This window comes from Streptomyces sp. NPDC005898 (assembly GCF_040629635.1).
Lineage (GTDB): Bacteria > Actinomycetota > Actinomycetes > Streptomycetales > Streptomycetaceae > Streptomyces.
This window is the reverse complement of sequence record NZ_JBEXWC010000013.1, coordinates 1-115343: the sequence shown is the minus strand read 5'-3', so window position 1 is coordinate 115343 and position 115343 is coordinate 1. Positions and strand designations below refer to the sequence as shown.

At 71.0% G+C, this 115343-nt stretch carries 93 protein-coding genes, 3 pseudogenes and 1 riboswitch (1 of these 97 running past the window's edge); of the genes and pseudogenes, 60 read left to right on the top strand and 36 right to left on the bottom strand.

What is annotated here, in order from left to right:
* The 4 genes from ABZ385_RS19320 to ABZ385_RS19305 all read left to right on the top strand — a co-directional run.
* Positions 1-1051 carry the 3' portion of an ABC transporter ATP-binding protein gene (locus ABZ385_RS19320; RefSeq protein WP_358696483.1) on the top strand. The gene continues 929 nt to the left of window position 1, outside the view, so 1051 of the gene's 1980 nt are visible here — the last part of the coding sequence; its start codon lies beyond the left edge, outside the window; it ends in the stop codon at positions 1049-1051.
* Between the two features lie 162 nt (positions 1052-1213).
* The gene (locus ABZ385_RS19315) at positions 1214-2104 is read left to right on the top strand and encodes an FCD domain-containing protein (RefSeq protein ID WP_358696485.1); all 891 of its coding nucleotides are present in this window, start codon (positions 1214-1216) and stop codon (positions 2102-2104) included.
* A gap of 450 nt (positions 2105-2554) precedes the next feature.
* Entirely contained in the window at positions 2555-4102 is a 1548-nt protein-coding gene (locus tag ABZ385_RS19310; protein WP_358581525.1) for an RNA polymerase sigma factor, read from the top strand.
* Positions 4103-4264: 162 nt separating this feature from the next.
* Positions 4265-5098: a serine protease gene (locus tag ABZ385_RS19305; protein ID WP_358581523.1), complete on the top strand. Its 834-nt coding sequence runs from the start codon at positions 4265-4267 to the stop codon at positions 5096-5098.
* A 188-nt stretch (positions 5099-5286) separates the two neighbouring features.
* Here the strand turns inward: ABZ385_RS19305 and ABZ385_RS19300 are convergent, their stop codons facing one another.
* On the bottom strand, positions 5287-5517 hold the full coding sequence (locus ABZ385_RS19300; protein WP_358581520.1) for a hypothetical protein: 231 nt from the start codon (positions 5515-5517) through the stop codon (positions 5287-5289).
* Between the two features lie 438 nt (positions 5518-5955).
* Between ABZ385_RS19300 and ABZ385_RS19295 the strand changes: the two genes are divergently transcribed.
* The 5 genes from ABZ385_RS19295 to ABZ385_RS19275 all read left to right on the top strand — a co-directional run bounded on the left by ABZ385_RS19295 (position 5956) and on the right by ABZ385_RS19275 (position 12568).
* Positions 5956-8079: a DNA topoisomerase IV subunit B gene (locus ABZ385_RS19295; protein ID WP_358581518.1), complete on the top strand. Its 2124-nt coding sequence runs from the start codon at positions 5956-5958 to the stop codon at positions 8077-8079.
* Positions 8080-8414: 335 nt separating this feature from the next.
* Complete coding sequence (locus ABZ385_RS19290) at positions 8415-9560, top strand: histidine kinase (RefSeq protein WP_358581516.1); 1146 nt, start codon at positions 8415-8417, stop codon at positions 9558-9560.
* Positions 9557-10303, top strand: coding sequence for a response regulator transcription factor (locus tag ABZ385_RS19285; protein WP_358912355.1), 747 nt, complete (start codon positions 9557-9559; stop codon positions 10301-10303). The genes ABZ385_RS19290 and ABZ385_RS19285 overlap by 4 nt, the downstream gene beginning before the upstream one ends.
* Positions 10304-10418: 115 nt before the next feature.
* The gene (locus ABZ385_RS19280) at positions 10419-10979 is read left to right on the top strand and encodes a DUF485 domain-containing protein (protein ID WP_358581529.1); all 561 of its coding nucleotides are present in this window, start codon (positions 10419-10421) and stop codon (positions 10977-10979) included.
* Positions 10976-12568: a cation acetate symporter gene (locus tag ABZ385_RS19275; protein ID WP_358581512.1), complete on the top strand. Its 1593-nt coding sequence runs from the start codon at positions 10976-10978 to the stop codon at positions 12566-12568. The genes ABZ385_RS19280 and ABZ385_RS19275 overlap by 4 nt, the downstream gene beginning before the upstream one ends.
* Positions 12569-12599: 31 nt before the next feature.
* On the opposite strand, the gene ABZ385_RS19270 is transcribed toward ABZ385_RS19275, so the two are convergent.
* From ABZ385_RS19270 to ABZ385_RS19255, 4 genes are read right to left on the bottom strand one after another with little or no spacing between them, the layout of a single operon-like run.
* Positions 12600-13277, bottom strand: a complete 678-nt coding sequence (locus tag ABZ385_RS19270) for a response regulator (RefSeq protein WP_358581509.1) — start codon at positions 13275-13277, stop codon at positions 12600-12602.
* Positions 13274-14947, bottom strand: a complete 1674-nt coding sequence (locus tag ABZ385_RS19265) for a sensor histidine kinase (protein WP_358912353.1) — start codon at positions 14945-14947, stop codon at positions 13274-13276. The genes ABZ385_RS19270 and ABZ385_RS19265 overlap by 4 nt, the downstream gene beginning before the upstream one ends.
* Before the next feature lie 59 nt (positions 14948-15006).
* On the bottom strand, positions 15007-16017 hold the full coding sequence (locus tag ABZ385_RS19260; protein ID WP_358912351.1) for a sucrase ferredoxin: 1011 nt from the start codon (positions 16015-16017) through the stop codon (positions 15007-15009).
* Positions 16018-16054: 37 nt separating this feature from the next.
* Complete coding sequence (locus tag ABZ385_RS19255; RefSeq protein ID WP_358912350.1) at positions 16055-17335, bottom strand: citrate synthase family protein; 1281 nt, start codon at positions 17333-17335, stop codon at positions 16055-16057.
* 120 nt (positions 17336-17455) lie between these two features.
* Here ABZ385_RS19255 and ABZ385_RS19250 point away from each other — a divergent pair, with 120 nt between their 5' ends.
* Positions 17456-18631: a citrate synthase/methylcitrate synthase gene (locus tag ABZ385_RS19250; protein ID WP_358912348.1), complete on the top strand. Its 1176-nt coding sequence runs from the start codon at positions 17456-17458 to the stop codon at positions 18629-18631.
* A gap of 255 nt (positions 18632-18886) precedes the next feature.
* Positions 18887-20104, top strand: a complete 1218-nt coding sequence (locus tag ABZ385_RS19245) for a GTP-binding protein (protein ID WP_358912346.1) — start codon at positions 18887-18889, stop codon at positions 20102-20104.
* 8 nt (positions 20105-20112) lie between these two features.
* Here the strand turns inward: ABZ385_RS19245 and ABZ385_RS19240 are convergent, their stop codons facing one another.
* The gene (locus ABZ385_RS19240) at positions 20113-22566 is read right to left on the bottom strand and encodes a DNA topoisomerase IV subunit A (RefSeq protein WP_358581497.1); all 2454 of its coding nucleotides are present in this window, start codon (positions 22564-22566) and stop codon (positions 20113-20115) included.
* A gap of 225 nt (positions 22567-22791) precedes the next feature.
* Between ABZ385_RS19240 and ABZ385_RS19235 the strand changes: the two genes are divergently transcribed.
* The 4 genes from ABZ385_RS19235 (at position 22792) to ABZ385_RS19220 (ending at position 27678) form a co-directional block, all read left to right on the top strand.
* Positions 22792-24159, top strand: coding sequence for a pitrilysin family protein (locus ABZ385_RS19235; RefSeq protein ID WP_358912344.1), 1368 nt, complete (start codon positions 22792-22794; stop codon positions 24157-24159).
* Positions 24156-25541, top strand: a complete 1386-nt coding sequence (locus tag ABZ385_RS19230) for a pitrilysin family protein (protein WP_358581492.1) — start codon at positions 24156-24158, stop codon at positions 25539-25541. Before ABZ385_RS19235 ends, ABZ385_RS19230 begins: the two co-directional genes overlap by 4 nt.
* A gap of 283 nt (positions 25542-25824) precedes the next feature.
* Positions 25825-25986, top strand: a riboswitch (cyclic di-AMP (ydaO/yuaA leader).
* Positions 25987-25998: 12 nt separating this feature from the next.
* Positions 25999-26802, top strand: coding sequence for a M23 family metallopeptidase (locus ABZ385_RS19225; protein ID WP_358581490.1), 804 nt, complete (start codon positions 25999-26001; stop codon positions 26800-26802).
* Between the two features lie 189 nt (positions 26803-26991).
* Entirely contained in the window at positions 26992-27678 is a 687-nt protein-coding gene (locus ABZ385_RS19220; protein WP_358912342.1) for a GntR family transcriptional regulator, read from the top strand.
* 258 nt (positions 27679-27936) lie between these two features.
* On the opposite strand, the gene ABZ385_RS19215 is transcribed toward ABZ385_RS19220, so the two are convergent.
* A complete protein-coding gene (locus tag ABZ385_RS19215; RefSeq protein WP_358912341.1) occupies positions 27937-28686 on the bottom strand; it encodes an SDR family oxidoreductase in 750 nt (249 codons plus the stop codon).
* A gap of 124 nt (positions 28687-28810) precedes the next feature.
* Between ABZ385_RS19215 and ABZ385_RS19210 the strand changes: the two genes are divergently transcribed.
* On the top strand, positions 28811-29245 hold the full coding sequence (locus ABZ385_RS19210) for an Rrf2 family transcriptional regulator (protein ID WP_358581482.1): 435 nt from the start codon (positions 28811-28813) through the stop codon (positions 29243-29245).
* Between the two features lie 201 nt (positions 29246-29446).
* Here the strand turns inward: ABZ385_RS19210 and ABZ385_RS19205 are convergent, their stop codons facing one another.
* Positions 29447-29728, bottom strand: coding sequence for an HPr family phosphocarrier protein (locus ABZ385_RS19205; protein ID WP_358581480.1), 282 nt, complete (start codon positions 29726-29728; stop codon positions 29447-29449).
* Between the two features lie 136 nt (positions 29729-29864).
* On the opposite strand from ABZ385_RS19205, the gene ABZ385_RS19200 reads away from it, so the two are divergent.
* The 4 genes from ABZ385_RS19200 (at position 29865) to ABZ385_RS19185 (ending at position 35629) form a co-directional block, all read left to right on the top strand.
* On the top strand, positions 29865-33047 hold the full coding sequence (locus ABZ385_RS19200; protein ID WP_358912339.1) for a GNAT family N-acetyltransferase: 3183 nt from the start codon (positions 29865-29867) through the stop codon (positions 33045-33047).
* A 72-nt stretch (positions 33048-33119) separates the two neighbouring features.
* Positions 33120-33707 carry a DUF5998 family protein gene (locus ABZ385_RS19195; RefSeq protein ID WP_358581474.1) on the top strand — a complete coding sequence of 196 codons (588 nt, stop codon included), beginning with the start codon at positions 33120-33122 and terminating at the stop codon, positions 33705-33707.
* Entirely contained in the window at positions 33707-34897 is a 1191-nt protein-coding gene (locus ABZ385_RS19190) for a nucleotide pyrophosphatase/phosphodiesterase family protein (RefSeq protein ID WP_358581472.1), read from the top strand. Before ABZ385_RS19195 ends, ABZ385_RS19190 begins: the two co-directional genes overlap by 1 nt.
* 69 nt (positions 34898-34966) lie before the next feature.
* Complete coding sequence (locus tag ABZ385_RS19185) at positions 34967-35629, top strand: thymidine kinase (protein WP_358581470.1); 663 nt, start codon at positions 34967-34969, stop codon at positions 35627-35629.
* Positions 35630-35631: 2 nt separating this feature from the next.
* Here the strand turns inward: ABZ385_RS19185 and ABZ385_RS19180 are convergent, their stop codons facing one another.
* Entirely contained in the window at positions 35632-36444 is an 813-nt protein-coding gene (locus ABZ385_RS19180) for a VOC family protein (RefSeq protein WP_358581467.1), read from the bottom strand.
* A 317-nt stretch (positions 36445-36761) separates the two neighbouring features.
* Here ABZ385_RS19180 and ABZ385_RS19175 point away from each other — a divergent pair, with 317 nt between their 5' ends.
* Positions 36762-37589 (top strand): sulfurtransferase, encoded by an 828-nt coding sequence (locus tag ABZ385_RS19175; RefSeq protein ID WP_358912337.1) that lies wholly within the window; start codon positions 36762-36764, stop codon positions 37587-37589.
* A 78-nt stretch (positions 37590-37667) separates the two neighbouring features.
* Here the strand turns inward: ABZ385_RS19175 and sepH are convergent, their stop codons facing one another.
* On the bottom strand, positions 37668-38765 hold the full coding sequence (sepH, locus tag ABZ385_RS19170) for a septation protein SepH (protein ID WP_358912335.1): 1098 nt from the start codon (positions 38763-38765) through the stop codon (positions 37668-37670).
* Between the two features lie 470 nt (positions 38766-39235).
* Here sepH and ABZ385_RS19165 point away from each other — a divergent pair, with 470 nt between their 5' ends.
* A complete protein-coding gene (locus ABZ385_RS19165; protein ID WP_358912333.1) occupies positions 39236-40543 on the top strand; it encodes a hypothetical protein in 1308 nt (435 codons plus the stop codon).
* A 3-nt stretch (positions 40544-40546) separates the two neighbouring features.
* Here the strand turns inward: ABZ385_RS19165 and ABZ385_RS19160 are convergent, their stop codons facing one another.
* Entirely contained in the window at positions 40547-41878 is a 1332-nt protein-coding gene (locus tag ABZ385_RS19160; RefSeq protein ID WP_358581458.1) for a D-arabinono-1,4-lactone oxidase, read from the bottom strand.
* The gene (locus tag ABZ385_RS19155; RefSeq protein WP_358581456.1) at positions 41826-43076 is read right to left on the bottom strand and encodes an MFS transporter; all 1251 of its coding nucleotides are present in this window, start codon (positions 43074-43076) and stop codon (positions 41826-41828) included. The genes ABZ385_RS19160 and ABZ385_RS19155 overlap by 53 nt, the downstream gene beginning before the upstream one ends.
* Positions 43077-43271: 195 nt before the next feature.
* On the opposite strand from ABZ385_RS19155, the gene ABZ385_RS19150 reads away from it, so the two are divergent.
* Positions 43272-44399, top strand: coding sequence for a ferrochelatase (locus ABZ385_RS19150; protein ID WP_358912331.1), 1128 nt, complete (start codon positions 43272-43274; stop codon positions 44397-44399).
* 29 nt (positions 44400-44428) lie between these two features.
* On the top strand, positions 44429-45238 hold the full coding sequence (locus ABZ385_RS19145) for an inositol monophosphatase family protein (RefSeq protein WP_358912329.1): 810 nt from the start codon (positions 44429-44431) through the stop codon (positions 45236-45238).
* 166 nt (positions 45239-45404) lie between these two features.
* Here ABZ385_RS19145 and ABZ385_RS19140 read toward each other — a convergent pair whose 3' ends face one another.
* Entirely contained in the window at positions 45405-45578 is a 174-nt protein-coding gene (locus ABZ385_RS19140) for a hypothetical protein (protein WP_358581449.1), read from the bottom strand.
* Positions 45579-45879: 301 nt separating this feature from the next.
* Here ABZ385_RS19140 and ABZ385_RS19135 point away from each other — a divergent pair, with 301 nt between their 5' ends.
* The 4 genes from ABZ385_RS19135 (at position 45880) to ABZ385_RS19120 (ending at position 49418) form a co-directional block, all read left to right on the top strand.
* Positions 45880-46533, top strand: a complete 654-nt coding sequence (locus tag ABZ385_RS19135; RefSeq protein ID WP_030778701.1) for a response regulator transcription factor — start codon at positions 45880-45882, stop codon at positions 46531-46533.
* 5 nt (positions 46534-46538) lie between these two features.
* A complete protein-coding gene (locus ABZ385_RS19130; RefSeq protein ID WP_358912328.1) occupies positions 46539-47786 on the top strand; it encodes a HAMP domain-containing sensor histidine kinase in 1248 nt (415 codons plus the stop codon).
* A 392-nt stretch (positions 47787-48178) separates the two neighbouring features.
* Positions 48179-48475 carry a DUF4193 domain-containing protein gene (locus ABZ385_RS19125; protein ID WP_205035431.1) on the top strand — a complete coding sequence of 99 codons (297 nt, stop codon included), beginning with the start codon at positions 48179-48181 and terminating at the stop codon, positions 48473-48475.
* Between the two features lie 13 nt (positions 48476-48488).
* Complete coding sequence (locus ABZ385_RS19120) at positions 48489-49418, top strand: hypothetical protein (protein ID WP_358912326.1); 930 nt, start codon at positions 48489-48491, stop codon at positions 49416-49418.
* A gap of 21 nt (positions 49419-49439) precedes the next feature.
* Here the strand turns inward: ABZ385_RS19120 and ABZ385_RS19115 are convergent, their stop codons facing one another.
* Positions 49440-49892, bottom strand: a complete 453-nt coding sequence (locus ABZ385_RS19115; protein ID WP_358912324.1) for a DUF3093 domain-containing protein — start codon at positions 49890-49892, stop codon at positions 49440-49442.
* Positions 49893-49950: 58 nt separating this feature from the next.
* Between ABZ385_RS19115 and ABZ385_RS19110 the strand changes: the two genes are divergently transcribed.
* From ABZ385_RS19110 to ABZ385_RS19075, 8 genes are all read left to right on the top strand, one after another.
* The gene (locus ABZ385_RS19110; RefSeq protein WP_358581439.1) at positions 49951-50535 is read left to right on the top strand and encodes a PaaI family thioesterase; all 585 of its coding nucleotides are present in this window, start codon (positions 49951-49953) and stop codon (positions 50533-50535) included.
* Positions 50536-50558: 23 nt separating this feature from the next.
* Positions 50559-51101: a dUTP diphosphatase gene (gene dut / locus ABZ385_RS19105; RefSeq protein ID WP_358698835.1), complete on the top strand. Its 543-nt coding sequence runs from the start codon at positions 50559-50561 to the stop codon at positions 51099-51101.
* Between the two features lies 1 nt (position 51102).
* Complete coding sequence (locus ABZ385_RS19100; RefSeq protein WP_358581437.1) at positions 51103-51870, top strand: DUF3710 domain-containing protein; 768 nt, start codon at positions 51103-51105, stop codon at positions 51868-51870.
* Positions 51871-52144: 274 nt separating this feature from the next.
* Entirely contained in the window at positions 52145-53374 is a 1230-nt protein-coding gene (locus tag ABZ385_RS19095) for an alginate lyase family protein (RefSeq protein WP_358912322.1), read from the top strand.
* A gap of 140 nt (positions 53375-53514) precedes the next feature.
* Positions 53515-56070 carry a sensor histidine kinase KdpD gene (locus tag ABZ385_RS19090; protein ID WP_358912320.1) on the top strand — a complete coding sequence of 852 codons (2556 nt, stop codon included), beginning with the start codon at positions 53515-53517 and terminating at the stop codon, positions 56068-56070.
* Between the two features lie 32 nt (positions 56071-56102).
* Complete coding sequence (locus ABZ385_RS19085) at positions 56103-56786, top strand: response regulator (protein WP_358581429.1); 684 nt, start codon at positions 56103-56105, stop codon at positions 56784-56786.
* A gap of 104 nt (positions 56787-56890) precedes the next feature.
* Positions 56891-57289 carry an OB-fold nucleic acid binding domain-containing protein gene (locus ABZ385_RS19080; protein WP_358581427.1) on the top strand — a complete coding sequence of 133 codons (399 nt, stop codon included), beginning with the start codon at positions 56891-56893 and terminating at the stop codon, positions 57287-57289.
* Positions 57290-57292: 3 nt separating this feature from the next.
* Positions 57293-58021, top strand: a complete 729-nt coding sequence (locus tag ABZ385_RS19075; RefSeq protein WP_358581424.1) for a DUF3159 domain-containing protein — start codon at positions 57293-57295, stop codon at positions 58019-58021.
* Between the two features lie 109 nt (positions 58022-58130).
* Here the strand turns inward: ABZ385_RS19075 and ABZ385_RS19070 are convergent, their stop codons facing one another.
* The 4 genes from ABZ385_RS19070 to ABZ385_RS19055 all read right to left on the bottom strand — a co-directional run bounded on the left by ABZ385_RS19070 (position 58131) and on the right by ABZ385_RS19055 (position 60209).
* Positions 58131-58799 (bottom strand): TrkA family potassium uptake protein, encoded by a 669-nt coding sequence (locus ABZ385_RS19070; RefSeq protein ID WP_358583578.1) that lies wholly within the window; start codon positions 58797-58799, stop codon positions 58131-58133.
* On the bottom strand, positions 58799-59467 hold the full coding sequence (locus ABZ385_RS19065) for a TrkA family potassium uptake protein (RefSeq protein ID WP_358583576.1): 669 nt from the start codon (positions 59465-59467) through the stop codon (positions 58799-58801). Before ABZ385_RS19065 ends, ABZ385_RS19070 begins: the two co-directional genes overlap by 1 nt.
* A gap of 134 nt (positions 59468-59601) precedes the next feature.
* The gene (locus ABZ385_RS19060) at positions 59602-59841 is read right to left on the bottom strand and encodes a hypothetical protein (protein WP_358583574.1); all 240 of its coding nucleotides are present in this window, start codon (positions 59839-59841) and stop codon (positions 59602-59604) included.
* Entirely contained in the window at positions 59841-60209 is a 369-nt protein-coding gene (locus ABZ385_RS19055) for a winged helix-turn-helix domain-containing protein (protein WP_358583572.1), read from the bottom strand. Before ABZ385_RS19055 ends, ABZ385_RS19060 begins: the two co-directional genes overlap by 1 nt.
* Positions 60210-60391: 182 nt before the next feature.
* Here ABZ385_RS19055 and ABZ385_RS19050 point away from each other — a divergent pair, with 182 nt between their 5' ends.
* The 3 genes from ABZ385_RS19050 to ABZ385_RS19040 all read left to right on the top strand — a co-directional run bounded on the left by ABZ385_RS19050 (position 60392) and on the right by ABZ385_RS19040 (position 66487).
* A complete protein-coding gene (locus ABZ385_RS19050; RefSeq protein WP_358912318.1) occupies positions 60392-62710 on the top strand; it encodes an MMPL family transporter in 2319 nt (772 codons plus the stop codon).
* A gap of 60 nt (positions 62711-62770) precedes the next feature.
* Positions 62771-64885 carry an APC family permease gene (locus tag ABZ385_RS19045; protein ID WP_358912316.1) on the top strand — a complete coding sequence of 705 codons (2115 nt, stop codon included), beginning with the start codon at positions 62771-62773 and terminating at the stop codon, positions 64883-64885.
* Positions 64886-65113: 228 nt separating this feature from the next.
* Entirely contained in the window at positions 65114-66487 is a 1374-nt protein-coding gene (locus tag ABZ385_RS19040; RefSeq protein WP_358912315.1) for a class I SAM-dependent RNA methyltransferase, read from the top strand.
* 206 nt (positions 66488-66693) lie between these two features.
* Here the strand turns inward: ABZ385_RS19040 and ABZ385_RS19035 are convergent, their stop codons facing one another.
* The 4 genes from ABZ385_RS19035 to ABZ385_RS19020 form a co-directional block, all read right to left on the bottom strand.
* Positions 66694-67020 (bottom strand): hypothetical protein, encoded by a 327-nt coding sequence (locus ABZ385_RS19035; RefSeq protein WP_358912313.1) that lies wholly within the window; start codon positions 67018-67020, stop codon positions 66694-66696.
* Between the two features lie 673 nt (positions 67021-67693).
* Positions 67694-69004: an MFS transporter gene (locus tag ABZ385_RS19030; RefSeq protein ID WP_358912311.1), complete on the bottom strand. Its 1311-nt coding sequence runs from the start codon at positions 69002-69004 to the stop codon at positions 67694-67696.
* 125 nt (positions 69005-69129) lie between these two features.
* Positions 69130-70299 carry an acyl-CoA dehydrogenase family protein gene (locus ABZ385_RS19025; protein ID WP_358583560.1) on the bottom strand — a complete coding sequence of 390 codons (1170 nt, stop codon included), beginning with the start codon at positions 70297-70299 and terminating at the stop codon, positions 69130-69132.
* A gap of 13 nt (positions 70300-70312) precedes the next feature.
* The gene (locus ABZ385_RS19020) at positions 70313-71869 is read right to left on the bottom strand and encodes a long-chain fatty acid--CoA ligase (RefSeq protein WP_358912309.1); all 1557 of its coding nucleotides are present in this window, start codon (positions 71867-71869) and stop codon (positions 70313-70315) included.
* A gap of 107 nt (positions 71870-71976) precedes the next feature.
* On the opposite strand from ABZ385_RS19020, the gene ABZ385_RS19015 reads away from it, so the two are divergent.
* Positions 71977-72609 carry a TetR/AcrR family transcriptional regulator gene (locus ABZ385_RS19015; protein WP_358583556.1) on the top strand — a complete coding sequence of 211 codons (633 nt, stop codon included), beginning with the start codon at positions 71977-71979 and terminating at the stop codon, positions 72607-72609.
* Positions 72610-72920: 311 nt separating this feature from the next.
* Entirely contained in the window at positions 72921-73916 is a 996-nt protein-coding gene (locus ABZ385_RS19010) for a serine hydrolase (RefSeq protein WP_358912307.1), read from the top strand.
* 64 nt (positions 73917-73980) lie between these two features.
* Here the strand turns inward: ABZ385_RS19010 and ABZ385_RS19005 are convergent, their stop codons facing one another.
* From ABZ385_RS19005 to ABZ385_RS18980, 6 genes and pseudogenes are all read right to left on the bottom strand, one after another.
* Positions 73981-75465, bottom strand: a complete 1485-nt coding sequence (locus tag ABZ385_RS19005; RefSeq protein ID WP_358583553.1) for a HAMP domain-containing sensor histidine kinase — start codon at positions 75463-75465, stop codon at positions 73981-73983.
* A 65-nt stretch (positions 75466-75530) separates the two neighbouring features.
* The gene (locus ABZ385_RS19000; RefSeq protein WP_358912305.1) at positions 75531-76271 is read right to left on the bottom strand and encodes a response regulator transcription factor; all 741 of its coding nucleotides are present in this window, start codon (positions 76269-76271) and stop codon (positions 75531-75533) included.
* Positions 76272-76383: 112 nt separating this feature from the next.
* Positions 76384-77919, bottom strand: coding sequence for a streptophobe family protein (locus ABZ385_RS18995; protein ID WP_358912303.1), 1536 nt, complete (start codon positions 77917-77919; stop codon positions 76384-76386).
* On the bottom strand, positions 77916-80150 hold the full coding sequence (locus ABZ385_RS18990; RefSeq protein WP_358912301.1) for an MMPL family transporter: 2235 nt from the start codon (positions 80148-80150) through the stop codon (positions 77916-77918). Before ABZ385_RS18990 ends, ABZ385_RS18995 begins: the two co-directional genes overlap by 4 nt.
* A gap of 119 nt (positions 80151-80269) precedes the next feature.
* Positions 80270-80524: a hypothetical protein gene (locus ABZ385_RS18985; protein WP_358583546.1), complete on the bottom strand. Its 255-nt coding sequence runs from the start codon at positions 80522-80524 to the stop codon at positions 80270-80272.
* Positions 80525-80770: 246 nt separating this feature from the next.
* Positions 80771-80908 (bottom strand): annotated as a pseudogene (locus ABZ385_RS18980) (NADH:flavin oxidoreductase); the annotation flags it as partial.
* Between the two features lie 2 nt (positions 80909-80910).
* On the opposite strand from ABZ385_RS18980, the pseudogene ABZ385_RS18975 reads away from it, so the two are divergent.
* The 8 genes and pseudogenes from ABZ385_RS18975 to ABZ385_RS18940 form a co-directional block, all read left to right on the top strand.
* A pseudogene (locus ABZ385_RS18975) lies at positions 80911-81596 on the top strand (NADH:flavin oxidoreductase); the annotation flags it as partial.
* 1398 nt (positions 81597-82994) lie between these two features.
* On the top strand, positions 82995-83642 hold the full coding sequence (locus ABZ385_RS18970) for a hypothetical protein (RefSeq protein WP_358912299.1): 648 nt from the start codon (positions 82995-82997) through the stop codon (positions 83640-83642).
* Complete coding sequence (locus ABZ385_RS18965) at positions 83633-84673, top strand: hypothetical protein (RefSeq protein ID WP_358912297.1); 1041 nt, start codon at positions 83633-83635, stop codon at positions 84671-84673. The genes ABZ385_RS18970 and ABZ385_RS18965 overlap by 10 nt, the downstream gene beginning before the upstream one ends.
* 64 nt (positions 84674-84737) lie before the next feature.
* Positions 84738-85049: a hypothetical protein gene (locus ABZ385_RS18960; protein WP_358696646.1), complete on the top strand. Its 312-nt coding sequence runs from the start codon at positions 84738-84740 to the stop codon at positions 85047-85049.
* Positions 85050-85056: 7 nt separating this feature from the next.
* Positions 85057-89475 carry a DUF6531 domain-containing protein gene (locus ABZ385_RS18955; RefSeq protein ID WP_358912295.1) on the top strand — a complete coding sequence of 1473 codons (4419 nt, stop codon included), beginning with the start codon at positions 85057-85059 and terminating at the stop codon, positions 89473-89475.
* The gene (locus ABZ385_RS18950) at positions 89472-89786 is read left to right on the top strand and encodes a hypothetical protein (RefSeq protein WP_358912293.1); all 315 of its coding nucleotides are present in this window, start codon (positions 89472-89474) and stop codon (positions 89784-89786) included. Before ABZ385_RS18955 ends, ABZ385_RS18950 begins: the two co-directional genes overlap by 4 nt.
* A 181-nt stretch (positions 89787-89967) precedes the next feature.
* The gene (locus ABZ385_RS18945) at positions 89968-90186 is read left to right on the top strand and encodes a hypothetical protein (protein ID WP_358583538.1); all 219 of its coding nucleotides are present in this window, start codon (positions 89968-89970) and stop codon (positions 90184-90186) included.
* A 432-nt stretch (positions 90187-90618) separates the two neighbouring features.
* Positions 90619-91068 carry a caspase family protein gene (locus tag ABZ385_RS18940; RefSeq protein ID WP_358912291.1) on the top strand — a complete coding sequence of 150 codons (450 nt, stop codon included), beginning with the start codon at positions 90619-90621 and terminating at the stop codon, positions 91066-91068.
* Here ABZ385_RS18940 and ABZ385_RS18935 read toward each other — a convergent pair.
* The 3 genes from ABZ385_RS18935 to ABZ385_RS18925 form a co-directional block, all read right to left on the bottom strand.
* The gene (locus ABZ385_RS18935) at positions 91065-91976 is read right to left on the bottom strand and encodes a hypothetical protein (protein ID WP_358912289.1); all 912 of its coding nucleotides are present in this window, start codon (positions 91974-91976) and stop codon (positions 91065-91067) included. The genes ABZ385_RS18940 and ABZ385_RS18935 overlap by 4 nt on opposite strands.
* Positions 91977-92102: 126 nt before the next feature.
* Entirely contained in the window at positions 92103-92354 is a 252-nt protein-coding gene (locus tag ABZ385_RS18930; protein ID WP_358912409.1) for a winged helix-turn-helix domain-containing protein, read from the bottom strand.
* Between the two features lie 426 nt (positions 92355-92780).
* Positions 92781-94280 carry a helix-turn-helix domain-containing protein gene (locus ABZ385_RS18925; RefSeq protein WP_358912287.1) on the bottom strand — a complete coding sequence of 500 codons (1500 nt, stop codon included), beginning with the start codon at positions 94278-94280 and terminating at the stop codon, positions 92781-92783.
* 432 nt (positions 94281-94712) lie between these two features.
* Between ABZ385_RS18925 and ABZ385_RS18920 the strand changes: the two genes are divergently transcribed.
* The 6 genes and pseudogenes from ABZ385_RS18920 to ABZ385_RS18895 all read left to right on the top strand — a co-directional run bounded on the left by ABZ385_RS18920 (position 94713) and on the right by ABZ385_RS18895 (position 102874).
* A complete protein-coding gene (locus ABZ385_RS18920; protein WP_358912285.1) occupies positions 94713-96353 on the top strand; it encodes an MFS transporter in 1641 nt (546 codons plus the stop codon).
* Positions 96354-96442: 89 nt separating this feature from the next.
* Positions 96443-98095, top strand: coding sequence for an amidohydrolase (locus ABZ385_RS18915; protein ID WP_358912283.1), 1653 nt, complete (start codon positions 96443-96445; stop codon positions 98093-98095).
* Positions 98096-98456: 361 nt separating this feature from the next.
* A complete protein-coding gene (locus ABZ385_RS18910; RefSeq protein WP_358912281.1) occupies positions 98457-99680 on the top strand; it encodes a globin domain-containing protein in 1224 nt (407 codons plus the stop codon).
* A gap of 694 nt (positions 99681-100374) precedes the next feature.
* Positions 100375-101310, top strand: a pseudogene (locus ABZ385_RS18905) (SPFH domain-containing protein); the annotation flags it as partial.
* A gap of 58 nt (positions 101311-101368) precedes the next feature.
* Positions 101369-102307, top strand: a complete 939-nt coding sequence (locus ABZ385_RS18900) for a C40 family peptidase (protein ID WP_358588330.1) — start codon at positions 101369-101371, stop codon at positions 102305-102307.
* A 201-nt stretch (positions 102308-102508) separates the two neighbouring features.
* Positions 102509-102874, top strand: a complete 366-nt coding sequence (locus ABZ385_RS18895) for a hypothetical protein (protein WP_358912279.1) — start codon at positions 102509-102511, stop codon at positions 102872-102874.
* 29 nt (positions 102875-102903) lie between these two features.
* On the opposite strand, the gene ABZ385_RS18890 is transcribed toward ABZ385_RS18895, so the two are convergent.
* The 3 genes from ABZ385_RS18890 to ABZ385_RS18880 all read right to left on the bottom strand — a co-directional run bounded on the left by ABZ385_RS18890 (position 102904) and on the right by ABZ385_RS18880 (position 107251).
* Positions 102904-103638: a response regulator transcription factor gene (locus tag ABZ385_RS18890; RefSeq protein WP_358912277.1), complete on the bottom strand. Its 735-nt coding sequence runs from the start codon at positions 103636-103638 to the stop codon at positions 102904-102906.
* Positions 103625-106021, bottom strand: a complete 2397-nt coding sequence (locus ABZ385_RS18885; protein ID WP_358912275.1) for a hypothetical protein — start codon at positions 106019-106021, stop codon at positions 103625-103627. Before ABZ385_RS18885 ends, ABZ385_RS18890 begins: the two co-directional genes overlap by 14 nt.
* 348 nt (positions 106022-106369) lie before the next feature.
* A complete protein-coding gene (locus tag ABZ385_RS18880; RefSeq protein ID WP_358912273.1) occupies positions 106370-107251 on the bottom strand; it encodes a MurR/RpiR family transcriptional regulator in 882 nt (293 codons plus the stop codon).
* A 439-nt stretch (positions 107252-107690) separates the two neighbouring features.
* Here ABZ385_RS18880 and ABZ385_RS18875 point away from each other — a divergent pair, with 439 nt between their 5' ends.
* From ABZ385_RS18875 to ABZ385_RS18855, 5 genes are all read left to right on the top strand, one after another.
* Positions 107691-108341, top strand: coding sequence for a hypothetical protein (locus tag ABZ385_RS18875; protein ID WP_358912271.1), 651 nt, complete (start codon positions 107691-107693; stop codon positions 108339-108341).
* A gap of 125 nt (positions 108342-108466) precedes the next feature.
* Positions 108467-108979, top strand: coding sequence for a signal peptidase I (locus tag ABZ385_RS18870; RefSeq protein ID WP_358912270.1), 513 nt, complete (start codon positions 108467-108469; stop codon positions 108977-108979).
* 3 nt (positions 108980-108982) lie between these two features.
* A complete protein-coding gene (locus ABZ385_RS18865) occupies positions 108983-109783 on the top strand; it encodes a hypothetical protein (RefSeq protein ID WP_358912268.1) in 801 nt (266 codons plus the stop codon).
* 135 nt (positions 109784-109918) lie between these two features.
* Entirely contained in the window at positions 109919-111157 is a 1239-nt protein-coding gene (locus ABZ385_RS18860; RefSeq protein WP_358912266.1) for a peptidoglycan-binding protein, read from the top strand.
* 236 nt (positions 111158-111393) lie between these two features.
* Positions 111394-111843, top strand: a complete 450-nt coding sequence (locus tag ABZ385_RS18855; protein WP_358696562.1) for an ATP-binding protein — start codon at positions 111394-111396, stop codon at positions 111841-111843.
* A gap of 237 nt (positions 111844-112080) precedes the next feature.
* Here the strand turns inward: ABZ385_RS18855 and ABZ385_RS18850 are convergent, their stop codons facing one another.
* Positions 112081-113067 carry a Gfo/Idh/MocA family oxidoreductase gene (locus ABZ385_RS18850; protein ID WP_358912264.1) on the bottom strand — a complete coding sequence of 329 codons (987 nt, stop codon included), beginning with the start codon at positions 113065-113067 and terminating at the stop codon, positions 112081-112083.
* A 22-nt stretch (positions 113068-113089) separates the two neighbouring features.
* Entirely contained in the window at positions 113090-114478 is a 1389-nt protein-coding gene (locus ABZ385_RS18845) for an NDP-hexose 2,3-dehydratase family protein (RefSeq protein WP_358912262.1), read from the bottom strand.
* Positions 114479-115343: the final 865 nt, after the last annotated feature.

The window sequence follows — 115343 nt, the reverse complement described above, 5'->3', positions numbered from 1 at the left end:
CACCCGCCTCGAAGGCGAGGCCACCCTTGACGCGCCCCCTGAAGTCCGAGCAGAAGGGCACCACCCCCCGGCGCCGAGCCTGCCGGGGGCAGACGACACGGTCCTGCTCGCGAGTGACGAGGGAACGCGCGCCGACGCCACCTCACCTGCCCCTTGCCCGACCTCCGCCACTGCTGCCTCACCCGGCTTTCCTGCTTCCGCTGCTTCCGCTGCCGCCCCCGCCTCACTCGCCACCCAGGCCTCCGTCTCGTCCCTGCCGCCGCCCATCACCGTGCGCCCGGGCCGCAGCCCCCTCCGTCCGCTGCGGTACGAGCTGCGGCGCCTCACCGGCGTGGGGACCGGTTACCTCACGCTGGCCGCCGTCCTTGCCGCCTCCGCCCTGATCTGCGTCTTCCTTGCGCGGGCCGGACACACCCCCCAGCCCCGCCTGCTCGCCGCGTGGCCCGAGGATTTGCCGCTGCCCCCCGCGGCCCTGGGGGCCGGACTACTCGGCGCTCTGGCCTTCGGGGACGAGTTCCGGCACCCCGCCCTCGCCGCCGACCGCGGCACCGTCCCGCGCCGACTGGGGCTCCTCGTCGCCAAACTGGTCGTCGCCGCCGCCACCGCGCTGCTGCTGGGCGCACTCGCGGCCGGTACCGACGCCGCGCTGCTTCACCTCGTATACGGAGAGGAGCTCGCCGGAGTTCCCGCCGACTGGGTTCCCTCGGCGGCGAGTTGGGCGGCCCTGGTGACAGGGTGCGCCTGGGCGGGCGTGCTGGCCGCCGGCGTGTTCCGGTCCACGACGGCGGGGCTTGCCGCGGTGCTGGCGGTGCCGATCATCGTCGTACCTCTCGTACAAAAGGCCGTTGAGGGTCCTGCTGTGCGATCTGCGGCCGGGCTGTCGGGGCGGTTGAGGAACCTCGTGCTGATGCAGTGGCCGTTCGGGGGGGAGCGATATGTGGCGGGCGGGGTCCGCGTCATCGCACAACCTGTGGGTGGTGCGCTGACGTTGTCGCTGACCGCTCTGCTCTGCGCTTATGTGCTCACGGCGGTGCGCGGCAGGGTCCGCTGAGGGCGGTCCGGCGCCTTCCGTTTCGACGCTGTGCACAACTCCTCGGACGACGCTCATTTCTTTCCGATAAGGCGTCAATTGCGGCGGGGTAAGCGATCACCCTTTCGTGTGCTTTTCACCAAAGACCTCAAGGGAGTTGGAGGCCACGCCGACAACTGATCCGTGAGTACCCTTGCGCACACCATGATGACCACCGCCCGCTCCGCCGACGCCGGTCTCGCCGGCCCGGGCGACCTCGACCGCTACCCCTTCGCCGAGCCCTCCGGCGGCGGCGACCGCGTGGTCGCCCCCGCATGGGACGGCGCCGAGCACGACCTGGGGCGCGTGAGCCGGCGCGCGTCCGGAAGCCGGGGCCGCGGGCTCCATGGCCAACTCGTCCAACAGCTGGGCCAGATGATCGTCTCCGGCGACCTGGGCGCCGACCGCCCGCTCGTCCCCGAGGAGATCGGCCAGCGCTTCGAGGTCTCCCGCACCGTCGTGCGCGAGTCGCTCCGCGTCCTGGAGGCGAAAGGTCTCGTCAGCGCCCGGCCCAACGTCGGCACGCGCGTGCGTCCCGTCAGCGACTGGAACCTGCTCGATCCGGACATCATCGAGTGGCGGGCCTTCGGGCCGCAGCGGGACGATCAGCGGCGCGAGCTCGGCGAGCTGCGCTGGATGATCGAGCCGCTCGCCGCCCGCCTCGCCGCGGGGCACGGCCGCGAGGAGATGCAGCAGCGACTCGCCGACATGGTCGAGATCATGGGCCACGCGTTGACGCAGGGTGACTCGCTCACCTTCTCGCGCGCCGACGCGGAGTTCCACTCGCTGCTCATCCAGGTCGCCGGCAACCGCATGCTGGAGCACCTCTCCGGCATCGTCTCGGCCGCCCTCCAGGTTTCCGGTGGCCCGGTCACCGGCTGTGACCGCCCCACCGAGAGCTCCCTCGTGCACCACTCGCGCGTGGTCGACGCCCTCGCGGCGGGCGACGGCGCGGGAGCCGAGGCCGCCATGCGGCAGCTGCTCACCGTCCACCCGGAGGTGGAGCGCGTCGTGCCCGCTCCCCGCGAACACTGACCGCGCCCCCGCCGCCCGCGGTGCGCGTGCCTCGCGGCAGCCGTCCCGTCGCTCCCGCGCCCTCGACGGCGCCGCCGCCACACCGGACGTCGCCGGACCTCCACGGGCTCCCAGTGAGCCCGGCGGGGTCCGGCGACGCGATTGTGAGGGTTGCTTCAGGGGTCAACGGGGGAACATTCGTGCATGCGTGTAGGTCGCTTTTGGCCGTATCTGGATATTTTTGAGTACATATGGGGTGTGACTCGGGCCACGTAGATTGGGCGTAACGCTCGAAGGAACAGCGCGATGACCTAAGAGGTGATAGCCGAGGAGGGAATACAGCGGTCGTTCGCGACGCTGTGTGACTTTCCGGCCCCCGCCCGCGCCGTCGGCCCGAATCCCCAGCCGCCGGTCGTCGGCTCCGGTCCACAGTGGACGGGGCCGGAAGCCGTTTTCCAACGTTCCGAGAGGTTGTTCGTGTCGGCCAGCACATCCCGTACGCTCCCGCCGGAGATCGCCGAATCCGTCTCTGTCATGGCGCTCATCGAGCGGGGAAAGGCTGATGGGCAGATCGCCGGCGATGACGTGCGTCGTGCCTTCGAAGCTGACCAGATTCCGGCCACTCAGTGGAAGAACGTTCTGCGCAGCCTCAACCAGATCCTCGAGGAAGAGGGTGTGACGCTGATGGTCAGTGCCGCGGAGCCCAAGCGCCCCCGCAAGAGCGTCGCAGCGAAGAGCCCGGCCAAGCGCACCGCGACCAGGACGGTCGCGGCCAAGACCACCACGGTCAAGCCCACCGCGACCGCCGCCGCCACCGGCGCGCCGACCGCGGACGGCACCACCGAGGACGCGCCCGCGAAGAAGGTCGCCGCCAAGAAGACGACGGCCAAGAAGGCCGTCGCGAAGAAGACCGTCGCCAAGAAGGCGACGGCCAAGAAGGCCACCTCCAAGAAGGACGCCGACGAGCTCCTGGACGAAGAGGCCACTGACGAGGCACCCGCCGCCGGCAAGCCCGGCGAGGGCGAGCCGGCCGAGGAAGGCGCCCAGGGCTTCGTACTCTCCGACGAGGACGAGGACGACGCGCCGGCCCAGCAGGTCGCCGCGGCCGGCGCCACCGCCGACCCCGTCAAGGACTACCTGAAGCAGATCGGCAAGGTCCCCCTGCTCAACGCCGAGCAGGAGGTCGAGCTCGCCAAGCGCATCGAGGCCGGCCTGTTCGCCGAGGACAAGCTCGCCAACGCCGACAAGCTCGCGCCGAAGCTCAAGCGCGAGCTGGAGATCATCGCCGAGGACGGCCGCCGCGCCAAGAACCACCTCCTGGAGGCCAACCTCCGTCTGGTGGTCTCCCTGGCCAAGCGCTACACCGGCCGCGGCATGCTCTTCCTGGACCTCATCCAGGAGGGCAACCTCGGTCTGATCCGCGCGGTCGAGAAGTTCGACTACACCAAGGGCTACAAGTTCTCCACGTACGCCACCTGGTGGATCCGTCAGGCGATCACTCGCGCCATGGCCGACCAGGCCCGCACCATCCGTATCCCGGTGCACATGGTCGAGGTCATCAACAAGCTGGCCCGCGTCCAGCGCCAGATGCTCCAGGACCTGGGCCGCGAGCCCACCCCGGAGGAGCTGGCCAAGGAACTCGACATGACCCCGGAGAAGGTCATCGAGGTCCAGAAGTACGGCCGTGAGCCGATCTCCCTCCACACCCCTCTGGGTGAGGACGGCGACAGCGAGTTCGGTGACCTCATCGAGGACTCCGAAGCGGTCGTGCCGGCCGACGCGGTCAGCTTCACGCTCCTCCAGGAGCAGCTCCACTCGGTCCTGGACACGCTGTCCGAGCGTGAGGCGGGCGTGGTCTCCATGCGCTTCGGTCTCACCGACGGTCAGCCCAAGACCCTCGACGAGATCGGCAAGGTCTACGGCGTGACGCGTGAGCGCATCCGCCAGATCGAGTCGAAGACGATGTCGAAGCTGCGTCACCCGTCGCGCTCGCAGGTCCTGCGCGACTACCTCGACTAGGCCGCGACAGCCGTCAGAGCGTTACCGAAAGGCCCGAAGTCCTCAGCGCGAGGCTTCGGGCCTTTCGCGTCCATGAGCTGTGGACCGTTCGCGCGCGGGTGCGCCGCCTGCGCCGCTGGATGACGCTGGGTGGGCGTTCGCAGCCCAGAGTGAGGAGATCGCATGCGTCGTTCCTTCGCCCGATCGTGGAGAGGGCCGCTGGCTCTGGCGGCCGCTGCCGCCGCCCTGCCGCTGGCCGTCCCGCCCCCCGCGAGAGCCGACAGCGTCATCATCGGGGGCAGCCCGGTGCAGGTGTCCGAGAGCCCGTGGGTGGTGGCCCTCTCCAGCCGTGACCGGTTCGGGGGTACCCGCTCGGGCCAGTTCTGTGGCGCTGTGGTGACGGGTCCCTCGACGGTCCTGACGGCCGCCCACTGCATGAGCAAGGACGTACTCGGTACGCCGCTCCACGGCATCTCGGACCTGAAGGTCATCGCCGGCCGCTCGGACCTGCGGACGTCGGAGGGCACGGAGACCCCGGTCCGGGAGGTCCGCGTCAACCCGGAGTACGACGCCTACACCAACTCCGGTGACTTCGCGGTGCTGACCCTCTCCGCGCCGCTCCCGGAGAAGTACGTGATCCCCGTGGCGGGGCAGGGCGACCCCGCGTACGAGGCGGGGACGGAGGCGACCGTGTACGGCTGGGGGGACACCACGGGCGCGGGTCAGTACGCCTCCACGCTCCACGCGGCCGGGGTGCGGGTGCTGCCCGACACCGTGTGCAAAGAGGCGTACCCGGGCAGTGCCGACGGCAAGTACGAGGCCACCACCATGCTGTGCGCCGGGGAGCTGGACGGTCGGCGCGACGCCTGCCAGGGGGACAGCGGTGGGCCGCTGGTCGCCAAGGGGCGGCTCATCGGGCTGGTGTCGTGGGGGAGCGGCTGCGGGCGCGCCGGGAGCCCTGGTGTCTACACGCGGATCTCGAACGCGGTCAAAGTGATCGGGGCAGGCCGCACCTGAGGCGTGGAGCCCCTGGGAGCGGGCCGGCGGCGGTGGGCTGCCCACCGGCCGGTCCCGGGCCGAGGAGGGCCCTTGTAGCCCCGTATGGGGGCGCGGAGACGAGAGCGGGCGGCCACCCTGCTGGTTGACAGGGGTGGCCGCCCGTACGCCGGCCTGTTCGCCGGAGCTGCTCGTCGTGGTGCGAGGTGTCAGCGTTCCTCTTCGGGGTCGCTCTCCGGAGCGGCCGTCAGACGCTCCGTCTCGTCCTGTATCTCAGCGGCGATCTTCTTGAGTTCCGGCTCGAACTTGCGGCCATGGTGGGCGCAGAAGAGCAGTTCGCCGCCGCTCAGCAGGACGACGCGCAGGTAAGCCTGGGCGCCGCAGCGGTCGCAGCGATCAGCGGCCGTCAGGGGGCTCGCGGGGGTCAGAACAGTAGTCACGTCGCCTCTTCTCTAGCTCGACGAGCTGTCGTACCAGGGTCAACATCCAACCAGGCCGAAAACGTTCCCGCTCGCGGCTTTTCCTCGAAATTTATTTTGAGGAGGCTGTCCGTTGCCGGTTGGCGGCGAATGTGCCGTATTGCGTCTCTTACGTGTCTTACGGTTTCGCGCTGTCTGTCAGGTCGGTGTCCTCCGGCTGGCTTGCCGGTTGTTCATGAGGACGTGCCCGGAGCCTAAATGGTTCATGCCTCGAAGGGAACGTGACGTGCGCTTCACTCCATCGAGGGATCGAACACGCATACGAGCGTCAGTTAGTCTGCGTGGGGACGCGGGTGGCGTGACAACGGCTCTACCAGGCCTCGGTACCCTCTGACGGGCAACCGAAGCCGCGTCCTTACCCCAAAGGACCCCCTTGAAATTCAGCGAGGAGCGAACCGCGTGACCGCCGAGACGTCCGTGCCGTCCACAGCGTTGCTGACCGGAGCAGACCGGGACGGTTCCAACTACACCGCGCGGCACCTGCTCGTCCTGGAGGGGCTCGAGGCCGTCCGCAAGCGTCCTGGCATGTACATCGGGTCCACGGACAGCCGCGGCCTGATGCACTGCCTCTGGGAGATCATCGACAACTCCGTCGACGAGGCCCTGGGCGGCTACTGCGACCACATCGAGGTCATCCTCCACGACGACGCCTCCGTGGAGGTCCGGGACAACGGCCGCGGCATCCCGGTGGATGTCGAGCCCAAGACCGGTCTCTCCGGCATCGAGGTCGTCATGACCAAGCTGCACGCCGGCGGCAAGTTCGGCGGGGGCTCCTATGCCGCCTCCGGTGGCCTGCACGGCGTGGGCGCCTCCGTGGTCAACGCGCTCTCCGCCCGCCTCGACGTCGAGGTGGACCGCGCCGGGCACACGTACGCGCTCAGCTTCCGGCGCGGTGTCCCCGGCTCCTTCGCCAAATCCGGGCCCGAGGCGCCCTTCGAGCCGTCGTCGAAGCTCAAGAAGTCCAGGAAGACGCCCAAGGCGGGCACCGGCACGCGCGTGCGTTACTGGGCCGACCGGCAGATCTTCCTCAAGGACGCCAAGCTGTCGCTGGAGAACCTCCACCAGCGCGCCCGCCAGACGGCCTTCCTGGTTCCGGGCCTCACGATCGTCGTACGGGACGAGTTCGGCCTCGGCGAGGGCGGTTCGAAGGGCGAGGAGTCCTTCCGCTTCGACGGCGGCATCAGCGAGTTCTGTGAGTACCTCGCCCAGGACAAGGCGGTCTGCGACGTCCTGCGCTTCTCCGGACAGGGCACCTTCAAGGAGACCGTGCCGGTCCTGGACGACCACGGCCAGATGACCCCCACCGAGGTCACCCGCGAGCTCGCCGTGGACGTGGCCCTGCGCTGGGGCACCGGGTACGACACGACCGTCAGGTCCTTCGTCAACATCATCGCCACCCCCAAGGGCGGCACCCACGTGACCGGCTTCGAGCGCTCCCTCACCAAGACGATGAACGAGGCCATGCGCAGCCAGAAGGTGCTGCGGGTCGCCGAGGACGACATCGTCAAGGACGACGCCCTGGAGGGCCTCACGGCGGTGGTCACGGTCCGTCTGGCGGAGCCGCAGTTCGAAGGCCAGACGAAGGAGGTCCTCGGCACCTCCGCGGCCAACCGCATCGTCGCCAATGTCATCGCCAAGGAACTGAAGGCCTTCCTGACGTCCACCAAGCGGGACGCCAAGGCCCAGGCCCGTGCCGTGATGGAGAAGGCCGTCGCCGCGGCCCGCACCCGCATCGCGGCGCGCCAGCACAAGGACGCCCAGCGTCGGAAGACCGCCCTGGAGTCCTCGTCGCTGCCCGCGAAGCTCGCGGACTGCCGCAGTGACGACGTGGAGCGCAGCGAGCTCTTCATCGTGGAGGGCGACTCCGCGCTCGGCACCGCCAAGCTCGCCCGGAACTCCGAGTTCCAGGCGCTGCTGCCGATCCGCGGCAAGATTCTCAACGTTCAGAAGGCGTCCGTGACGGACATGCTGAAGAACGCCGAGTGCGGAGCGATCATCCAGGTCATAGGAGCCGGGTCCGGCCGGACCTTCGACATCGACGCGGCGCGCTACGGAAAGATCATCCTGCTCGTCGACGCCGATGTGGACGGCGCGCACATCCGGATCCTGCTGCTGACGCTGTTCCAGCGCTACATGCGGCCCATGGTCGAGGCGGGACGGGTCTTCGCCGCGGTGCCGCCCCTGCACCGCATCGAGCTCAGCCAGCCCAAGAAGGGCCAGGACAAGTACGTCTACACGTACTCGGACCGCGAGCTGCGGGAGACCCTGCTGGAGCTGCAGCGCAAGAACGTGCGCTACAAGGACTCGATCCAGCGGTACAAGGGTCTCGGCGAGATGGACGCCGACCAGCTGGCGGAGACGACGATGGACCCCCGGTACCGCACGCTGCGCCGGATCAACATCTCCGACCTCGAATCCTCCGAGCAGGTCTTCGATCTGCTGATGGGCAACGACGTCGCGCCGCGCAAGGAGTTCATCACCAGCTCCGCGGCGACGCTGGACCGGTCGCGTATCGACGCCTGACGGCCGCGCGCGGTGCGGCCCGCGGTGCGGGGCCGTGCCGGCTCGACCGGGTCGCGGCAGCTGTGTGCTCCGCCCATGCGCCACGGAGCCGGGTGCTCCACCCACGGGTGGAGCACCCGGCTCCACCCGTGATCCACCTCTGATCCACCCCTGCTCCGATCTCTCGGCCAGGCGCTTTCCGTAGCGTCGAAGGCATCGATCCCGCTCACGTCCCTCGGATCGGCCCTTCCTTCCCCTCGCACGGAGGCAGCCATGTCAGCTCTCACCGACGCAGCTCGGCGCCCGGCGTGCGGTATGGCGGACGCGGCGTACGAGCCGATGGGGAAGGACCCCGTGTGAGCTGGGGCCGGTGGACGAGATGGCCTTCCCGAGAGGCGTTGACCTGGGCGGGCATGAGCCTTGCCAGGCTGTGGTTCGCCCGGATCGTGCGCGTGGTGGTCCTCGGCATCCTGATGTGGGACGCCTTCCACGAGAACCGCGGCTGGCACCTGGCGGCCGGTCTGGCCGTGGTGGCGGCGGTCTCCTGCGCGGGGTGGGCGTTCTTCCGTGTCTCGTTCGACCACCGGGTGTGGCCTTCCCTGGGGCTGATGGCGCTGCTCATAGGCGCCGCGCTTGCCGCCGATCTTGGCGGCTGGCGCGTGCCGGCCCTGGTGCTGTGGTGCGGCACGGCCGTCTCCGCGATGGAGCGGCTGCCGCTCGTCGCGGGCGCACCGTGCGTCTTGGCGGCGATGACCGGGTACGCCGTGTACACCGACGACGGCTGGCTCGTCACGGGGCTCACCATCATCGGGCTCGTGCTCGCCGGGTACACCTTGCGGCTGGACGCCGAGGCACGGGGCAACAACCACCGGCTGCTCGTCCAGGAGCGGGCCGCGCGGGCCGCGGAGGCGGAGTCGGCCGCGCTCGCCGAACGGGGCCGCATCGCCCGCGAGATCCATGACGTGCTGGCCCACAGCCTCTCCGCGCAACTCGTGCACCTGGAGGCGGCCCGACTGCTGATCGAAGGCGATGCGACCAAGCAGCAGATCCTGGACCGGGTCGTGGCGGCGCGCTCCATGGCCAGGGAAGGACTCGCCGAGACCAGACAGGCGCTGTCCGCGCTGCGCGGGGAGATGACCCCGGTCGAGGACTTCCTGCGCGAACTGGTCACGGCCGACCACGCCTCGGTCGCTGTCACCGGGGAGCCGCGCCCCCTGCCCGCCGAGGCGTCGCAGGCGGTCCGCAGAGTGGCGCAGGAAGCCCTGACGAACGTCCGCAAGCATGCGCCAGGGGCGAAGATCCAGGTGCGCCTGGAGTACGGGAAGCGCGAAGTGCTGCTGGACGTGCGGGATTCGGGCGGGCGGTCGCCGGGGGAACTCGCCGCTTCCGGTGCCGGGTACGGTCTGCTCGGGATGCGTGAGCGGGCTGAGCTGCTGGGCGGGTCCTTGGAGGCTGGACCGGGCGAGGAGGGCTTCGTGGTGACGCTGAAGGTGCCGACATGACGTGGAACGAAGGCGCCGCAAGAACCGCCGACGAGCGGGGCGAAGGGCCGGAAGTGGCGCGAGCGGAGGAAGGCAGACCACCCGCGCGGGTGATCGTGGTCGACGATCAGACCGTCGTACGCGAGGGAATCGTGATGCTGCTCGGGCTGCTGCCCGGCATCGAGGTCATCGGCTCCGCCGGCGACGGCGAGGAAGCCGTACGCCTGGTCGGCGAACTCGCCCCGGACGTCGTGCTCATGGACCTGCGCATGCCTCGCTGCGACGGGGCGGAGGCCACCCGGCGTATCCGCGCCCGGTATCCGGGGACCCAAGTGGTCGTGCTCACCACCTACGCCGACGACGACTCGCTGTTCCCGGCGCTCAAGGCGGGTGCCCGCGGCTATCTCACCAAGGACGCCGGCGGGGAGGAGATCGTGCGGGCGGTCGAGAACGTCCTCTCGGGTGACGCCGGGCTCTCCCCACGGATCCAACGGCGGCTTCTGGAGCGGCTGTCGGAGCCGGAACCCGTGGGTGCCGGGGAGCCGCCCGACGGCCTGACCGCGCGGGAGACGGAGGTGCTCGTCCTGATCGCCGAGGGCATGTCGAACCACGAGATCGCCCGCGCGCTGCACGTCTCCACGGCGACGGTGAAGACACACATCAACAACCTCTTCGCGAAGGCCGGCCTCAAGGACCGTGCCCAGGCCGTCCGCTACGCCTATGACCACGGGCTCGTCACGCCACCGGGGCGTGCCCGTACCTGACGAAGCTTCACCTGATGGGGTGAAGAGCACCGGGAGATGTGTCTCGGAACCACACGATCTGCCCATCCTTGGGCACGCGGCCGAACAGCCTGCGGACAAGGAGAGTTCGGTGGAGATGCGCGACGGGCCCGATGTCGAGCAGGGCCGGATCGTCCCGGACCGGCGCAGGGCCGGTGATCCGAAAGAACCCTGGCACGACTCGCTCGCCTCCGGGTGGGGCGAGCCGGACGGTACGGGCGCGTCGGCAGCCGTGGTGGCGCCGAGGGGTGCCGCCGGGCAGCGGAGTGCGAGCGGGAGCGCTGGCGACATCTACCTGGAGGTCCAACGCAGCGACGCCTTCCAGGAGGTACGCAGCCGATATCGGAGGTTCGTCTTCCCGACGGTCGCCCTCTTCTTCACCTGGTACGTGGCGTACGTCGTGACCGCGACGGCGGCGCCCGGGCTGATGGCGCACCCCGTCGTGGGGGCGGTGAATGTGGGGCTGCTGGCCGGTCTCGGACAGTTCGGCACAACGTTCCTGCTGACCTGGGCGTACGCCCGGCACGCGCGATTGCGCAGGGACCGCGCGGCGCTCGATCTGCGGTGGTCCGTCTTCGAGCAGGAGCGGGAGCAGGGCCGCGAGGTGGAGCGACGGCGGGAGCGCGGCGTGGTGCCCGAGCAGGGAGGCGAGCGATGACCGGTGATCACCAGACACTCGCCCTGCTGCTGTTCGGTGCCTTCGTGGCCGTCACGCTGGCGATCACGACGTGGGCGAGCCGTGACCGGCACGGTACGGCCGAGGAGTTCTATGTCGGCGGGCGGCTCTTCTCCCCGATGGAGAACGGTTTCGCCATCGCCGGTGACTACATGTCGGCCGCCTCCTTCCTCGGTATCGCGGGGCTGATCGCGCTCTTCGGGTACGACGGGCTGCTCTACTCGGTCGGCTTCCTGGTCGCATGGCTCGTCGTGCTGTTCCTGGTGGCCGAACTGGTGCGCAACTGCGGCCGGTTCACGCTCGCGGACGTCGTCGCCTCGCGGATGAGGGAGCGGCCGGTGCGGATCGCGGCGGGAACTTCCTCGGTGACCGTCTCCGTTCTCTATCTGGTGGCGCAGATGGTGGGGGCGGGCTCGCTGGTCGCGCTCCTGCTCGGCGGGACGAGCGGCGCGGCGCAGACCTGGACGGTGGTCGGCGTCGGCGCGCTGATGGTGATCTACGTGTCGTTGGGAGGGATGCGGGCCACCACCTGGATCCAGATCGTGAAGGCGGTCCTGCTGATGGGCGGCACGGTCGCGCTGACCGTGCTCGTCCTGGCGCGCTTCCACGGCGACTTCGGCCAGCTCCTGAGCGCCGCAGCCGAGCGCAGCGGCCACGGAGAGCGGTTCCTGGCGCCAGGGCTGAAGTACGGCGGTGACTGGACCGCGCGGCTCGACTTCATCAGCCTCGGGCTCGCGCTCGTGCTCGGCACCGCGGGGCTGCCGCACATTCTGTCGCGTTTCTACACCGTGCCGACCGCACGGGCCGCGCGTCGGTCGGTCGTCTGGTCCATCGGCCTCATCGGCGGCTTCTACCTGATGACGATCGTGCTCGGCTTCGGGGCGGCCGCGCTCGTGGGCCCGGAGGCGGTGCGCGGTTCGAACGCCGCGGGGAACACGGCGGTTCCGCTGCTCGCGCTCGACCTGGGCGGCGGCGAGGGCTCCACGGGCGGCACGGTTCTGTTCGCGATCGTCGCCGCCGTCGCCTTCGCCACGATCCTGGCCGTGGTCGCCGGGGTCACCCTCGCGTCCTCCGCGTCGGTGGCACACGACCTGTACGCCTCCTTGCGGCGGCCCGGCGCCGAGCCGCGCAGTGAGGTGACCGTCGCGCGCGTCGCCGCGGCGGGAATCGGCGTGGTCGCGATCGGCCTCGGGTTGCTGGCCCGCGATCTCAACGTCGCGTTCCTGGTCGGCCTCGCCTTCGCGGTCGCCGCGTCCGCCAATCTGCCCGTGCTGCTCTACTCGCTGTTCTGGCGGAACTTCACCACGCGCGGGGCGGTGTGGTCGGTGTACGGGGGGCTGCTGCCCGCGCTGGCGCTGGTGGTGCTCTCGCCGGTGGTCTCCGGAGGGCCACATTCCCTCTTCCCCGGGGTGGACTTCCAGTACTTCCCGCTGGAGAACCCGGGGCTCGTCTCCATCCCGCTGGGCTTCCTCGCGGGCTGGTTCGGCACGGTGACCTCACGTGAGCCTGCGGACGAGGCCAAACACGCGGAGACGGAGGTGCGGTCGCTGACCGGCGCGGGAGCGGCGTGACGAGACCCTTCGGGGCGTCCCTCACGGCCTCCTAGGCGCCGGGGGACCACTCGTAACGGTGCTCCGGGCGGCCCGTGTCGCCGTACCTGAGGCTGAGCCTGACCCGGCCCGTGCGCTCCAGGAGTTTCAGATAGCGCTGCGCCGTTTGCCGGCTCAACCGGGTCCGGTCGGCCAACTCCTGCGCGGAGAGCGGGCCTTCCGCCGCCATCAGCGCCCGGCGCACCAGCTCCGCGGTGGTGGGGGAGTGGCCCTTGGGCAGTTCCGTCGCCGGGGTCGCGGAGAGCGCGCCGAAGATCCGGTCGACCTCGGCCTGCTCGGCCTCACCCCCGCCGTCCCAGGTGCGGCGCAGCGTCGCGTACGCGTCCAGCTTGGCGCGCAACCCCGCGTAGGAGAACGGCTTGACCAGGTACTGGAGTGCTCCGTGTCGCATCGCTGCCTGCACGGTGGCGACATCGCGGGCGGCGGTCACCATGATCACGTCGGTCTGGTGCCCGCGCTCACGCAACGTACGTACGACCGACAGACCCGTCCCGTCGGGCAGATAGTGGTCCAGCAGCATCAGATCGACGGGGACGACGTCGATGAGCCGCAGCGCCTCGGTGGCGCTGTGGGCCTTGGCCGCCACCCGGAAGCCGGGGATCTTCGCCACGTAAGCGGCGTTGACGTCCGCGACCCGGACATCGTCGTCCACGACGAGGACATCGATCACCGTGTCGTCTCCGTGCCCTCGATCAATGTTGACTCCTCCGTGGCGGCGAGCGCGGGTTCCGTGAGTGCTTCGGGCAGGACCACGGTGAACTCCGCGCCTCCATCGGGCGCTTCGTCGACCCGGGCGCTGCCGCCCTGCCGTTCGGCGAGCCTGCGCACCAGGGGGAGGCCGATTCCCCGCTTGCCGTGCGCCGGCGGCTCCTTGGTGGTCCAGCCCTCCGTGAAGATCGTCTCTCGCAGCTCGGCGGGCACTCCGGGGCCGGTGTCGCGCACCCGGAGGACAAGGGAGCGGCCTTCGGCGCGGGCGGCGACCTCCACGCGCGCGTGGGGGCTGCCCGCGCCCGCGGCGGCGTCGACCGCGTTGTCCACGAGGTTCCCGACGATCGTGACGAGCCCGCCCGGGTCGATGAGCCGGTCGGGCAGTGCCGTGTCCCGGGGCACGGAGAGCGCGACCCCTCGTTCGGCGGCCACGGTCGCCTTGCCGACCAGCAGGGCCGCGAGCAGCGGATCGCCGATCTTCTCCGTGATCTGCTCGGCGGTCACGCGGTGGGCGCCGGCCACCTCGCCGACGAACTCGGCGGCCTCCTCGTACATCTCCAGTTCGAGCAGGCCGAGGAGGGTGTGCATGCGGTTGGCGTGTTCGTGGTCCTGGGCGCGCAGGGCGTCGATGAGGCCGCGGGTGGAGTCGAGTTCGCGGCCGAGCTGCTCCAGTTCCGTGCGGTCCCGCAGGGTGGCGACGGCGCCGCCGTCGTCGGTGGGCATGCGGTTGGCGATCAGAACGCGCCGGCCGCGCACGGTCAGCAGGTCGGTGCCGGTGACCCGGCCGGCGAGTACGTCCGTCGTACGCCCTGGGCCGAGTGCGTCGTCGAGCGGCCGGCCGAGGGCGTCGGAGCCGAGGCCCAGGAGGCGTTCCGCTTCGTCGTTGAGCAGCCGGATCCTGCCGCTCCGGTCCAGGGCGACGACCCCTTCACGGATGCCGTGCAGCATCGCCTCGCGCTCCGCGAGCAGCGCGGAGATGTCGGAGAAGGCCAGGTCGCGGGTCTGACGCTGCACCCTGCGCGAGATCAGATACGCGGCGAGCGCGCCGACGGCGAGTGCCCCGCCCGCGTAGGCGAGGAGTCCGGGAATGGAGTGGATCAGGCGGGCCCGCACGCTGTCGTACGCGATGCCGACGGACACCGCGCCGACGATGACGCCCTCCGCGTCGCGCAGCGGCACCTTCCCGCGGGCCGAGCGGCCCAGGGTGCCGTTGTCGATCTCCATGACGTCGTGGCCGGCGAGGGCGTCGCTCGGGTCGGTGGAGACGACCTCGCCGATCTGGGTCCGGTCGGGGTGGGACCAGCGCACCCCGTCCTTGTTCATGATCACGACGTACTCCGCACCGCTGGCCCGGCGGATCCGGTCGGCCTCACGTTGGACGGGCCCCGCGCCCGTGGGCGGCGAGGATCTCAGCTCCTCGGCGAGCCGTGGATGGGCGGCCGTCGTCTGGGCGATGGCCAGAGCGCGACGCATCGCCTGGTCGTCCAGCTGATCGCCGAGAGGGGCGAGGAAGAGCCCGGTGGCCAGTACGGCGACCCCGGCGGCGATCGCCAGCTGCATCAGCAGGACCTGCGAGAACACGCGTCGCGGCAGACCGAGACGGAGGCGTCGCGCGGACGGGGCGGGGCTCATGTGTACGAACGGTACGGCCGGTGGCGGGCTATGCCGAAGCCACTGTGGCAGGGATCTCGTCAACCACCGTGGTCCGGATCCGGCCACTCTCGGAGCGGCGGATCTCCGCGAGGCGGATCCCGACGGCCGCCGCGCGGTGCGTCCCCCGAGTCACTCCGAGTGAGTCCCGTAAGGGGACATATCGCCACCACGTCCATCCGCGCCGGGGTCTTGAGAGCCGCGCCGCAGCTCTCCGGGCGGGGCGGCTGTGCGGGGCCCTGGGCCACGGTGACCTGCCACCGGCGTCCATCCCCGTGCGCCACGGTCACCTCCCAGCGCGGGGCGGCGCCGTCGGTCCCGGCGACGGTCAGGGCCCCTGCGGCGTCCTCGCCCGTCGAGGCGCGTACGGCCAGTTCGGCGGCTTGCCCGGGCCGCTCCCAGGCGGAATTGCCCCGGCAGCCCTCGGTGACCACACGCTGCGCGCGGACCGCTTCGAGGATCTCCTTGACGGCGGGTGCCCCGATCCGGCCGTACGCGTAGCCGTAGGGCAGCACCAGCAGCGTGGGGGAGAAGCGGTGGCCACCCAGATGAGTGATCTCCCACACCCCCTCTTCACCGGTGGCGGCCAGCTCGGCGGCGAGGGGCCGGCCGAGCAGGGCACAGCAGCGGTCGCGTTTGCCGTTGGTGCAGACGAGGGCCAGAGGGGCGCCCGTGTGCGGGGTGCCGAAGCCGCCGTGGTCCCCCGCGCCGAGAGCCGCGAAATCGAGGTCGAGCAGTTCCTTGGGGTCCTCCGTCACCCGGGAGCGCAGCCAGGTGCGGCCCGGGACGGTGTGCGCCACGTACACCTGCTGCCGCGTCGGCGTGTGGCAGTCCGCGTGGCGCCCGGGGCGGCGGATCAGGGCGATCCGCACGCCGGTGCCTTCGGCGGCCTTCTCCAGGGCGCGGCCGACCTCGGGGTCGAGACGGCTGGACGTCAGCGCCTTGGCGCCCCAGGGCCCCGGCTGTTCCACCAGGAGCCAGGTCCTGGCGGTGGCCGCGGTTCCCGCGAGGGGCTCGTCCAGGTCCCGCGAAGCGGTCGCGCACGTACTCACGCAGGCGAGCCTAACTTGCGTCCCCTGCCGCGGAGGATCAGGCCTCTTCGGAGAGGTCCGCCGACGAAGAAGATGGCATTGGCCGGGGCGGGCGCACGCCGACGTACTGGCCGCTGGGACGCATCCGTAGCGGCCGCTCGCCGTACTCCTCCAGGGCATGCGCGATCCAGCCCGCCGTGCGGGCCACCGCGAAGATCGTCTCGCCCGCCTCCGCCGGCATCCCGGACGAGGCGGTCAGGACGGCCAGGGCGAGGTCGACATTGGCCCGCAGGTCCGTGTGGCGGGCGGTGGTGGCCACCACGTCGCGGGCCGCGGCGAGGGCGGGGCCCGCCTTGGGCAGCATCTCCAGGAGGCCGAACAGCGCCTGCGCGCGCGGGTCCTCGCCGGGGTAGAGGCGGTGGCCGAGGCCGGGGACGCGGCGGCCCGCGCGCAGCTCGTCGGCCACCACGGGCGTCGCGCTGCCCCGGTCGAGCACGTCGAGGAGCATGCGGTGGGCGAGCCCGCTGGCCGCGCCGTGCAGCGGGCCCTCCAGGACGCCCAGCCCCGCCGACACCGCCGCGTAGGGGTGGGCCCGCGCCGAGGCGGCGACCCGCACGGCGAGCGTCGACGCGGCGAGGTCGTGGTCGACCAGCAGCGCGAGGGCGGTGTCCAGGGCGTGCAGGGCGGCCTCGTCGGGCCTGACGCCGCTCAGCCGGCCCCACAGCCGCCGGGCCAGCGGCCCTTCGTCCCGGTGGGTGGGCAGGATCGGCGGGAGCGCGGCGACGAGCGTGGGGATCAGCGTGCGCGCGGTACCGATGACCGCCTCTTCGGAGAGGTCGAAGCGGAGTGGGTCGGCGGCTCCGGCCGCGATGGCCGCCACGCGCAGCCGGTCCGCCGGTCCGCTGTGCTCGGGCAGCGCGCTCACCGCGCGACGGGCCGCCGAGACGGTGTCGGTGGGGGCGGTGAAGCGGACGCCGGGGCGCAGGACGCCGGTCCACAGCCACTCGGCGACTTCCTCGTAGGAGTGCGTGAGCGCGAGCTCGGTGGCGTCCACACCTCGGAAGTAGTAGCGATCGCTGTCGATGAGCGTGATGCGGGTGCGTACGGAGAGTTCGTCGCCCGTGGTCGCGGCGGCGGGGGCCCGTCGGTTTCTGCGGGCCAGCGCCTCGACCTCCCCGGCGTCGAACGTGCTGCCCCGTGAGCCCGGCCCGCGTCGGCTGCTGAGCTGGCCGCGACTCACGTACGCGTACACGGTCTCGGGCTTCACGCCGAGCAACTCGGCGGCTTCTCTGGTGCTCAGCCGCCGTCGGCCGTCCTGCGCGGTTCCGTGATCCGTCATGGGCGACACCGTATCCGTATCCCGACACCTGGATGTCTGTATTGATCCAATCAATATTGACAACGTCTCAGTCAAGCATGGACAGTCGAATCAAGTCCAGGGAGGAAGTCGAGGAACAACATGCCGATCAATGGCTCCGCCGCCACCCCCACCACACCGGTCGAGGTCCCACGAGGACTCGCGGGTGTCGTCGTCACCGAGACGGAACTCGGCGACGTGCGGGGATACGAAGGCTTCTACCACTACCGCCAGCACTCGGCCGTCGAGCTCGCGCAGAGCCGCAGCTTCGAGGACGTCTGGCACCTGATGTTCCACGGAGAGCTGCCGGACGCCGGACAGGCCGCCGCCTTCACCGCGCGGACCGCCTCACTGCGCCGTCTGCCCGAGGAGGTCCGCGAGGCGCTGCCCGCCATCGCCCGCGCCAGTGCGCTGTCGGGGCCCCTCTCCGGGCTGCGCACCGCCCTGTCGCTCTTCGGGGCGTCCAAGGGCTTCCGTCCGGTGTACGACATCGGCGAGGACCGTCGCCGCGCCGACGCCCTGGCCGCGTCCGCCGTCGTGCCGACGCTGCTCACCGCGTTGTACCGGCTCGGCCAGGGCCTCGAACCCGTGGAGCCGCGGGACGACCTGTCGTACGCCGCCAATTACCTCTACATGCTCACCGGTTCGGAACCGGACGCCGGCCGGGCGCGGGCCATCGAGCAGTACTTGATCTCAACCATTGACCATGGGTTCAACGCCTCGACGTTCACTGCCCGGGTCATCACGTCCACCGGCGCCGATGTGGCGGCCTGCCTGGTGGGCGCGGTCGGGGCGCTGTCGGGGCCGTTGCACGGAGGGGCGCCGAGCCGGGCCCTGGACACCCTCGACGCGATCGGGAGCCGTGACCGCATCGACGGATGGATCCGCGAGCGGGTCCTCGCCGGGGACCGCATCATGGGCTTCGGGCACCCCGTCTACCGCACCGAGGACCCCCGCTCACGCATGCTGCGGGACATCGCACGGCAATTCGGCGGCGACATGGTGGAGTTCGCGATCGAGGTCGAGCGGCACGTCGAGGCGATCCTGGCGGAGCTGAAGCCGGGGCGCGAGTTGCACACGAACGTGGAGTTCTACGCCGGGGTCGTCATGGAGCTGTGCGGGTTGCCGCGCGAGATGTTCACCCCGACGTTCGCCTCGGCGCGAGTGGTGGGCTGGAGCGCCAACATCCTGGAGCAGGCGCGGGATTCGAAGATCATTCGGCCCGCGGCCCGCTATGTGGGCCCGCCCGCGCCCCAGCCGGTGCCGACAGCCGGCTGACGATGCGCGAGCCGTAGAACTGCAAGCCCCGCGAGCCCCGCAAGCGCCACAAGGACCGGGGCGCCCTGTCCGACGCGTGTCCCCCGCGCGCCGCTGGCAGTCGTTCACTTCGCGGCATGTCCCGGCGGCCCTATCCTGGGGCGATCGTCACTTTCCACACGGGATCCGGCGAGGCCCGCATTCCGGCGGAGAGGACCGCCGAGGTCCGGTTTTCGCCCGGCGGGTCGCCCCGCCGCGATCCGTACGCACGCCGGTATGAGGGGCCCACGGTTGAACACGCAGCAGATCCCGGTCATCGTTCTCGCCGGATTCCTCGGTTCCGGCAAGACCACCCTGCTCAACCATCTCCTGCACCGCAGCGGTGGCAGCCGGATCGGGGCGATCGTCAATGACTTCGGTTCGATCGAGATCGACGCGATGTCGGTCGCGGGGCAGCTCGGCGACTCGACCGTCTCGCTCGGCAACGGCTGTCTGTGCTGTGCCGTGGACGCGAGCGAGCTGGACGAGTACCTGGAGCGGCTCGCCCGGCCCTCCGCCGGGATCGACGTCATCGTCATCGAGGCGAGCGGGCTCGCCGAGCCGCAGGAGCTGGTGAAGATGCTGCTCGCCAGCGAGAACCCCCGCATCGTGTACGGGGGGCTGGTCGAGGTCGTCGACGCCGCCGAGTTCGACGCCAACAGGCAGCGGCATCCCGAACTCGACCGGCATCTGGGCATCGCCGATCTCGTCGTGGTCAACAAGGCCGACCGGGTGCCCCCGGCGGAGCAGGAGCGCGTCCTCGGCGTCGTGCGCGGCCTCGCCGGGCGGGCGGCCGTCGTCGCCGCTTCCTTCGGGCGGGTGGACGTGGAGCTGTTCTTCGACCGGGCGCCCGTGGGGGAGCGGATCGGCCAACTCTCCTTCGACGATCTGCGGGACGATTCCGACGAGCTGCCGGACGACGCCGCCGACCCCGAAGGCCACGTGGACTCCGGGGACGCCTGCGGGCACCACGACCACCTGCACTCCGCCTACGAGAGCCTCGCCTTCAGCTCCGAGGCGCCCCTGGGGCCGCGCCCCTTGATGGCCCTGCTCGACAGCCGGCCCGAAGGGCTCTACCGCATCAAGGGGTACGTCGATTTCGGCGCCGCCGACCCGCGCAACCGGTACGAGGTGCACGCCGTCGGGCGGTTCCTGCGCTTCTATCCGCAGCCGTGGGCTCCGGGTGAGCCGCGTCTGACCCAGCTGGTGCTCATCGGGTCGGGCATCGACGTACCGGCCCTGGAGGAGGAGCTGGAGGCCTGTCGGGCGTACGCCCCGCAGGCCGACGAGCAGGCCATGTGGGGCGTACTGCGCTACGTACAGGAACCGGACGCCGACCACCCGCAGGCCGCGGACCCGGACACCGCGAGGCCCGAAACCGAAGACCCGTATGCCGCGGACCCGCATGCCGAAGACCCGGACGCCGAGGATCTCGGCGCCGGGCCCACGGCCTGAACCCGCGGCTACACCGGTCCCGCGACCGCCGCCACCGGCTTCGCGAGCGAGACGCCCGAGCCGTCGCGGCGCGGGTCCATCTCGGGCAGCTCGGCCGGCATGCCGTTGCGCTGGGCCGCGTGCGGTGGCGTCGGGCCCGCCCACGCGAAGCTCAGGCAGTCCTCGCCCTTCAGGAACCGCTGGACGCGCACGCCGCCCGTGGCGCGGCCCTTGCGCGGGTACTGGTCGAACGGCGTCAGCTTGGCCGTCGTCTGCACCGAGTCGTCGAGGGTGCCGCGCGAGCCCGCCACCGTGAAGACGACCGCTTCCGCCGCCGGGTCCACCGCGGTGAAGGAGATGACCTTCGCCCCCGCCGCGAGCTTGATGCCCGTCATGCCCCCGGCGGGACGGCCCTGCGGACGCACCTGGGAGGCCTGGTAGCGCAGCAGCTGGGCGTCGTCCGTGATGAAGACCAGGTCCTCCTCGCCGGTGCGCAGCTCGGCCGCGCCGACGATCCGGTCACCGTCCTTGAGGGTGATGACCTCCAGCTCCTCCTTGTTGGACGGATAGTCGGGCACCACCCGCTTGACCACGCCCTGCGCGGTGCCGAGCGCGAGTCCCGGCGACGACTCGTCGAGCGTCATCAAACAGATCAGCTTCTCGTCCCCGCTCAGGGGCAGCAGTTCCGAGACGGGCGCCCCACCGGAGAGATTGGGCGCGCCCATCGTCTCCGGCAGCTGCGGGAGGTCCACCACGGACAGGCGCAGCAGCCTTCCGTGGGACGTGACGGCGCCCACCTCGCCGCGCGCCGTGGCCGGCACCGCCGAGACGATCGCGTCGTGCTTGACGCGCTTGGTCTCGCCGTCCGAGAACGGCTCGCCGTTGGCCGTGCGGGCCAGCAGGCCCGTCGACGACAGGAGCACGCGGCACGGGTCGTCCGCCACCTGGAGCGAGACCGTCGCGGCCGGGGAGCCCGCCGACTCCAGGAGAACCGTCCGCCGGTCGGTGCCGAACTTCTTGGCGACGGCGGCCAGTTCCGAGGAGACCAGCTTGCGCAGCTCGGCGTCCGACTCCAGGATGCCGGTCAGCTCGTCGATCTCGCCGTTGAGCTTGTCGCGCTCGGACTCCAGCTCGATGCGGTCGAACTTGGTCAGCCGGCGCAGCGGCGTGTCCAGGATGTACTGCGTCTGGATGTCGCTCAGCGAGAAGTGCTCGATCAGCCGCTCCTTGGCCTGCGCGGAGTTGTCGCTGGAGCGGATGAGGCGGATGACCTCGTCGATGTCGAGGAGGGCCACCAACAGGCCCTCGACCAGGTGCAGGCGGTCGCGCTTCTTGCCGCGGCGGAACTCGCTGCGGCGGCGCACCACGTCGAACCGGTGGTCCAGATAGACCTCCAGGAGTTCCTTGAGGCCGAGGGTGAGCGGCTGGCCGTCCACCAGTGCGACGTTGTTGATGCCGAAGGACTCCTCCATCGGCGTCAGCTTGTACAGCTGCTCGAGGACGGCCTCCGGGACGAAGCCGTTCTTGATCTCGATGACCAGGCGGAGGCCGTGCGAGCGGTCGGTGAGGTCCTTGACGTCGGCGATGCCCTGGAGCTTCTTGGCGCCGACCAGGTCCTTGATCTTGGAGATGACCTTCTCGGGGCCCACGGAGAAGGGCAGTTCGGTGACGACGAGGCCCTTGCGGCGCGCCGTCACGTTCTCCACGGCGACCGTGGCGCGGATCTTGAAGGAGCCGCGGCCCGAGGCGTAGGCGTCCTTGATGCCCGTCAGGCCGACGATCTTGCCGCCCGTGGGCAGGTCGGGACCCGGCACGAACTTCATCAGCGTCTCGAGGTCGGCCCCCGGGTGCTTGATCAGGTGCCGGGCCGCGGCGATGACCTCGCCGAGGTTGTGCGGCGGCATGTTCGTCGCCATGCCGACCGCGATGCCCGAGGCGCCGTTGACCAGGAGGTTCGGGTAGGCCGCCGGGAGGGCGGTGGGCTCCATCTCCTGGCCGTCGTAGTTCGGCTCGAAGTCGACGGTGTTCTCGTCGATCGACTCCGTCATCAGGGAGGTGGCGTCGGCCATCTTGCACTCGGTGTACCGCATGGCGGCCGGCGGGTCGTCGTTGCCGAGCGAGCCGAAGTTGCCGTGGCCGTCCACGAGCGGGAGGCGCATGGAGAAGGGCTGGGCCATGCGCACCAGCGCGTCATAGATCGACGCGTCGCCGTGGGGGTGCAGCTTGCCCATGACCTCGCCGACCACGCGGGCGCACTTCACATAGCCGCGGTCGGGGCGCAGACCCATCTCGTTCATCTGATAGACGATCCTGCGGTGCACCGGCTTCATGCCGTCGCGGGCGTCCGGCAGGGCCCGGGAGTAGATGACCGAATACGCGTACTCGAGGAAGGAGCCCTGCATCTCGTCGACGACGTCGATGTCGAGGATCCTCTCCTCGAACGAGTCGTCGGGCGGCGGGGTCTTCGTGCTGCGGCGGGCCATCGCTGCTGCGGCTCCTTCACCAACAAGTGCGGGTTCTGACGCCGACCATTGTGGACCGTCCCACTGACAACGCCGACCACGACCCGTGCGGCGGCGACGTCACGGCCGGGACTACGCCCTGAGCGGACCGGGAACGTCGTCAGGTGTCAGCACGCTTGCATACAGTGGCAGGACTGGCAGCAACGGTTCTGATCCAGCGAAGATCCAGCGATCGAAGGGACGTACATGCCCATGGGTCACACGGCCACAGCCGAGGCCGGCTCCGGCGGCCTGACAGCGACCGAGCACCGGCTGGCCAACGGCCTGCGCGTGGTGCTCTCCGAGGACCACCTGACCCCGGTCGCCGCCGTCTGCCTCTGGTACGACGTCGGCTCCCGCCACGAGGTCAAGGGGCGTACCGGCCTGGCTCACCTCTTCGAGCACCTGATGTTCCAGGGCTCGCAGCAGGTGCCGGGGAACGGACACTTCGAGCTGGTCCAGGGAGCGGGCGGCTCGCTCAACGGCACGACGAGCTTCGAGCGCACCAACTACTTCGAGACGATGCCCGCCCACCAGCTGGAGCTGGCCCTGTGGCTCGAGGCCGACCGGATGGGCTCGCTGCTCTCCGCGCTCGACGAGGAGTCCATGGAGAACCAGCGCGACGTCGTCAAGAACGAGCGCCGGCAGCGCTACGACAACGTCCCGTACGGCACCGCCTTCGAGAAGCTGACCGCCCTCTCCTACCCGGAGGGCCACCCCTACCACCACACGCCGATCGGCTCCATGGCCGATCTGGACGCGGCCACGCTGGAGGACGCGCGCGCGTTCTTCCGTACGTACTACGCGCCCAACAACGCGGTCCTCTCGGTCGTCGGCGACATCGACCCCGAGCAGACGCTCGCCTGGATCGAGAAGTACTTCGGGTCGATCCCCTCGCACGACGGCAAGCAGCCGCCGCGCGACGGCTCCCTGCCCGAGCGCATCGGGCGGGAGCTGCGCGAGGTCGTCGAGGAGGACGTCCCGGCCCGCGCCCTGATGGCCGCCTACCGCCTGCCCGAGGACGGCACGCGCGCGTGCGACGCCGCCGACCTCGCGCTGACCGTCCTCGGCAGCGGCGAGTCCTCCCGGCTCTACAACCGGCTCGTGCGCCGTGACCGCACCGCCGTCGCGGCGGGCTTCGGGCTGCTGCGCCTGGCCGGTGCCCCCTCGCTCGGCTGGCTGGACGTGAAGACCTCCGGCGACGTCGAGGTCCCGGTCATCGAGGCCGCCGTCGACGAGGAGCTCGCCCGCTTCGCCGCGGAGGGCCCCACCCCGGAGGAGATGGAGCGCGCCCAGGCACAGCTGGAGCGCGAGTGGCTCGACCGGCTCGGCACGGTCGCCGGCCGCGCGGACGAACTGTGCCGGTACGCGGTCCTGTTCGGCGACCCGCAGCTCGCCCTCACCGCCGTCCAGCGCGTCCTCGACGTCACCGCCGAGGAGGTCCAGGAGGTCGCCAAGGCCCGCCTGCGCCCCGACAACCGCGCGGTGCTCGTCTATGAACCCGTGGCCACCGCGGACGGGCCGGCCGAGGACGCCATGGAAGAGGACGCCGAAGAAGAGGAGGCGGCGAAGTGAGCGAGGCCGCGACGATGCAGTTCCACCCGCAGCCCCAGGCCGGCACGGCCAAGCCGTGGGCCTTTCCCGCCCCCGAGCGAGGCGCCCTGCCCAACGGCCTCACGGTGCTGCGCTGCGACCGCCCCGGCCAGCAGGTCGTCGCCGTGGAGGTGCACCTGGAGGCGCCCCTGGACGCCGAGCCCGAGGGGCTCGACGGCGTCGCCACGATCATGGCGAGGGCCTTCAACGAAGGCACCGACAAGCACTCCGCCGAGGAGTTCGCCGCCGAGCTCGACCGCTGCGGTGCCACGATGGACGCGCACGCCGACCACCCCGGCGTCCGGGTCTCCCTCGAAGTCCCGGTCTCCCGCCTCCCGAAGGCGCTCGGCCTGCTCTCGGACGCCCTGCGCGCCCCCGCCTTCGCGGACAGCGAGATCGAGCGCCTCGTGCGCAACCGCCTGGACGAGATCCCGCACGAGGCCGCCAACCCGGCGCGCCGCGCCGCCAAGGAACTCTCCCGGCAGCTCTTCCCGGCCGGCACGCGCATGTCCCGGCCCCGCCAGGGCACCGAGGAGACGGTCAGCGCCATCGACTCGGCGGCCGTACGCGCCTTCTACGAGAAGCACGTCCGGCCCGCGACGGCCACCCTGGTGATCGTCGGCGACCTCACGGGCACCGATCTGGACGCCGTCCTCGCGGACACCGTCGGCACCTGGACGGGCGGCACGGCGGAGCCCCGCCCGAGCCTTCCGATCACCGCCGACGACACGGGCCGCGTCGTCATCGTGGACCGCCCCGGAGCCGTCCAGACGCAGCTCCTGATCGGCCGCATCGGCCCGGACCGGCACGACCGGGTCTGGCCGGCCCAGGTCCTCGGCACCTACTGCCTCGGCGGCACCCTCACCTCCCGGCTGGACCGCGTCCTGCGCGAGGAGAAGGGATACACCTACGGAGTGCGGGCGTTCAGCCAGGTCCTGCGGTCCGCTCCGGACGGCACGGGCGCCGCGATGCTCGCCATCAGCGGATCGGTCGACACCGCCTCCACGGGCCCCGCGCTCGACGACCTGTGGAAGGTCCTGCGCACGCTCGCCGCGGAGGGCCTGACGGACGCGGAGCGCGACGTGGCGGTGCAGAACCTCGTGGGTGTGGCCCCGCTCAAGTACGAGATGGCCGCCTCCGTCGCCGCGACACTCGCCGACCAGGTCGAGCAGAACCTGCCGGACGACTTCCAGGCACAGCTGTACCGGCGGTTGGCCGCCACCGGCACCGTGGAGGCCACCGCGGCCGTCGTGAGCGCCTTCCCGGAGGACCACCTGGTGACGATCCTCGTCGGCGACGCCGCGCAGATCGAGGAGCCCGTCAGGGCGCTCGGCATCGGCGAGGTGAGCGTGGTCAGCGGCTGAACGACAGGTCGCGGCTGAACGAGAGGGTGCGGCTGAACCAGAGGCTGTGGCTGACCAGAGGCCGTGGCCGAATGTGAGCCGCGGCTGAGCGGGAATCAGCGCGTTTCGAGGCCCCGGTGACCGGTTCGGTCGCCGGGGCCTCATATGTCCGCCTTTGTATGGCGGTTGCCCGTCTGCCGTGTGGCGTGCGCAACAAAAGTGTCGATCCGTTTGTCGATTGAAAGAGGGGGCGCTTAGCTTCGATCCGGCTGTCCGTCACACACCACGTCGCACCCGCGGCACCGGGCAGTCATCGCCGAGTCCCCGTACGGCGCGAGCCAGGGGAGCCGGGGACCCACAGTCCCTTGGGGTGAATCGGGCACCTTGCCGTCAGGTGAGGGACTCGTAGGAGACCTTCCTGCTCCGAACCCGTCAGCTAACCCGGTAGGCGAGAAGGAAGGAAAGGATCAGCCGCTTCATGGCGTTCACCCGTGCCACCGGGAAGCACCGTCGTCCCAGCCGCCTCACCCGCACGACCGCGAACGTCGCGGGCGTCGCCGCGCTGACCACCACCGGCGTCATCGGCGGCATGGCCGCTCCGGCGCTCGCCGCCGTCGACGAAGGGGCCGTGGAGCACACCGGCCTCACCCAGGCGATCTCCGTGGGCGGTTCGCTCGCCGAGACCATCGACGCCCAGGCCGCCGCGCAGCGCCAGGCGGCCGAGGACGCCGCCGCCGCCAAGCTGGCCGAAGCGGCCGCCAAGAAGAAGGCCGCCGAGGACAAGCGCAAGGCCGAGGCCGAGGCCAAGGTGAAGGCCAAGGAGGAGCGCGAGGCCAAGGAGCGCGCCGCCCGCGCGGCCGAGCGCAAGCGCCTGAACGCCTACGTCTCCCCGATCTCCGGCTCGTACGTCTCCACGGGCTACCAGACCGGCGGCGCCATGTGGTCCTCCGGCAGCCACACCGGCGTCGACTTCCACGCCGCTTCCGGCACCCCGGTCCACGCGGTCGGCGCGGGCACCGTCGTCGAGGCCGGCTGGGGCGGCGCGTACGGCAACAACGTCGTCATCAAGATGAACGACGGCACGTACACCCAGTACGGCCACATGTCCTCCCTCGGTGTCACCGTCGGTCAGACGGTCACCCCGGGCCAGCAGATAGGCCTCTCGGGTTCCACCGGCAACTCCAGTGGCCCGCACCTCCACTTCGAGGCCCGCACCGGCCCCGAGTACGGCTCGGACATCGACCCCGTGGCGTACCTGCGCTCGCACGGCGTCAACGTCTGACCTCCCGGCACACCGAAGGCCCCGGCTCCTGCGAGCCGGGGCCTTCGCGCTTTTCCGGCCCTTCCGCGCTTGGCCAAAAGATATCCATGGATTGCGGCCCGCCGTCGGTAATTCCGGCACTCTGCAATAGAGTTGCCGAACGAGCGTCGGTCGACCGCGTTTCGCGGGGATTAAGGCGGAGGTCCGGTCATGCGTATTCCCGCGCATTCGGTGTGCACGGCCATCCGGGACGACATTGTCTCCGGTGTCCACGAAAGGGGCGGACGGCTCACCGAGGAGCTTCTGGCCCGCCGCTACGGCGTCTCGCGCGTTCCGGTGCGCGAGGCCCTGCGCACCCTGGAGGCCGAGGGGTTCGTCGTCACGCGCCGACACGCCGGCGCCTGCGTCGCCGAGCCCACGGAGCAGGAGGCGGCCGACCTCCTGGAGCTGCGCATGCTGCTCGAACCGCTCGCGGCCGCCCGCGCGGCCCGGCGCCGCACCGAGGCGCACCTCAAGGTCCTGCGCGGCCTCGTCAGGCTCGGCCAGGAGCGCGCGCGGCGGGGGCAAGGGGAGGATCTGCGGTCGCTGGGCGGCTGGTTCCACGAGACGCTCGCCCAGGCCTCCGTCAGCCCCGGCCTCATCGCGCTGCTCGCCCAGCTGCGGCACAAGATCGCCTGGATGTACGTGGTGGAGCCGCCGGCGGCGCCGTTCGACGCGTGGGCGCAGCGCGCGGCGATCGTCGACGCGGTGGGCCGCGGGGACGGCGAGCGGGCCAGGGCGCTCACCTGCGACCACATGGAGCGGACCGCGGGCGCGCACCGATTGCGCCGTTCGACGAGCGCGGGCCGTGTGAGGGAGCCGCAACATCCCGTCAACACGGTGAGCCTTCGGAATTAACGCGCGTGCCGTATACAAGTCGTAGGGCGCCTTTACTCGGGGCGGCGCTATTCGGGGACATCAATTCTGCGTGAATTTCGGAACGCGGGGCACGCGCCGCACGCGCCGGGTCACACTGAATCGCGCCGGATTTCCTTTAAGAGCTCGTCACGCGATTACGAACCGGGCTTCTTGGGCGTGTCCACGCATACGCGGGTCGTTGGCGGTGCGCGCCCCGAAGGCGCGGTGTCCTTCGGGGCGCGGGGCAGGGGTTCTGGTTCAGGCGTTGTAGCCGCCGTGGGCGTCCAGCACTGCGCCCGTGACGTACGACGCGGCGGGGCTCGCCAGGAAGGCGATCGCCGCGGCGATTTCGTCGGGGTGCCCCATGCGTTGCAGGGACAGCGAGCTGACCAGGGCCTTGAGGGTCTCGGGGTCCGGCGGTTGCATGCCGCCCTCCATCAGTCCGGCCTCCACGACGTTGGCCGTGATGTTCCGGGGCCCGAGGTCGCGTGCGACGCCCATGGTGTACCTCTCGATCCCGGACTTGGTCGCCGCGTAGTCGGCAAGGCCGGGGGCGCCGACCCGGGAGCCCAGTCCGGAACTCACCGTGATGATGCGGCCGCCCGTACGCAGCACTCGGGAGGCGGCCCGGATGACGGCGATCACGCCGAGGTAGTTGGTGGCGTGCATCCGGTCCAGTGCGGCGGTGTCGGCATCGGGGTCGTCCACCGTGCCGGCCACGGAGATCGCCGCGTTGTTGACGAGGATGTCCAGGCCGCCGAAGTGCGCGACCACGTCGTCGATCAGCGCCGGCGCCCGGCTCGTGTCCGCCTGGTCGGACTGGAAGGCGACGGCCTTGGCTTCCTTGGCGTGCACCTCGTCGACGACGGCCTGCGCCCGTTTCTCGGAGCTGACGTAGGTGAAGGCGACGTCGGCGCCCTGCTCGGCCAGCAGTCGTACGGTCGCGGCTCCCAGTCCGCGCGACCCCCCGGTGACCAGGGCGACTTTGCCCGTGAGTGGTTTGCTCATGCTTCTCACCTCGTTGATTGACCCTTCCCGGCAGTCGCAACGTTAATTGTTACGACAGGCTGTTGCAACCTCCATTGTTACGACTGCGGGTAACATGGAGCGTCGCGACCGAGAGGAGGAGTCCATGAGCGCCAACAGCAGGCTGACCATCGCCGCCCACGCGCTGGTCTGGATCGGCCTCTACCAGCGCCAGGGCCATGAGGTCGCGACCTCCGAGCAGATCGCGACCAGCGCGAACACCAACCCGGTGGTGATCAGACGGCTGCTCGGCGAGCTGCGCAGGGCTGGGCTCGTGGAGTCCCGGCGGGGCGTGGGCGCGGGCTGGTCGCTGGCACGCGAGCTGGAGTCGATGACCCTGCTCGACGTGTACGAGGCAGTGGAACCCGGCCCGCTGTTCGCAATGCACCGCACCACCCCGGACCAGGGATGCGTGGTGGGCCACGGCATCCAGCCGGCGATGCGGAGCGTCTACGAGGGCATCGAGGAGACTCTGAGGCACGAGCTGGCCCGCGTCACGCTCGCGAACGTACTCCGGGACGTACTCGCGGCGCCTCGCTAGCCTCCCCGTTGCGCCCTGGCGTCACCAAGGCCCCCATCCATGCCCAGGCCGACGAACAGCCATCTGCTGGAGACGCCTCAAGAAGGCCCATCCGCGATCGCGTTACGAGCTCTGAGGGCCGCCCTGAACAAGGCGAAGGGCCCGCCCCGTGTTCCGGAGCGGACCCTTCAAAGTGCTGCGCGATCAAAGGCGCTGTGTGGCTCAGACCGTCTCCGGAAGCTCCTCGAGGCCCTCCGCGACCAGCTTCGCCAGACGGTCCAGGGCGGCGTCCGCACCCTCGGCGTCGGAGGCGAGGACGATCTCCTCGCCGCCCTGGGCGCCGAGGCCGAGCACCGCGAGCATCGAGCCGGCGTTGACCGGGTTGCCGTCGGCCTTGGCGATCGTCACGGGGACGCCGGCGGCCGTGGCCGCGCGGACGAAGATGGAGGCGGGTCGGGCGTGAAGGCCCTCGGCCCAGCCGACGTTGACGCGGCGCTCAGCCATGTGTTGCTGCCCTTCCAGGTGTCTCACACTTGTCTAGACCATTGTCGCATGCCGTCGCGGGTGCTCCGTCGGCCGGACGCCGGTCCTCCTCGACCGTACCCGGACCGGGCGCCCCCGCGACCCGTACGCTGGCCCCATGCAGACCCCGTCGGATCAGCAGGATCGGCATCGGCAGGACCGGTACGACTACCCGTCGCACTGGGAGGCCGACGTGGTGCTGCGCGACGGGGGCACCGCGCGGATCAGGCCCATCACGGTCGAGGACGCGGACCGTCTGGTCAGCTTCTACGAACAGGTGTCCGACGAGTCGAAGTACTACCGCTTCTTCGCGCCCTACCCCCGGCTGTCCGCCAAGGACGTGCGCCGCTTCACCCACCACGACCAGGTGGACCGGGTGGGACTCGCGGCCACGGTGGGCGGCGAATTCATCGCGACGGTGCGCTACGACCGCATCGACGAGCGCGGCATGGCCGCCAGCGCGCCGGCCGACGAGGCCGAGGTCGCCTTCCTCGTGCAGGACGCCCACCAGGGCCGTGGCGTGGCCTCCACACTCCTTGAACACATCGCGGCGGTCGCGCGGGAGCGGGGCATCCGCCGGTTCGCCGCCGAGGTGCTGCCCGCCAACACCAAGATGATCAAAGTCTTCACGGATGCGGGTTACCGGCAAAAGCGCAGCTTCGAGGACGGTGTCGTCCGCCTGGAGTTCGACCTGGAGCCGACCGACCGCTCCCTGGCCGTGCAGCGCGCCCGCGAACAGCGCGCCGAGGGGCGCTCGGTGCAGCGGCTGCTGACGCCGGGGTCGGTCGCGGTGATCGGCGTGGGGCGCACCCCGGGCGGCGTCGGCCGCAGCGTGCTGCGCAACCTCCGGGAGGGCGGATTCACCGGGCGCCTGTACGCGGTGAACAGCGCCTTCGACGAGGGCGCGGAGATCGACGGCGTCCCCGCGCACCGCTCCGTGACGGCCATCGAGGAGTCCGTGGACCTCGCGGTGATCGCCGTGCCCGCGGAGAAGGTGGCCCACGTCGTCGCCGACTGCGGCGAGCGCGGCGTGCGCGGCCTGGTGGTGCTCTCCGCCGGGTACGGCGAGAGCGGCCCCGAAGGGCGTGCGCGCCAGCGGGAACTGGTGCGCCAGGCGCGCTCGTACGGCATGCGCATCATCGGCCCCAACGCCTTCGGCGTGATCAACACCTCGCCCCGGACGCGGCTCAACGCCTCGCTCGCCCCGGAGCACCCCGCGCGCGGGCGCATCGGCCTGTTCACCCAGTCCGGCGCCATCGGCATCGCGCTGCTGTCCGGGCTGCACCGGCGGGGCGCGGGCCTGTCCACGTTCGTCGGCTCCGGCAACCGCGCCGACGTGTCCGGCAACGACCTCCTCCAGTACTGGTACGAGGACCCCGACACCGACGTCGCGCTGATGTACCTGGAGACCATCGGCAACCCGCGCAAGTTCACCCGCCTCGCGCGCCGGGCCGCGACCGCGAAGCCGCTCGTCGTGGTCCAGGGCGCCCGGCACAGCGGGATCGCGCCCACGGGGCACGCGGTACAGGCCACGCGCCTCCCGCACGCCACGGTGTCCGCCCTGCTGCGCCAGGCGGGGGTGATCCGTGTGGACACCGTCACCGAGATGGTCGACGCGGGACTGCTGCTCGCCGGGCAGCCGCTGCCGGCCGGGCCCCGGGTCGGCATCCTCGGCAACTCCGAGTCGCTGGGGCTCCTCACGTACGACGCGTGCGTCGCCGACGGGCTGCGGCCGCTGCCGCCGCGCGACCTCACGACCGGCGCCGCGCCGGCCGACTTCCGCGCCGCTCTGGCCGAGGCGCTGTCGGACGAGGGCTGCGACGCGGTCATCGTCAACGCGATCCCCTGGGTGCGCGAGGACGGGGTGGCCGCCGACCCGGAGACGCTGGCCACGGAACTGCGCGCGGCGGCCGCGGGGTGTCCCGCGAAGCCGGTCGCCGTCGTCCACGTGGAGCTGGGCGGCCTCGCCGAGGCGCTGTCCGCCGCCACCAGCACCGGGCCCGACGCCCCGCCGAAGCCGCCGACGGACGCCATGAACACCCCCCGCCGCCCGCCCACGGCGACAGCCGGACCGGAGGCCTCCGCAGCCACCGCCCCGACTCCCGCAGCCACCGCCCAGGTCGCAGGAGCCACCCCGCAGGCCGCTACGGCCACCACCCCGGCCCCCGCAGCCACGACGCAGGCCCCCACGGACACCCCGCAGGCCCCCGAAGCCACCGCGCAGGCCGGAGGAGCCACGCCGCAGGGCTCCACCGCCGCCCCGCAGGGCTCCACAGCCGCCCAGCAGGCAAGCACGGCCACCGCGCAGGCCGCAGGAGCCGGGACGCAGGCCCCCACAGCCACCCCGCAGGCCACCGCCGCCCCCACAGCCACCGCCCAGGCCACCGCCCCCGCCCCCGCCGCTGAGGCCCCCGCCCCCGCCCCCGACCAGTACCGCATCCCCGCCTACCCCGCCGCCGAGCGAGCCGTCCGGGCCCTCGCCGAAGCCGTCAAGTACGCGCAGTGGCGCCGCGAGGCCGCCGAGCCCGGCAAGGTGCACGAGTACGACGACATCGACGAGAGCGGCGCCGCCGACCGCATCGCGGCGCTGCTGGCCAAGGACGACGACCCGCGCGGCGCCACCCTCGCCCAGGCCGACGCCCACGAACTGCTCAGGCACTACGGCATCCGCGTACGCCGTGCGCTGCCCGCCCCCGACCCGGACGCGGCGGCGCACGCCGCGCGCACCCTCGGCTACCCCGTGGCCCTGAAGACCACGGCCCCGCACCTGCGCCACCGCGCCGACCTCGGCGGAGTGCGGCTCGACCTCGCCGACGAGGACCAATTGCGCCGCTCTTACCAGGAGTTGACCGACGCCTTCGGCAAGCCCGCCGAGCTGCGCCCCGTGGTCCAGGGGATGGCGCCGCGCGGAGTCGACACCGTCGTCCGCGCCGTCATCGACCCGGCGGCCGGGGCCGTGCTCTCCTTCGGGCTCGCGGGAGCCGCCTCCGAGCTGCTCGGCGACACCGCCCACCGCCTGATCCCGGTCATGGACCGGGAGGCGGCCTCCCTGGTCAGATCCATTCGGACCGCCCCCCTCCTCTTCGGCTGGCGCGGCTCGGCCCCGGTGGACACCCCGGCCCTCGAAGAGCTGCTCCAGCGGGTCTCCCGGCTCGTCGACGACCACCCCGAGGTGGTCGGCGTCACGCTGGAGCCCGTGGTCGTCGCCCAGCGCGGACTGTCCGTCCTCGGTGCCTCCGTCAGGCTCGCGCCGCCGCCCGCCCGCGACGATCTCGGCCCGCGTACGCTCCCCGGATACTGAAGGGCGTACGCCCCGGGCACGAGCGCGCCAGGGGGCACCGTGCGCCCCCCGCCGGGCCGTAGGATGGACGGCATGGCAAAGACCGGTACGACGACCCAGGGGCTGCGCGCGGCGATCGAGCGCAGCGGCTACTACCCGGCCCTCGTGGCCGAGGCGGTGGAGGCCGCGATCGGCGGCGAGGCCATCGGGTCGTACCTGGTCCACCAGGAGACGACCTTCGACGCCAACGAAGTGCGCCGGCACGTGACGGTCCTCGTCCTGACCGGGACGCGCTTCATCGTCAGCCACACCGACGAGCAGGCGGCGGACAGCACGTCCCCCGCGCCCTACGCGACGACCTCCACGGAGTCGGTCAAGATCGGCCGGATCTCCTCCGTCGTGCTCAGCCGCGTCGTCGCCAACCCGGAGAAGTACGTTCCGGGCACACCGCCCCGCGAGGTCGTCCTGACCATCGGCTGGGGCGCCGTCTCCCGCATCGACCTGGAGCCCGCGGCCTGCGGCGACCCCAACTGCGAGGCGGACCACGGCTACACGGGCAGCTCGACCGCCGACGACCTGAGCCTGCGCGTCAGCGAGGCCGGCGACGGCCCCGACGCCGTGCGCCAGACCCTCGCCTTCGCCCAGGCCCTGTCCGAGGCGACCGCGGACACCGCCCGCTGATGTCCCTGCCCGCCTGGGACGACGTGGAACCGATCGCCCTCGACACGGCCCCCGTGCCCGCCTACGGCTCGGGTTCGCTCGCCGACCTGCTGCCCACGCTCGTCGCCCACCAGGGCGTGCCCGGCTACGAGAACCCGGCCATCGCCGAACTCGCCCCCGCCGACCGCAACTGCGTCTTTCTGATCGACGGCCTCGGCTGGGAGCAGCTCAAGGCGCACCCGGACGAGGCGCCCTTCCTGCACTCGCTGCTCCCCAGCTCGCGCGGCGGCACCGGAGCGCCCATCACCGCGGGCTTCCCCGCCACCACCGCGACCTCGCTGGCCTCCGTCGGCACCGGCCTGCCGCCCGGCTCGCACGGCCTGCCCGGCTACACCGTGCGCAACCCCGCCACCGGCGAGCTGATGAACCAGCTCCGCTGGAACCCCTGGACCGATCCCCACGCGTGGCAGCCCTACCCGACGGTCTTCCAGCAGGCCCACGACGCGGGCGTGCACACCGCCCAGGTGTCGTCCCCGACCTTCGAGAACACCCCGCTCACCAAGATCGCCCTGAGCGGCGGCACCTTCCGGGGCAAACTCTCCGGAGAGGACCGCATGGACCTCGCCGCCCGGCAACTGGCCGCGGGGGACCGGTCCCTGGTCTACACGTACTACGCGGAAGTGGACGGCAAGGGCCACCGCTTCGGCGTCGACTCCGACGCCTGGCGCGGCCAGCTCATGTACGTCGACCGGCTCGCCGAGCGGCTCGCCGAACGGCTGCCGCCGCGCAGCGCCCTGTACGTCACCGCCGACCACGGCATGCTCGACATCCCCTTCGACGACGCCTCCCGCATCGACTTCGACGAGGACTGGGAGCTGCGCGCCGGCGTCGCCCACCTCGGCGGCGAGGGCCGCGCCCGCCACGTCTACGCGGTGCCGGGCGCCGTGAACGACGTCGTGACGGTCTGGCGCGAGGTGCTCGGCGAGCAGTTCTGGGTCGCCTCCCGCGACGAGGCGATCGCCGCCGGATGGTTCGGTCCACACATTGATCAACGTGTGTACGAGCGTCTCGGCGACGTCATCGCCGCCGCGCGGGACGACGTCGCGATCATCGCCTCGGAGCGCGAGCCCAAGGAGTCCGCGCTCGTCGGCATGCACGGCTCCATGACCCCCGTGGAGCAGCTCGTCCCCCTCCTCGAAGTACGCTCGTAGACATACGCCCTTGAGGCGCCCCCGCCGGCGCGCCGACTCCGCACGCCCCCGAAAGGTCCGCAACCCCCCATGCCCGAGCTGGTGTTCTTCTCCGGAACGATGGACTGCGGAAAGAGTACGCTGGCTCTGCAGATCGAGCACAACCGCTCGGCCCGCGGACTCCAGGGGATGATCTTCACGCGGGACGACCGCGCGGGCGCGGGAAAGCTCTCCTCACGCCTCGGCCTGGTCACCGACGCCATCGAGGCCGCGGACGACTTCGACTTCTACGCCCATCTCGTCGACCACCTCTCCCAGGGCGGCCGGGCCGACTACGTGATCGCGGACGAGGCGCAGTTCCTGGCCCCCGAGCAGATCGACCAGCTCGCGCGGGTCGTCGACGACCTCGGCCTGGACGTCTTCGCCTTCGGCATCACCACCGACTTCCGCTCCAAGCTCTTCCCCGGCTCCCAGCGCCTGGTCGAGCTCGCCGACCGCGTCGAGGTGCTCCAGGTGGAGGCCCTCTGCTGGTGCGGCGCCCGCGCCACCCACAACGCGCGCACCGTGGGCGGCGTAATGGTCGTCGAGGGCGCCCAGGTCGTCATCGGCGACGTCGACCAGTCGTCGGACGTGGGGTACGAGGTGCTGTGCCGCCGCCACCACCGGCGCCGCACGACGGCGGCCACCGCACGGGCGGGCGCCCTCTCCCCGGACGTCCTGCCGGTGGACACGGCGGCGACCGCCCGCGCCTGACCTCAGGCCCCGGCGCGTGAACGCACGACGGTGAAGACCGCGCCCTCCGGGTCGGCGACCGTCGCCACCCGGCCCCGGGAACTGTCACGGGGCGGTTCGACGGTCCGGCCGCCGAGTTCGGCCACCCGGGTCACCGCCTCCTCCACGTCGGCGACCTCGAAGTACGTCATCCAGTGCGGGCCCCGGTCGCGCGGCAGCGCGTCGCCCACGCCGCGCACGGACGCCACCGGACGGCCGCCGACATGCAGGGTCAGACAGTCCGAGTCGGCGGATCCGGCGGCCTCTTCGGTGAAGCCGAAGACGGCCCGGTAGAACGTCACGACGCTCGCGGTCTCCCGGGTCACCAGCTCGTTCCAGGCCGGCGCGCCCGGCTCCCCGACCACCGCGCTGCCCAGGTGCCGCGCCGCCTGCCAGAGCCCGAACACGGCGCCCGTGGGGTCCGAGGCGACGGCCATCCGGCCCGCCTGGCCCGCGGTGATCGGCCCTACGCCGACCGTGCCGCCGCAGTGCCGCACCGTCTCGGCCGTGGCGTCCGCGTCGTCCGTCGCCAGATAGGGCGTCCAGGCGATGGGCAGATGCCGGTCCGGCGGCAGCTGGCCGATGCCGGCGACCTCCCGGCCGTCCAGCAGCGCCCGCACATAGGGGCCGAGCTGCTGGGGGCCCGGCTTGAACTCCCAGCCGAAAAGCGCTCCGTAGAACTCCTGGGTCGCTGCCAGGCCATGCGCCATCAGGCTCACCCAGCAGGGTGTGCCGGGGGCGCTCCGACCGGCTCCCGCGCCGTCGCGCCGCCCTGCGGACGCCTGTGCCTCGGTCATCGTCACCCTCTCCTCGGCCCTCGTGGTGGCCGCTCTCTTCTGATTTCCCGAACGCGCGTACCTTCGCCGCGCGCCTGCGCGCCCCTGCAGATGCTCGCACCACCTGCCGCACCGCGCGCCCCGGCCGTGCCACCCGGCTTCTCGCGGAGGATGCCCGTTTTGCGGTGTCTCACCCCTTGTCGCGGGAGGGCCGTGCGGTGTCCGTCCATCGCACGAAGCGTGCGGGGTCCCATACACCCCGTGTTCGGGCGTCGTCCGGCGGAGCAGGGTAGCCGGACCCGGCCCGGACGGCCACCCCATGCGCGAGGATGGGCCCCATGAACGCCATCATCTCCGCATCCGAACTCGCGAGCGACCTGGCGGGCGAGAATCCGCCGGTCCTCCTCGACGTCCGCTGGCAGCACCAGGGCTCGCAGCCCGCCGCGTACGAGGAAGGGCACATCCCGTCCGCCGTCTTCGTCGATCTGGACGCCGACCTGGCAGGACCCGCGGGATCCGGTGGCCGCCACCCGCTCCCCGACCTGGACCACTTCGGGGCCGTGATGCGGGCGGCCGGGGTCTCCCCGGACCGGGACGTCGTGGTGTACGACGGTGGCCAGAACTGGGCGGCCGCACGCCTGTGGTGGATGCTGCGCTGGACGGGACACACCTCCGTCCGCGTCCTCGACGGCGGTCTGGCCCTGTGGACCGGCCCCCTGGAGCGCGGAGCCGGGCAGAGCCCGCGGCCCGGATCCTTCGAGCCGGCTCCGAACAGCACGGACTTCCTCTACGCCGACTCGGCCGCCGCCCTGGCCCGCTCGGGACTCCTCCTGGACGCCCGGGCGGCCGAGCGCTACCGCGGTGAGGTCGAACCGATCGACAAGGTGGCCGGGCACATCCCCGGCGCGGTGTCGGCGCCGACCACGGAGAACGTCGCCGCGGACGGCCGCTTCAAGCCCGCCGCCGAGCTGGCCGCCCGTTTCGAGGCGCTCGGCGTCTCGCGGGCCGGGGAGGTCGGCGTCTACTGCGGCTCGGGTGTCTCGGGCGCCCACGAGGTGCTGGCCCTGGCCGTGGCCGGAATTCCCGCCGCGCTGTACGTCGGCTCGTGGTCGCAGTGGTCGGCCGACGGCTCGCGCCCGGTCGCCACGGGCCCCGACCCGCAGTAGGGCGCGCGCATACGAGGGAGGGGCCCCGCATCCGACGGATGCGGGGCCCCTCCCTCGTACCCGGGCGTACCCGGGGTGCTACTCCTGCTTCTTGCGGCGCGTGCCGAAGACGATCTCGTCCCAGCTGGGCACCGCGGCGCGGCGCCCCGGGCGCACTCCGTCGGCCTCGGCCTGACGGTCCGTGGAGCCGACGAGGCGGTCGCGGTGGCTGGCCACCGAGCGCGGCATGAGCACGTCCGCGTACGCCGAACCGGCGCCGGCCGACGCCGCCGGGGCCTCCTCGGCGTCGGTCTCCTGCTCGCCCTCCTCCGCGGCGGGCGGCGCCAGTTCCGCGGTGACCGCGGGGCGCTCCGGGACGACCATGTCGCCGCGGAAGCTGGGCACGGCCTCCAGCAGGCTGGTCAGCGAATCGCGCTCCTGCTCGGCGGCGACCACGGTGCCCGTGTCCTCGCCATCCTCCGTGGCGTCGCCGGGAGCGGGCGGGATGCTCTGCCGTTCCAGCTGGCGGTCCAGGGCGCGGTCGAGCGGGCGCTCCGGCGGGCGGTCCCGGGGGAGCCGGGCGATGCGCGGCACGAACGGGAAGCTGGGCTCGGGCGCGGCGATGTCGTCGCTCTCGCCGATCAGCGAGCGCGCCTCGTCGTCCACGGCCTGGACCAGCCGCCGGGGCGGGTCGTACGTCCAGCTCGCGGAGTGCGGCTCGGTCGCCACGCGGTAGACGAGCAGGACCTCCCAGGTGCCGTCGTCGCGGCGCCAGGAGTCCCACTGGACGGAGTCCTTGTCGGCGCCGCGCAGCAACAGCCGTTCCTGGACGGCGTCGCCGAGCTGGGGGCCGGTGTTCTCGCCGGGGCGGCGGACAGGGGTCTTCCTGGCGCGCTCGGCCATGAAGGCGCGCTCGGCGAGCACGGGGCCTTCGAAGCGCCGCACGCGATCGACGGGGATGCCGGCGAACTGGGCCACTTCTTCCGCGGTCGCACCGGCACGTATCCGTGCCTGGATGTCGCGGGGGCGGAGGTGGCTCTCCACCTCGATCTCGATCTGGCCGAGTCGGGGCCGGTCGCCGCGGACGGCCGCACGCAGCCGTTCATCGATCGGAAGCGTGTACTCCGTGCTGTCCGCAGCTTTCAGCACCAGCCGTGTGCCGTCGTTGCTGACGGCCACGACACGCAGTTCGGGCATGGGGACCTCCCGGGTGGTGCCTGCCGACGTCACGTGCGTCGCTGCTTCCGCTAGTCGAGTGTGGCCTGCCCGGGTGCAGCCTGCCACAACCTTGCCGAGTTGCCCGGCGTGTCGGGCAGGGGCCCTGGATCGCCGTTATGACACGGTCACCTCTTCGCAACTCCAAGTGACGACGTTCGTCACCCTGTGCAGTGAGCCCCCCACCCGGCGGTCCTGGAAGGCCCCGGGCACCCTGGCGGGAGACCGGACCCAGGGCTCGCAACAGTACTCCATTCGGGCCACGCGGGTGGACCGCCGCGCCGCCGAACTTCTCCCCGAGGAAGGGAGTTGGTCGCCTTTTCCGGTCCGGTGACCGGCGCATGGGTGGCGCACTTCACGGAAACAGCGGAAACGGAACTAATCGTTTCGGCCATACGTCCCCCTCTCGTGTGGTGAGCCGAAAAGGTGAGAAAGGCAGGCAAGGGTCGAAGATGCGAGTAAAGCCGGATTCCGGCCAGGAGTCGAAGGACCAGGAGGAGCCACAGGAGAAGCGGCGCCTCGATCTCAGCGTGCCGCAGGTGGCGGGGAGCGCCATCGCCGCGGTCGTGGCGGCGAAGCTGGCTTCGAACCTCGGCGTCTACGGGACGATCCTCGGCGCCGGTGTCGTGAGCGGCATAGCGACCTGTGGCGGCACGATCTTCCAGCACTTCTTCAAGCGTACGGGTGAACAGATACGCGTGGTGGCGGTGCAGGCCAAGCCCAAGGCGCAGCAGGTGCCCGTCCCCAGGGGAGACCAGGCGCCCGTGACCGCATCACCGGCGGTGCCCGAGACGTTCAGAACCGCCTCCTACCCGGGAGCCGTGTCCGCCACCGGGCCCGTGACCACCACGTGGGGCAGGCCGCAGACCACCGTTGCCACCGCCCCCGGCGGTGAACCGGCCGCGACGACGGCGCTGCCCGGCGCGGCGGACGCCGATCCCACGACCGTCATGCCCCTCGCGGCGGACGCGGACCCCACCGCCCCGGTGTCCGGAGCCGCGGACGCGGACCCGACGACCGTCCTGCCGTCGGTGGCCTGCGACCTCGACGCCGACAGGACCCAACTGCTCGGCCCGGCCGACGCCACGCGGTTGCTGCCGGGCGACGACGCCACCCGGCTCGTCCCCCGCGAGGACGCCACGCGCGTGCTCCCCGTCGGCGCCCCGGCGTCGCCCCCGGGCGTGCCGATCGAACCGCCGCTCCCGTCGGACGAGTTCACCGAGGGCACCACGCACCGCGCGCGGATCCGCAGCTGGAAGCGGCCGTTGATCGCGGGTGCCGTCGTGTTCGGGGTCGCCATGGCGGGGATCACCACGTACGAGCTGGTCTCCGGCAAGGACTTCAGCGGCGGCAAGGGCACCACGATCAGCAACCTCACGGGGAACGACTCCTCCCGCAAGGAGCAGCCGTCCACGCCCCCCACCGGTCCGTCAGGTGTGCCCTCGGACAACGGCACTTCGGGGACGGGCGACCCCGATTCCCCCGAGGGCGACGGCGGCGCGACCCAGGATCCGGGCGGGGCCGGCGGCCGGACGCCCGGTCAGGGCGAGGGCACCGGCCCGGCGGCCGACCCCGACAAGAGCACCGGCACGGACACCGACAAGGACGACGGCACTGACTCCGGAGACGACGGTTCCAAGACGGGCCCGACGCCGACGCCGCCCCCGGCCCCCACGCCGTCGAGCGGCACCGGGACCGGCAGTGGCAGCGGCACGGGCGCCGGTGGCGACGCGCAGCAGGGCGAGACCACCAGCCCGTAGAGGTCAGTCGCCGAGAACCCGCCGCAGATAGGCGTTGCCGAACAGGCGGTCCGGGTCGAGGCGGTCGCGCAGGGCGGTGAACTCGCCGAAGCGGGGGTAGGCCTCGGCGAAGTACTCCGCGTCGCGGGTGTGCAGCTTGCCCCAGTGCGGCCGCCCCTCGTGCGCGGTGAAGATCCGCTCCGCCGCCGCGAAGTACGCCTGATAGGGCGTGCCCTTGTACATGTGGACGGCGATGTACGCGCTCTCCCGGCCCGAGGCCGTGGAGAGCGCGATGTCGTCCGCGGGCGCCGTGCGGACCTCCACGGGGAAGCTGATCCGCAGCCGCGAGCGGTCCACCATGGCCTTCAGCTCGCGCAGGGTCTCCACGAGGGCCTCGCGCGGAACGGCGTACTCCATCTCCATGAAGCGCACCCGGCGCGGGCTGGTGAAGACCTTGTAGGGAATGTCCGTGTACGTACGGGCGGACAGGGCCTTGCTGGAGACCTTGGCGATGCCGGGGATGGTCGCGGGGAAGGCCCGGCCGAGGGAGTTGACCACCTGGAAGAGGCCGTTGGAGAGCAACTCGTCCTCCACGAAGGCGCTGATACGGCCCGGCGGGGCCACGGGGCCCGGACTGCGGTTGTTCCGCTTGGTGTTGCAGTTGCCGGTGTGCGGGAACCAGTAGAACTCGAAGTGCTCGTTCTCCGTGACGAGCGCGTCGAAGTCGCTCGTGACCTCGTCGAAGGTCATCGGCTCCTCACGGGCCGTCAGGAAGAAGACCGGCTCGACGGCGAAGGTGATCGCGGTGATGACACCGAGCGCGCCCAGCCCGATACGGGCGGCGGCGAAGACCTCGGGGTTCTCCTCGGCGGAGCAGGTCAGCACCGTGCCGTCCGCGGTGACCAGTTCGAGCCCCTTGATCTGCGCGGCGATCGAGGCCGAGTCACGGCCCGTGCCGTGCGTGCCGGTGCTGACGGCTCCGGAGACGGTCTGCTCCATGATGTCGCCCATGTTGGTGAGCGACAGGCCCTCGCGGGCGAGCGCCGTGTTCAGGCGCTTCAGGGGGGTGCCGGCCTCCACGGTCACGGTGCCCGCCGCCCGGTCGACGGCGCGGATGCCGGTGAGGAGGCCGGGGCGTATGAGCAGGCCGTCGGTCGCGGCGGCCGCCGTGAAGGAGTGACCCGTGCCGACCGGCTTCGCCTTGAGGCCGTCGGCCTTCGCCGCGCGCAGGGCCTCGGCGAGTTCGTCCACCGTGGCGGGCGTGACCTCCCTGGCCGGCCGCGTGGTGACGTTGCCCGCCCAGTTACGCCACGTCGCTGTGCTCTTCCCGCTGCCCGTGCCCGTCGCCGTGCCCATGGGTCCCTCCCCGTCGCGGAACCGGCCGCTTCAGCCGGCGGTAGCCGAGGAACCCGACCACGACCGCGGCGGCTCCGGAGATCCCCGGAACCGCGTACCCGGCGTCCGGACCCGCGGCGTCGATCACCCAGCCGGCCGCGGAGGAGCCGAGCGCGACACCGACCGCGAGCCCGGTGCTCACCCAGGTCATGCCCTCGGTCAGTTTCGCGCGTGGTACGTGCTGCTCGACGAGGCCCATCGTCACGATCATCGTCGGCGCGATGGACAGGCCCGCGAGGAACAGCGCCACGGCCAGAAACAGCAGGTTCCCGACCAGTTGAAGCGGGATCATACTCACGGCCATCGCACAGACACCCAGCAGCCACCTGCGGGCCGGCGCCCCCTTGAAGTGCAGCAGCCCGAAGACCGCTCCGGCGAGGCAGGAGCCGAGCGCGTAGAGGGCGAGCACCAGGCTCGCCGCGGACTTGTGACCGTGGTCCTCGGCGTACGCCACGGTGACCACGTCGATCGACCCGAAGATCGCACCGGTCGCGACGAACGTCGCGACGAGGACCTGGAGCCCGACCGAGCGCAGCGCCGAGCCCTTGGTGTGGTGCTCGCGCGGATGCGGCACCGGCTCGGTGGCGTGCTGGGCCGTCAGCCAGAAGACGCCCACGGCGAGAAAGGCACCGGCGAGCAGCGGCCCCGCCTCGGGGAACCACACCGTGGAGAGGCCGATCGAGATGATCGGCCCGAAGATGAAGCACGCCTCGTCCACCACGGACTCGAAGGAGTACGCGGTGTGCAGCTGCGGGGTGTCGCGGTAGAGCACGGCCCAGCGGGCCCTGATCATCGAACCCACGCTGGGCACACAGCCCACCAGGGCGGCGAAGACGAACAGCGTCCAGTCGGGCGCCTCGAACTTGGCGCAGAGCAGCAGCCCCGTCACCGCGGCCAGCGAGACCAGGGTCGCCGGCCTGAGCACCCGGCGCTGGCCGTGCCGGTCCACGAGCCGCGAAATCTGCGGCCCGATCGCGGCCGCGGACAGCGCGACGGTCGCCGACAGCGCGCCCGCCAGGCCGTACCGCCCGGTCAGCTGGGACACCATCGTCACGATGCCGATGCCCATCATGGATATGGGCATGCGGCCGAGGAACCCGGCGGCGGAGAACGCCTTGGTGCCGGGGGCGGCGAAGATGGCGCGGTAGGGGCTGGGCACGTGGACTCCGCTGGGGCGCCGGCGCCGCGTGCCGGGAGGGACGCGGGCTCCGGTAAGGCGTAAAGATGGCTGATACAGCTTACGGCTCCCCGGGTGCCGGACGCACCGTGCTGAGCGTGTCGGACGCGGCGTGCGCTCCGTGCCGGACACACCGGGGTTTTCCGGCTGTCGGTGGCGGGTGGCAGGATCGGTCGCATGTCCGATGCGCGCGATCCCTCTCCCTACGACGCCCTGCTGCTGCTCTCGTTCGGCGGCCCCGAGGGCCCCGACGACGTCGTGCCGTTCCTGGAGAACGTGACACGGGGCCGCGGCATCCCCAAGGAGCGGCTCAAGGAGGTGGGGCAGCACTACTTCCTGTTCGGCGGGGTGAGCCCGATCAACGACCAGAACCGCGCCCTGCTGGACGCCCTGCGCAAGGACTTCGCGGAGCACGGCCTCGACCTGCCGGTTTACTGGGGCAACCGCAACTGGGCGCCCTACCTCACCGACACCCTGCGCGAGATGGCCACCGCCGGCCACCGCCGCGTCCTGACCCTCGCCACCAGCGCGTACGCCTCGTACTCGGGCTGCCGCCAGTACCGCGAGAACCTCGCGGAGGCCCTCGCCGCGCTGGAGGCCGAGGGACTGGAGCCGCCGAAGGTCGACAAGCTCCGGCACTACTTCAACCACCCGGGTTTCGTGCGCCCCATGATCGACGGCGTCCTGAAGTCCCTCGCCGAGCTGCCCGAGGAGGTCAGGGACGGCGCCCACCTGGCCTTCACCACGCACTCGATCCCGAACGCCGCGGCCGACACCTCCGGCCCGGTCGAGGCCCACGGCGACGGCGGCGCCTACGTCGCGCAGCACCTGGACGTCGCCCGGCTCATCGCCGCGGCGGTGCGCGAGGAGACCGGCGCCCCGCACCCCTGGCAGCTCGTCTACCAGTCGCGCAGCGGCGCCCCGCACATCCCCTGGCTGGAGCCCGACATCTGCGACCACCTGGAGGAACGGCACGCCGCCGGGGCCCCCGCGGTCGTCATGGTCCCGATCGGCTTCGTCTCCGACCACATGGAGGTCCTGTACGACCTCGACACCGAGGCGAAGGCCAAGGCCGCGGAGCTGGGGCTGCCGGTCCGCCGCTCGGCGACGGTCGGCGCGGACCCGCGGTTCGCCGCCGCGATCAGGGAGCTGGTCCTGGAGCGCGCGGCGCGCGAGAGCGGCGCGGCCGTCACGCCGTGCGCCCTGGGAGCGCTGGGCGCGAGCCATGACGTGTGCCCGGTCGGCTGCTGCCCCGCCCGCGCCCCGAAGCCCGCGGCCGCCGGCGCCGACAGCCCCTGCGCATGACCCCGAGATCGCGGAGCACAAGGAGCACCATGACGGACCCGCTGAAGGCGCTCAAGGCCGAACTCCTCGATGTCGCCCTGGAGGCCGCGCACCGAGCCGGGACCTTCCTGCGCGACGGCCGCCCGGACGACCTGGGCGTGGCGGCGACCAAGTCGAGCGCCGTGGACGTCGTCACCGAGATGGACATCGCCTCCGAGAAGCTCATCACCGAGTTCCTCGCCGAGCGCCGCCCGGCCGACGGCGTGCTGGGCGAGGAGGGCGCGAGCCTGGCGGGCACCAGCGGCGTGCAGTGGGTCGTCGACCCGATCGACGGCACCGTGAACTACCTGTACGGACGCCCCGACTGGTCCGTGTCCGTCGCCGCCCGCAAGGACGGCGAGACCCTCGTGGGGGTCGTGCACGCGCCGATGCGCGGGGAGACGTACCGCGCGGTCCTCGCTCAGGGCGCCTTCGTCGGCGACCGGCCCGCGCTCGTCCGCCCGGCGCCGCCGTTCGAGCAGGCCCTGGTGGGCACCGGCTTCGGATACCTCACCGAGCGCCGGGAGCGGCAGGCCGAGGTCGCCCACCGGCTCGTCCCGAAGGTGCGGGACATCCGGCGCGGCGGGTCGGCGGCGATCGACCTGTGCGACGTCGCGACGGGCAGGCTGGACGCGTACTACGAGCGCGGCCTGCACCCCTGGGACTTCGCGGCCGGTGACCTCATCGCCCGGGAGGCGGGCGCGCTGACCGGTGGCCGCCCCGGAGAGCCCCTCTCGGGCGAGCTGGCCATCGCGGCCCCACCCGGCCTCTTCGAGGCCCTCCAGGGCCTCCTGGAGGACCTCGGCGCCTGGCACGACTGACCGCACGCCACGACCGCCGGCCCGGGACCGCCCGTATGGGACCGCCGGTACGGGACGCGGGACGCCGGTACGGGACCGCCGGCGCGGGGCCGACCACAGCACAGGGCCCCGGCATCGCGTCCAGATGCCGGGGCCCTGTGCTCTGTGCTGAGCCGTGCGGGAGCGCTCAGGCGGGCACGGCGCCTACTTCGACTCCGTGCTCGGCCGCCAGACGGTGGAGGTCCTCGAGCTCCGCCTGCTCGACCTCGGCCAGGAAGTCGTCTCCCGTCTCACGGGCCATCGTGAGGTCGGACTCCGTGGCCTTTATGCGCTGCAGGAGACCTGCGGTGAATGCGTCCATGGTTGCGCCCCCTCGGCTGGGTCGTGGGTCGATGGCACGGGGGTGTGCCCTCAAGAAGGGGCGATCACGTCTCAAGCCGCCCTGGAGAAAGCGGGTTGGTGGTACGCCACATGCAAGCGTGATCGCGGGTGTAAAGCCGTCCTCCCCCCGCTCCCCTCCGCAGAAACCTCGGAGGGCGGAGAAAATCCCGCGTTCCCGGGGCCGACGACCGCCTTACAGCCGGTTTATGGCCGAAAGGGGCAGGATGGAGGCCTACCCCAAGACAGACCTGCCCGCAGGGGCACAGCGGAAGGACAGCGACGTGCGCGTACTCGTCGTCGAGGACGAGCAGCTGCTCGCCGATGCGGTGGCCACCGGACTGCGCCGGGAGGCCATGGCCGTCGACGTCGTGTACGACGGGGCGGCCGCCCTGGAGCGCATCGGCGTCAACGACTACGACGTGGTGGTGCTCGACCGGGACCTCCCGCTCGTGCACGGCGACGACGTCTGCCGCAAGATCGTCGAGCTCGGCATGCCGACCCGCGTCCTGATGCTCACCGCGTCGGGCGACGTCAGCGACCGCGTCGAAGGGCTGGAGATCGGCGCCGACGACTACCTCCCCAAGCCCTTCGCGTTCAGCGAGCTGACCGCACGCGTGCGTGCCCTCGGCCGGCGCACGAGTGTGCCCTTGCCGCCGGTCCTGGAGCGCGCGGGGATCAAGCTCGACCCCAACCGCCGCGAGGTCTTCCGGGACGGCAGGGAGATCCAGCTCGCCCCCAAGGAGTTCGCCGTCCTCGAAGTGCTGCTGCGCAGCGAGGGCGCGGTCGTCTCCGCGGAGCAGCTCCTGGAGAAGGCCTGGGACGAGAACACCGACCCGTTCACGAACGTGGTCCGGGTGACCGTCATGACGCTGCGCCGCAAGCTCGGTGAGCCGGCCGTCATCGTGACGGTGCCCGGCTCCGGCTACCGGATCTGACCCCGGTGGCCGCGACCCCGGCGCAACCAGCCGCGCCCCCCAAACCGACATGGGACCCGAGGAAGGTCGAAGCGCCCTTCCCCTGGCTGCGTCCCACCATCCGCATACGGCTGACGCTGCTGTACGGCGGCATGTTCCTGATCGCGGGCATCGTGCTGCTCTCGATCATCTATCTGCTCGCCGCCCAGGCGTTGAACGTGGGCAGCGACCTGCCGTTCCGGGTCACGGGCAGTTCCTCGGTGAGCAGCGAAAGCTGCGCGAACTTCCGGCTGCTGCCCGCGCACCCCACGGAGACCCAGCTCAACTCCGCGCTGAACGAATGCGTCAACCAGATGCGCCGGAACGCCCTGGACAATCTCCTCAGCCGATCACTTCTGGCCCTCCTCGGGCTCGCGGTGATCGCGTTCGCCTTCGGGTACGCGATGGCGGGCCGCGTCCTGTCGCCGCTCGGCCGCATCACCCGTACCGCCCGCAGGGTGGCCGGCACCGACCTGACCCGGCGCATCGAGCTGGACGGCCCGGACGACGAGCTGAAGGAGCTGTCCGACACCTTCGACGAGATGCTGGACCGCCTGGAGCGGGCCTTCACCGCCCAGCAGCGGTTCGTCGGCAACGCCTCGCACGAGCTGCGCACGCCGCTGGCGATCAACCGCACGCTCCTCGAGGTGCATCTCTCCGACCCCCAGGCGCCGCCCGAGCTCCACCAGCTCGGCAAGACGCTCCTGGCCACCAACGAGCGCAGCGAGCAGCTCGTGGAGGGCCTGCTGCTGCTCGCCCGCAGCGACAACCAGATCGTCGAGCGCAAGCCCGTCGACCTGGCCGAGGTCGCCGACCACGCCGTCGACCAGGTGCGCTCCGAGGCCGAGGCCAAGGGCGTGGAGATCCGCGGGCAGCGCTCCGAGGCCGTCGTGCAGGGCAACGGCGTGCTCCTGGAGCGCATCGCCCTGAACCTCGTCCAGAACGCCGTCCGGTACAACGTGGCGGACGAGGGCTGGGTCGAGGTCGTCACGGAGGCCCAGCACGGCCAGGCGGTCCTGGTGGTGTCCAACACGGGGCCGGTGGTCCCCGCGTACGAGATCGACAATCTCTTCGAGCCGTTCCGCAGGTTGCGGACCGAGCGGACGGGCAGTGACAAGGGCGTCGGGCTCGGCCTGTCGATCGCCCGGTCGGTGGCGCGGGCCCACGGGGGCCGTATCATCGCGGAGCCGCGTGAGGGGGGTGGACTCGTGATGCGTGTCACGCTCCCCATCTGAGACGCTGCCGTGAACGAGTAGGCGTGTTCGCTTTGCGCGGAATTCTCGGGGCTCGATCCCTTGGAGTTCGTGTGTGATCGATCACAAAGGCGATTTATCGGCTCTCTACTCTCCGTGATCGCGAAAGTCGTCGGAAAGCCGGGAAAATCCGGGTTTTCAGGGGTCTTGATCACGGGAAGTACACGGGGTGGCGCCCGTGAGTGCGACATTCGGACCGTGTACGGTCCCGATCGCCATCCAAGCCGGTCACCTCTTCAGGGGTGCGGTTGGGTGTCGATTGAGTAACAGACCTTGATGTGAGGCAAAATCTCCGCCTCGGGCCGGGCACAAGCCCGGCCTCTCACGCGTTACGTGCGCTGAGACACCGCAGACACCCAGAGGGGGAGAGCGACATGGCAACGGACTACGACACCCCACGCAAGACCGATGACGACCTCAACGAGGACAGCATCGAGGAACTGAAGGCCCGGAGGAACGACAAGTCGACTTCGACTGTCGACGTCGACGAGTTCGAGGCCGCCGAGGGCCTTGAGCTGCCCGGCGCGGACCTGTCCAACGAGGAGCTCGCCGTCCGGGTGCTCCCGAAGCAGCAGGACGAGTTCACCTGCATGAGCTGCTTCCTGGTGCACCACCGCAGCCAGCTGGCCAAGGAGAAGAACGGCCAGCCGATCTGCCGCGACTGCGACTGAGGCGGGGTCGGCCATGACTGGCTCGACCCCGTTCAGGAAGCGCCGTCTCCGCAACCGCGGAGCGGACGAAGCCGGCGCCCTCGGCGACGGCGTGCGTGACGACGAGCGGGGCTCTTCCGCCAGCGGATCAGCCTCGCTCGAACCGGCGAACGCCCTCGAGGTCGCGTCGGACGAGACGGCGGCCGGCAAGGCCTCCGGGACCACTCGGACACCCGGGTCCCGGAGCCGCGTTGCCGCCGTCACGGACGGAATGAAAGAAGGCGTGCGCAAGGGCGGGCGCGCCGGCCGGGCCGGCATCGGCTATCTCGCCGACCGGCTCATCGAGAACGCCCCGCGGATCCCGGTCCGCGATCTGGCGACCCTCCGCAAGCAGTTCCCGGGCCTTGGCCCCGAGCAGCTCGCGGACAAGCTCGTCTCCGGCGCCGCCAACGCCTCGTCCACGGTGGGCGCGGGAGTGGGCGCGGCGGCGATGATGCCCGTGCCGCCCGCGATGCCGGCGGAACTGGCGGCGGAGATCACCGGCGTCGCCGCGGTCGAACTGAAGATGATCGCCGAACTGCACGAGGTCTACGGCCGACGGCCCGAAGGCAGCCTCAAGCAGCGCAGCACGGCCTATCTGACCTCCTGGACGCAGGAGCGCGGCGTGGACGTGGGCAAGCCCTCGACCCTGAACGCGGCGCTGGGCGGCCAGGTCAAGCGGGAACTGCGCCAGCAGATCATGAAGCGCATGGTCCGCAACCTCCCGAACCTCATGCCCTTCATGGTGGGCGCGGCGGTCGGGGCGGTGATGAACCGCCGGGACACCAAGAAGCTCGCCGAGAAGATCCGGGCCGACCTGCGCAAGCGGCAGGTTTCGTGGGACGCGCTGCCGGAGCTGGCGCCCCTGGAGACGCCGGACGATCCTCTGCGGGTGGCCGGCGGCCCCAAGGAGCTGGAGAGCTGACCGGCCGGCCGCCCGGCCGGTCTACGGGGTGTTCTGGCGCACCGCGTCCAGGGCCTTCGCCAAGGCCTCCGGGTGCCGCGTCGAGACGTACGCGTACGGCGTCGGGTCGGCCGGGTCCGTGATCGGCACCCGCAGGGCCGTCGGGATGTACGCGCGCAGCAGCATGAAGGCGCGCGGGTCGGCCTTGTAGGAGCGCCAGGCACGGGTCTCCTCGCCCCTGAGGACCTCCGCCTCGCCGAGGGCGGAGACCGGGATCCTCGCGTCGCCCGCGACCAGCGAGCCCGCGACCACGCGGATCCGCACCGAGCCGTACGCGCTGGTGACGACCGCCGCCACCGCCGTACCGCCGACCAGGCCGCCGAGGAGCGGCAGCGTGCCGAACGGCAGCATGATCAGGCCCATCGCCACACCCACCAGGACCGAGGCGAACCACCACGAACGGGGCGCGGTGAGGCGTTCTTCGTAAGGCTGCATGGAACCAAGCTTGGCACGGGGAGCTGTGAGCGCCGACGCGGAGGTAAGGTCTGCGCCTGTGAGTGGTACATCTGCGGCTCTGAAGCCCCCGGCCGACGCCATGGCACCCGTCCGGCACCCCGACGCACCCGCCCCCGGCGAGCTGATCGGCGCACACTACGAACACTGTTTCGGCTGCGGCGACGGGCAGGCACATGGGCTGCACCTCGCGGCGCGGGCCGGGGACGGTGTGACCGTCACCGCCGAGTTCACCGTGCGCGAGGCGCACCAGGGCGCTCCGGGCCTCGCCCACGGCGGCATCCTCGCCACCGCGCTCGACGAGACGCTCGGCTCGCTGAACTGGCTGCTGCGGGTGATCGCGGTGACCGGCCGCCTGGAGACCGACTTCGTGCGGCCCGTGCCCCTGGGCACCGTGCTGTTTCTGGAGGCCGAGGTCACGGCGGTCGCCGGACGGAAGATCTACTCGAGTGCCACCGGCCGGATCGGTGGCCCCGAGGGGCCCGTGGCGGTCCGCGCCGACGCCCTCTTCATCGAGGTGAAGGTCGACCACTTCATCGACAACGGTCGCCCGCGGGAGATCCGGGCGGCCATGAACGACCCGGACCAGATCCGGCGCGCCCGCGCCTTCGAGGTGAACCCGTGACGTCCCACACCCCTTCCGGCGAACTGAACGTGCTGATCAGGCGCGTCGACCCCGAAGTGCCCCTGCCGTCGTACGCGCGGCCCGGCGACGCCGGCGCCGATCTGTGCACGACACAGTCCTGCGAACTGGCGCCCGGTGAGCGGGCCGTGCTGCCCACCGGGGTGTCCATCGCGCTCCCGGAGGGGTACGCGGCCTTCGTGCACCCCCGTTCGGGGCTGGCCGCGCGCTGCGGTGTCGCTCTGGTGAATGCCCCGGGGACGGTGGATGCCGGGTACCGTGGGGAGATCAAGGTGATCGTGGTGAATCTCGATCCGCGCGAGAGCGTGCGGTTCGAGCGCTTCGACCGGATTGCCCAACTGGTCGTCCAGCAGATCGAGAAGGTGCGCTTCCAGGAGGTGGCGGAGCTTCCCGCGTCGGCGCGGGCCGAGGGGGGCTTCGGGTCCACCGGTGGCCATGCCGCCGTGGGCGTCGGCCCGGGCGAGAGCGCGGGCGAACCGGCGGGCACGGGCGGACAAACGGGTGGGAATCGATACGCATCGGTCGTATCTGACCGGGAAGGACAGTGACGTGTTCGGACGTCGCAAGAAGGACAGTGCCGCCGAGGACGCGGCAGGCGCGGACGAGCAGGTCGTCGACGGCGTGGACAGCAATGACCAGCCCGGCGTCGCGCGCTCGCGCGTGAGGCTGGAGCCGGAGCCCCGTCCCGACGGTCCCTGGGACATCTCCGAGGTCCGCGAGCCCGGCGAGGGCCGGGTCGACCTCGGCGGACTCTTCGTGCCGGGGGTCGAGGGCATGGAGCTGCGGGTGGAGGTCGCGGGGGACGCCATCGTCGCCGCCACCGTCGTGCTCCAGGACAGTGCCATCCAGCTCCAGGGCTTCGCCGCCCCGAAGAAGGAGGGCATCTGGGGCGAGGTCCGCGAGGAGATCGCGGGCGGCATCACGCAGCAGGGCGGTGTCATCGACGAGGTCGAGGGCCCCCTCGGCTGGGAGCTGCGCGCCCAGGTCCCCGTGCAGCTGCCGGACGGCACGGGCGGCGTGCAGGTCGTGCGCTTCGTCGGCGTCGACGGGCCGCGCTGGTTTCTGCGCGGAGTGATCTCCGGGCAGGGCGCGGTGCAGCCGCAGGCCGCCGGTCTCCTGGAGCAGATCTTCCGGGACACCGTCGTGGTCCGCGGCGAGGGCCCGATGGCGCCCCGCGACCCCATCGTCCTGAAGCTGCCGGACGACGCGCAGATGGTCGCCGAGAGCAGCGTGCAGCAGGACCAGCAGGAAGGCTCGCGCTTCTCGGGCGGCATGGGGCAGCTCCAGCGCGGCCCCGAGATCACCGAGGTGCGCTGACGCCGTCGGCGTCCTGACCGTCTGGCGGCAGCGCAACTGCCGTGTGGCCCGCAGTGGTTCCGGTTCGTCCGGACCGCCGCGGGCCACTTTCGCATGCGCCCGTGCGGATCCGCCGCCGTCTCTTGACGGCGGGCAGGTCCGTACCTATGGTCACGGGCCAACGCGCGCGTTCAGAAAGGCACGTGAAGTTCACATAGGAGAACGTACGAGAACCCACGAGTACGTACGAGAACCCACGAGAACGTACGAGCCAAGTCGAACGGATGGTCCCCCCATGCCGGATGCCTCCTCTCCCGTACGCCGCCACCGCCGCCCCAGAACCCGTCGCTCCCTCGGCGCGGCCCTCGCCACGGCCGCCACTCTCGTCGCCGCGCTCCTGTCCTGGCCCGGAACCGGGAAGGCCGAAGCCGCCCCCACGGCCTTCGTCCACCCCGGAGTCACCGTCTCCCGGGGCCAGTTGGACTTCACCCGGGAGAAGGTCGCCGCGGGCGCCGAGCCCTGGAAGTCCGCCTATGACCAGATGATGGGCAGCCGCTACGCCTCCCTCTCCCGTACCCCCAAGGCCCGGGCGGTCGTCGAGTGCGGCAGCTACTCCGACCCGAACCACGGCTGCACCGACGAGCGCGAGGACGCGATCGCCGCGTACACCACCGCCTTGGCCTGGTACCTCACGCGTGACGAGCGCTACGCGAAGAAGTCCATCGAGCTGATGGACGCCTGGTCGGCCACCATCGAGGACCACACCAACAGCAACGCCCCCCTCCAGAGCGGCTGGGCCGGCTCCAGCTGGCCGCGCGCCGCCGAGATCATCAAGTACACCTACACCGGGAACTGGGCGAACTCCGGGCGCTTCGCGACGATGCTGCGCACCGTCTATCTGCCCGAGGTCATCAACGGCTCGAACTCCAACGGCAATTGGGAGCTGTCGATGATGGAGGCAGCCATCGGCATCTCCGTCTTCCTGGAGGACAAGGCCTCCTACGACAAGGCGATGGCCACCTTCCGCGCGCGCACGGCCGCCTACGTCTACCTCGCCTCCGACGGACCGCTGCCCCGGACCGTGCCCCGGCAGAACCTCGACACCCGGGAGAAGATCGTCAAGTACTGGCAGGGGCAGGGGACGTTCACCACCGGCCTCGGCCAGGAGACGTGCCGCGACTTCACGCACACCGGATACGGCCTCTCCGCGATCTCGCACGTCGCCGAGACCAGCCGCATCCAGGGCCAGGACCTCTACACGACGGACGTCGGGGAACGCCTGCGCCAGGGCCTCGGCTTCCACGCCAGGTACGAACTGGGCGAGGCGCCCCCCGCCACCCTCTGCGGGGGCACGGTCCACCGGGGCCTCGGACCCGTCACCGAGGTCGGCCACAACGCCCTCGCCGGACGCCTCGGCCACTCCATGCCCCGCACCCGGGACCTCACCGAGCGCAACCGACCCGCGGGCTCCAACAACCTCTTCGTCGCCTGGGAGACCCTGACGCACGCCGACAATCCGCGCTGATCCCGGCCGCGCCGGGGCGTCGGCCCGCATCAGGGTTCTGTCAAGGACGCGGACCGTACGCCCCCTTGTCCGTAATGCCGTAATGGTGCGCCGTAAGGTCGATGCTGCGTACACAGTTGTTTCGGGAAGACAATGGGGCCATGGCACGCGGCAAGCTTCGGATCTACCTGGGCGCGGCACCGGGCGTCGGCAAGACGTACGCGATGCTCTCCGAGGCCCACCGGCGCGTCGAGCGCGGCACCGACTGCGTGGTCGGCTTCGTGGAGCACCACGACCGGCCACGCACCGAGGTGATGCTGCACGGCCTCGAACAGGTGCCCCGCAAGGACCTGGAGTACCGCGGCACGACCTTCACCGAGATGGACGTCGACGCGGTCCTGGAGCGCGCCCCCGCCGTCGCCCTGGTCGACGAACTCGCCCACACCAACGTCCCCGGCTCCCGCAACGCCAAACGCTGGCAGGACGTCGAGGAACTCCTCGCGGCGGGCGTCGACGTCGTCTCCACGGTCAACATCCAGCACCTGGAGTCCCTCGGCGACGTCGTGGAGTCGATCACCGGCGTACGCCAGCGCGAGACCGTGCCGGACGAGGTGGTGCGCCGCGCCGACCAGATCGAGCTGGTCGACATGTCGCCCCAGGCGCTGCGCCGGCGCATGGCGCACGGCAACATCTACCAGCCCGACCGCATCGACGCCTCCCTCTCCAACTACTTCCGCCCCGGCAACCTCACCGCCCTGCGCGAACTGGCGCTCCTGTGGGTCGCCGACCGCGTCGACGAGTACCTCCAGCAGTACCGGGGCGAGCACGACATCCGCTCCACCTGGCAGGCCCGCGAGCGCATCGTCGTCGGACTCACCGGCGGCCCCGAGGGCGGCACGCTGATCCGGCGCGCCTCCCGGATGGCGGCCAAGGGCTCCGGCAGCGAGATCCTCGCCGTCTACATCGCCCGCAGCGACGGCCTCACCGCCGCCTCGCCCAAGGAACTCGCCGTCCAGCGCACCCTGGTCGAGGACCTCGGCGGCACCTTCCACCACGTCATCGGCGACGACATACCGGCCGCCCTGCTCGACTTCGCCCGCGGCGTCAACGCCACCCAGATCGTCCTCGGCTCCTCGCGCCGCAAGACGTGGCAGTACGTCTTCGGGCCCGGCGTCGGCGCCACCGTCGCCCGCGACTCCGGTCCCGACCTGGACGTCCACATCGTCACGCACGGCGAGGTCGCCAAGGGACGCGGCCTGCCCGTGGCCCGCGGCGCGCGCCTCGGCCGCTCCCGGATCATCTGGGGCTGGCTCGCCGGCGTCGCGGGACCCGCGCTCCTGACCCTGCTGCTCACCCACGTCGACGCCGACCTCGGGCTCGCCAACGACATGCTGCTGTTCCTGACGCTGACGGTCGCCGCCGCGCTGCTCGGCGGCCTCCTGCCGGCCCTCGCGGCCGCGGCGTTCGGCTCGCTGCTGCTCAACTACTACTTCACGCCGCCGCGGCACCTGTGGACGGTCTCCGACAACAAGAACATCCTCGCGATCGTCGTCTTCGTGGGTGTCGCCGTCTCCGTGGCCTCCGTCGTGGACCTCGCCGCCCGGCGCACCCACCAGGCCGCCCGGCTGCGCGCCGAGTCGGAGATACTCTCCTTCCTCGCCGGCAGCGTGCTGCGCGGCGAGACGAGCCTGGAGGCACTCCTGGAGCGGGTCCGCGAGACGTTCGCCATGGAGAGCGTGGCGCTCCTGGAACGCGCGGGCGACACCGCTCCCTGGACCTGCGCGGGCAGCGCCGGCGACGGCCGCCCGGCGGGCCGCCCCGAGGACGCCGACGTGGACATGCCGGTCGGCGACCACATGGCCCTCGCCCTGTCCGGCCGCGTGCTGCCCGCCGCGGACCGCCGGGTCCTCGCCGCGTTCGCCGCGCAGGCCGCCGTCGTCCTGGACCGCCAGCGCCTGAAGTCCGAGGCCGACCAGGCCCGCGCCCTCGCCGAGGGCAACCGCATCCGCACCGCGCTGCTCGCCGCCGTCAGCCATGACCTGCGTACCCCGCTGGCGGGCATCAAGGCGGCCGTGACCTCGCTGCGCTCCGACGACGTCGACTGGTCCGAGGAGGACGAGGCCGAACTCCTCGCGGGCATCGAGGACGGCGCCGACCGCCTGGAACACCTCGTGGGCAACCTCCTCGACATGTCCCGCCTCCAGACCGGCACCGTCACCCCGCTGATCCGCGAGATCGACCTGGACGAGGTCGTCCCCATGGCGCTCGGCGGCGTCCCCGACGGCAGCGCCGAGCTGGACATCCCCGAGACGCTGCCGATGGTCGCCGTGGACAAGGGCCTGCTGGAGCGGGCGGTCGCCAACATCGTCGAGAACGCCGTGAAGTACGCGCCCGAGGGCGAGCCCGTCAAGGTCTCCGCCAGCGCCCTCGGCGAGCGCGTCGAGGTCCGCGTCGTGGACCGGGGCCCCGGCGTCCCCGATGCCGCCAAGGACCGCATCTTCGAGCCCTTCCAGCGTTACGGTGACGCTCCGCGCGGCGCGGGCGTGGGCCTCGGCCTCGCCGTCGCCCGCGGCTTCGCCGAGGCCATGGGCGGCACCCTCGCCGCGGAGGACACCCCGGGGGGCGGCCTGACCATGGTCCTCACCCTGCGGGCGGTGGCCGGGCGGCCGCCGGAGCGCACCGCCCTCCCCGAGCTTCCCGCCCAGGTCACCCGGTGACCCCGAACCAGAAGTCAGAAAGGCAGGCCGGCATGACCAGGGTGCTGGTGGTCGACGACGAGCCGCAGATCGTGCGCGCCCTCGTGATCAACCTCAAGGCGCGCAAGTACGAGGTGGACGCGGCCCCCGACGGCGCCACGGCGCTGCAACTGGCCGCCGCCCGCCACCCCGACGTGATCGTGCTCGACCTCGGACTGCCCGACATGGACGGCGTGGAGGTCATCCGCGGCCTGCGCGGCTGGACGCGCGTGCCGATCCTCGTGCTGTCCGCCCGGCACAGCTCCGACGAGAAGGTCGAGGCCCTGGACGCGGGCGCCGACGACTACGTCACCAAGCCCTTCGGCATGGACGAGCTGCTGGCCCGCCTGCGCGCCGCCGTCCGCAGGGCCGAGCCCGTCGGCGCCGGCGAGGGCGACGTCATGGTCGACACCGAGGACTTCTCCGTCGACCTCGCCGCCAAGAAGGTCAACCGCGACGGGCGCGACGTACGCCTGACCCCGACCGAATGGCACCTCCTCGAGGTCCTGGTCCGCAACACCGGCCGTCTGGTGAGCCAGAAGCAGCTGCTGCAAGAGGTGTGGGGGCCCTCCTACGGCACCGAGACCAATTACCTGCGCGTCTACATGGCGCAGCTGCGCCGCAAGCTGGAGGCGGACCCGGCGCATCCGCGGCACTTCATCACGGAGCCCGGCATGGGGTACCGCTTCGAGCGGTGAGCTGTGCGGGGAGCTGTGCGCGACGAGCTGTGCGGTGAGCGGGCATGAGCGCAGGTGAGCGCACCGCTTTCCGGTGCGTCGGCGGCCCCCGGTAGGCTTTCTGTATGAGTGCTGTTCCTGGTTCCGAAAAGCCGGCGGGCCGTTTCCGGCGCATGCTCGACCGGCTGTCCTCCTCCCAGGAGGACCTGGAGTCCGAGGAGCTGCGCGAGGACGCCGACACCGCGGGCTGCGTCCGCATCGGTGACTGCCAGGACCGCCAGATAGTGACCGTTACTGGTACCTTGCGCACGGTCACCCTGCGACCACGCGCCGGGGTTCCCGCCCTGGAGGCCGAGCTGTTCGACGGCTCCGCGGCGCTGGACGTGGTGTGGCTCGGCAGGCGCTCCATCGTGGGCATCGAGCCGGGGCGCAAGCTGCTCGCGTCGGGCCGGATCTCGATGAGCCGGGGCCGCCGGGTGCTGTTCAATCCCAAATACGAACTCAGACCGCTCGGACGGGAGTAGCCGGTGACGTCCCTCGACAAGCCGACGGACCAGGGGAAGACGGATCAGGGCGCCGATTCCCGGGCCGTGACCGAGGCAGCGCTCTTCGAGGCCTTCGGCGGCGTGCGGGGCATGGTGGAGACGGTCGTTCCCGGCCTGCTCTTCGTGACCATCTTCACGATCAACAAGGACCTGCACATGTCGGCCATCGCGGCCCTCGCGGTGTCCCTGGTGCTCGTGGTGGTCCGCCTGGTCAGGAAGGACACCGTCAAGCACGCCTTCAGCGGCGTCTTCGGCGTCGCCTTCGGTGTGGTCTTCGCGATGATGACCGGCAACGCCAAGGACTTCTACCTGCCGGGCATGCTCTACACCCTGGGCCTCGCCCTGGCCTACATCATCACGACCCTCGCGGGCGTCCCCCTGATCGGCCTGATCCTCGGCCCGGTCTTCAAGGAGAACCTCTCCTGGCGCACCCGCAACCCCGGCCGCAAGGCGGCGTACGCCAAGGCGAGCTGGGCCTGGGGCCTGATCCTGCTCGCCAAGTGCGCGGTCCTCTTCCCGCTGTACTGGTGGGCGGACACCACGCAGTTCGGCTGGGTCCTGATCGCCCTGAAGATCCCGCCGTTCCTGCTCGCCGTCTACCTCACCTGGGTCTTCCTGGCGAAGGCCCCGCCGCCGATCGACGTCTTCGCGGAGATGGAGGCCGCCGAGAAGGCGGAGGAGGAGCGCAAGGCCGCGGAGCGCGCCCCGTAAGGGGCGCGGGGAACCGCGCGCCCGGCCACGACGGCCCCGCAGAGGACGTGTACGAGAGGGGGCGCCCGGTGATTCACCGGGCGCCCCCTCCACGTACGAGCCCCCGGGGCTAGCTCTCGCGCCGCACCGAGAGCAGGTCCTCCAGCTGCTCCTCCCGCGCCTGCGCGGCCACGAAGAGCAGCTCGTCGCCCGCCTCCAGGGAGTCGTCCGGGGACGGCGCGAGGACGCGCGTACCGCGGATGATCGTCACCAGCGAGGTGTCCTCGGGCCACTGCACGTCGCCGACCAGCGTGCCCGCGAGGGCGGACTCGGGCGGCAGCGTCAGCTCGACGAGGTTCGCGTCGCCGTGGCTGAAGCGCAGCAGCCGCACGAGATCGCCGACGCTCACCGCCTCCTCCACGAGCGCGGACATCAGGCGCGGCGTGGAGACCGCGACGTCGACGCCCCAGGACTCGTTGAAGAGCCACTCGTTCTTGGGGTTGTTCACGCGGGCGACGACGCGCGGGACGCCGTACTCCGTCTTGGCGAGCAGCGAGACGACGAGGTTGACCTTGTCGTCGCCGGTCGCGGCGATCACGACGTTGCAGCGCTGGAGCGCGGCCTCGTCCAGGGAGGTGATCTCGCAGGCGTCGGCGAGCAGCCACTCGGCCTGCGGGACGCGCTCGACGGAGATGGCCGTCGGCGCCTTGTCGACCAGCAGGACCTCGTGGCCGTTCTCCAGCAGCTCACCGGCGATGGAGCGGCCCACGGCGCCGGCTCCGGCAATGGCGACCCTCATCAGTGACCGCCTTCCTCGGGGCCTTCGGCGAACGCCGCCTCGACCTTGTCGACCTGGTCGGTGCGCATCATCACGTGCACCAGGTCGCCCTCCTGCAGAACCGTCTGCGAGGTGGGCAGGACCGCCTCGCCCAGCCGGGTGAGGAAGGCGACGCGGACGCCGGTCTCCTCCTGGAGCCGGCTGATCTTGTGCCCGATCCAGGCCTGGGACGCGTGCACCTCGGCGAGCTGCACGCCGCCGGTGGGGTCGCGCCACAGCGGCTCGGCGCCGGAGGGGAGCAGGCGGCGCAGCATCTGGTCGGCGGTCCAGCGGACCGTGGCGACCGTGGGGATGCCGAGGCGCTGGTAGACCTCGGCGCGGCGCGGGTCGTAGATGCGGGCCGCGACGTTCTCGATGCCGAACATCTCGCGGGCGACGCGGGCGGCGATGATGTTCGAGTTGTCGCCGCTGCTGACGGCGGCGAAGGCGCCCGCCTCCTCGATGCCGGCCTCGCGCAGGGTGTCCTGGTCGAAGCCGACGCCGGTGACGCGGCGGCCGCCGAACCCGGAGCCCAGGCGGCGGAAGGCCGTGGGGTCCTGGTCGACCACGGCGACCGTGTGCCCCTGTTGTTCCAGGGTCTGCGCGAGAGCGGAACCGACTCTCCCGCAGCCCATGATGACGATGTGCACGACCGTCCTTCCGGCTGTGTCAATACTCTGTGCTCAGGCTGAACGGTAAAAGCGTCTCAGACCGGAGCCCAAGCTACACACGCGCGGTCGGCGCCGGGCACCCCCGTGCACCTGTCGGACGGGTCGCCCGCGGCTCAGTCCACGCTGCGCAGCAGGCCCTCCACGGTCTGCAGCCGGTGGCCCAGCTCGACCAGCTGCAAGCGGGTCGCCTCCTGCTCCGACCTGGCACGTTCGGCCACCTCGCGGTACTGCTGCATGGCCTCGGCGTACTGCCGGTCGCGCTCGCGGTTGCGCTGCGACTGGAAGTAGGCGACGGCGACGATCGCGCCGGCGAGTATCAGGAAAAATGCGATCGGGATGATCACGTCTTCCACTAGGGCGTCCCCTTTGCTGAGTGCTGTTCGTCCTCGCCCGGCCGGTCCGACGGATCCGCGGGGCTCGCTTGGTCCGCCGCACCCCGCCGGGCGGCCGCGGTGATCGTATCCACGTTCAACCGCACGTCGAAGGGCGCCAGTTCGAAGTACTTGAGTGCCTTGCCGTCGTCGGAGAGCTCCAGCCGGCCGACGACGAGGCCGGCCTTCTCCATGCGTTCGAGGTGCATGTAGAGCAAGGGGCGGGACACGCCGAGGCGCCGGGCCAGCTCGCTGACGTAGAGCTGGCCGGACGCGAGCTCGCAGATGATCCGGATGCGCTGGGCGTGGCCGACGGCCGCGAGAAAGGCCAGGAGCTCCTCGCTGTCCATGCTCCGCCCTCGCGTCGGTCCCCGTACCTGTCGGCACCTGTCAGTCAAGGCTTACGTATGGCGGGTTCCGCTGTCAATCCACGTCCTGACCTCTCGGCATAACAGTTGACGGTTCATTCCTTCACCTGTCAGTCTCCACTTACACATGACAGGCAAGGTCGAAATGGTGGGGCGGGACGGACATGAGAAAGCGATCGGCCACGGTGCGCGTGGCCCGGTGGAGCGCGCTGCACCCATGGCGGGCGATCATCGGATGGCTCGTCTTCGTGGTGCTGTGCCTGGGCGGCGGGATCGCCGCCGGCATGAACAGCGCGACCTCGCAGGACTTCCGCGTCGGCGAGGCGGGCCGGGCCGAGGCCCTGGCCGTCGAGGGCGGCGTCCAGCTCAGGTCCACGGAACAGGTCCTCATCCGGGCCGCGTCGGGCCCGCTGGACGAGACGGCCGCCGACGCCGCCGTCAAGGACGTCACCGCCCGGATGAAGGCCCTGCCGGAGGTCGCCTCGGTGGCGGAGCCGGTGCGCTCGGCGGACGGGCGCGTCCTGCGGGTCCAAGTGGAGCTCAACGGCTCCGAACAGGAGGACCAGGAGCACGTCCCACCGCTGCGGGCCCAGACCGAGGAGGCCGCGAAGGCCCATCCGGACCTGGTCATCGAGGAGACCGGTGACGCCTCCGTGAGCAAGGGCGTGGACGGCCGGCGCAACGACGACCTCAAGTTCTCCGAGGCGATAACGCTGCCCATCACCCTGATCACGCTGGCGGTGGTCTTCGGCTCGGTCGTCATGGTCGGCGTACCGCTGCTGCTCGCCGTCACCTCGATCATGGCGACCATGGGCCTGGCGATGGTGGCCTCGCACCTGCTGCCCGACACCGGCGTCGGGATGAGCATGATCCTGCTCATCGGCATGGCCGTCGGCGTCGACTACACGCTCTTCTACCTCAAGCGGGAACGTGAGGAGCGGGCGCGGGCGGGCGGCCGTCTCACCTCCGAGGCGCTCGTCGAGGCCGCCGCCGCGACGGCGGGCCGCGCGATCGTCGTCTCCGGGCTCGCCGTGATCGTCTCCACGACCGCGCTCTACCTCGCCGGTGACGTCATCTTCGACTCGCTCGCCACCGGCACGATCCTGGTCGTCGCCGTCGCCGTGCTCAGTTCGGTGACCGTCCTTCCCGCGCTGCTGGTCAAGCTGGGGCGCCGCACCGAGCGCCGGGCCCAGCGCCGCGCCGCCAAGCGCCGCGACCAGGGCAAGCCCGTACGGACGTACGAGGAGAAGAAGCCCGGCAAGGTCTGGCGTGCCCTCCTCACACCCGCCCGCAAGCACCCCGCGCTCACCCTGGGCCTGTCGGTCCTGGTCATGCTGGGGCTCGCGCTGCCCGCGCTGAACATGACCCTCAAGAACCCGGCGCGCGACAGCTTCTCCCGCGAGATACCGGCGATGAAGGAGTACGACCGGCTGCTCGACGCCTTCCCGGAGCAGCGCGTCCGCCACCTCGTCGTGGTGCGCGCCGAGGCCTCGCGGGCCGGCGAGGTGACGGCGGCGCTGCGCGAGCTGGCCCGCGAGGCGCAGGCGGACCCGCTCTTCTCGAAGCGCTCCGGTGCCCCGCTCATCCGCACCTCCGACGACCGCGGGACCACGACCCTGGAGCTCAACACCCCGCATCCGACGTACTCCGAGGAGGCCGAGGACTCGCTCGAACACCTGCGCGCCGACTACCTGCCGACGACCGTCGGCACCCTGCCCGGCGTCGAGACGGCCGTCACCGGTGAGGTGGCGCGCGGCGTCGACTACGTGGCGCACCAGAACGACAAGCTGCCGATCGTCCTCGGCTTCCTGCTCCTGATGACCTTCCTCATGACGCTCTACGCGTTCCGCTCGGCCGTCCTCGCACTGCTCGGCGTCGGGCTCAACCTGCTCTCCGCGGCCTCCGCGCTCGGACTGCTCGTCCTGGTCTTCCAGGGCCGGTGGGCCGAGGACCTGCTGTCCTTCGTCTCACTCGGCGGGATCTCCTCGCGCGTACCGCTCTTCCTCTTCGTGATCCTCTTCGGGCTCTCCACGGACTACCAGGTCTTCGTGGTCAGCCGGATCCGCGAGGCCGCCCTGAACGGCGTGCCCACCCGGCAGGCGGTCCTCGACGGCATCGCCTCCTCCGCCAAGATCGTCACCAGCGCGGCGATCGTCATGGTCACCGTCTTCGCGAGCTTCGTGATGCTGCACATCCTGGAGATGAAGCAGATGGGCTTCGTCCTCGCGGCGGCCGTCCTGCTCGACGCGTTCGTGATCCGCGTCATGATCCTGCCCGCCGCGCTGCTGCTCCTGGGCCGCCTCACCTGGTGGCCGTCCGGTGCGGTCCGCCGTGCGCAGGAGCGGTCGGCCGGCCGCTTCGAGGGGCCGGGCGGGGGCTTCGAGGGGCCGGGCGGGGGCTTCGCCGCCGAGGGCGCCGGGGAGGGCTCCGACGGCTGGTTTGAGCAGCACTCTAAAGAGGGCAGCCTCCCACACAGCGGATAACCGGGGCAGATGGGGGTGGTGGGTGGGCGGGTGTCCTTGCGAACGCTTACGATCCTCTGCGTGTCCAAACTGACCGACGTGCCCAAACGGATCCTCATCGGGCGCGCACTGCGCAGTGACCGGCTCGGAGAAACGCTCCTGCCGAAGCGCATCGCACTCCCCGTCTTCGCGTCCGACCCGCTCTCCTCCGTGGCCTACGCGCCTGGTGAGGTCCTCCTGGTCCTCTCCATCGCGGGGGTGTCGGCGTACCACTTCAGCCCGTGGATCGCCGTCGCGGTCGTGGTGCTGATGTTCACCGTCGTCGCGTCGTACAGACAGAACGTGCACGCCTACCCGAGCGGCGGCGGCGACTACGAGGTCGCCACCACCAACCTCGGGCCCAAGGCGGGGCTCACCGTCGCGAGCGCCCTGCTGGTCGACTACGTCCTGACCGTGGCCGTGTCGATCTCCTCGGGCATCGAGAACCTCGGCTCCGCGGTCCCCTTCGTGGTCGAGCACAAGGTCCTGTGCGCGGTCGCCGTGATCATCCTCCTCACGCTGATGAACCTGCGCGGCGTGAAGGAGTCCGGGAAGCTCTTCGCCATCCCGACGTACGTCTTCGTGGCCGGCGTCTTCATCATGGTTGCCTGGGGCGCCTTCCGGGGGATCGTCCTGGGCGACAGCATGCGGGCGCCCACCGCCGACTACGAGATCAAGCCCGAGCACCAGGGCCTCGCCGGCTTCGCGCTGGTCTTCCTGCTCCTGCGGGCCTTCTCCTCCGGCTGTGCCGCGCTCACCGGCGTCGAGGCGATCAGCAACGGCGTCCCGGCGTTCCGCAAGCCGAAGTCCAAGAACGCCGCGACGACCCTCGCCCTGATGGGCGCCCTGGCCGTCACCATGTTCTGCGGCATCATCGCGCTCGCCATGGTCACCAAGGTCCGCATGGCGGAGACCCCGGCCAAGGACCTCTTCCACAAAGGCGTCCCGGTCGGCGCGGACTACGTCCAGAACCCGGTCATCTCCCAGGTCGCCGAGGCCGTCTTCGGCCACGGCAGCCTCCTGTTCATGATCCTGGCCGCGGCCACCGCGCTCGTGCTGTTCCTCGCCGCCAACACCGCGTACAACGGCTTCCCGCTGCTCGGCTCGATCCTCGCCCAGGACCGCTACCTGCCGCGCCAGCTGCACACCCGCGGCGACCGCCTCGCGTTCTCCAACGGCATCGTGCTCCTCGCGGGCGCGGCGGCCCTGCTCGTCGTCATCTACGGCGCCGACTCCACCCGCCTGATCCAGCTCTACATCGTCGGCGTCTTCGTCTCCTTCACGCTCAGCCAGATCGGCATGGTCCGGCACTGGAACCGCCACCTGGCCGCCGAGAAGGACCCGAACAAGCGCCGGCACATGATCCGCTCCCGCGCGATCAACACCTTCGGCGCCTTCTTCACCGGCCTCGTGCTGGTCGTCGTGCTCATCACCAAGTTCACGCACGGCGCCTGGGTCGCGCTGCTCGGCATGTGCATCTTCTACGTGACGATGACGGCGATCCGCCGCCACTACGACCGCGTGGCCGAGGAGATCGCCGCCCCGGAGACCCCCTCCGACGACAACATGCGCCCCTCCCGGGTCCACTCGATCGTCCTGGTCTCCAAGATCCACCGCCCGACGCTGCGCGCCCTGTCGTACGCGAAGCTGATGCGCTCGCACACCCTCGAGGCGCTCAGCGTCAACGTCGACCCGGCCGAGACCAAGGCGCTCAAGGGCGAGTGGGAGCGGCGCGGCATCACCGTGCCGCTGAAGGTCCTCGACTCGCCCTACCGCGAGATCACCCGGCCGATCATCGAGTACGTGAAGAGCCTGCGCCGGGAGAGCCCCCGCGACGTGGTCAGCGTGATCATCCCCGAGTACGTGGTGGGCCACTGGTACGAGCACCTGCTGCACAACCAGAGCGCCCTGCGCCTGAAGGGCCGCCTGCTCTTCACACCGGGCGTGATGGTGACCTCCGTCCCCTACCAGCTGGACTCCTCCGAGGTCGCGAAGAAGCGGGCCCGCAGGCGCCAGGAGTGGAACGCGCCGGGCGCGGTGCGGCGGGGGCCGGTGGAGAAGCCGAGGCGCGCCAAGGACAAGGACCGGGCCAAGGACGGCGACAAGGACAGGGGCGCCGACAGGGGCGGGGACAGGGAGCCGAGCAAGAAGGCCTGAGCCCTCGGCCTCCTGGCCGTGGCGACCGGCCGGCTGAGCGTTCGGCGCTGTGGTGGGCGGTCGGCGCCGTGGTGAGCGTTCGGCGCTGTGGTGGGCGGTCGGCGCCGTGGTGAGCGGCTGGCGCCGTGGTGGGAGGTCGGCGCCGTGGTGGGCGGCCGGGCGACACCCACGTAGACTGGTGGGCTGTTGTCCGGCTGTTCCCCTTTTACGTTGTGGAGTCACCCCGCCATGCAGGCAGAACCGAAGAATTCGCAGGCGGGGGACGTGTCGGCCGAGCCCGCCGGCGAGGCCGTCTCCCTGGTCGGCCAGGAGCACGAGGTCGAGGTCGGCCCCGTCGCGCACGGCGGCCACTGCGTCGCCCGCACCGCCGAGGGCCAGGTGCTCTTCGTGCGGCACGCGCTGCCCGGCGAGAAGGTCGTCGCCCGGGTGACCGAGGGCGAGGAGGGCGCGCGCTTCCTGCGGGCGGACGCGGTTCAGGTGCTCGAGGCGTCCAAGGACCGCGTCGAGGCGCCCTGCCCCTACGCCGGCCCCGGCCGCTGCGGAGGCTGCGACTGGCAGCACGCGAAGCCGGGCGCGCAGCGCCGCCTCAAGGGCGAGGTCATCACCGAGCAGCTCAAGCGCCTGGCCGGGCTCACCCCCGAGGAGGCGGGCTGGGACGGCACGGTCATGCCGGCCGAGGGCGACAAGCTCCCGCCGGGCGAGGTCCCGGCATGGCGTACGCGCGTGCAGTACGCGGTCGACGCGGACGGCAACGCGGGCCTGCGCCGCCACCGCTCCCACGAGGTCGAGCCGATCGACCACTGCATGATCGCGGCCACCGGGGTCTCCGAACTCGGCATCGAGAGCCGTGACTGGTCCGGGATGGCCTCCATCGAGGCGATCGCGGCGACCGGCTCCCAGGACCGCCAGGTGATCCTCGCCCCGAAGCCGGGCGCGCGCCTGCCGATCGTGGAGCTGGACAAGCCGGTCTCGGTGATGCGGGTGGGGGAGAAGGACGGGGGCGTCCACCGCGTCCACGGCCGCGCCTTCGTCCGCGAGCGGGCGGACGGCCGCACGTACCGTGTCGGCAGCGGCGGCTTCTGGCAGGTCCACCCGAAGGCGGCGGAGACGCTGATGCTGGCGGTCATGCAGGGCCTGCTGCCCCGCAAGGGCGACACGGCCCTCGACCTGTACTGCGGCGTCGGCCTCTTCGCGGGCGCGCTCGCGGACCGGGTCGGCGAGCAGGGCGCGGTCCTCGGCATCGAGTCCGGCAAGCGCGCGGTGGAGGACGCCCGGCACAACCTCGCGGGCTTCGACCGCGTCCGCATCGAGCAGGGCAAGGTCGAATCGGTCCTCCCGCGCACGGGCATCACCGAGGCGGACCTGATCGTCCTGGACCCCCCGCGCGCGGGCGCGGGCAAGCAGACGGTCCGCCACCTGACGGGCCTGGGCGCCCGCCGCATCGCCTACGTGGCGTGCGACCCGGCGGCGCTGGCCCGTGACCTCGCCTACTTCCGCGAGGGCGGCTACCGGGTGCGGTCGCTGCGGGCGTTCGATCTGTTCCCGATGACCCATCATGTTGAGTGCGTCGCGATCCTTGAGCCCGCCGCAAAGGGTGCCTGACCTGCGGTTTTGGCGAGTGTGCATTATGTGCGTTGTGGGCGTTACGGGCGATATCATGACGCATGAGTGACGCACGCGGAGCCCTCGTGACGCACGTTTGACGCACGTTCTGATGGGGCGTCAAGCGTGCGTCCTCGCAGATGGCAGGTGTCGGGCGTGAAGTTCTGGGGAGCGGCCTTTGCCGTTTCTTGGTGCACCCCTGTCGGTTATGGCCTCATTTGCGAATGAGGGGAAGTGCGGTTTGCAAACGCTTGCTGGGCGAGGAGCGGTGCGAGATCCGCGCTGCTGGGGGTTGGCGGCATGGGCAGTGTCGGCGTCGTGGCGGTGTTGATGAGTTCTTGAAGGTGGGCTTCGGCGAACGTGAGCCACTCCTTGATCTCAGTGAGTTCGTGTCCGGGCGTTAGGGATGTGGCCCGTTCGCGTACCGCTGTGACGTACTCAGCCAGACGCTTGGCTTTGTGCCAGGTTCCTGTCTGTTCTTCGAGGCGCTTGACGCGGTAGGCGTGGGTGTACGCGGCGTGGGCGTTGCGCAAAGCGTCTTCCTGGTGCAGCAGTGCCGTTTCCTCGGCCTGCGCCTCTGCTCGGCGGTTGCGTTCGGCGGCTTCGCCGCGGAGGTCGATTTCTTGTATGATTTCGGGGAGTTGGTCTTCCAGCGGCCGGCTGTCGAGGTCGGCCCATTCGGTTCCGCGGTGCGGGGTGCCGCCTCCGAGGATGAATCGCAGTCTGTTGGCGGGGGTGTAGTCACCGGGCCCGCGGCAACCGCATCCTCGCCCTAGGCAAACGCTACGACCGCCTGGTCGCCGGCATCGACAACCTCCCGGGCATCTTCACCGTCGCCGACCTCCTCACCGAAGTCGGGCCACAAGCCCTGGATTTGGTCAGGCCCATGGGCTGTGGCTGCTTTTCGAGGGCGGCTACGACAGGGTGTGGTTTGACGAGTCTGGCCGGCACGGGGAGCGGGGCGAGTTCGGCGAGGCGCCAGAGATTGTGTCTGCCTTTGCCGGTGAGCTGGGCGCCTCAATGCCCGCGACGTTTGGTGATTCTGACAGTCCGCGGCTTTGCAGGGCCTGAGAGCTGCCCCTGTACGTGCTGTCCTGCCGGACGCTATGGGGGCATCCTTGCCCCACCCACCAAATACCGAACATCGACGCCCTCGCCGGCCCAGCCACGGTGCTGACCTCCTGCGCGATCTCCATGAGCGGGCGCCTACCCCAACGGCTGAGGCTCCGCTCCGAGCCCCAGGCGCCGCGCGTCGCGCTCCGGGTGGATTGCCGCCAGGGCGAAGGCACCGGCCGTGAGCATCACCGCGCCGGCGACGAGGAAGGCGGTGGTGTAGCCGGCGGCCGGGGTGTCGGCCACGTCGATGAGGTGGCCGGTCAGGAACGGCGCCACGAGGCCGGGCAGGGTGCCGACGCCGGCGACGATGCCGAAAACGGCGCCGCGCTGGGCAGGGGGAACGACCTCGGCGGTCGTCATGTAGTGGAGCGGGACGGCGATCGCGGTGCCGCCGAAGGCCAGCGCGATCAGCACGAGCCGCGGACCGGAGGCGTCGATGAACGGGAAGGCCGTCATCGCGCACCCGGCCACACACACGGCGATGCTCTGCCCCGCCCCGCTGGAGCAACGGCTGCTCACACCACGGGACTTCAGCGCGTCCATGAACGGGGAGACCGCCAGTAGCAGTACCAGCCCGAAGCCGGACATGACACTGATCGCGGTCGCGGAAGCCGCCGCCGACATGTCCATCTGCGTCCTGAAGTAGGCGGGCAGCCAGGCATGGCTGAGGGACAGCGCCCACGCCGCGCCGAAGGCACTGGAAATGCTGCCGAGCACGGTTCCGGTCAGCAGGATTTTGCGGTAGGGCAATCTGGGCTGACTGGTTCCGCCGGCTGTGCGCTTGTGGTCGTACGGGCCGTCGTGGCCGACGCGCCACCACACCAGTGCCCAGGTCGCGCTCACGGCAGCGAGGACGGCGTAGGCCGAGCGCCAGCCGAATCCCTCGATCAGCCAGGTGACCACCGGTGCCGCGATGAGGGTGCCCAGGGCCGCGCCGCCGATCTGGAGGGCCGAGGGAAAGCCGCGGCGCTCCGGCGGAAACCACTTGTACAGGGCGTGCATGGACATGGACGCCGCTGGTCCCTCGGCGGCGCCGAGCAGAATACGGCCGGCCATCAGGGTCGGGACCGATGCCAGGGCCAGGACCGGGAGTTGGGCCACGGCCCACAGCAGGGTCATGCCGAACAGCAGGACCCGGCTGGAGATGCGGGTGGAGAGGAAGCCCACGAGGAGTCCGGAGATGCTGAAGAGGAAGTAGAAGGAGCTGGAGATCAGGCCGTAGGTGCTGTTGCTGAGGTCGAGTTCCTCCATGATCGGAACGGCGGCGAGGCCGAGGACCGACTTGTCGGCGAAGTTGATGACCATGAAGGTCACGATCATCGCCGTGATCACCCAGGCTCTGCGGCTGTCAGCGGCGGGAGCGGGGGCGTGCTGGGACTGCGTGGCGGTACGGGGTGCCATGGGGGCGACTCCTGCGGATGCGGGTGGAGCAGGGGGTCGTACAGGTGGGCGGTTGTTCCCCGTGGCCGCGGGCCCGCTCGCCGAAGCGGGGGCCCGCGGCACCGCCCTGGGCACCAAGGGGTGGGTCAGATCAGGCCCTTGGCGATCGCGTTCTTGTGGATCTCGGTGGTGCCGGTGACGATCCGGAACATCCGCAGGCTGCGGAAGATCTGCTCGACCTCGTTGCCGCGGGTCAGCCCGGCCTTGCCGTGGATCTGGACGGCCTGGTCGGCGACGCGGAAGGATGCCTCGGAGGTGAAGAGCTTGCACATGTTGGCTTCGACGGAGACGTTGTCTCCCCGGTCGGCCTTGGCGGCGGTGGCCATCACCATCGCGCGGGCGGCGTAGATCTCGGTGGCCATCTCGGCGATCTTGTGGTGGATCGCCTGATGGGCGAGGAGCGGCTGGCCGAAGACGGTGCGGTTCATGGCGTAGTGCACCGACAGGTCCCAGGCGCGGCGGGCGGCGCCGATGAGGGACGGGCAGTGCAGCAGGCGGTTGAGGGTGATGCGGCCGATGCCGATGCGCAGGCCCTGGCCGATCTCGCCGAGCAGGTTGGCGGCGGGGATGCGGCAGTCCTCGAAGACGAGGTCGCCCTCCATCTGCTGCCCGGACATGGGGACTTCACCGTCGAGCACCGTGCAGCCTGGGGTGTCCAGGTCGACGAGGAACGCGCTGTACGCCTCTTCGGTGCCGGCCATGCGGGCGACGACGATCGCGAAGTCCGCGAAGGGGGCGGCCGAGCTGAACACCTTCTTGCCGTTGAGGACATAGGTGTCTCCGTCCGGGGTGGCGGTCGTTGTCATGCGGCGTACGTCGGAGCCCGCGTCCTCCTCCGTGATGGAGAAGCAGCAGGCTCGCTCGCCCCGGACGACGGGCAGCAAGTACCGCTCACGCTGTTCCTCGGTGGCGTACTTCACGATCGCGCCGACGCGCAGGGGACCGCCCATGTCACCGAGGACGGAATGGGAGAGAGCGGCGCCGGAGGCGGTCAGTTCCTCCTTGAGGGCGCACAGTTCGTAGAAGCTCAAACCCTGGCCGCCCAGTTCGTGGGGCAGGCTGATGCCGTAGAAGCCGAGTTCGGCGCTGCGCTTCCAGACGTGTTCCAGAGTGGTGCGGTCGAGCTTGGTCTCCGCGGTGATGCCGTGCTCGCGTTCGTAGGGGATGAGCTCGTCGGTGAGGTAGGCGCGCAGGCGGACGACGAGGTCCTGGAGGCGGGGGTTGTCGTCGTAGGAGGGTTCGAGGGTGAAGGGCATGCCAGGGTCCTGTTCAGTTGACGCGGCGCTCGGCGCCCGCCCAGTGGGGGTCGCGGATGGCGCGGCGGTCGATCTTGCCGTTGGGGTTGTGGGGCAGGGCGGCGACGAAGTCGATGGAGCGGGGCTTCTTCATGCGGGCCAGGTGCTCGGCGCAGAAGTCGATGAGGTCGGCCTCCGTGAGGGTGGCGCCGTCGCGCGTCACGACGACGGCCTTGACGGCCTCGCCCCACTGCTCGTCCGGGACGCCGACGACGGCGGCCTCGTAGACGTCGGGGTGCTGGTGCAGGACGGACTCGACCTCGACGGCGTAGATGTTGAATCCGCCGGAGACGATCATGTCCTTCTTGCGGTCGACGATGAAGACGTAGCCGTCGGAGCGGCGGCGGGCGAGGTCGCCGGTGAGGAACCAGCCGTCCCGGAAGGTGTGCGCGGTGAGGTCCGGCGCGTTGTGGTAGCCGGGGACGACATCGGGGCCGCGGACGGCGATCTCGCCGATCTCCCCGTCAGCGACGGGCTGTCCGCTGTCGTCGACGATGGCGACCTCGGCCTCGGCGAGCGCACGGCCGCAGGACAACAGCAGCTCCTCGTCCTCGCCCTCGGTCCCCCGCCGGTGGTCCTCCGTGGAGAGGAAGAGCACGCCGGAGGTGGTCTCGCCACACCCGTATCCCTGGGAGAGGACCGGGCCGAAGAGGCCCCAGGCGGCCCTGATCCGGGCCGGTGACATCGGTGCGGCGCCGTAGATCAGCTGGCGCAGGCTGGAGAGGTCGTAGTCGCGGGCGTTCGGCAGCGCGAGCACGGTGTTGACCATCGTCGGCACGACGAAGGCATGGGTGGCACGCTCGCGCTGGACGGTGGCGAGGAACTCCTCGGCGTCCCAGCGCGGCAGGACGACCGCACAGCCGCCGGCGAAGAAGATGCCCATCAGCGGCATGCCCGAGGCATGGGTGACCGGCCCTGCCAGGATCTGCCGGTCACCTGGGCCCACCCGGGTATCGGCACTCATCACCGACTTGCGCATCAGCGCGAGCCGGTTGCCGTACGTCTGAACCGCCGCCTTGAGCTTGCCGGTGGAGCCCGAAGTGAAGTGCAGTACGGCGATGTCGCTCTCGTCACACTCCGCCTCGACGGGCTCCGGCTCGGTGCCCGCAAGGGTCTCGGCGTAACCCGGCCCGAGGTCGCTCCGACCGTCATAGCCGAGGACAGTCTTCACTCCCGTGCCGGGCACCGCGGCGCGGGCGATGTCCAGATGAGCCGTGTCCGTCAACAGCACCCGCGCGTCCGACTCCGCCAGCAGATGGGCGACTTCTGCGGTGCCGAGCCTGGCGTTGATCGGCGCGCGGGCCAGGCCGGCCTTGTAGAGGGCGACTTCTGTGACGATCAGTTCGGCACGGTTGTCGGCGAGGGTCGCGACCCGGTCCCCCCGACTCAGGCCGAAGGAGCGCAGGGCCGTCGCGAGCCGGTCGCTGTGGTCGTCCAGTTCTGCGTAGGTCAGCCTGACGGGTCCGCAGACGACCGCCTCGGCATCGGGTTGGTGGCCGGCAGTCCGGCGTACGTACCGTCCGAGGTTCATCGCACCTCCAGTGTTTCCGAACAGTGTGTCCAGTAGCAAGCTTGGTGTGCGGCAACGTAAAGGCAGCGTTAGGGTCAGGTCAACGGTTCGGACGAGAAGGAAGCGAAGTGGACATGAAGCCCGCGGGAGACCGCCGCGTCCGCAGGACGCGGGCCGCACTGCGCCAGGCCCTGGTCGCACTGGTCCTGGAGAAGGGGTTCCACGCGATCACGGTGGAGGAGATCACCGAACGCGCCGATATCGGCCGGGCCACCTTCTACGCCCACTACCGGGACAAGGAGGACCTCCTGGTCGGTATCGTCCGCGACCTGGCCGAGGACCGGGACCGCCTCCTGCCGGCGGTCCGGCAGGCGCACGCGGAGGGGTTCACCGGGCTGCCGGTGAAGTACATCTTCGAACACGCCGAGCAGGAGAAACCCGTCTACCGGGTCGTCCTGCGGGGCGAGGGAGACGGCCGGGCCCTACGGGAGTTCACGGACCTCATCTGCGCCCACGCCGAGGCCGCCTTCCGCGCCCGGACCGAGCAGCTCGCGGTGACGCCACGCATCCCCCTCGACGTCGTGGCCCGGGCGTGGACCGGCGAACTCATCGGCCTGCTCACCTGGTGGGTCGAGAACGACACCGGCTACAGCGCCGCCGAAATCACCGCCCATCTGCGCGACCTCTCGGTCTACGGTCGCGTCTGGGCCACCGGACTCACCCCGTCCGACGCCCCGGGAGCTCTCGACCTCGCCCAATGAACCACGGCTGCACCACGGCGCCCGCCGCTGACTGACCAGCCTGATCGAGTTACCGAACAGCATGTACGGTAACTCGACCAGAAGGCGTATGACGGAAGAGCGGAGCGGACGCGTGACAGGCACACCGTCGCTGGCCGATCTCGTATGGGCCCGGGGATACACCGATCCGGCCTGGGTCCGACGTCAACGACCTCAGGGCGAGAACTCGTTCCGAGCCGCAGTGTCTGGCGGGGTTCTGACGGCCCGTCCTCATTGCCCACCTCGCCGGCCGGCGCCCTCGACGACCTCACGTTCGCAGGACCACACGGTCAATGCCTCACCCTCGCGGAGCTGCTCGCCCGGGCCGAGACCGACGCTCTGCTGGTCATGCACCGCGGACGCCTCGTGCACGAGGAGTACCTCCACGGTACGAGCCCCATGTCCCGCACTTCAACGCCTCGGCCGCCAAGTCCTACCTCGGACTCGTCGCCGCGGTCCTCGCGCACGAAGGGCAGCTCGACCGCGGCGCCCAGGTCGCGAAGTACGTTCCCGAGCTCGCCGGAACCGCCTTCGGCGACGCCCAGGTCGACCACCTCCTCCACATGGGCACGCAGATGAGCTACGCGGGCCGCCCGTACGACAAGGCACTCGAAGCGCAGCGCTACTTCGCGGTCCTCGCCCCCCAACTGCGCCCCTACGGCTACACCGGGCCGGCCACGATCCGCGAACACCTCGGCACCGCCCGGGCGACCGCTGAGCCGGGCACCGAGTTCCGCTACGAGAACGGCAACGTCGAAGCCCTCGCCGAGGTCCTGCGGCGCGTCACCGGCACCACTACCTCCGCCCTGCTGTCCGAGATGATCTGGTCCCGGATCGGCGCGGAGGAGGACGCGTACTACCTCCTCGACTCAGAGGGCTCTGAGGCCGCCTGCGGCGGCTTCAGTGCCACCGCCCGCGATCTGGCCCGACTCGGCGAGATGGTCCGCTGCGGCGGCGCGACCGGCGACCTCCAGGTCGTCCCGGAAGCCGTCGCCTCCACCATCGTGTCCGGCGTCCCGGCCGGCTACCCCCACCGCGTGCGCTTCCCCGCCGCACCCCCCGACGGGCCCGCGACCCTCTCGTACCACGACCTCTGGTGGATCCCCAACGACCCGTACGGATCCTTCATGGCCAGCGGCATCCATGGCCAGCGCCTCTTCATCTCCCCGGCCCTCGACCTGGTGATCGTCCACTACGCCTCCCAGATCATTTCCCCGGCCGTCCCCCAGGTCCCTCTCGTCCAGGCATTCCTCGAGATCGGCACACACCTCCAGCGCTCCAGGGCCTGAACCGCCGCAGGCGTCGGCGCCCAGCCGCCCGCCTCCGGCCCGCCCTCCGAGGCGGGAGGCAGCGCTACTCGAGGAGGGCGAGCCGTACCCGGAAGGTGCACCCCTGGCCCGGGGCCGAATCGATCTCGATGTCGCCGCCGTGGGCCGTGACGAGGGAGTGCACGATCGAGAGGCCGAGTCCCGTACCGGCGCCCGTGGCGCGGCTGCGGGATGCGTCGGCGCGGTAGAACCGCTCGAAGACCCGCTGCCGTTCCTCCGGTGAGAGGCCGGGCCCCCGGTCGGCCACCTCCAGTACCGCGAGCCCGTCCCGCACTCCCACGCCGATCCGGATCGGCGTACCGCCGGGTGAGTGCGCTACCGCGTTGCCGACCAGATTGGTGACGACCTGCCGCAGACGTGCCTCGTCCGCGAGCGTCTGGGCGGTGGCGGGCTTGCCATCGCCCGGGCCGGTGAGCGTGACGGGGCGGGCGGCGTCCAGGGCCCGGACCTCGTGCAACGCGTCGGCGGCCAGTGTGCGCAGGTCCATCGGGGCGCGCTCCAGGGGGAAGGCGGGGGCCGGGCCGGTCCCGACGGCGGTGCTCTGCGCCGCCTCGTCCAGGCGGGCCAGGAGGAGCATGTCTCCCACGAGGCGGGTCAGACGCTCGGACTCCTCGGCGATCCGCGTCATGAGGTGGTCCGTCTCCAGCCGGGTCCGTGAGGCGCCCATCCGGTACAGGTCGGTGTACCCCTTGATGCCGACGAGCGGGGTGCGCAGTTCGTGGCTGGCGTCCGCGAAGAAGCGCCGCATCCGTGACTCGGCTTCCGCTCGGGCGCGGAAGGCGGTGTCGATCTGGTCGAGCATCCGGTTCAGGCAGGTGGTCAGCCGCCCCACCTCGGTCTGTGCTCCGGCCGTCGCCGGGATGCGGTGGGAGAAGTCACCGGAGGTGATGGCGTCCGCGGTCTCCTCGATGCGGGTCAGCGGCCGCAGACCGGAACGGACCGCGAACCAGCCGACGGCGGCCAGCACGGCGAGCAGTATCCCGCCGGTGGTCAGGGAGACGGTCCGGGTCTTCGCTACCGTGCGGTCCACCTCGTCCAGCGACGTCGCGACGACGACGCTCCCGCGGGCGGCCGGTTCGTCCGCCGCTGCGATCGACTGGTCGGGCCTGGTCAGCGCCACGACCCGCCAGCTGTGACCGTCGTCGCGCGCCGGAACGGTGAACGGCTGCCCCGCACGGTCGAGTACGGCGTCCCGGTCGAGGTGCGGCAGCTGCGGTCCACCCCCTGGCGCGGCGGTGGTGGAATCGAAGGTGTTGCGGGAGACGCCGGCGTCGTCGACGTACGAGACCGTGGTGTCCTCGAAGGAACTGAGGACGCGTACGTTCTGCGGGGAGTCCATGCCTGGCGGTGGCGTGATGCGGGCGGCGATCTGCGCCGTGGTCTTCAGGCGCGCGTCGACGCGGCCCTCCAGGTAGCCGCGCAGAGCGGTGTTGACGGCGGCGCCCGCCGCGAGGAGCCCGATGGCGACCAGTGTGGTCGCCAGGCACAAAAGGCGCGTACGCAGAGACATGCGCGCGAGGGCGCGCCGTGCGTTGCGCACAGGATGGCGCCGGGTGTGGAGAGACCCTGGCACCCTCATGTCCGGGGCCCGCGCAGTACGTAGCCGATGCCGTGCACGGTGTGGATGAGTTTGGGGCCGGCCCGGTCCACCTTGCGGCGCAGGTAGCTGATGTAGGTGTCGACGATGCTGGGGTCGCCGTCGAAGTCGTAGCGCCAGACGTTCTCCAAGATCTGCGCCTTGGACATGGTCAGCCCGGCGTTGGTCAGCAGGAAGTGGAGCAGGCGGAACTCGGTGGGCGACAGACGCACCGGCTGCCCGGCCCGGGTCACCAGGTGTCCCCCGGGGTCCAGTTCGAGGTCGCCGAGGGTCAGGTTCTCGGACGGCTCACCCTTGGTGCGGCGCAGCACCGCGTGGATGCGGGCAATCAGTTCCTCCAGGTCGAAGGGCTTGGTGACGTAGTCGTCGCCGCCCAGGGTGAGGCCGGCGATCCGGTCCTGGCGGTCCTCCCGGGCGGTGACGAACAGCACGGGCACGTCGCCACCGACGCCTTGGCCGGCCGTGCGGGGAAGGGCGCGCAGCCGTCGGATCACCTCGAAACCGTCGATGCCCGGGAGCATCACATCGAGGAGCACCAGGTCCGGCGGGCGCTGGGCCGCCACCCGCAGGGCCTCTTCCCCGTCCGCCGCGACATCGACGTCGAACCCGGCGTAGCACAGGGCGGCCGGGAGAAGTTCACGCACGGTCGGCTCGTCGTCGACGACGAGCAGGTGGCCCTTGGGCGAGGTGCCGCGGCGTGCCGCGCGGGCTGGTGTCATGGCTGTTTCGTTCCGCTTCGTCGTACGTGAGTTCCGCGTCCGGGGACCGGACCGGTCGGCCTGGCCGGACACCTGGCCGGGCCGGTCCCCGGGTCTCTGTCATGTCCTTGCTTCAGCCCCGCCGACGGGGGCCAGGCTTCGAGGAAACCTCACGAACCTGTGTGCGGCCCCGCGGGCGCGGCGGGAGAAGCCCACGCCCGTCCCGCACGGTGCGCAGCCGGCTGCCCGCGTAGCAGGCCAGGCCGCCCAGGACAAAGCCGGTGAGCGACGGGAACCCTACGGAGCCATCCAGCCCGGCGTCCATCCCGCCCATCTCGTTGCTCATGAGGGAGAAGCCGATACCCATCGACGCCTGCGAGACGAGGCCGAGGATCAGGATGCCGACGCCGACAGCCACGCCGGCGCGCAGCGCGACCTCCACGTGGCGGCCAAGGAGTGCGTCGGCCTCCTCGCGTGTCGTTCGGGCCGGGGTGCGCGCGGCGGTGCGGTAACCCGCGTACACGAGCAAGCACACCAGAAGCGTCAGGCCGATCAGCCACAGGGGAAGCCCGGCCACGGCCTTGCCGCTGACATCGACCTCCTTGCCTCCTCCTTCGGCACCGCCGCCCCCCATTCCGCCGCCCATGCCGCCCATCATTCCGCCGCCCTGGGGCTCTCGGCGCTCCATTTCGGCCTGCCAGGACGCGCCCAGGCCGGAGGTCAGGACGGCGGACAGCAGATTCGGCGCGGCCAGGAGCAGCGCCCCGGCCGCCTTCGCCGTCTGGTCGCGGCCGGTCGCCGCGGCGGCTCCGGCCAGGAGTGCGAGGAACAGAGCGATCGTGCACAGGGCGGTGAAGATCCCGGTCAGGGTCGAGGTGACCGGGTTCCACTTGAGGCGCGCCCGGCTCAGAGCGACGGGCGCAGGCAGGGACGTGCGGCGCGCGGCCAGGCAGCCGAGGCCGATCACGAGGGCCACTTCGAGCACCGCGAGGAACCCGGTCAGCACGACATCCGTGGTGAAGTTGAGGGACGGGATTCCCCCGCCGCCGGTCAGCCTGCCGAGCCCGCCGCCCTTGCCGAGCCTGTCCGACATGCTCTCGGGAAGGGAGAGCGAGCCGCGGGCCATGAACGCCAGCACGGGTACGAGCACGGCGGTGACGCCGAGCGCCCCCATGGAGCGGGCGATCAGCAGCGCGGGAGCCGGCCGCGCGCGGCGGCGCAGCGGCCGGAAGAAGCACCAGCCGAGGACGGCCGCGCCGAGGAAGGTGAGCATCTGCGGCACGGCCCACACCTGACCGGCGATCCCGACGCTGAGACCGCCACCGCCACCGAGCATGTCGAGCATGCCTCCGTCGGCACCGGCCTTCGGCGTCAGGTCGGCGCTCAGGTCGGCCCGCCCGCCGAAGGCGAGGCTGACGAGGGCCGGGACGAGCCGGGTCAGCGGCGCGCTGCCGTCGGCGCCGAGGGCGCGCAGCGCCGCGTATCCCGTGCCTGACATGACCGTGAGGGCAGCGAGGACGGCAAGCCCGCCCTCGACCACGTGACGCGCGGTGCCCCCGGCGGGCTTGAGCGGGGTGTCGGCGTTCCCCGGACCCTTGTGCCCTCTCGGCGTTCTCGGCGCCGGGTCGCTCTTCTGCGCCGCCGGGGGCGTCGTGGTGGTACGGCTCATCGGAGCACCTCGTGCGGCTCGGCGGGGGCGGTGGTGGTGTCCGAGGGCGGCAGGTCGGCAGGGGCGGGGCCGCTGCCCTGGAGGCTCTCGCCCTCCACGTCGACGTGCGGCACCCAGCGGTCCAGCCACCGCGGCAGCCACCAGGCACGGTGCCCGAGCAGCGCGAGCACCGCGGGGACGAGGGTCATACGGACGACGAACGCGTCGAAGAGGACGGCGATCGCCAGGCCGAAGCCGATGGTCTTCACCATCTGCTCGCTCGACCCCATGAATCCGGCGAACACCGAGATCATGATCACCGCGGCGGCCGTCACGACCCGCGCGCTGTGGTCGAAGCCACTCACCACGGCCTGTACGGGCCTGGGGTCGGCGACGTACGCCTCACGCATCCGGGTCACCAGGAAGACCTCGTAGTCCATGGCGAGACCGAAGACGACGCCGACCATGAAGATCGGCATGATGGACATCACCGGGCCGGGTACGGAGACCCCGAACAGGGCGCCGAGCCAGCCCCACTGGAAGACCGCGACCACCGCGCCGAGCCCGGCGGCGATGGACAGCAGGAAGCCGAGCGCCGCCTTGAGCGGCACCAGGATCGAGCGGAACACGGCGATCAGGAGCAGGAACGCCAGGCCCACGACGAGCGCGATGTAGGGGAGCAGCGCCTCGGCGAGCTTCTGGGAGACGTCGATGTTCATCGCGGTCGTGCCCGCGATCAGGACCTGCGCGTCGTCGCCCTCGACCTCGGGTGCGCGCAGCGTGTGGACGAGGTCGGTGGTCTTCTTGCTGCCGGGCGCCGTGGCGGGCACGACGGTGAGTACGGCGGTGTCCTTGCTCTCGTTGAACCGCGGCGGCGTCACCGTGGCCACCCCGTCCGTGTCCTTCATCCGGGCGGCGGTGCCCCGCACGGCGGCCTGGGCGTCACCGCCGCCGTCGGCCTGGACGACAGCGGTCAGCGGCCCGTTGAAGCCGGGGCCGAAGCTGTCGGCGAGGAGGTCGTAGGCGCGGCGCTGGGTGGTGGACGTCGGCTTGGACTCGTCGCCGGGCAGGCCGAGTTCGAGTGAGGCGGCCGGTACCGCAACGGTGATCAGGGCGGTGGCGCCGAGCAGCAAGACCGCGAGCGGTCGGCGGGTGATGAACCGGACCCAGCGGGTGCCCGGACCGGGCCGCGGTGCAGGCTCGGGCGCCGCGCCGTCCTTGCGACCCTTGCGGCGGTGGGGGCGGGCCGGCTTGATGCGGCCTCCCGCGATGCCGAGCAGGGCCGGGATCAGGGTGACGGCGATCAGTACGGCGAGCGTGACGGTGCCGGCCGCGGCGAGCCCCATCTGGGAGAGCACCGGGATGCCGACGACGGGCAGTGCCGCGAGGGCGATCACCACGGTGAGACCGGCGAAGACGACCGCGGAGCCCGCCGTGGCCACGGCGTGTGCGGCGGCGTCCTCGCGGTTCCTGCCGCGGGCCAGCTCGTCGCGGTAGCGGGAGACGACGAACAGCGCGTAGTCGATGCCGACGGCCAGGCCCAGCATGGAGGCCAGTACGGACGTGGTCCCGCCCAGGTCGAGCGGTGCCGAGAGGGCCTTGATCACGCAGGTGGCGACGCCGACCCCGAGCAGCGCGGTGAGCAACGGCAGTCCCGCCGCGATCAGCGCGCCGAAGGTGATGACGAGCACGACGGCGGCCACCGCGAGTCCGATGGCCTCCGAGGAGTGGCCGCCCGCGGCCTTCTCGGAGACGGCGTTGCCTCCGGTCTCGACGGTGAGGGCGGACGCGCGTGCCTCCTCCACGGTGTCCATCAGGGCCTCGCGCGAGGTGTCGGTGAGCTCGTTCACCGTCACGCCGTACGACACCTGCGCGTAGGCGGTCGTACCGTCCTTGCTGACGGATCCCGTCTCGTAGGGGTTGGTCACCCGCTCGACCTGCGGTGCCTCGCCGAGAGCCCGGACGGCGTCGTCGACAGCGTGCTTCTGGTCGGGGTCGGTCACCTTGCCGTCGTCGGCCTTGAAGACGACCCGTGCCGTGGCGCCATCGGCCTTTATCTCGGGGAAGTGCTCTTGCAGAAGGTCATAAGCCTGCTGGGCCTCGGTTCCCGGAATGGAGAAGTCGTTCGGCGGCGCGGCGTTCGCGCGGGAGGCGAGAACCCCAGCCACCACGAGCAGCCCCGCCCACAGGACGGTGACCAACCACCGCCATCGAAAGGAGAATTTGCCGGTCTTGAAGAGGAAAGCAGCCACAAGCGGCCCCCGGAAGTTTTGCCGATCAACAGAACGGGGGCAAGAGTGGCATCTTTCACTGACCGGTTTCGGAGTGATTCCTGGGAGTTTCCTGAGAGCCGCTTTCCGTACCGTATTGCTTACGGAAAGCGGCAATGTCGAAGTCTACGAGGTGGAAAGCGGCTCAGCGCGTCGGCGGCCGCGGACCGGTAGAGGTTCGTCGCCATCAGACTGGACTCCCGGGCGCCGCGCTCGGTGTAGAGGGCGGCCACTGCCTCGGCGATCGCGGGGTCGTGGGGGGCGGCTTCCAGGGCGTGCGTCTCGCGGGCGGCGTCGACGCGTTGACCGCTCGGGTCCACGAACTCGCCGACACGGACATACGGTTGGCCTGCCATGTGGCGGAGTGGGCGTTCTTCGCCGAGCCGGAGTCGCCCTCGGCCCAGGACTGCTACGTGGAGGTGTTCGGCCGACGCCGTGAGGCCGAGGCGTCGTTGATGGGGAAGCTCGCGTTCTCCGACCCGCACCGGCGTGTGCCGCGATGCGGGCGGCCGCGGAGCGCTGAGCGACGGCGACGTGACCATGGCAATCGGTGGTGTGAGCCACTACAGATGGCACCAGGGGACGGCCACTCCGTACTGGGCACGCCCCTCGGGCGCGACGGCGCAGTGGGCGACGGTCGTCATGCCCACACCGCCCGCCGCCACGACCCGATGGAACTCGATCAGCGCGTCGGTGACGAGGCCACCGTCGCTGCGCCCTTCGAACGTCGCGGCCTTGATGGTTCGACGCGGTCGAGATGCACCTCGGGCACAACTACTTCGCCAGTTCTTTCCTCAGCCCGCGCATCAACAAGCCACGGGATGCCTACGGCGGTTCACTGCACAACCGGGCAAAGGTGGCCCGCGCGGCGGTGCGTGCGGTGCGGGAGGCGGTGGGCGACCGGATCGCGATCCTGGCGAAGTGCAACATGGACGACGGGGTCGGCGGTGGTTTCTGGCTGGACGAGGCGCTGCAGGTCGCCCGCTGGAGAGGCAGACGGCACGGTCAGCGCCCTTGAGCTGACCGTCGGGAGCTCGTTGCTCAACCCCATGAACCTGTTCAAGGGCAGGGCGCCGGTACGGGACTTCGCGGCCGCAGCCGCAGCCGCAGCGTCTCGGCGTACAGCAGCTCGGTCACCGCTTTCTGCGTGAATACCCCTACCAGGACGCGTTCCTGCTCGAAGAGGCCCGGCAGTTCCGGGCCGCGATCGACCTGCCCCTGATCCTCCTCGGCGGCATCACCGGCCGGGCATCCATGGAGCTGGCCATGACGGAAGGGTTCCAGTTCGTCGCCATGGCGCGTGCGCTGCTGCGCGAACCGGACTTCGTCAACCGTGTACGGGCGGAGGGCACGGCCCGCTCGCTGTGCGTGCACTGCAACAAGTGCATGCCGACCAATTTCTCGGGGACGCGTTGCGTTCTTGCGTGATCGCCGGCGAGCGGGCCGGCGCTCCCGGCAGCCAGGTCATGAGCGCCGCCCGCCGTGGGCCTACAGGAGGCGGCGCTTGTCGGTGAGCAGGTGCCGTTCAGGACGGCTTCGAGATAGAGGCCGACGTTCCTGACGTACTCGTCCTCGTCATCGGCGGCCTTCTCGATGGCCGGGTAGGCGGTGCGGGCTTGCTCACCGTTGCCCGTACCGCCGCAACTGAACTCCCGTGAACCGCTGTGAAATCAGTCAGGAGCCGCGCACGCGGGACGGACACGCAATGATCTTCGCCGATCCGCCGCGCGGCCCGCTCCGGGAGACGGAGCGCACGACGTTGCCGAGGCCGTCGCCGCACGGACTGGCCGCGTCCCGCCTGCCAGGGCAAGCCCGGCAAGGTCGAGCAGTCCCCCCACCAACCTCTACACGCGACCGCCAAGCGCTTCCTGGACGCCTCGCGCACTCTCGCAGAGGCGTGACGCGGGCGGGCATGCCGGCGAGCGGGGGCATTTCGCCAGGTCGGTCCTGCGGCGCAGGTCCGCCGAGCGGCCCCCCATAGCAGCCGGCCGGGCACAGACCTCCTGAGGCGTGCATCGCCCTGGGAGAGGCTGCAGGGTACTGGCAGCCTGGGCAGCATGCGTCGGACATGCGCGCGTAACGCCTACAGCGCACACAATGCACAGGGGAGATTCGCCCTGGTTTCCGCGCGCAGGTCACTGACCTGCAGGTTCTTGCACGTGTCTCCGTTCCACATGTTTCGCGATGACGCATCACGTGGAGTGCGTGGCGATTTTGGAGCCTGCCTCGAAGGGTCTCTGACCTGCCATTTTGCAGTGCCGGTGAGTTCGTTCGGCCTGCTTTCGAGGCTCACAGTTCCTCGTCGGCAGGACGCCCCAGGCGGCCGCAGACAGCACACCGTATGTAGGTCGCCACTCAGGGTTCGCCAAGCCTTGCTCGGAGTGAGCGCGCTGGCGGAGTGTCTGGAATCCACGGAAGCGGTGCGGGCCCTGCTCGCCCCCTTGCCGCATCGCAGGAGGCGGGGGTCCCGAGGCTACGGCGCTCGTCCTATTAGGCAGCAGTGCTGCTGGTCTGGAGTGGTCCGGCGGTAGAAGTGCGTGACCTTCAGACGCATCTTTTCAGCGTCCGACGTGGCTATGGCTGCGACGAGCGAGCCAGTCGCACCGGTGGCCAGGCCCTTAGCTCGGCGTCGAACATGATCGAGTTGTCTCCTCGTTCAGGGAGTTTCCCGGCCGGGCAGCGAAGCCATGTGCAGGCGAAAGTGGCTGCCATCAGTAGGTATGCCCGGTACGTCTCAGCCAACGCCCGACCCGCTCTCATCGTCACCAGTCGGTCACGGATAGCGTTGCTTCGCTCAAGCTAACCCTCACCTCACCGGAGACGACTGTGAACCGCACGACCCGGCTCGTGGCGGCCGCGCTCGCGGCCTCCGCCGCCCTGTTGCTGAGCGCCTGTGGCGGCTCGGACGACAACAAGAGCAACGACAAAATCGCCGGGGCGGACACCGGCTCGAAGAAGCCGGCATCGCCGTCGTCGTCCGCGACGGCGGACGGGGTTGACCGGCCGGAGATCAAGCTTCCGAAGGACGACAAGCTCCTCTTCGAAGAGTCTGATGACGCGAAGGAAGCGTCCGTGCTCAATGACAACCGGGAATTCATTCGAGCCACGGATGACGCCATCATCCGCGGGGACCCGAAGTCTTCGGCCTTGAGGTTCTACGCCAAGAGTGACGCCTTGAAGGTTAGCGTGGATTGGGTGCAGCAGTTCGTAGACGCAGGACAGACCGTCAGCGGAACGGTGCGCTATTACAACCGCGAGGTGACGTTCCTCAAGGACGGAACTGCGGGGCTCACTTATTGCGGCGACGAAACCAAGGCATACAACAAGGACCGCAAGACCGGTAAGCGCTCTGATGGCGTTTCGTCGAGCAGCGACGCGTACGTCTTCTACAACCTGCACCTTGAGAAGGACTCGAAGGGTGTCTGGCAGGCCGAGCAGATGATGTCGAAGAGGGGGGCTCAGCAGTGCCGTTGACGAAGACCGCGAAGTGCGGACTGGTCATCGGCGCGCTGACCACCGTGCTTGTCTCGGGCTCGCCGGTCGCCTTCGCTGAAGGGCGCGCCCCAGGAGGCGGCGCGAAGCCAGGCTCTCAGGGAGGCCAGCCGGCGGGAGAGAAGGAAGGGCAGGAGATCGGGGCCAAGATCACCTACAACCTTTCCAGGAACGGATCGGGCGGGAATGTCGGCGCCATCCAGCCTGTGGGTGACTGGACGCCGCCGCCCTGCTGGTTTGCGCCGAAGTACACACCCGGCCAGTACAAGGCATACATGAAGGAGAGTTGGTCCGTCGGAGGCGACCAGGCGGAGTGGGTGAAGGAAGAGAAAAAGCAGTTCAGCAAAGGACAACCCGACGCAGACTTCCATGTGAAGGACAAGGATGATGGCTACTGGTGGGGCCACTTCATCAACCGCGATCGGATGGATGAAACCGCCGCCTGGGAGTGCATGTTCCGCGACCCGTGGTGGGTCAAGAAGGGAGATGACCCCAAGGTTGAGCACGCCATTTCGCCCGAGATTCTCGCAGGGCTCGCCTATGAAAAGATCCGGGTGCCTGACACCTCTGTGACCATGAAGCCCCAGGGTGCGCAGAAAGTGAATCTCAACACCTGGTTGTGGCTCGACAAGGCCACGTTCAAGCCCGTGTCCGTCACCGCCAGCCTGCCAGCCCTGGACATGACGGCGACGACTACCGCCGAACCTGTCGGCCTCCACATCGAGCCAGGTACCGAGGAAGCCAAGGTCTTCCCGGCATCTGGTGACTGCCCGATCAACGCGGACGGCAGCATCGGCGAGCCGTATGCGAAGGGGAAGGCGGACCAAGAGCCGCCGTGCGGGATGGCCTACCTCAGGTCCACGTCGGGGACTGACCCGTACCAGTTCAAGGCGTCCGTCACTTGGAAGGTCTCCTGGAACGGCACGGGGGGCGCAAAGGGTGATCTGCCGGACGGCACCTTCGAGACCACTCAGGACGTGAACGTCCAGGAGATCCAGTCCATCAACCGCTGACCGAGGCCGTCGGTCGGTCAGCACACCACGGGCAGAACCATCTCAACCCTCGGGGGCGGGCAGCATGTCGGACTTGAAGAAGGATGCGGAAGCACTGCACAAAGCGGCATCCGCGCTGGGCAAGGTGGATCACCACACCCGCAAACCGCTGCACGACTTCAAGGCGGCCTCGCACGACCTCTCCGCCTTCGGCGTGCTGGGCTCGCTGATGAGCGCCAAGGACGACATCCGGGACGGCATGGACACCATCGCCGAACTCACCAAGAACTTGCACAAGGAGTGGGAGGCCGAGGCCAAGTTCATGGGCGACGTCTCCGACGCCTTCGACCTGCTGGACGTTCTGCTGAGTGCAGCGGCCCGCGCCAAGAAGGGCTGAGCCGCACATGGGCTTCGACATCATCCCCGGCGACATCGACGCCGAAGACCTCAACCCGCTGCACTGGATCAACAAGGCCAACCACGCCTTCGGCGACACCCTCGCCAGCGGCCTGGAGTTCCTCGGCATCACTGACCCCGCCGTCGACCCCGATGGCATCCGTGAGATAGCCAAGCGGTGGCGGGCCCTGGCCAAGGGCCTCGACGCCGCCGCGCACGACGCCAAGTCGGCGCTCAATGATCTGGAGTGGGAGGGCCAGGCCGCCAAGGCACTCCACAAGCGGGCCGAGGCCAGCCGAACGCAGGCCACCGACATGGCTGACTCGCTGCGCGACGGCGCCAAGGCACTGGACGACTTCGCCGACGAAGCCCACGAACTCCTCTCCGAGATCGGCGTGATCCTCGCGGAAATCGTCGAGTTCGAGATCGCGGGCCTGGCCTTGTCCGTGCTGACCGGCGGCCTCTCCGCGATCGCCGGCAGCCTCGCTGCTGGTGCACGAGCCGCGAAGATAGTGGCGCTGATCGCCCGGATCGAGAAGTCCGGGACCCGCATGGCCTCGGTCATCCGCACCGTCATGGAGGCGATACGCGGCCTGGAGCGGGCGCTGAAGGCTCTCGGGGAGATCAAGACGATCGCGAAGGCCGGCAAGCTCGCTGGCGAAGGTATGAAGTTCTCGGCCTTCGACGCGCTGTTGCAGGATCCGGGGACGTTCAAGAATCCGGAGAAACTGGCGGAGACCCTGGCCCTGGGGGCCGCCTTCGGAGTCGGTGCGGGCGGCCTGGGCAAGGTCCTCGGCAAGGGCCTGGGCAAACTCAAGCCCAGCGAGCTCGCCAAACTCGGCAAGACGTTGGGGCTCGACGGCTCCGGCCTGTCTCGCCTCAAGCTGCGCCCCTCGGAAATGGAGAAGCTGCCCGCCTCCATCCGAGCTGTGCTCAAGAAGTGCAAGTTCGACCCGATCGACGTGGCAACCGGCGACATGCTGCTGCCCCAGACCGACGTCGAAATACTCGGATCGCTGCCCCTGATGCTGACGCGGACGCATGTGTCGTCGTATCGGTGGGGCGGATGGTTCGGCCCTTCCTGGGCTTCCACCCTGGATCAGCGCCTCCAGATCGACGATGACGCGATCACCTACGCCGCACCCGACGGCGCACGGCTGGTCTATCCGCTCCCGACCGTCGGCAGAAACGATCCTGTCTACGCCGAACTCGGCCCTCGAATACCTCTGACCTGGGACACGGAAGTCGACGGCGCCCTGCGCCTGACTGACCCGGACACCGGGCACTCGTACGTCTTCCACTCCCCGTGTCCCATCGACGACGGTCAGGCGGTCGACCTGCCCCTGCAGGCCATCGTGGACCGCAACGGCCAGCGCATCACCCTCCGCTACACGTCCGACGGCACTCCAGTGGAGGTCGCCCACTCCGGCGGCTACCGCGTCGCCATCGACCACCACCGCGACCTGCCCCGCATCAGCGGCCTGCGCCTGCTCGACCCCAAACACCCCGACGCCGACGGCACGGTCCTCATCTCCTACGCCTACAACGACGCCGGACACCTCACCGAGGTCACCAACTCCTCCGCCCTGCCCATGCGGTACACCTACGATGCCGCGGGCCGCATCACCTCGTGGACCGACCGCAACGACACCTCCTATGCCTACTCCTACGACGAGCACGGGCGGGTCATTCGCACCGCGGGCAGCGACGGTTTCCTTTCCGGCACCCTCGACTACGACGACGCGGCGCGCGTCACCACGGTCACCAACTCGCTGGGGCACATCAGCCGTTACGAACACAACGAGGCACTGCGCCTGATCCGGGAGACCGACCCGCTCGGGAACACCACGCTCCAGGAATGGGACAGCGCGCACCGGCTCACGGCGGTGACCGACCCCCTCGGCCACACCACCCGATACACCTACGACGAGCAGGGCCGCGTCACTTCCGTCCAGCTTCCGGACCACCACGAGGTACGCGCGGAATACAACGACCTCGGCCTGCCCACGGCTATCACCGAGGCCGACGGCGGCCTGTGGTTCCACGCCTACGACGAACGCGGTAACCGCATTGCCCTGACCGATCCGACTGGGGGTACCACTCACTACACCTTCACCTCGGCCGGCCATCTCTCCGGTGTCACCGACGCCTTGGGCAACACTCTGCGGGTACGCACCGACGCGGCAGGGCTCCCGATCAAGGTCACTGACCCGCTCGGCGCCCGCATCAGTTACGAACGAGACTCGTTCGGCCGGCCGGTCACCATCACCGACCCGCTGGGAGCCAAAACCCGTCTGGCCTGGACAGTGGAAGGGAAGATCACCTCCCACATCCTCCCGGATGGAACCAGCGAGTCATGGGAGTACGACGCCGAAGGCAACTGCATCGCCCACACCGATGGGCTCGGCCGAATATCCCGCTTCGAGTACACCCACTTCGACCTGCTCTCGGCCCGCACCGGTCCCGACGGTTTGCGCTACACCTTCACCCATGACACAGAACGTCGTCTCACCCAGGTCGCCAATCCACTGGGCGCCACCTGGACCTATCACTTCGACCCCGCGGGCTCTCTGGTCGGCGAGACGGACTTCGACGGTCGCAGCCTCGCCTACGTCCATGACGCCGCAGGTCGGCTCATAGCCCGCACCACCGCCGCCGAGCAGACCATTCGCTACGAGCGCGACCCCATGGGCCGCACTCTTGTCAAGGACGCGGCCGGCGTCCTCACCACCTACACGTATGACGCCGCAGGCCGCCTGACCTCGGCCAACAGCCCCGACGCAGTACTGCATCTCCACCATGATGCGGCGGGACAACTCCTTTCCGAGACAGTCAACAACCGCACCACCCGTTACACCTACGACCTTCTGGGCCGCCCCACATCCCGCACCACCCCCACCGGCGCGACGAGCACATACGCCTATGACGCCGCAGGCAACCGCACCCATCTAACGATTGGTGGCCGCACCCTAACCTCCCAGCACGATGCGGCCGGGCATGAGCTCTTGCGCCGCATCGGCGACGAGCTCACTCTGGCCAGCACCTACGATCCCCTCGGGCGGCTGACCAGCCATACGGTCGCCAACGCCACCGGCACCACCGTCCAGCAACGTGCCTACACCTACCGGGCCGACGGCTCCCTGGCCGCCCTCGACGACCAGATCAACGGGTCCCGCCGCTTCGACCTCGATGCCACGGGCCGTGTCACCGGAGTCCACGCCGGCGACTGGACCGAGACCTATGCCTACGACGAGACGGGCAACCAGACCCACGCCTCCTGGCCCTCCACTCACCCCGATCACGAGGCCACCGGCACTCGCGCCTACGCCGGCACCCGCATCACCCAAGCCGGTCGCATCCGTTACGAACACGACGCCGCCGGACGCGTCACCCTGCGCCGGCAACGCCGCTTGTCTCGTAAACCAGACACGTGGCAATACGCCTGGGATGCCGAAGACCGCCTGGTGTCGGTCATCACCCCGGACGGGACCCGATGGCGCTACGAATACGACGCCCTCGGCCGTCGTATTGCCAAGCTCCGCCTGGCCGACGACGGACAATCCATCCTCGAGCGCGTCGACTTCACCTGGGACGGCACCACTCTCTGTGAAGAGACCACCACCTCGGCGGAACTGCCGAAACCGGTCACGCTCACCTGGGACCACGACGGCCTGCGACCTGTCGCCCAGGTCGAACGCATTGCCGCCGCCGACGCACCGCAAGAGGAGATCGACTCCCGCTTCTTCGCGATCGTCACCGATCTCGTCGGCACACCGACCGAACTCATTGACGAGCATGGCGAAATAGCCTGGCGTAGCCGCAGCACGCTGTGGGGCTCCACCGCATGGGCCACCAGTGGTGCCGCGTTTACACCCTTGCGTTTCCCGGGACAGTACTTCGATCGTGAAACCGGTCTTCACTACAACTATCTTCGCTACTACGACCCTCAGACTGCGCGCTATTTCACGCTTGACCCTCTCGGCCTCGCCCCAGCGCCCAATCCGGTCACCTACGTCCCCAACCCTCATATCTGGGTCGACCCCCTGGGGCTGAAATGCACTTACCCGACGGATGCTGACGCCTTCCCTGGTATCGTCTTCCGATCGCTGGCCAGGGGCGAAGATCCGGCACTGGGGCTTGTGGCGCGAGACCCCAGCGCCGTCAGTGTCTCGCCCCTGTCTCACGTGGCAGGGAAGAGGATGAGCCCATGGATCTCCACCACGAAGCTCCCCAGCGCGGCGTTCGAAAAGTACAACAAGGGGAACGGTGTTGTGGCCATCGACCTATCCAAGATCGGCTCTCGAATAGAAGACGTATCCGCTGGATTTCCTGGCAAGGGGCGCATCGACTTCTATGCCAGGAAGGATCAAGAAGTCCTCATCTTCGGTAAAATCCCCAAAGAAGCAATCATCGGAGTTTGGTCATGAAGCACTCGGACCCACAGACCCTGGAAGCCCTCGACCGCGCCTGGGATCCGGAGCAAGGCCCTCTGGGCAAGCTCAGAGACGGAGAGTACGACCCCGCCCTTGGAGAGCGGTACATCGAGCTGCTCAATTCTATCGAGATCTCGGAAGGGGAGCCCCTTCACCCAGACTTCGTCAAGCTGACCTGGTTCGCTCCGCTCTTTTCCGAGTGGCAAGTCGAACGAGCTGTGGAGTTCGGCGCAGACAAGCGTGCAGTCACGAATTTCACCGACCGTGTGAGGGAACGCATCATGGAACTCCTGGGCGTTCCGTAGGCTCCTCTTGCTCCGGAGCGCCCATGCTGTCGCATGCCTTCCGATCAAGCTCGTGGCGGGAGCACGGGGACGCGCCGAGGGGGCCATGAGCCGGGTTGTCGTGGTGCACGGGGTGGGGCGGCGGCAACTCGACACCGTTGAGACCCTGTTGGGGGAAGTTGAGCCAGCGCTACGCGGTGGGATGGGACTTGCCCTGCGCCGAGTTCCCACGCTCGGGCGGCTGATGGACGAGGACATCGCCTGCGCCGGATATGGGGACCTCTACGGGCAGCCCGGCACGCGCGGCGAGCCGTACTACCGGACGGAGGACGTGGAGCCAGGGTTCGAGGCAGAGCTGCTGGAGACTTGGTGGCGGGAGGCGGCTCGGCTGGACCCCGTGTCCCCGGACCGGACACCGTAGGGCCGGAGGGTACGGGCTCCGGTCCCGCTGCCCGTGGCTCCGTCGGCCGTCTTGCCTGCCGCCCCGTCTCCGACCGGTTGCTCATCTCGGACCTTAAGCATGTCCGTCGCTACTTCACGGAGCCCAAGCTGCGTGAAGCCGTGCGGGCTCGGGCTGCGGAGCTGATCACGCCAGAGCCCCCCGGCTCCCCGCTGGGGCTGGCCGGGCTTGTCTTCGACCGCCTACAGCCTGCACCGCAGCAGGACGGTACAGGGGGCTGGCCAGCCACAGTCAAGCAATGGACAAACCTGGCCGACAGCGGTGACGTGGTTGCACTTGTCCGCGAATTGGCACCCCGCGCAAGGCCCGATGGCGGGCGCCCCTGCGCCAGGCGCACTGAACGGCCCGGCTGCCGATGGACTCAACCGGCATGTCTTCGCCTTCGACACCGGCATGCTCACCGCCGATCGGCTACTAGAGGACCTGCCCGGCGTGGCCGAAGACCTGCGGCGGGTCTTGGCTCTCTTCTCCTCGCTCGGTTACGCGGAGATCCTCCCAGAGCTCACCCGTGCACCCGATGCCCAGCAGGTGCGCGCCGGTCTGGAGGACTGGCTCAAGGCGGACGAGCGCAACAAGGAGGACGTGCTCGTCGTGTACTACGCAGGGCACGGCCTGCGCGACGACCGCTACCACCGGCCCACCTGCTGCAACAGCCGTCGCAACCGCGTGAGCACTACCCTCGCCTCCCGTGAACTCGCGGACCTGCGGGCCGACGCCCAGGTCGGGCACGTTCTGCTGCTGCTCGACACCTGTTACGCCGAACTGGGCGCGGCCGAGATTGCGAACGTCACCGGTCAGCTGGTGGACTACCGCCCCCCGGGGGCGGCGGCACGAGGTCGTTAGTGCACACCGCCAGAGCCGCTTTGATCACTGGATGCGGCCCGGATCTCGGGGAGGATTTCAGTGATTGCTTGCGCGTAGTCAGCGAGAAGGCGCGTCAAACCGTCGTGCCGGGCGGCTAGTTGGTCGTACTCGTCGACCTCTGTCGGTGTCCAGGCTGCCTCGGTGTCTTCCAACTCCGACAGGCGCAGCTTGGCCATGGCTGCACTGACGGCAGCCCGGGATGCATTGAGGAGGTGGCTGGCGGATTCACTGGAGGCGTTGACGAGGAGGGCGTCGAGTTCGCCGGGGGCGGGAAGTGCCGGGATGCTGAATTCAAGCCAGTAGTCTCCCCAGAGACGGCGGCGCCGAGCCTCCGGGTCGACGTCGTGCACCACATCGATGCCGCCTGTTTCATTCCGCCGAACCGACAGGCCAGAACGGGCTGCCAGGTCAGAGGTCATAGCGGCAAGGCCGTCGTCGCTGTCGGGGGCTGAGCTCGGCGGGGGTGTGCCGAGGAAGGATCCCAGTTCCACCAGCTTTCGCGTGTGTTCGTCTACGTCGGGCAGGACTGCCATGTCGTCCGTGGGCATCAAGGTGTCCGGTGCGGCCGCGCCCAGTCGTGCGTACGGCATGGGTGTCCCGTGGACCGCGGATTTCCATGCGGCCATGGCTGCGTCCAGCCACCAGCAGACGAATTGATGCGCCGCGTCGCGGTGCGCATTCGCGCAGCGGATGGCCAACCTCAGGCGGACAGAGAGCAGCGCGTACTCGGCGTCGTACCGTGTTCCCCGGTCGGCGGCGCGCTGCTCGATGGCGGCTTCGCTGAGCTCATTCAACTCCTCCATGCGTTGCTGCTCTGCTTGTGATTCCTCAAGGAGGGCGGTTGAACACCGTGCCAGGGTGGACAGGGCTGCGTCGACCTCAGGCACCGTCATAGCCTCAGCCGGGTCGGGCCTGGGCGCGGGGAAGGAGCGGTGGCCACTCACGTCGGACTCCTGGAGAGTGAGCAGGTGTAACAGAGGCGGGGCTCATGGAGGCCCTCTCAGTTGCGGACATCAACGGACGGTAGTCCTGAGAACGACTGAGCGTGCTTGAAACGGTGCAAGACGAGATGCGGCCTGCCGGCCGGTGGATGAGACGGCTTCCCACGCCCGGTTTGTAGCAGCACAGGGCGGCGACCGAGGTCCTGCGGCGTGCTCGTCGCGTTCGAGTGCTCGGCGGGCAGGCGCCTGCCATGACCAGCTGTGCCGTTTCAGCATCCGCCGCACCGTCGCCACCGACAGGCGCAGCTTCAGACGACGGCGCATCACCGTCTGGACCCGGGCCAGAGTCCCACGCTCATCGTCGAAGCCGTGCACTGACGGCCCCTTGCCTAGCTCTGCCTTGAGCATGGCGGACTGGGCATCGGGCGGTCGGGGAGTTCGCCGGACCTGTCGAGCGCAGGGCCTCCAGGCCGCCTCGCGCCAGGCTCGGCGCCAGCTTTCAACCGACCGCATACTCACCCGCAGGTCCTTCGCGATCAGCGAGGTCTTCTCACCCGCCGCGAACTGCAAGCCTGCCCGGAGCCGGATCTTCTCCCGAAACGCCCGCCGCTCAGCGGTCAGGCCCCCAGCCTCCGGATAACGCATACCACCGGCATCGACGGCCTGACCGGCATCGGCGCCGCGTGCCCGTTCCATGCGTTCCGGACCGCGAACGGCCCCCGCGCCGGGCCTCCCTGGCCCGTCCGTACCTCATCCCGGGCCGCGCCGTGCACCGGTCCCTCCTGCGCCTTCGTCCGGGTCCGCGTCATCGTGGAAGAGCAGCCAGAGGCCGAAGGACGTGTCCGGGGCGTGCAGTGGCGCGCCGAGGAGTCGCTCGCAGCGGCGCAGGCGGTTGTTGAGGGTGTGGCGGTGCACGCCCAGGGCCGCAGCGGTGCGGTCGTTGCGGTACTCCTCGCGGACCCAGGTGCGCAGCGTCGTCAGCAGGACGTTGCCGCCGGGCGCCGTCTCCAGGGTCTCCAGCAGGCGCGCGCGCAACAGCGCCACCCCGGCCAGGTCGATGGTCGCCGGCACCAGGTCCCGCCACTCCAGTTCGCCGTGGGTCACCAGGGGAACCTGCCGGCGAACGGCCTGGCGGGCGGCGGAGCGGGCCTGTTCGTAGGCGACGCCCATCTCGGAGCGGTGCTGGAGGGAGGCCAGGCCCGCGTGCACGGGGCGGGTGAGGTGGCCGGCCAGTCCGTCGACCAGGGTGCGGGCGTCCAGGAAGACCTCGGCGCGGGCCACCAGCAGCATCCCCTCGGGAACCTCGCACGGCGTCACCCAGCGCCCCAGGCCCCAGCACTCCTCCAGCGCCGCGCCGAGCAGCGTGGGTGAGGCACCGGTGAGCACCAGCATCGCGTACGGGCCGGCCTGCGGGAGCCGGAACTCCTCGACGACCTTGCTCCACACACCGCTCCGCAGCGCGTGGCCGGCCAGCAGCCGTATACCCGCCTGGAGCATGAGCAGTTCGTGCGGGGCGGGCGGGCGGCGCCGGTTGAAGTGGTCGGCCAGCTCGGCCGCGGCGCGGTCCAGGCGCTCCAGCCGGGCCGTGTCCAGGGGGCGGCCGGTCACCAGCAGAACCGCCCGGACACCGCCGCCGACGGCGATGGACCGCACCCGGACCCGCGCGCCGCCGGAGTCCAGCACCGTGCGGAACATCGGGTCGTGGCCGGCTGCGGGCGGCAGTTCGCCGCGCAGCCGACCGAGCAGCGAACCGCCCGCGTCGGGGTGTCCGGCCAGGGGCCGCAGCCCGGCGTCGAGGACGTGGACGTGCGCGTCGAGTTCGGTGGCCAGCGCGCGGGCCCAGGCACCCAGCTCCGGGACAGTCGGCCGGACGTGGTGCAACGCGGCATGGATCTCGGCCGCCGGGTCCTGGCCGTGCGCCGGGAGCCAGCGCACCACCGGCACCTCGTACTGCTCCGCCAAGGCGAGGAAACCGATGGGGACGGGCTGGGCGGCATCGGCCACCTGGACGACCGCGAGCGGTACGTGGCGCAGGCGGGCGATCAGGGCGCGCTGCGCGTCCCGGCCGGTCGGGATGGCCGCGGCGTCCAGGGCCACGGCGTGTCCGGCCGGCGGTGGGTCCGGTTCCGTCAGGGAGCGTCCGCGCAGGTCGGTCAGGCCGGTCACCTGCCGTTCCACACCCCAGGCGCCGACCATCAGACGGGCCTGCGGGGCGAGATTCGCCAGTAATTGCAACGTCTGTACCGCCATGCCCCCATTATTTCGGCCGGTGCGCGCACCGCGGTACCGCCGCCCGGTGACGGGAATCACCCAGGGTCTTCCGTCTTGCCGGTTTCGGGACGTCCGGCCGGTCTGTGGGGCGGGCCGTCCGCCCTGGACGCGTGGCCACCGGCGGCCGTCCGGGACGGTGCGGCACCGCCTCCGGTGCGGCTCGCGGGTGGCGGTGGCTGGCCGCGTGGCCACAGGGGGCCGGCCTCACCCCGGCACACCGTCGGCACCGGTCCGCGAGGTGGGACTTTCGCCGGAAATTCCGCCGGCCCGGGCGGCCCAGGCTGGGGGCACACCACACGAGCACTCCGCCGGCCCGGCGAACGCCGCCCACTTCGCGGCACCGGGAACGGGCGGACCCCGTAGAGGAGATGACCGACAATGCCTGGTCCCGCGGTTTCCACCGTCCCACCGGTGCCGCAGAACTGGTCGCCCCGGATGCTGCGCAATCCGCGGCGGCGGGAGGCGGCCCTCCTGGGAGTCAGCGCGGTCTCCACGATCCAGATGGTCGACCCGAGCCTGAACTCCACCGCCCTGCCGCGGGCCGCCGAGGGCCTGGGCATGAGCTCCGGAACGATGACGCTGGCGGCCAGTATCGCCACGCTGCTGTTGGCGGCCTCGATGCTGGGCACCGGGTCCCTGGGCGACCTGCGCGGACGCCGCAAGGTCCTGCTGGCCGGCGCGCTCGCCGCGGTCGTCGGCTGCCTGGTGACCGCCCTGGCCGGCAACGGCGTCGTCTTCCTCGTCGGACGCGTCGTCACCGGTATCGGGACGGCGGCGGCCTTCGGCATGAGTCTGGCGATCATCCCCTTGCTGTTCCGACCGCGCGAGCTGCCCCGGGCGTTCGGGATCTGGCTCGGTGTGCAGGGCATCATGATCGTGGTCGCCTGTATCGGCGGTGGTCTGCTGGTCACGCATTTCAGCTGGCGGATCGGCTACCTCGTCGTCCCGGTGATCGGCCTGATCGCCACCGCCTGGGCGTACCTGACGGTGCCGGACAGCCGGGCCGAGAAGGCGCGCCGCTTCGACACGGTCGGGGTGCTGCTCGCGGCCCTGGCGCTGATCTGCCTGATCGAAGGGTTCAGCCAGGTCAGTGCGCACGGCTGGCTGTCGGCGGTCACGCTGGGGCTGCTGGCGGCCGCGGTGGTGCTGTTCGGCCTGTTCGCCGCCTGGGAGCGGCGGGTGGACGAACCGGCCTTCCCGATGGAGCTGTTCACCTCCCGCCCGTTCGTCGCGGCGATCGTGGTCGGGGTGGTCTTCAACCTCGGCAACGCGGCGGTGACCATGCAGTACCCGCTGATGGTCCAGGGGACGCTCGGCAAGTCGGCCTTCGTCTCCTCGATCGTGATCGCGATGTTCGGCGCGGGTTCGATCGGCGGTGCGTTCGGGGCCGGGGCCTTCCAGACCCGGCGGGGCATCAGCGACCGGGCGATGTTCGTCAGCGGTCTCGGCATCATCGCGGTCGGCCTGCTGGCCATGGCCTTCACCACCGAACACACCCCGCTGTGGCTGTTCCTGGCGACCTCGACGGTGATCGGATTCGGCGTCACCTGGGCACAGAACCCCCAGTCCGCGGTGATGATGCGGTCCGCGCCGTCCTCGATGGTCGGGTCCGTGGGCGCGGTCAAGCCCGCGGTCGGCCAGATGGGCATGGGGCTCGGCCTGGGCGGTCTCATCCCGGTGGTGAACTCCTTCACCGCCGCCTCCTCCGGTACGCCGCGGCACGCCGCCGCCCGCGGCTTCGGACTCGGCATGCTGCTGGTCGCCGTCTTCCTCGCGGTCGCCGCGCTGGTCGTCTGGCGGATGATGCGGCCCCGGTACGACGACGGTCCCGCAACGCTCCCGAATCGGGCCGCCACCGAGTCGGCCGAGCCGGCCGAACGGGCCGAGCCGACTGAAGCGGCCGAGCCGGCCGAACGGGCCGAGCCGACTGAAGCGGCCGAACGGGCCGAGCGGGCCGAACCGGCCGAGCCGGCCGAACTGGCCCAGGCGGCCGAACTGGCCCAGGCGGCCGAACGGGCCCAGGCGGCCGAACGGACCGACGAACCGGCCTGACCCCCGGCGCGCCCGGCTCCCCTAGCCCGCCTCCCTCCCCCCCCACCCGTACCACCCGTACCACCCGTACCGCCCTAGGAAGGTCCCCCATGAGCACCACCCCCGCGATCGAGAACGCCGACCAGGCACCCGAGCGGATCTTCGTCAACGCCAACCTGATCACCGTCGACCCGTCCCGACCCCGGGCCGAGGCGCTCGCGGTGAACGGCGGCCGCATCACCGCCCTCGGCGACAGCGACGAGATCCGCGCCCTGGCCGGCCCGGACACCGACATCATCGACCTCGGCGGCCGTACCGCGCTGCCAGGCTTCATCGAGGCGCACGGCCACCCGAGCGTCAGCATGACCACCGACGGCCCCGACGTGGTGGACATCCGCCCGATGACCTGCCCCACCGCCGAGGCCGTGCGGGCACGGATCAACGAGACCATCGCCGCCGCCGAACCCGGTGCGCCGCTGGCCTTCGTCGGCTGGGACACCCTCCTCCAAGAGGGCCTCGGAGAGCCCACCCGCGCCTGGCTGGACGAGCTGGCCCCCGCCAACCCGGTCGCGATCCTCCAGAACTCCGCGCACATGTCCTGGGGCAACTCCCTGGCCATCAAGGCGATCGGGCTCACCCGCGACACCCCGGACCCGGCCGGCTGCCACTTCGAGCGCGACGCCGACGGCGAGCCCACCGGGAAGGCGGTCGAGGCCCCGGCCTCCCTGATGATGATCGGCACCCCGCTGAACCCGCCCGCCGACCGCGCCCCCGCGCTGCTCGCCAACGAGCACGAGGTGCTCGCCGCCCGCGGCCTGACCACCTGCGGGGACCTCGGCCTCAAGGCCGGCATGCGGGAGGTCTGCGCCGCGTTCGCCCGGAGCCCGCAGGCCCGGGTGCGGGTCCGGGCGTACGAGATGTCCAACGCGGAGCTGCACACGGACGCCGTCCTCGGACAGGGCGACGCGATGTTCCGCCAGATAGGCATCAAGATGTGGGCCGACGGAAGCCCGTGGATCGGCAACATCGCCACCAGCTTCCCGTACCTCACCAACGACCGCACCGCCGCCATCGGCCTGGGCCCCGACCACCGCGGCTGCGCCAACTACACCGCGGAGCAGGCCCGCGCGATCGCCGAGGCGTACCTGCCGCGCGGCTGGCAACTGGCCTGCCACGTCCACGGCGACGTGGCGGTGGACATGATGCTCGACGTCTTCGAGAAGGTGCTGGACGAGCACGGCCGCCCGGACCACCGCACCCGCTTCGAGCACTGCGGCACCATGACCCGCGAGCAGTACCGGCGGGCCGCCGAGCTGGGCATCACCTGCAGCCTCTTCGTGGACCACATCTACTACTGGGGCGACGTCCTGGTGGAGAGCCTGTTCGGGGAGCGGGCCGAGGACTGGGCCAACGCGCGGGCCGCCCTGGACGCCGGCATCCGGATCTCCTTCCACAACGACTCGCCGGTCACCCCGGTGGAGCCGCTGCGCAACATCCAGGTCGCGGTCACCCGCCGCACCCGCTCCGGCACCCGCGTCCTGGGCCCGCGCAACCGCGTCACCCTCGACGAGGCGATCCGCGCCGAGACCATCGACTCCGCGTGGCAGCTCCAGAGCGAGCACGAGGTCGGCTCCCTCGAAGTGGGCAAGCACGCCGACCTGGTGGTCCTGAACGACGACCCGTACGCGGTGGACCCGGACACCATCGGTGACCTCCAGGTGCTCGCCACCTACCTGGACGGCCGGCCGACCTACACCGCCTGACCCCGGCCAGGCACCGTCCCCCTGCCCCGCGACCCGGCACCGACCGGCGTCCGCGGGGCCGCGGCGCTCAGGGTCCCGTACTCCGCGTCGGCGCCGGGGCAGCCGCGGACCGAGCGATCCGCCGCAGGGCGACTTCCGTTCCGCCACCGCAGCTCCGTTCGTTTCGTGCGGCCCGACCGCCAGCATGCCGGACGCCGCCGCCCGCCTCGTACTTGGCCTGAAAGGCCTGGCCGAAAGGGCAGTTCGCCCCTACCGGATCGCCTGTCCCGGCACCACGATCGGCAGAGCGATCACCGCGACGAGGGGCGCAGAACCGCTCTCGTCGACGCTCACCCACGTTCCCATCACCCCGGGGAGACCCATGCTGTCGTCCGACTCGGCCGCCGTTGTCCGCGCCACCCTGCCCGCCGTCGACGCGGCCCTGAACGAGATCACGGGCCGCTTCTACTCCGCCATGTTCGGCGCGCGGCCCGAGCTGCTGGACGGGTTGTTCAACCGCGCCAACCAGGCCAGCGGTGAGCAGAGCCAGGCACTGGCCGGATCCATCGCCGCATTCGCCAAGGCGCTGCTGGCCGACCCCGACGCCCACCCGGACGCCCTGCTGTCGCGGATCGCGCACAAGCACGCCGCGCTCGGCGTCACCGAGGACCAGTACACGATCGTTCACAAGTACCTCTTCGGCGCGATCGCCGAGGTCCTGGGCGAGGCGATCACCCCGGAGGTGGCGGCCGGCTGGGACGAGGTGTACTGGCTGATGGCGGGCGCACTGATCGCGCGGGAAGCCCGCCTCTACCACGAGGCGGGGGTCGATCCGCGGGGGCCGTGGCGCCGGTGGACGGTGGTGGAGCGGCGCGAGGAGACCCCGGACGCGGTCTCCTTCCTGCTGCGCCCCGCCGACGGCGGCCCGCTGCCCCGGGCGCGCGCCGGCCAATACGTCAGCGTCAAGGTGCTGATGCCCGACGGCATCCACCAGACCCGCCAGTACAGCCTGTCGGACGCGCCCGGCGACCGGCTGCGCCGGATCACCGTCAAGCGGCTGGCGAGCGTGGCCGACGCCCCCGAGGGCGAGGTCTCCAACGTGCTGCACCGCAGCGTACGGGCCGGCGACGAACTCACCCTGTCGGCACCATTCGGTGACGTGGTTCTCGACGGCGGCGACGCTCCGCTGCTGCTGGTCTCCGCCGGGATCGGCTGCACCCCGATGGTCGGCATGCTCGCCCACCTCGCCGCCACCGGCTCGTCCCGCCCGGTGCGCGTCCTGCACGCCGACCTCAGCCCGGCCGACCACGCCCTGCGCGCCGACACCGAGCGCCTGGTGTCCCAACTCCCCAACGCTAGGGCGCACTTCTGGTACGAGCGGGGCGCGGACGAGGAGGCCGGCGAGCGCCCGGGCCGGATGGCTCTGGACGGCCCGGGCCTGGGACCGGACCTCGACCTGTCCGCCGACACCGACGTGTACCTGTGCGGCTCGCTGCCCTTCATGCGCGCCGTCCGCACCGGTCTGCTCCGGGCCGGCGTCCCCGCCCGCCGCATCCGTTACGAGGTCTTCGGCCCTGACCTGTGGCTGGCCCACGCCGACAGCTGAACCCGCCCATCGCCGCCTCCCGTTGCCGTCCGCAGCCGTCCACGGCTGGCCAAGGGGGCCGGAAGTCCCGGCGGTTGCGGACCTTCAGCGGATCCGGCGCGCGGGGGGATCTGTGAGGCTCTCGTTGCAGGCGCAAGATCATCGGCTGTGGCCCCGCCACCTCGACACATCGCCGCAACGACACATCACCACCACGACATACGCCGGGGCCGGCGGGGCACGGACCGCGCCGCGAGCGCGGACGGGCGCGACGCCGCGCGCCCGATGACGCCCGAGACCGGAGACGGAGCGAAGCACTATGGCAGCCGCGAACAGGGGAGAAGAGGGGACGCACCGCCCCGACGAGGCGCGCGCATCGCAGGACGACACCGAGGAACTGCCCTCGGTGGGCGTGGCACCGCCGCGCCCGGAGATCACCGGTCCGGCGCACACGCCCGTCCCGACCGAGGGCCGGGCGCGCCCGCAGGACGTGGCCGTGGCCGGAATCGCTCTCGTCAAGGAGCTGTTGGAACCCGCCGCGCCCGCCGCGCCCGCCGAACCGGCCGCCGCGGCCGCCGCGGGCGGCGCCCCGGCTCCGGCCCCGACGGCTCCGCCACCGGCCCCCGCCGACGCCGGAACCGCTCCGGCCGCAGGCCACCCGAAGAAGCGCCCGGCGGCCGCGCCCCCTCCCGGCCCCCACCGCGTCGGCGAGAACCCCTCACAGCGCCGCGCCCCCTCCGCCGACCCCGGCCTGGTGGAACGGCGCGGCCGCTCGTTCTCCGGCTGGGCGGCCATCCTCCTCGCCGTCCTGGCCTCGGCCTGCTGCGCGAGCGTGCTCTGGTGGCACGGCCTCCTCCCGGAGCGTGCGGTACGCGCCGCGGGCCTGCCGCTCGTCCCGGACCACGGCCCCGTGCGGCGGTGGGAGTGGACGCTGGTCGGGTGCGGCGGAGTCGTGGTGCTGCTCGCGGTCGGCGGGCTCACCCGGGGGCGGGCCGGGAGCGCCTGGGTGCTCAGCTTGTTCGGACGGTACCGGGGCAGCGTGCGGCGCACCGGGCTCGTCTGGATCAACCCGATGGTGCTGCGCCGCAGGGTGGACGTCCGGCTGCGGCACTGGCGCAGCGAGCCGATGCCCGCCGTGGACGCGGCCGGCGTCCAGCTCCGCGTCGTCGTCCTGGTGGTGTGGCGGATCAAGGACACCGCGCGGGCGCTGCTCGCCGTCAACGACCACGAGGCGTATCTGTGCGAACAGGTGGAGGCGACGATGGCCCGGGTGCTCTCCCAGCTGCCCGCCGACGCCTTCCACGAGGACATCCCGACCCTGCGGGACGCGGAGGCGGTCGGCGACACGCTGACGAAGACCCTGTCCGCCGGCTGCCTGCCGGTGGGCATCGAGGTCTTCTCCGCCCAGCCCACCCGGCTCGAGTACGCGCCGGAGGTGGCGGCCGCGATGCGGCGCAGCCAGATCGCCGCCCTCGACGCCAAGCACCGCGGCACCGTACTGACCTCGGTCATCGATGCCGTGGCCGAGACCATCCACGGGCTGACCTCGCGCGGCCTGGTCGAGCTGGACGACTACGAACGCCGGGCGCTGGTACGGGACTTGACCGTCGCCTTCTACACCTCGCGGGGCAGCGCACCGGCGGAGTCCTGAGCGGACCTCCGACACACGGAATACCGAACACCACGCAACACGGAAGGCAGGTGAGCGCATGCGCACCCCCGAATTCACCGAGGAGACGCCCACGGATTGCGCCTGTGCGTTCTGCGCGGGCGCGGCAGGCACTGAGGCCGGCGGGGGACGGCACGGCGGACGGCGCGCCCGCTGTGCCGTACGTGGCGCGGTCGTGGCCGCGGTGGGCGCGGCCGCCATGATCGGCGCGGGCACGGCCGCCGCCGAGCCGGCGCCGAGCCACGTCGGCTGGGACGGCGGCAAGTACTGGTATCAGGACGCCACCGGCTGGTGGCGCTGGACCAGCCACTACGACAAGTACCTCCGTCACACCGGCGGTTCGGCGTCCGGCGCCGGCGCGTCCGGGGTCACGCACCCCGCGCCCTCGTCCTCCGCCGCCGGGCACAACCCCCGTCCCACCTTCCGGGGCCGGGCCGGCTGGGACGCCACGGACCGGGTGTACTGGTACCAGCAGGGCGGCAGCTGGTGGTGGACCAGCCACCAGTGGAAGTACGAGGCCCGCACCGGCCGCTCCGGCTCGACGGCCCCGACCGGCTCCCCGACTCCGTCGTCCGGGAACCGCGCCGGGCATGCCGACCGTGGCAGCCATGGCAGCCACGGTACGGAGGCCGCGATCCGCTGGGCGATGGGCCAGCTCGGCAAGCCGTACACCTGGGGCGGCAACGGCCCGTACGGGTACGACTGTTCGGGCCTGGTGCAGCAGGCGTACCGCCGTGCGGGCATCTCGCTGCCGCGGGTCGCTGACGCCCAGTACCGCGCCGCCGCGAAGCTCTCCCGTTCGCAGCTACGCCGCGGCGACCTGGTCTTCTGGTCCTCCAACGGCTCGCCCTCCGGTATCCACCACGTGGCGATCTACCTCGGTGGCGGCCAGTATCTGGAGGCCCCGCGCCCCGGCAGGTCCGTGCGGATCTCCTCGTTCTCGTACTACAACCCCATGCTCTACGGCCGGGTCGGCTGAGCGGATTCGATGGGCCGGGGTGCGCCGGGGTGAACGGTGTTGAGCCGGGCGCACCTCAGCGCGCTTGCCCGCCGTCCGCCGCCGTCGTCGTCGGCAGTACGGGTGGTAGCCGCCCCACGGGCGCAGCAGTGCGCGGTGGTAGGGCCCGGACCGGCGAAGCCGGCCAGCCGTTCCGACCCACTTGCAAGGTAGGGCCCGACCGTGACGGATTCCGCCGGACCGAGGCACGCGAGCGGAGCGGGCGTCGTACCGCGACTGCGATGGGATGCCGCGCGGACGGACACCCGGGTGCGACCGGGGGCCCGTATCTCGCTCGCGGGGTGGACCGGCGCGTCCCGGCCCGCCGGTCCGGTGGACGTCTTCCTGGTGGCTCAGGGTGCGACGTACGGCCTGGCGCGGATCCGGGTCGGCGGGGCGGGCGGTGGGCCCGGCCACTTCCGCCGCAGCGGGGTGGCCGTTCCCGGCGATGTGCCGCCCGGCGCGGCCGTCCTGGTGGTGATCGATCCGGGCCACCCGATGGAGATCGACTCCATCCCCGTGGCGGTGATGGGGCTGGTGGGCTGGTGACGGCGGCCGGTCCGCGGCCGCCGTCACGCTCAGCGAGCCGGTGGGCCGACGAGGCTCCGCCCCTGCTTCTGGCCCGAACCTTCGTACGGCCCCCGGCCGCTCCTCATGAGAACAGCCGCCCGCCCGGCGATGGCGGCCGCCTGGGCGCGGCGCTCCACCCCCAGCTTGTCGAACAGCCGTGAGACATAGTGCTTGACCGTCTTCTCGGCCAGGAACAGCCGCTGCCCGATCTGGCGGTTCGTCAGCCCCTGGCCGATCAACTCCAGGATCTGCTGGTCGCGTTCGGTCAGGTCGGGGAAGGCGTCCAGGCCCCGCTTCGGCTTGCGGCCGCAGCGCACCCGTTCCATGAGCGTGGCGACCGCGCCGGGACCGAGCAGCGAGCGCCCCGCGGCCGCCTCCCGCACCGCGCCCACCAGCTCCGGCCCGCGCACCTGCTTCAGGAGAAATCCGCAGGCCCCGGCCGTGAGCGCGTCGAGCTGCACCTCGTCGTCGGCGTACGTGGTCAGCATCAGGCACGCCACCCCGGGCGTGGCCCTGTGCAGCGCGCTGCACACGGCCACGCCGTCACCGTCGGGGAGGTGCACGTCCAGCACGGCGACGTCCGGACGCAGCGCGGGGGCGCGGGCCAGCGCCTCCTGCGCCGTCGCGCCCTCGCCCACCACCGTGAGGTCCGGCTCCGCGTTGAGCAGACCGGCCACCCCGCGGCGCACCATCTCGTGATCGTCGAGGACGAACACCCGGATCGGGCCGTCAGCGCTTGTCATCGGCGGTGGCCTGGGTGGGCGTGGGCGAGGAGGTCTGTGCGGGCGTGGGCGAGGGTGCCTGCGTGGGCTGCGCGCCGCGCGTCGGCTCGGGGGCCGGCGTGGAATCCGAGCCCGGTGCGGCCTGCGGGCTCCGCGCGGAGTCGGGGGTGGGAGTCTGCGCGGGCACGGGGGTGTGCTGAGCCGGAGAGGCGGGGGTGGCCTCGCCGGTCCAGTCGTCCACGAAGCGGACGGCGAAGGTGGCGCCTAGCTTCGCGGGGTCGATGTGCAAGGTGAACGAGCCGCTGCCGGAGTAGCCACCCTGCTCGAACCATGTGCCGTCCGCACCGAGGACCTGCATCCGCCCCTTGCCGTCCTCGTCGCCGAGCGTGGTGCCGGTGACGGTGACGTCCTTCTCCGTGCGTGTCACCCCGGAGATCTCGGGGGCCGGGAAGGCGACGGGCACATCGACCGCGGGGCCGGTGTCGCCGTTCGGGTAGAGCTGGCGGGCCGTCAGGTTCCGCCAATCCCAGGAAGGCTTCCACTTCGGGTGGAGATACCCGTCCTTGACCGTTCCGTCGTCCGAGGGGGCCGTGGTGTCTGGGGCGGTCACCCAGCTGCCGTCCGGCTTCTGGAACTGTATCGCCGTGCCGGACTGCCCCGAACCGGCCAGCGTCCGGTTCTTGTCTCCGTTCTCGGCGGTGAGCTTCAGCTCCAGTGGCGCGCGGTACCGCAGTCCGGCGGACGGCGGTGTGGGGCGCTTCGTCCAGTCGTCGACGAAGCGGACCCTGAAGGTGTCACCGAGGCGGGACGGGTCCACGGAGAGGCTGAAGGAGCCGTCGGAGCTGATGCCACCCGCGTCGAACCAGGTGCCATCGGCCGCCTGGGCCTGAACGGTTCCCTTGCCTTCCTTGTCACCGAGGGTGGTCCCCTTGACGACGACCTGCTTGCCGGACCAGGTCACCGAGGAGACGGACGGTGCCGGGAATTCGACCGGGACGTCGATGGCGGGAGCGCTCTCGCCACTGGGGTATACCTGGCGGGCCTTGAGGTGTGCCCAGTCCCACTTGTTCTTCCAGGAGGGCCCGACCCAGTACCCGTCCTTGATCGTGCCGTCGGCCGAGGGCTGGGTGTCACCGGCGGTGTTCGTCCAGCTGCCGTCGGCGCGCTGGAACTGGAGGGTCGAGCCGGGCTGTGCGGTCCCCGAGAACATCCGCCCGGTCGAGCCGTTCTCCGCGGTGAGCTTCAGCTTCAGCTCCAAGGCGGGCAGGATCTCGACGGGGATGCTGTCGAAGTTGTCAGGGTCGCGGGGGTCGGTCACCACCAGATTCGCCATGCCCGCGGGTACGCCGGCCGGGACGGGGACACCGGTGCCGTCGAAGACCGCAGAACTCGTGCCGTTCCCGTAGCCCCAGGTGGCGAACGTGCCGAGGGAGAACCGCCGGCCCTGGGTCGTCAGCTGGACCGCCACGTTACCCACAGGGTCCACGGAGTTGGTCCAGCCGCGGAGCCGCATGGTGTCGCCGGCCCGGACCCGGCTGGTGGTGTTCTGCACGTCCCACTGGAGCTGGGACGCGTTCCGGTCGGTGATGAAGGTGATGGTGCGCTTGTCCTCCTGGCCGGGTGCGACGTCCTCGCTGACGTAGATGTCGTGCGTGCCGGCGGGAATGGAGTCCTTCAGCGCCTCGAAGCCCCACGTACCGTCCGCGCGCACCCGAGTGTTCCCCTGGAGCGCCATCGGTGTGCGGTCCGGGCCGTAGGACAGGGAGAGGCGGGCGCCGGGTTCACCGATGCCGCCGAAGTCGAGGTAGAACGCCTTGGACAGCGAGACCCCCTCGCGCGGCGTCGTGAACTGGACCGGCTGAATGCCGAAGTGGATGGTGAGGGTGATCGGCGCCGAGGTGCGTTCCCGCTGATCGGTCTTCTGGATGACGCGGAATGTGAAGGAGCCGTCCGTCAACTCGTCGTGGGCGAAGAGGGAGGTGGCCGCCCACTTCCTGTCCGGGCCGACGAGGCCGGTGAAGCTCGTCAGCGTCTTCCAGCTCGCGGTGTGCGCCGGGCGGTACTGCAACGCCAAGGTGGCGCCGGGCTCGCCGGTGCCGGCGAAGTTGATCCGGGGGTTGTGCCGGCCCACCTGCACGGTGGAGCCGTCCGCGGGCCGGGTGATCACGGGAGCGGCCACGCCGGGGCCGGGCTTGTCCGCCGAGGCGAAGGTGCCGGTGACGGCGGTGGCCGTCGCCGTCGCCATCGGCGCGGCGTGGCCGGGTGTGGCCGTGGCACTGGTCAGGAGGAGGGCGAGCGCGGTGGCGGTGCCCAGGTTCGTTGCGGACACGGCCCGGTGCGGCCGGGCGTGCCGCAGGCGGGAAGCCGTCTGCCGGGCGGTTTCCGCCTCTCCGTGATGTTTCATGCTGCTGTCGCTCCTTCGTATGAGGCGGCGGTACGGCGCGGCCCGTGGGGGAGACCCGTGGGGGAGAGGCCCTGGTGAGGTCCGCCGCCTGGGCGCGGCGGCGGGGCGCGGTGCGGCAGGGCCTGGGTACGGGCGGCCACCCGGGCGCTGCCGGAGCACTGCCCTGCGACGAGAGCGGTGCGTTTCGCGCGTACTTCGCCCAGGGGCATGCCCCCGGGTTGCTGTAATCGTTGCACATCTGCGAGCGCGCACCAAAATGAGCGCCGTGCGCAACGATCGAACGGCGGGAAGTGGGGGAGGGAAGAGGGGGTGGGAAGGGCTGTCGGGGCGATCACCGCCCCGCACCGCTCACTGGCCCGGGTCGGGCACCACGGTCGACGGGGCCATGAGATCCATGTCGCCCCACAGCGCTTCGATGTCGCTGGTCGCACGGGCGGCCTGCTCGGGGCGGCCGGCGGCGAGCTCGGCGAGCACGGCCTGGCTGACGGCGACCGCCGGCGTCAGGGTGGGAAAGATCGACGTGCTCTCGCTGGGGATGGCCACCACGACATCGGCGACCTGCGCGAGCCGGCTGGTGCGGCGGTCGGTGACGAGGCAGACCGTGAGGTCGCGGCGCGACGCGGCCTGCGCCATCGTGATCAGCTCGCGCGGGGTGCGCCAGAAGTTGAAGATCACCAAGCAGCCGCCCGGGGGCAGGCCCGCCAGCTGCGTCACCCGCTCCGTCCCGGCCTGGGTCTCCAGGCGCAGGTCGAACCCCATGCCCGTACCGACGTAGGACAGCACGATGGCCGGCGCGGCGAAGCTGCCGGACGCGGCTACCAGAGTGCGCGGCGCCGCCATGATGGCCGCCGCGAGCGCCTTGATCTCGTCCGGATCCAGGCTGTGCGCCATCCGCGACAGATGGTCGGCGTCCTGATGGAGCGCGGCCCGCGCCGGGGTCTCGGTCATCTCGGTGGAGTGCCGGTCGAGCAGCTCCGGCGTCGACAACGCGGAGAGGTACTGGCTGCGCACCTCCAGCTGGAGGTCGGGCCAGCCGCCGAACCCCATCTGGCGGGCCGCGCGGGTGACCGTCGAGGCGTTGACGCCGGCCCGCTGGGCCATGTCACGCGCGGAGGCGTAGGAGGCGAACTGCGGGTTGGTCTGGACGACTTCGAGGACCCGGGCAGCCTGGCTGCCGCGCGGCAACTTCGCCAGCTGCTCCGCGATACGTACCTGGAGCGACCTTCCCACCTCCACTTTGGGGCCGCGCCGCGGCACGGATGTGCGCCCTCAGTCTACGGGCCCGGGCGGCAGGGCGCGGTGGTGTGCGACGCCGAAGCCGGATCCCCGGCTCGCATCCGGCTCGCGACCCGGCGCAACACCCGTTGCACCTCCGCCCGCGCTTCTGAGCGTTCCATACGCCACAATCGTTGCGTATGGATTTGACTGCAATGATCTTCGCGTCTCTAATGGTTCCCGAACGCCGGATCTGCGGACATAAGACGCAAATCCTGACGTGAGGGCCTTGGTGCCGCGCTTCCTGGCGCCGGGCCCCAGCGGGGCGGGCATCGAAGAGGGTGACCTCGGCCGGCCCGCTCCCCCGCCGGAGGCGCATGTCACCTCACCTCCGTGCGCCTCCGGCGAAAAGCCTCCAATCAAAACCCCTGCACGAAAAAGAAGTTGGGATCCTGTGGAAACTGAGAAGAACACCAAGCCGGCCTCGCGCAAGAAGAAGGCCATCGCCGGTGTCGCCGTACTGGCCGGCGCGGGCCTCCTCGCCGCGGGTGGTTACGCCCTGAGCACCTCCACCGGCCTGGCGACCTCCGGCCTCTTCGGCACCACTACGCAGAACGGTCCCGACCCCGACACCAACGCCGACGTCTCGCTGCTGGTCAACGGCCACCAGCGCGCCGACCTGGCCGACGAGCTGACCAACGCCAAGATGGCCAACGACGGCGAAGGCGCGCAGACCACCGTCAAGCTGACCGCCGGCGGCAAGACCGACATCGACACGGTCGGTCTGAAGGTCAACTACGCCAAGACCGACGCGAACGAGGGCCTGGCCAAGCAGCTGGTCGTCGACGTCGACGCGGACGGCCGGCGTGTGGCGTCCGGCCTCTCGGCCGCGGACATCGCCAAGAAGACCGCGCTCCCGGTCTCCCTCTCCGCCCTGCCCGGCGGAAAGCTGACGCACGACGGCGGCAACGAGCTCCCGGTGACGCTGCACGTCCACCTCAAGGACGGCACCGAGAAGAACTGGGACCAGGTGAAGGACCAGACCATCAAGTCGATCTCCTTCGGCTTCACCGGCAGCGGTACCCCGTCCGCCGACGGGAAGTGATGACCGGCCTCACGGCACGGAACTCCGGGGGCGGGCATCGAGCGGCCTCAGGCCCGCCCCCGGTTCCCCGCGCCGCGGTGGCTCGTACCACCGCGGCGCGGATGGCCCGCCGAGCGTTCAGGACCATGATGACCCTGCTGGTCACGGCCCTGGCGCTCGGCGCGCTGGCCGCCGGCATCGCCTGGCTGGCATACGGCGTCCGGTTCGTACCCGTGCTCACCCCGTCGATGCGGCCCGGTATGCCGCCCGGCTCGCTGGCGGTGACCAGGCCCCTCGCTCCCGAGGACATCCGGACCGGCCAGGTCCTGGTGTTCCGGCCCCCGCAGCCGTGGACGCCCAAGGACGGCCGGCCCGTTCTGCACCGGGTCACCGCGATCGATCAGTACGCGGCGGGGCGGGTGCTCACGACCAAGGGCGATGCCAACCCGGGCCCCGACCCCTGGAAGGTCGACCTCTCGGGCCCCGGCGAGTACGCCCGGGTCGTCGCGGTCGTCCCCCACGTCGGGACGGTGGCCAAGGCCGCGCACCAGGCCGGGCCGGTCGCGCTCGGCGGTGCGCTGCTGGGCTTGTACTTCCTGGGCTGGGGCGCGCGGCGGCTCGTGCCCCGGAGCAGTGGACGACACAATCGAGGAGCGTGAAGCGTGCGTCTCGCACGGCATGAGAAGCGGCCGGTGCGCCCGGCCGCGCGGAGGGGCGCGGCGGCGGCCCTGGGGGCGCTGGCGGTACTGGGCGCTGCGGTGCCGGCCGCGGCCGCCGGCCACGACGGGTCCGCCGGCAACCCGCAACTGGTCTACGTCCGCTCGGGGCCCGGCGTCTCCTGGACGGCCGACACCCTTGGCCTGCACCCCGGCGACCAGGTGGACCGCTACCTCGACGTGGTCTCCGCCCACAGCGCCCCGCTGGCGCAGTCGCTGCGGCTGTGGGGCACCGGCCGGCTCACCGACGGCGGGGGCCTGGTCGCCGGTGTACGCGAATGCTCGGTCGCCTGGAGCAACGGAAAGTGCGGCGGTCGCGAAGTCCAACTCTCCTCCCTCGGCACGTCGTTGGCCAAGCCGACCGGACTGGGCGGCACTCGTACGGTCCCCGCCCGCGACACCCGCCACCTGAAGCTGACCCTGGCCGTCCCCGCCGACCTGCCGCCCGCCCTCGCCGGTGCCACCGCCCGCGTCACCCTCCAGGCGACGGGAACGGCCCAGGGCGGCGAGTCCGGTACGGGCAGCGCCACCGGGGCGGACGCCACCGCCGGCTCGGGCGGCGGCACGGACTCCACCGGCGGCTCGTCACTCGGCGGGGCACTCGCCCACACCGGCGCCGGCGGCCTGTGGGGCCTGCTCCTGCTCGGCGTCGGCGCGCTGTGCGCCGGCACCGCCATCCTGGTCAACCGCCGCCGGACCGCACCGGAAGGTACCGACGCCGCGCCCGCCGCCTCGGCCGAGTCCTGACGCCCGCCCGCGTACCCCCTCGCTCCGTACCGGCGCGCCCGTGTTCTCGCGCGCCCGCGCGCCCGCGTGTCCGCCTGCCCACGTGCCCACGGGACGCGCGGCGGTGCCCCCCGCCCCCACCCGAAAGCAGTGTTCATGACCCTCCCCCTCTTCGAGGAAGTCCTCGTCCCGTCCGACTGCGGCTGCCCCGGCTGCGACGCGCGCCGGTGCGCGGCGCGTTCGGCCCGGGTGGGGCGCGCCACGACCGGCACGCTGATCGTCGCGATGGCGACCACCACCGTCGCCGGCGCCGTCCAGATGTGCGCCGCCGAGCCCGCGGCCGCGGCGCCGGGCGCCGCCGGCCACACCGCGGTACAGGCAACCGCCCGGCAGGGGGCGGTGACGAGCCGGACGGAGATCCTCCGCCGCGCCCAGCACTGGGTGGACCGCGGGGTGCGGTACAGCATGGGCAGCTACTACGAGGGCTACCGGCAGGACTGCTCGGGGCTCGTGTCGATGGCGTGGGGCCTGTCCGGCAGCCAGTGGACCGGGAGCCTGGCCTCCTACGGGGTCCGGGTGAGCAAGAGCGCCCTCCAGCCCGGCGACATGCTGCTGTACCACAATGCGGCCAACCCCGTTCACGGTTCACACGTCGTCCTCTTCGGCGGCTGGACGGACGCCACCCGCACCCATTACGTCGCCTACGAACTGACCCCGCCCCACGCGCTGCGGCGGGTGACCCCCTTCCCGTACTGGAACCACACCTCGGGGTACGTGGCCTACCGCTCGCGGGCGGTCGCGACCGGCGGCGGTGGCCAGGGCGGTGGAGGCCAAGGCGGCGGAGGCGCCCCGGCGCGGCCCGCCCAGGGCGCCTTCCCCGGCGCAGGCGTCTTCGGCCCCGGCCAACACAACGCCTACATAACCCAGTTGGGCGAAATGCTCGTACAGCGCGGCGGCGCGCGCTTCTACTCCGTCGGCCCCGGGCCGTCCTGGGGGCAGGCCGACCAGCGGGCCACCGCGGCGTTCCAGCGCGCCCAGGGCTGGCACGGCGCGGAGGCGGACGGCATACCGGGGCCGGGCACCTGGCGGCTCCTGGCCAACGGAACCGGCCACGACATCCCGGCGGCATCGGGCGGCGGCGGGACGGCGGACGGTGTCCCCGCTTTCCCCGGGCGCGGAGTCTTCCGTCCGGGACAGTCCAATTCGTTCGTGACCCAACTCGGGCGGCAACTGGTGAAGAAGGGGTTCGGACAGCACTACGCGGTGGGCCCCGGCCCCAGCTGGTCGGAGAGCGACCGCCGCAACGTCGAGGCGTTCCAGCGCGCCCAGGGCTGGCGCGGCGCCGACGCGGACGGCTGCCCGGGCCCGGAAACCTGGCGCCGCCTCTTCCACTGACGGGCCCGCCCCCGCTCACCCCGCACCGGGAAGCCCGCGTCGGACACACGGAGCGGTAGGACACCCTGGGCGGGCGTGCCCGGTTCCTCGTTCCGGACCGAAAAGCCCTCGCCGGGACGGCCGGAAGGCCCTCACCTTTGCGGTGCGTCCGGGCACCAACGGCCATTCCACCGGGCCGGTTCGTGCGTACATCCTTGAAAGAGTCTCAGAATTCCATGACTCATTGGGGAACTGTTGTGTTCGTTGTCGATTCCACCCGCGCGGATGTGTCCGAGGCCAGGAGGGCGGCGCGCGCGTACGTGAAGAGGCACTGTCCCTGGGTACGGGAGGACGACGTGCTGCTGGTGATCAGTGAGCTCGTGGGGAACGCGGTACGGCACACCGGGGGGTTCTGGCGCCTCAGCCTCCAGGCCCGTCCGTACGCGCTCGTCGCCCGGGTGGACGACCACAGCACGCGTATGCCCGCATCCCGCGTCCCGGACGTGACCGGCTCGGGCGGTTACGGATGGCACATCGCGCGCAGCCTGTGCGGGCAGCTCACGGTGCTGCCGCGCAGCGACGGCAAGACCGTGGAGGCGCGTTGGAACCGCGCGGACGCCCCGGCGGACCCCGTCCCCTTCGAGGGCGCCGTTCCCGCCCCGGACGCCACCCGCTTCGCTCACACCGCGGGGCGCGTCGCCGCCTGAGGCGTCCGCAGGCGTCCACCACTACCCGGTTGCGCGACCGAGATGGGGGCGTCGCCCCAGCTTCAGCGCGGACCGGTGTACCGGTCGCGGCGTCCGCTGAGCCGGAGGCCGCCGCGACCGAAGTGGGGCCGGAAATCGGGTTCGGCTCCTTGGGGCACTCGCCGGATCGGGTGCGAGTCGTCCGCCCCGAGCCCATGAGCTGAGCCACGCGCCCGGCCGCCGACTGGTGGTGTGGGATCAGCAGGGGCAGACGCGTGCCGCGTCCATGACCCGCTCGACGAGGTCGGCCTGGAGGACGGCGTCCGCGTGGTGCCGCGCGAGTTGGCCGGTGTCTCGCCTCGCGGAGAGGGCGAACTGGCGGACCAGGTTGGCGAATTGCGCGTCTGCCGGCAGGGTGAGCACTTCGTTGGTGTCCTGACGGGTGATCTCCAGCCGCGGCAGGTGGGTCTCCGGCGGAGTGAAAGCCCGGTCGAGACGGAGACGGCCGGTGGTGCCGTAGAGGGTGTACTCCGCGCGGTAGGCGTGCTCCATGCCGAAGGCCAGATCTGCCACCACACCCTGCGGTGTGGTCAGCAGCACATGGCCGGAGAGCACCACGTCGCGGCGCCGCTCGTGGCGCAACACCGCGCCGACGACCTGGAGTTCGGGGCCGAGGATGTGCAGTGCGGCCCGCAGCGGATAGATGCCGATGTCGAGCAGAGCGCCACCGCCGACGTCAGGCTGGTAGCGGATGTCGCCCTCCGCCTTGGGAGGGATGGTGAAGGCCGCGGAGAGGGAGCGTAGTTCGCCGATCGCGCCCTCATCCAGCTGCTTCATGACGGCGGCGTGCTGCGCGTGGTGCAGCGACGTGAAGTTCTCCATCAGGACCAGGCCGCGGGACCGGGCGAGGTCGATCAGCTCCTCGGTGCGCGAGCGGGTGGCGGCCAGGGGCTTCTCCACCAGGACGTGTTTGCCCCGGAGCAACGCGGCCTCCACCCATTCCGTGTGCAGCATCACCGGCACCGGGATGTACACCGCGTCGATGTCGTCGCGGCTCAGCAGCGCGTCATAGCCGGTGACCGCCTCGCACCCGAACCCTTCGGCGAACCGGGCGGCCTTGGCCGCGTCCCGGCTGGCTATCGCGGTCACGTCGATGTCCGGGTCGGCGATCAGCGCCGGGATGGTGCGGCGCAGGCCGATGTCGGCCGCGCCGAGCACTCCGAATCGTAGGCGGGACGAGGACATGCGGTTTCCCTTCGGGCCGTGCTCAGCGCAGCGCCTGAATACAGGCGACGAGGCTACGGGCTTCTACGTTGAGGTAGTTGCTGTGGGGCAGCAGGGCGAGGAGCTGGTGCAGGGTGAGCCAGCGGAAGTCCTGGTCCACCTCGACCGGGAAGTCTTCGTCGGCCTCCACCACGACGTAGCGGTTCTCGGCGTGGTGGAAGCGGCCTCCCTCCTCGGACTGCGCGGTGTCGTACCGAATGCGCTCCGGTTCGGCCGACAGTACGTAGTCCAGGTACGTCGGCCGGTGCTCGTGGGGGACCGACTGGTAGTTGGACGGCCGGCACTGCACGGTCGGCGCCATCTCGGGTCCGTTGAGGGAACCGGCCTCGGTGCGGGCCTGGATCAGGACGTGCAGCACGCCGTTGATCCGTTTGGTGACGAAGGCGGCGAGGCCGGGACCGGTGGGGGCCAGCAGCGGCTGGGTCCACGACGAGACCTCGCGGCTGCTGGCCTGGACACTCACCCCGATGACACGGAAGAAGTCGCCGTGCTCGTGGGCTATGGAGTCCTCGTCGCGCCGCCAGCCGCTGCGTTCGGTCTCTTTCAAGGGGACGCGCTGCTGTACCAGTTCCCTCTGGGACCGGACATCCGTCAGCCAGCTGAGGATCTCGCGCATGTCGTGCAGCGCGGCGGAGTCATCGGCCAGGGACTGTGTGACGGCGGCGGCGAACGGATCCACCGGCGCCGACACTCCGTCCGCGTGGGGCGACACGTCCGACGGGAAGCAGGACAGCACCGTACGCGTGTCCATGTTCACCATGTGCGGAGTGAGCAGGAGCTCCCGCAGTTGGGCGAGGCTGAGCCAGCAGAAGTCGTCGTCCAACGGCACGTCGTCCAGGGCCTCGACCACCATGTTGCGGTTCCGCTTGTGCAGGAACCAGGAACCCTGCTCGGATTGCAGCACATCGACGAGAATTCGGCCGCGCCGGCGCGAGGTGAAGTACTCCAGATACTTGACGCCGCTGCCCCGGTGAACTCGGGTGTAGTTACTGCGGGTCGCCTGAACTGTCGGGGAGAGCTGGAGGCCGCTTATGTTGCCGGGCTCGTGCTTGGCCTGGATCAGGACGTGCAGCACGCCGTTGAACTTCTTGACCAGCAGCCCGAGAATTCCCACTTCCGGCTGGACGATGATGGGCTGGGTCCAGCTGCCGAACCACGCGTGATCCGTCCGTACCTGGAGGCCCTCGACCGAGAAGAAGCGCCCGCTGGTATGCCGTAGATTCCCCGTGCTGTCGTCGAATCCCCATCCGGCCAGCCTGTCGAAGGGAATGCGGTCCACCGTCAGCCGATTCGACCGCTGGCGATCGGCGAACCACGACCGGAATTCTTCGGGCGACGTGACCTCGTCCCCGGTCGCCGAAAACGAACCCATTGATTCGCCCACTTCTGCCATCTTCTCCCGGATCAGGCGACCGGTACCGGGAGATGCGGTACGGAGGTCGACTCGGAACACCATCGGAGGCGCGATGGAGCCCGGAAAGGCGTGCGGGCTCCGCAAACGGCTGTCGGCCGCAAAGCGGTAGACGGCCCCCCGTGGCCCGGTCACACCGGTTCGATTTTGTGACGTGCGGTACATCATGGACTGATGTCCCGACTACTGCGTTGCGTCAGGATGATCTACGAAATTGGTCATGTCAAGCCTTGATCAAGTCCGAGCGCCACACTACCGTCATAGCGCGCGGCCTCTTTTATCCTGCGGGTCGTTCGGGGTGTGAGCGGGGCGAATTCCCTTGAACGGTAGGTTCCGGCGCGGGACGTTTCCACCGACGCCGCCGCCCGGTTTGTCCACGGGTGTCACCGGCACTTACGGGGTCGTGCGCGCGCCGTCGTCTACGTGCCTTAGGGCTCGCGCGCCTGCGGTCCCGGGGCCCCGTCCCGCTGCGCGACGGAGCACCGTCGGAGACCCTCCCGCGCCGTCCTGAGTGGGCCCCATCCATGGCCTGACCTGTGCATAAACCGCTCCTATGGTGGCCTGTGACTGACCTCACAGGGGTGTGGGGTGCCGAGCGTGATCACTTTCGATCAGGATGGCCGGGGGTGCGCTCGACGATCTTGTGGGCGTGGTCCGAGCTTCCTTTGACCCAGTTTTCATTCGTCATTCCATCCATCCTTGACTGCCGGTGATGGATTTAGTGTGACGCTTTTTTCGACCGAGCGGGGGCCGTCGATCGTGTTGTCGGATGCTGGTTTGGTGCGGGATGACGCTGTAGCTGTTGTTGGTGTGTCGTGTCGTTTTC

Coding starts and splice junctions, on each gene's coding strand:
- ABZ385_RS19305 (WP_358581523.1), top strand. CDS start 4,265: ATGCGTCGTTCCTTCGCCCGATCGTGGAGAGGGCCGCTGGCTCTGGCG.
- ABZ385_RS19285 (WP_358912355.1), top strand. CDS start 9,557: ATGACGTGGAACGAAGGCGCCGCAAGAACCGCCGACGAGCGGGGCGAA.
- ABZ385_RS19280 (WP_358581529.1), top strand. CDS start 10,419: ATGCGCGACGGGCCCGATGTCGAGCAGGGCCGGATCGTCCCGGACCGG.
- ABZ385_RS19275 (WP_358581512.1), top strand. CDS start 10,976: ATGACCGGTGATCACCAGACACTCGCCCTGCTGCTGTTCGGTGCCTTC.
- ABZ385_RS19265 (WP_358912353.1), bottom strand. CDS start 14,947: ATGAGCCCCGCCCCGTCCGCGCGACGCCTCCGTCTCGGTCTGCCGCGA.
- ABZ385_RS19255 (WP_358912350.1), bottom strand. CDS start 17,335: ATGACGGATCACGGAACCGCGCAGGACGGCCGACGGCGGCTGAGCACC.
- ABZ385_RS19250 (WP_358912348.1), top strand. CDS start 17,456: ATGCCGATCAATGGCTCCGCCGCCACCCCCACCACACCGGTCGAGGTC.
- ABZ385_RS19245 (WP_358912346.1), top strand. CDS start 18,887: ATGAGGGGCCCACGGTTGAACACGCAGCAGATCCCGGTCATCGTTCTC.
- ABZ385_RS19240 (WP_358581497.1), bottom strand. CDS start 22,566: ATGGCCCGCCGCAGCACGAAGACCCCGCCGCCCGACGACTCGTTCGAG.
- ABZ385_RS19235 (WP_358912344.1), top strand. CDS start 22,792: ATGCCCATGGGTCACACGGCCACAGCCGAGGCCGGCTCCGGCGGCCTG.
- ABZ385_RS19225 (WP_358581490.1), top strand. CDS start 25,999: ATGGCGTTCACCCGTGCCACCGGGAAGCACCGTCGTCCCAGCCGCCTC.
- ABZ385_RS19220 (WP_358912342.1), top strand. CDS start 26,992: ATGCGTATTCCCGCGCATTCGGTGTGCACGGCCATCCGGGACGACATT.
- ABZ385_RS19215 (WP_358912341.1), bottom strand. CDS start 28,686: ATGAGCAAACCACTCACGGGCAAAGTCGCCCTGGTCACCGGGGGGTCG.
- ABZ385_RS19210 (WP_358581482.1), top strand. CDS start 28,811: ATGAGCGCCAACAGCAGGCTGACCATCGCCGCCCACGCGCTGGTCTGG.
- ABZ385_RS19205 (WP_358581480.1), bottom strand. CDS start 29,728: ATGGCTGAGCGCCGCGTCAACGTCGGCTGGGCCGAGGGCCTTCACGCC.
- ABZ385_RS19200 (WP_358912339.1), top strand. CDS start 29,865: ATGCAGACCCCGTCGGATCAGCAGGATCGGCATCGGCAGGACCGGTAC.
- ABZ385_RS19195 (WP_358581474.1), top strand. CDS start 33,120: ATGGCAAAGACCGGTACGACGACCCAGGGGCTGCGCGCGGCGATCGAG.
- ABZ385_RS19190 (WP_358581472.1), top strand. CDS start 33,707: ATGTCCCTGCCCGCCTGGGACGACGTGGAACCGATCGCCCTCGACACG.
- ABZ385_RS19185 (WP_358581470.1), top strand. CDS start 34,967: ATGCCCGAGCTGGTGTTCTTCTCCGGAACGATGGACTGCGGAAAGAGT.
- ABZ385_RS19180 (WP_358581467.1), bottom strand. CDS start 36,444: ATGACCGAGGCACAGGCGTCCGCAGGGCGGCGCGACGGCGCGGGAGCC.
- ABZ385_RS19175 (WP_358912337.1), top strand. CDS start 36,762: ATGAACGCCATCATCTCCGCATCCGAACTCGCGAGCGACCTGGCGGGC.
- sepH (WP_358912335.1), bottom strand. CDS start 38,765: ATGCCCGAACTGCGTGTCGTGGCCGTCAGCAACGACGGCACACGGCTG.
- ABZ385_RS19165 (WP_358912333.1), top strand. CDS start 39,236: ATGCGAGTAAAGCCGGATTCCGGCCAGGAGTCGAAGGACCAGGAGGAG.
- ABZ385_RS19160 (WP_358581458.1), bottom strand. CDS start 41,878: ATGGGCACGGCGACGGGCACGGGCAGCGGGAAGAGCACAGCGACGTGG.
- ABZ385_RS19150 (WP_358912331.1), top strand. CDS start 43,272: ATGTCCGATGCGCGCGATCCCTCTCCCTACGACGCCCTGCTGCTGCTC.
- ABZ385_RS19145 (WP_358912329.1), top strand. CDS start 44,429: ATGACGGACCCGCTGAAGGCGCTCAAGGCCGAACTCCTCGATGTCGCC.
- ABZ385_RS19140 (WP_358581449.1), bottom strand. CDS start 45,578: ATGGACGCATTCACCGCAGGTCTCCTGCAGCGCATAAAGGCCACGGAG.
- ABZ385_RS19125 (WP_205035431.1), top strand. CDS start 48,179: ATGGCAACGGACTACGACACCCCACGCAAGACCGATGACGACCTCAAC.
- ABZ385_RS19120 (WP_358912326.1), top strand. CDS start 48,489: ATGACTGGCTCGACCCCGTTCAGGAAGCGCCGTCTCCGCAACCGCGGA.
- ABZ385_RS19115 (WP_358912324.1), bottom strand. CDS start 49,892: ATGCAGCCTTACGAAGAACGCCTCACCGCGCCCCGTTCGTGGTGGTTC.
- ABZ385_RS19095 (WP_358912322.1), top strand. CDS start 52,145: ATGCCGGATGCCTCCTCTCCCGTACGCCGCCACCGCCGCCCCAGAACC.
- ABZ385_RS19090 (WP_358912320.1), top strand. CDS start 53,515: ATGGCACGCGGCAAGCTTCGGATCTACCTGGGCGCGGCACCGGGCGTC.
- ABZ385_RS19085 (WP_358581429.1), top strand. CDS start 56,103: ATGACCAGGGTGCTGGTGGTCGACGACGAGCCGCAGATCGTGCGCGCC.
- ABZ385_RS19080 (WP_358581427.1), top strand. CDS start 56,891: ATGAGTGCTGTTCCTGGTTCCGAAAAGCCGGCGGGCCGTTTCCGGCGC.
- ABZ385_RS19070 (WP_358583578.1), bottom strand. CDS start 58,799: ATGAGGGTCGCCATTGCCGGAGCCGGCGCCGTGGGCCGCTCCATCGCC.
- ABZ385_RS19055 (WP_358583572.1), bottom strand. CDS start 60,209: ATGGACAGCGAGGAGCTCCTGGCCTTTCTCGCGGCCGTCGGCCACGCC.
- ABZ385_RS19050 (WP_358912318.1), top strand. CDS start 60,392: ATGAGAAAGCGATCGGCCACGGTGCGCGTGGCCCGGTGGAGCGCGCTG.
- ABZ385_RS19040 (WP_358912315.1), top strand. CDS start 65,114: ATGCAGGCAGAACCGAAGAATTCGCAGGCGGGGGACGTGTCGGCCGAG.
- ABZ385_RS19030 (WP_358912311.1), bottom strand. CDS start 69,004: ATGGCACCCCGTACCGCCACGCAGTCCCAGCACGCCCCCGCTCCCGCC.
- ABZ385_RS19025 (WP_358583560.1), bottom strand. CDS start 70,299: ATGCCCTTCACCCTCGAACCCTCCTACGACGACAACCCCCGCCTCCAG.
- ABZ385_RS19020 (WP_358912309.1), bottom strand. CDS start 71,869: ATGAACCTCGGACGGTACGTACGCCGGACTGCCGGCCACCAACCCGAT.
- ABZ385_RS19010 (WP_358912307.1), top strand. CDS start 72,921: ATGCCTCACCCTCGCGGAGCTGCTCGCCCGGGCCGAGACCGACGCTCT.
- ABZ385_RS19005 (WP_358583553.1), bottom strand. CDS start 75,465: ATGTCTCTGCGTACGCGCCTTTTGTGCCTGGCGACCACACTGGTCGCC.
- ABZ385_RS19000 (WP_358912305.1), bottom strand. CDS start 76,271: ATGACACCAGCCCGCGCGGCACGCCGCGGCACCTCGCCCAAGGGCCAC.
- ABZ385_RS18995 (WP_358912303.1), bottom strand. CDS start 77,919: ATGAGCCGTACCACCACGACGCCCCCGGCGGCGCAGAAGAGCGACCCG.
- ABZ385_RS18985 (WP_358583546.1), bottom strand. CDS start 80,524: ATGGCAGGCCAACCGTATGTCCGTGTCGGCGAGTTCGTGGACCCGAGC.
- ABZ385_RS18960 (WP_358696646.1), top strand. CDS start 84,738: ATGTCGGACTTGAAGAAGGATGCGGAAGCACTGCACAAAGCGGCATCC.
- ABZ385_RS18955 (WP_358912295.1), top strand. CDS start 85,057: ATGGGCTTCGACATCATCCCCGGCGACATCGACGCCGAAGACCTCAAC.
- ABZ385_RS18950 (WP_358912293.1), top strand. CDS start 89,472: ATGAAGCACTCGGACCCACAGACCCTGGAAGCCCTCGACCGCGCCTGG.
- ABZ385_RS18945 (WP_358583538.1), top strand. CDS start 89,968: ATGGGACTTGCCCTGCGCCGAGTTCCCACGCTCGGGCGGCTGATGGAC.
- ABZ385_RS18940 (WP_358912291.1), top strand. CDS start 90,619: ATGCTCACCGCCGATCGGCTACTAGAGGACCTGCCCGGCGTGGCCGAA.
- ABZ385_RS18930 (WP_358912409.1), bottom strand. CDS start 92,354: ATGCGCCGTCGTCTGAAGCTGCGCCTGTCGGTGGCGACGGTGCGGCGG.
- ABZ385_RS18925 (WP_358912287.1), bottom strand. CDS start 94,280: ATGGCGGTACAGACGTTGCAATTACTGGCGAATCTCGCCCCGCAGGCC.
- ABZ385_RS18915 (WP_358912283.1), top strand. CDS start 96,443: ATGAGCACCACCCCCGCGATCGAGAACGCCGACCAGGCACCCGAGCGG.
- ABZ385_RS18910 (WP_358912281.1), top strand. CDS start 98,457: ATGCTGTCGTCCGACTCGGCCGCCGTTGTCCGCGCCACCCTGCCCGCC.
- ABZ385_RS18900 (WP_358588330.1), top strand. CDS start 101,369: ATGCGCACCCCCGAATTCACCGAGGAGACGCCCACGGATTGCGCCTGT.
- ABZ385_RS18890 (WP_358912277.1), bottom strand. CDS start 103,638: ATGACAAGCGCTGACGGCCCGATCCGGGTGTTCGTCCTCGACGATCAC.
- ABZ385_RS18885 (WP_358912275.1), bottom strand. CDS start 106,021: ATGAAACATCACGGAGAGGCGGAAACCGCCCGGCAGACGGCTTCCCGC.
- ABZ385_RS18870 (WP_358912270.1), top strand. CDS start 108,467: ATGATGACCCTGCTGGTCACGGCCCTGGCGCTCGGCGCGCTGGCCGCC.
- ABZ385_RS18860 (WP_358912266.1), top strand. CDS start 109,919: ATGACCCTCCCCCTCTTCGAGGAAGTCCTCGTCCCGTCCGACTGCGGC.
- ABZ385_RS18850 (WP_358912264.1), bottom strand. CDS start 113,067: ATGTCCTCGTCCCGCCTACGATTCGGAGTGCTCGGCGCGGCCGACATC.
- ABZ385_RS18845 (WP_358912262.1), bottom strand. CDS start 114,478: ATGGGTTCGTTTTCGGCGACCGGGGACGAGGTCACGTCGCCCGAAGAA.